General features: G+C 68.4%; 102 protein-coding genes and 1 pseudogene (1 of these 103 only partly in view). 63 read left to right on the top strand and 40 right to left on the bottom strand.

Features of this window, described 5'->3' with window-relative positions; all coding sequences use genetic code 11:
• Window positions 1-76: 76 nt before the first annotated feature.
• Window positions 77-445 (bottom strand): hypothetical protein, encoded by a 369-nt coding sequence (locus U4012_RS18480; RefSeq protein ID WP_321800609.1) that lies wholly within the window; start codon window positions 443-445, stop codon window positions 77-79.
• A gap of 1,816 nt (window positions 446-2,261) precedes the next feature.
• On the opposite strand from U4012_RS18480, the gene U4012_RS18485 reads away from it, so the two are divergent.
• A complete protein-coding gene (locus U4012_RS18485; protein ID WP_321800611.1) occupies window positions 2,262-5,834 on the top strand; it encodes an indolepyruvate ferredoxin oxidoreductase family protein in 3,573 nt (1,190 codons plus the stop codon).
• A gap of 88 nt (window positions 5,835-5,922) precedes the next feature.
• On the opposite strand, the gene U4012_RS18490 is transcribed toward U4012_RS18485, so the two are convergent.
• Window positions 5,923-7,590 carry a Na+/H+ antiporter gene (locus U4012_RS18490; protein WP_321800613.1) on the bottom strand — a complete coding sequence of 556 codons (1,668 nt, stop codon included), beginning with the start codon at window positions 7,588-7,590 and terminating at the stop codon, window positions 5,923-5,925.
• A 291-nt stretch (window positions 7,591-7,881) separates the two neighbouring features.
• On the opposite strand from U4012_RS18490, the gene U4012_RS18495 reads away from it, so the two are divergent.
• Window positions 7,882-9,168 (top strand): EAL domain-containing protein, encoded by a 1,287-nt coding sequence (locus U4012_RS18495; RefSeq protein WP_321800615.1) that lies wholly within the window; start codon window positions 7,882-7,884, stop codon window positions 9,166-9,168.
• A 76-nt stretch (window positions 9,169-9,244) separates the two neighbouring features.
• Entirely contained in the window at window positions 9,245-9,970 is a 726-nt protein-coding gene (locus U4012_RS18500; RefSeq protein ID WP_321800617.1) for a copper homeostasis protein CutC, read from the top strand.
• 187 nt (window positions 9,971-10,157) lie between these two features.
• Here the strand turns inward: U4012_RS18500 and bioB are convergent, their stop codons facing one another.
• From bioB to aceK, 9 genes are all read right to left on the bottom strand, one after another.
• Window positions 10,158-11,177, bottom strand: a complete 1,020-nt coding sequence (bioB, locus tag U4012_RS18505) for a biotin synthase BioB (RefSeq protein ID WP_124520646.1) — start codon at window positions 11,175-11,177, stop codon at window positions 10,158-10,160.
• A 36-nt stretch (window positions 11,178-11,213) separates the two neighbouring features.
• The gene (bioD, locus tag U4012_RS18510; protein ID WP_321800620.1) at window positions 11,214-11,933 is read right to left on the bottom strand and encodes a dethiobiotin synthase; all 720 of its coding nucleotides are present in this window, start codon (window positions 11,931-11,933) and stop codon (window positions 11,214-11,216) included.
• Window positions 11,930-13,141 (bottom strand): 8-amino-7-oxononanoate synthase, encoded by a 1,212-nt coding sequence (gene bioF, locus U4012_RS18515; protein WP_321800622.1) that lies wholly within the window; start codon window positions 13,139-13,141, stop codon window positions 11,930-11,932. The genes bioD and bioF overlap by 4 nt, the downstream gene beginning before the upstream one ends.
• On the bottom strand, window positions 13,141-14,484 hold the full coding sequence (gene bioA / locus U4012_RS18520) for an adenosylmethionine--8-amino-7-oxononanoate transaminase (RefSeq protein ID WP_321800624.1): 1,344 nt from the start codon (window positions 14,482-14,484) through the stop codon (window positions 13,141-13,143). Before bioA ends, bioF begins: the two co-directional genes overlap by 1 nt.
• Window positions 14,485-15,019: 535 nt before the next feature.
• Window positions 15,020-16,279 carry a dienelactone hydrolase family protein gene (locus tag U4012_RS18525; protein WP_044846179.1) on the bottom strand — a complete coding sequence of 420 codons (1,260 nt, stop codon included), beginning with the start codon at window positions 16,277-16,279 and terminating at the stop codon, window positions 15,020-15,022.
• Between the two features lie 107 nt (window positions 16,280-16,386).
• Window positions 16,387-16,824 carry a YchJ family protein gene (locus U4012_RS18530; RefSeq protein ID WP_321800626.1) on the bottom strand — a complete coding sequence of 146 codons (438 nt, stop codon included), beginning with the start codon at window positions 16,822-16,824 and terminating at the stop codon, window positions 16,387-16,389.
• A gap of 39 nt (window positions 16,825-16,863) precedes the next feature.
• The gene (locus U4012_RS18535) at window positions 16,864-17,541 is read right to left on the bottom strand and encodes an SDR family oxidoreductase (protein ID WP_044846181.1); all 678 of its coding nucleotides are present in this window, start codon (window positions 17,539-17,541) and stop codon (window positions 16,864-16,866) included.
• Window positions 17,542-17,784: 243 nt separating this feature from the next.
• Window positions 17,785-18,552, bottom strand: coding sequence for a carbonate dehydratase (gene can / locus U4012_RS18540; RefSeq protein WP_321800628.1), 768 nt, complete (start codon window positions 18,550-18,552; stop codon window positions 17,785-17,787).
• A gap of 62 nt (window positions 18,553-18,614) precedes the next feature.
• Window positions 18,615-20,435 carry a bifunctional isocitrate dehydrogenase kinase/phosphatase gene (aceK, locus tag U4012_RS18545; protein WP_321800630.1) on the bottom strand — a complete coding sequence of 607 codons (1,821 nt, stop codon included), beginning with the start codon at window positions 20,433-20,435 and terminating at the stop codon, window positions 18,615-18,617.
• Window positions 20,436-20,772: 337 nt separating this feature from the next.
• On the opposite strand from aceK, the gene U4012_RS18550 reads away from it, so the two are divergent.
• Window positions 20,773-21,849 (top strand): MBL fold metallo-hydrolase, encoded by a 1,077-nt coding sequence (locus U4012_RS18550; protein WP_321800632.1) that lies wholly within the window; start codon window positions 20,773-20,775, stop codon window positions 21,847-21,849.
• A gap of 175 nt (window positions 21,850-22,024) precedes the next feature.
• Here the strand turns inward: U4012_RS18550 and U4012_RS18555 are convergent, their stop codons facing one another.
• The 6 genes from U4012_RS18555 to argS form a co-directional block, all read right to left on the bottom strand.
• The gene (locus tag U4012_RS18555; protein ID WP_321800634.1) at window positions 22,025-23,665 is read right to left on the bottom strand and encodes an ABC-F family ATP-binding cassette domain-containing protein; all 1,641 of its coding nucleotides are present in this window, start codon (window positions 23,663-23,665) and stop codon (window positions 22,025-22,027) included.
• Window positions 23,666-23,857: 192 nt separating this feature from the next.
• Window positions 23,858-25,453, bottom strand: coding sequence for an ABC transporter substrate-binding protein (locus tag U4012_RS18560; protein ID WP_321800636.1), 1,596 nt, complete (start codon window positions 25,451-25,453; stop codon window positions 23,858-23,860).
• 475 nt (window positions 25,454-25,928) lie between these two features.
• A complete protein-coding gene (locus U4012_RS18565; RefSeq protein WP_044846187.1) occupies window positions 25,929-26,702 on the bottom strand; it encodes an SDR family oxidoreductase in 774 nt (257 codons plus the stop codon).
• A gap of 19 nt (window positions 26,703-26,721) precedes the next feature.
• Window positions 26,722-27,363 carry a thiol:disulfide interchange protein DsbA/DsbL gene (locus U4012_RS18570; protein ID WP_044846188.1) on the bottom strand — a complete coding sequence of 214 codons (642 nt, stop codon included), beginning with the start codon at window positions 27,361-27,363 and terminating at the stop codon, window positions 26,722-26,724.
• Between the two features lie 69 nt (window positions 27,364-27,432).
• Window positions 27,433-28,344, bottom strand: a complete 912-nt coding sequence (locus U4012_RS18575) for an SPOR domain-containing protein (protein WP_044846189.1) — start codon at window positions 28,342-28,344, stop codon at window positions 27,433-27,435.
• A gap of 114 nt (window positions 28,345-28,458) precedes the next feature.
• Window positions 28,459-30,240, bottom strand: coding sequence for an arginine--tRNA ligase (gene argS / locus U4012_RS18580; RefSeq protein ID WP_321800641.1), 1,782 nt, complete (start codon window positions 30,238-30,240; stop codon window positions 28,459-28,461).
• A gap of 200 nt (window positions 30,241-30,440) precedes the next feature.
• Here argS and U4012_RS18585 point away from each other — a divergent pair, with 200 nt between their 5' ends.
• Window positions 30,441-30,764, top strand: a complete 324-nt coding sequence (locus U4012_RS18585; protein WP_044846191.1) for a DUF1840 domain-containing protein — start codon at window positions 30,441-30,443, stop codon at window positions 30,762-30,764.
• A 283-nt stretch (window positions 30,765-31,047) separates the two neighbouring features.
• Here the strand turns inward: U4012_RS18585 and U4012_RS18590 are convergent, their stop codons facing one another.
• The 6 genes from U4012_RS18590 to U4012_RS18615 all read right to left on the bottom strand — a co-directional run bounded on the left by U4012_RS18590 (window position 31,048) and on the right by U4012_RS18615 (window position 38,750).
• On the bottom strand, window positions 31,048-31,674 hold the full coding sequence (locus U4012_RS18590; protein ID WP_321800644.1) for a hypothetical protein: 627 nt from the start codon (window positions 31,672-31,674) through the stop codon (window positions 31,048-31,050).
• 148 nt (window positions 31,675-31,822) lie between these two features.
• Entirely contained in the window at window positions 31,823-34,552 is a 2,730-nt protein-coding gene (gene metH, locus U4012_RS18595) for a methionine synthase (RefSeq protein ID WP_415750387.1), read from the bottom strand.
• 30 nt (window positions 34,553-34,582) lie between these two features.
• Window positions 34,583-35,650, bottom strand: coding sequence for a homocysteine S-methyltransferase family protein (locus U4012_RS18600; protein WP_321800646.1), 1,068 nt, complete (start codon window positions 35,648-35,650; stop codon window positions 34,583-34,585).
• Window positions 35,651-35,969: 319 nt separating this feature from the next.
• Complete coding sequence (locus U4012_RS18605) at window positions 35,970-36,227, bottom strand: DUF3567 domain-containing protein (RefSeq protein WP_006477667.1); 258 nt, start codon at window positions 36,225-36,227, stop codon at window positions 35,970-35,972.
• Window positions 36,228-36,471: 244 nt separating this feature from the next.
• A complete protein-coding gene (locus tag U4012_RS18610) occupies window positions 36,472-37,746 on the bottom strand; it encodes a DUF3108 domain-containing protein (protein ID WP_321800648.1) in 1,275 nt (424 codons plus the stop codon).
• Between the two features lie 128 nt (window positions 37,747-37,874).
• Window positions 37,875-38,750, bottom strand: coding sequence for an IclR family transcriptional regulator (locus tag U4012_RS18615; RefSeq protein WP_044846196.1), 876 nt, complete (start codon window positions 38,748-38,750; stop codon window positions 37,875-37,877).
• Between the two features lie 127 nt (window positions 38,751-38,877).
• Between U4012_RS18615 and U4012_RS18620 the strand changes: the two genes are divergently transcribed.
• From U4012_RS18620 to rfaE2, 6 genes are all read left to right on the top strand, one after another.
• Complete coding sequence (locus U4012_RS18620; protein WP_321800649.1) at window positions 38,878-39,870, top strand: fumarylacetoacetate hydrolase family protein; 993 nt, start codon at window positions 38,878-38,880, stop codon at window positions 39,868-39,870.
• Between the two features lie 130 nt (window positions 39,871-40,000).
• Window positions 40,001-40,828 (top strand): enoyl-CoA hydratase/isomerase family protein, encoded by an 828-nt coding sequence (locus U4012_RS18625; RefSeq protein WP_059600022.1) that lies wholly within the window; start codon window positions 40,001-40,003, stop codon window positions 40,826-40,828.
• Between the two features lie 79 nt (window positions 40,829-40,907).
• A complete protein-coding gene (locus U4012_RS18630; RefSeq protein WP_321800650.1) occupies window positions 40,908-41,660 on the top strand; it encodes a PhaM family polyhydroxyalkanoate granule multifunctional regulatory protein in 753 nt (250 codons plus the stop codon).
• A 24-nt stretch (window positions 41,661-41,684) separates the two neighbouring features.
• Window positions 41,685-42,911 carry a patatin-like phospholipase family protein gene (locus U4012_RS18635; RefSeq protein ID WP_044846772.1) on the top strand — a complete coding sequence of 409 codons (1,227 nt, stop codon included), beginning with the start codon at window positions 41,685-41,687 and terminating at the stop codon, window positions 42,909-42,911.
• 486 nt (window positions 42,912-43,397) lie between these two features.
• Complete coding sequence (locus U4012_RS18640) at window positions 43,398-44,276, top strand: ferritin-like domain-containing protein (protein WP_321800651.1); 879 nt, start codon at window positions 43,398-43,400, stop codon at window positions 44,274-44,276.
• 162 nt (window positions 44,277-44,438) lie between these two features.
• Entirely contained in the window at window positions 44,439-44,924 is a 486-nt protein-coding gene (rfaE2, locus tag U4012_RS18645; RefSeq protein ID WP_151068638.1) for a D-glycero-beta-D-manno-heptose 1-phosphate adenylyltransferase, read from the top strand.
• Between the two features lie 16 nt (window positions 44,925-44,940).
• Here rfaE2 and U4012_RS18650 read toward each other — a convergent pair whose 3' ends face one another.
• The 3 genes from U4012_RS18650 to U4012_RS18660 all read right to left on the bottom strand — a co-directional run bounded on the left by U4012_RS18650 (window position 44,941) and on the right by U4012_RS18660 (window position 46,965).
• Window positions 44,941-45,183: a hypothetical protein gene (locus tag U4012_RS18650; protein WP_044846779.1), complete on the bottom strand. Its 243-nt coding sequence runs from the start codon at window positions 45,181-45,183 to the stop codon at window positions 44,941-44,943.
• Window positions 45,184-45,259: 76 nt separating this feature from the next.
• Entirely contained in the window at window positions 45,260-46,048 is a 789-nt protein-coding gene (locus U4012_RS18655) for a type III pantothenate kinase (protein ID WP_321800654.1), read from the bottom strand.
• Window positions 46,045-46,965 carry a biotin--[acetyl-CoA-carboxylase] ligase gene (locus U4012_RS18660; RefSeq protein WP_044846767.1) on the bottom strand — a complete coding sequence of 307 codons (921 nt, stop codon included), beginning with the start codon at window positions 46,963-46,965 and terminating at the stop codon, window positions 46,045-46,047. Before U4012_RS18660 ends, U4012_RS18655 begins: the two co-directional genes overlap by 4 nt.
• Window positions 46,966-47,187: 222 nt before the next feature.
• Here U4012_RS18660 and U4012_RS18665 point away from each other — a divergent pair, with 222 nt between their 5' ends.
• Window positions 47,188-48,042 carry a hypothetical protein gene (locus tag U4012_RS18665; protein ID WP_321800657.1) on the top strand — a complete coding sequence of 285 codons (855 nt, stop codon included), beginning with the start codon at window positions 47,188-47,190 and terminating at the stop codon, window positions 48,040-48,042.
• Window positions 48,043-48,085: 43 nt separating this feature from the next.
• Here the strand turns inward: U4012_RS18665 and U4012_RS18670 are convergent, their stop codons facing one another.
• Both U4012_RS18670 and U4012_RS18675 read right to left on the bottom strand, forming a co-directional pair.
• On the bottom strand, window positions 48,086-48,931 hold the full coding sequence (locus U4012_RS18670) for a tetratricopeptide repeat protein (RefSeq protein WP_321800659.1): 846 nt from the start codon (window positions 48,929-48,931) through the stop codon (window positions 48,086-48,088).
• Between the two features lie 14 nt (window positions 48,932-48,945).
• Window positions 48,946-51,015, bottom strand: coding sequence for a bifunctional 2',3'-cyclic-nucleotide 2'-phosphodiesterase/3'-nucleotidase (locus U4012_RS18675; protein WP_321800661.1), 2,070 nt, complete (start codon window positions 51,013-51,015; stop codon window positions 48,946-48,948).
• Between the two features lie 333 nt (window positions 51,016-51,348).
• Here U4012_RS18675 and U4012_RS18680 point away from each other — a divergent pair, with 333 nt between their 5' ends.
• The 10 genes from U4012_RS18680 (at window position 51,349) to U4012_RS18725 (ending at window position 60,452) form a co-directional block, all read left to right on the top strand.
• Window positions 51,349-52,473, top strand: coding sequence for an MlaE family ABC transporter permease (locus U4012_RS18680; RefSeq protein WP_044846763.1), 1,125 nt, complete (start codon window positions 51,349-51,351; stop codon window positions 52,471-52,473).
• Window positions 52,470-53,399 carry an ABC transporter ATP-binding protein gene (locus U4012_RS18685; RefSeq protein WP_321800663.1) on the top strand — a complete coding sequence of 310 codons (930 nt, stop codon included), beginning with the start codon at window positions 52,470-52,472 and terminating at the stop codon, window positions 53,397-53,399. The genes U4012_RS18680 and U4012_RS18685 overlap by 4 nt, the downstream gene beginning before the upstream one ends.
• A 27-nt stretch (window positions 53,400-53,426) precedes the next feature.
• Window positions 53,427-54,362 carry an MlaD family protein gene (locus tag U4012_RS18690; RefSeq protein ID WP_044846761.1) on the top strand — a complete coding sequence of 312 codons (936 nt, stop codon included), beginning with the start codon at window positions 53,427-53,429 and terminating at the stop codon, window positions 54,360-54,362.
• Between the two features lie 89 nt (window positions 54,363-54,451).
• Entirely contained in the window at window positions 54,452-55,075 is a 624-nt protein-coding gene (locus U4012_RS18695) for an ABC-type transport auxiliary lipoprotein family protein (RefSeq protein ID WP_321800666.1), read from the top strand.
• Between the two features lie 19 nt (window positions 55,076-55,094).
• Entirely contained in the window at window positions 55,095-56,246 is a 1,152-nt protein-coding gene (locus U4012_RS18700; RefSeq protein ID WP_321800668.1) for a VanZ family protein, read from the top strand.
• A gap of 146 nt (window positions 56,247-56,392) precedes the next feature.
• A complete protein-coding gene (locus tag U4012_RS18705; RefSeq protein WP_044846759.1) occupies window positions 56,393-56,710 on the top strand; it encodes a (2Fe-2S) ferredoxin domain-containing protein in 318 nt (105 codons plus the stop codon).
• Window positions 56,711-56,723: 13 nt separating this feature from the next.
• Window positions 56,724-57,368 carry an alpha/beta hydrolase gene (locus tag U4012_RS18710; protein WP_321800670.1) on the top strand — a complete coding sequence of 215 codons (645 nt, stop codon included), beginning with the start codon at window positions 56,724-56,726 and terminating at the stop codon, window positions 57,366-57,368.
• Between the two features lie 484 nt (window positions 57,369-57,852).
• Window positions 57,853-59,169 (top strand): D-alanyl-D-alanine carboxypeptidase family protein, encoded by a 1,317-nt coding sequence (locus U4012_RS18715; protein WP_044846757.1) that lies wholly within the window; start codon window positions 57,853-57,855, stop codon window positions 59,167-59,169.
• A 48-nt stretch (window positions 59,170-59,217) separates the two neighbouring features.
• Window positions 59,218-60,144 (top strand): D-amino acid aminotransferase, encoded by a 927-nt coding sequence (locus U4012_RS18720; protein ID WP_321800673.1) that lies wholly within the window; start codon window positions 59,218-59,220, stop codon window positions 60,142-60,144.
• A complete protein-coding gene (locus U4012_RS18725; RefSeq protein ID WP_044846755.1) occupies window positions 60,144-60,452 on the top strand; it encodes a YbeD family protein in 309 nt (102 codons plus the stop codon). The genes U4012_RS18720 and U4012_RS18725 overlap by 1 nt, the downstream gene beginning before the upstream one ends.
• Here U4012_RS18725 and U4012_RS18730 read toward each other — a convergent pair.
• Window positions 60,436-61,425, bottom strand: coding sequence for a transcriptional regulator GcvA (locus tag U4012_RS18730; protein WP_257773541.1), 990 nt, complete (start codon window positions 61,423-61,425; stop codon window positions 60,436-60,438). The two genes, U4012_RS18725 and U4012_RS18730, sit on opposite strands and share 17 nt — an antisense overlap.
• A gap of 102 nt (window positions 61,426-61,527) precedes the next feature.
• Here U4012_RS18730 and U4012_RS18735 point away from each other — a divergent pair, with 102 nt between their 5' ends.
• The 6 genes from U4012_RS18735 to U4012_RS18760 all read left to right on the top strand — a co-directional run bounded on the left by U4012_RS18735 (window position 61,528) and on the right by U4012_RS18760 (window position 66,735).
• On the top strand, window positions 61,528-61,854 hold the full coding sequence (locus U4012_RS18735) for a DUF2917 domain-containing protein (RefSeq protein WP_044846777.1): 327 nt from the start codon (window positions 61,528-61,530) through the stop codon (window positions 61,852-61,854).
• Window positions 61,855-61,937: 83 nt separating this feature from the next.
• The gene (gene lipB, locus U4012_RS18740; protein ID WP_321800679.1) at window positions 61,938-62,693 is read left to right on the top strand and encodes a lipoyl(octanoyl) transferase LipB; all 756 of its coding nucleotides are present in this window, start codon (window positions 61,938-61,940) and stop codon (window positions 62,691-62,693) included.
• The gene (gene lipA / locus U4012_RS18745) at window positions 62,686-63,678 is read left to right on the top strand and encodes a lipoyl synthase (protein ID WP_124486554.1); all 993 of its coding nucleotides are present in this window, start codon (window positions 62,686-62,688) and stop codon (window positions 63,676-63,678) included. Before lipB ends, lipA begins: the two co-directional genes overlap by 8 nt.
• 252 nt (window positions 63,679-63,930) lie before the next feature.
• Window positions 63,931-64,947 (top strand): taurine ABC transporter substrate-binding protein, encoded by a 1,017-nt coding sequence (gene tauA / locus U4012_RS18750; RefSeq protein ID WP_321800682.1) that lies wholly within the window; start codon window positions 63,931-63,933, stop codon window positions 64,945-64,947.
• Between the two features lie 28 nt (window positions 64,948-64,975).
• Window positions 64,976-65,773, top strand: a complete 798-nt coding sequence (locus U4012_RS18755; RefSeq protein ID WP_044846750.1) for a taurine ABC transporter ATP-binding protein — start codon at window positions 64,976-64,978, stop codon at window positions 65,771-65,773.
• Entirely contained in the window at window positions 65,773-66,735 is a 963-nt protein-coding gene (locus U4012_RS18760) for an ABC transporter permease subunit (protein WP_321800775.1), read from the top strand. Before U4012_RS18755 ends, U4012_RS18760 begins: the two co-directional genes overlap by 1 nt.
• Before the next feature lie 50 nt (window positions 66,736-66,785).
• On the opposite strand, the gene ggt is transcribed toward U4012_RS18760, so the two are convergent.
• A complete protein-coding gene (ggt, locus tag U4012_RS18765) occupies window positions 66,786-68,669 on the bottom strand; it encodes a gamma-glutamyltransferase (protein WP_321800686.1) in 1,884 nt (627 codons plus the stop codon).
• 71 nt (window positions 68,670-68,740) lie between these two features.
• Window positions 68,741-69,703, bottom strand: coding sequence for a LysR family transcriptional regulator (locus U4012_RS18770; RefSeq protein WP_124486547.1), 963 nt, complete (start codon window positions 69,701-69,703; stop codon window positions 68,741-68,743).
• 244 nt (window positions 69,704-69,947) lie between these two features.
• Between U4012_RS18770 and U4012_RS18775 the strand changes: the two genes are divergently transcribed.
• The 9 genes and pseudogenes from U4012_RS18775 (at window position 69,948) to U4012_RS18815 (ending at window position 82,906) form a co-directional block, all read left to right on the top strand.
• The gene (locus tag U4012_RS18775; RefSeq protein ID WP_321800689.1) at window positions 69,948-72,083 is read left to right on the top strand and encodes a 3-hydroxyacyl-CoA dehydrogenase NAD-binding domain-containing protein; all 2,136 of its coding nucleotides are present in this window, start codon (window positions 69,948-69,950) and stop codon (window positions 72,081-72,083) included.
• Window positions 72,084-72,112: 29 nt separating this feature from the next.
• Window positions 72,113-73,309 carry an acyl-CoA dehydrogenase family protein gene (locus tag U4012_RS18780; RefSeq protein WP_044846745.1) on the top strand — a complete coding sequence of 399 codons (1,197 nt, stop codon included), beginning with the start codon at window positions 72,113-72,115 and terminating at the stop codon, window positions 73,307-73,309.
• 14 nt (window positions 73,310-73,323) lie between these two features.
• A complete protein-coding gene (locus U4012_RS18785) occupies window positions 73,324-74,469 on the top strand; it encodes an acyl-CoA dehydrogenase (protein WP_321800692.1) in 1,146 nt (381 codons plus the stop codon).
• 30 nt (window positions 74,470-74,499) lie between these two features.
• Window positions 74,500-75,705, top strand: a complete 1,206-nt coding sequence (locus U4012_RS18790) for a CaiB/BaiF CoA-transferase family protein (RefSeq protein ID WP_321800694.1) — start codon at window positions 74,500-74,502, stop codon at window positions 75,703-75,705.
• A gap of 97 nt (window positions 75,706-75,802) precedes the next feature.
• On the top strand, window positions 75,803-76,108 hold the full coding sequence (locus U4012_RS18795; RefSeq protein WP_014895931.1) for a DUF485 domain-containing protein: 306 nt from the start codon (window positions 75,803-75,805) through the stop codon (window positions 76,106-76,108).
• An 11-nt stretch (window positions 76,109-76,119) separates the two neighbouring features.
• A pseudogene (locus tag U4012_RS18800) lies at window positions 76,120-77,801 on the top strand (cation acetate symporter).
• A gap of 358 nt (window positions 77,802-78,159) precedes the next feature.
• On the top strand, window positions 78,160-79,449 hold the full coding sequence (locus tag U4012_RS18805) for a dicarboxylate/amino acid:cation symporter (RefSeq protein WP_044846742.1): 1,290 nt from the start codon (window positions 78,160-78,162) through the stop codon (window positions 79,447-79,449).
• A gap of 4 nt (window positions 79,450-79,453) precedes the next feature.
• Window positions 79,454-81,478, top strand: coding sequence for a sensor histidine kinase (locus U4012_RS18810; RefSeq protein ID WP_044846741.1), 2,025 nt, complete (start codon window positions 79,454-79,456; stop codon window positions 81,476-81,478).
• A gap of 72 nt (window positions 81,479-81,550) precedes the next feature.
• Window positions 81,551-82,906, top strand: a complete 1,356-nt coding sequence (locus tag U4012_RS18815; protein ID WP_044846740.1) for a sigma-54-dependent transcriptional regulator — start codon at window positions 81,551-81,553, stop codon at window positions 82,904-82,906.
• 109 nt (window positions 82,907-83,015) lie between these two features.
• On the opposite strand, the gene U4012_RS18820 is transcribed toward U4012_RS18815, so the two are convergent.
• Window positions 83,016-83,552, bottom strand: a complete 537-nt coding sequence (locus U4012_RS18820; protein WP_044846739.1) for a peroxiredoxin family protein — start codon at window positions 83,550-83,552, stop codon at window positions 83,016-83,018.
• 163 nt (window positions 83,553-83,715) lie between these two features.
• Between U4012_RS18820 and U4012_RS18825 the strand changes: the two genes are divergently transcribed.
• Entirely contained in the window at window positions 83,716-84,288 is a 573-nt protein-coding gene (locus U4012_RS18825) for a hypothetical protein (RefSeq protein ID WP_321800700.1), read from the top strand.
• 334 nt (window positions 84,289-84,622) lie between these two features.
• Here the strand turns inward: U4012_RS18825 and U4012_RS18830 are convergent, their stop codons facing one another.
• Window positions 84,623-86,287 (bottom strand): YifB family Mg chelatase-like AAA ATPase, encoded by a 1,665-nt coding sequence (locus U4012_RS18830; protein ID WP_321800702.1) that lies wholly within the window; start codon window positions 86,285-86,287, stop codon window positions 84,623-84,625.
• Window positions 86,288-86,609: 322 nt separating this feature from the next.
• Window positions 86,610-86,861: an accessory factor UbiK family protein gene (locus tag U4012_RS18835; protein WP_006398174.1), complete on the bottom strand. Its 252-nt coding sequence runs from the start codon at window positions 86,859-86,861 to the stop codon at window positions 86,610-86,612.
• A gap of 365 nt (window positions 86,862-87,226) precedes the next feature.
• Between U4012_RS18835 and U4012_RS18840 the strand changes: the two genes are divergently transcribed.
• The 7 genes from U4012_RS18840 (at window position 87,227) to ptsP (ending at window position 94,655) form a co-directional block, all read left to right on the top strand.
• The gene (locus U4012_RS18840; RefSeq protein ID WP_006398175.1) at window positions 87,227-87,565 is read left to right on the top strand and encodes a P-II family nitrogen regulator; all 339 of its coding nucleotides are present in this window, start codon (window positions 87,227-87,229) and stop codon (window positions 87,563-87,565) included.
• A 33-nt stretch (window positions 87,566-87,598) separates the two neighbouring features.
• On the top strand, window positions 87,599-89,116 hold the full coding sequence (locus tag U4012_RS18845; protein WP_124486541.1) for an ammonium transporter: 1,518 nt from the start codon (window positions 87,599-87,601) through the stop codon (window positions 89,114-89,116).
• Window positions 89,117-89,357: 241 nt separating this feature from the next.
• Window positions 89,358-90,647, top strand: coding sequence for a glutamate--cysteine ligase (gene gshA, locus U4012_RS18850; RefSeq protein ID WP_044848231.1), 1,290 nt, complete (start codon window positions 89,358-89,360; stop codon window positions 90,645-90,647).
• A 25-nt stretch (window positions 90,648-90,672) separates the two neighbouring features.
• Window positions 90,673-91,629 (top strand): glutathione synthase, encoded by a 957-nt coding sequence (gshB, locus tag U4012_RS18855; RefSeq protein ID WP_124520704.1) that lies wholly within the window; start codon window positions 90,673-90,675, stop codon window positions 91,627-91,629.
• 231 nt (window positions 91,630-91,860) lie between these two features.
• Window positions 91,861-92,331, top strand: coding sequence for a PTS sugar transporter subunit IIA (locus U4012_RS18860; protein ID WP_044848229.1), 471 nt, complete (start codon window positions 91,861-91,863; stop codon window positions 92,329-92,331).
• 74 nt (window positions 92,332-92,405) lie between these two features.
• On the top strand, window positions 92,406-92,675 hold the full coding sequence (locus U4012_RS18865; protein ID WP_006752075.1) for an HPr family phosphocarrier protein: 270 nt from the start codon (window positions 92,406-92,408) through the stop codon (window positions 92,673-92,675).
• 207 nt (window positions 92,676-92,882) lie between these two features.
• Window positions 92,883-94,655 carry a phosphoenolpyruvate--protein phosphotransferase gene (ptsP, locus tag U4012_RS18870; RefSeq protein WP_044848237.1) on the top strand — a complete coding sequence of 591 codons (1,773 nt, stop codon included), beginning with the start codon at window positions 92,883-92,885 and terminating at the stop codon, window positions 94,653-94,655.
• A gap of 100 nt (window positions 94,656-94,755) precedes the next feature.
• On the opposite strand, the gene U4012_RS18875 is transcribed toward ptsP, so the two are convergent.
• The 3 genes from U4012_RS18875 to gpmA form a co-directional block, all read right to left on the bottom strand.
• Complete coding sequence (locus tag U4012_RS18875) at window positions 94,756-95,508, bottom strand: HesA/MoeB/ThiF family protein (protein WP_044848228.1); 753 nt, start codon at window positions 95,506-95,508, stop codon at window positions 94,756-94,758.
• Window positions 95,509-95,640: 132 nt separating this feature from the next.
• Entirely contained in the window at window positions 95,641-97,182 is a 1,542-nt protein-coding gene (locus U4012_RS18880; RefSeq protein WP_321800708.1) for a S41 family peptidase, read from the bottom strand.
• Between the two features lie 246 nt (window positions 97,183-97,428).
• Window positions 97,429-98,175 carry a 2,3-diphosphoglycerate-dependent phosphoglycerate mutase gene (gene gpmA, locus U4012_RS18885; protein WP_044848226.1) on the bottom strand — a complete coding sequence of 249 codons (747 nt, stop codon included), beginning with the start codon at window positions 98,173-98,175 and terminating at the stop codon, window positions 97,429-97,431.
• Between the two features lie 136 nt (window positions 98,176-98,311).
• Between gpmA and U4012_RS18890 the strand changes: the two genes are divergently transcribed.
• The 5 genes from U4012_RS18890 (at window position 98,312) to U4012_RS18910 (ending at window position 101,237) form a co-directional block, all read left to right on the top strand.
• A complete protein-coding gene (locus U4012_RS18890) occupies window positions 98,312-98,734 on the top strand; it encodes a rhodanese-like domain-containing protein (protein ID WP_044848225.1) in 423 nt (140 codons plus the stop codon).
• The gene (gene grxC, locus U4012_RS18895) at window positions 98,731-98,991 is read left to right on the top strand and encodes a glutaredoxin 3 (protein ID WP_044848224.1); all 261 of its coding nucleotides are present in this window, start codon (window positions 98,731-98,733) and stop codon (window positions 98,989-98,991) included. The genes U4012_RS18890 and grxC overlap by 4 nt, the downstream gene beginning before the upstream one ends.
• Before the next feature lie 107 nt (window positions 98,992-99,098).
• On the top strand, window positions 99,099-99,581 hold the full coding sequence (gene secB, locus U4012_RS18900) for a protein-export chaperone SecB (protein ID WP_014895954.1): 483 nt from the start codon (window positions 99,099-99,101) through the stop codon (window positions 99,579-99,581).
• 26 nt (window positions 99,582-99,607) lie between these two features.
• Window positions 99,608-100,606 (top strand): NAD(P)H-dependent glycerol-3-phosphate dehydrogenase, encoded by a 999-nt coding sequence (locus U4012_RS18905; RefSeq protein WP_044848223.1) that lies wholly within the window; start codon window positions 99,608-99,610, stop codon window positions 100,604-100,606.
• Window positions 100,607-100,712: 106 nt separating this feature from the next.
• Entirely contained in the window at window positions 100,713-101,237 is a 525-nt protein-coding gene (locus tag U4012_RS18910; RefSeq protein ID WP_124486536.1) for an O-acetyl-ADP-ribose deacetylase, read from the top strand.
• A gap of 30 nt (window positions 101,238-101,267) precedes the next feature.
• Here the strand turns inward: U4012_RS18910 and trmL are convergent, their stop codons facing one another.
• Together trmL and U4012_RS18920 are read right to left on the bottom strand one after the other, a co-directional pair.
• Window positions 101,268-101,738, bottom strand: coding sequence for a tRNA (uridine(34)/cytosine(34)/5-carboxymethylaminomethyluridine(34)-2'-O)-methyltransferase TrmL (gene trmL / locus U4012_RS18915; RefSeq protein WP_044848221.1), 471 nt, complete (start codon window positions 101,736-101,738; stop codon window positions 101,268-101,270).
• A gap of 107 nt (window positions 101,739-101,845) precedes the next feature.
• Window positions 101,846-102,658 carry a ComF family protein gene (locus U4012_RS18920; RefSeq protein ID WP_321800713.1) on the bottom strand — a complete coding sequence of 271 codons (813 nt, stop codon included), beginning with the start codon at window positions 102,656-102,658 and terminating at the stop codon, window positions 101,846-101,848.
• An 83-nt stretch (window positions 102,659-102,741) separates the two neighbouring features.
• Here U4012_RS18920 and U4012_RS18925 point away from each other — a divergent pair, with 83 nt between their 5' ends.
• From U4012_RS18925 to U4012_RS18960, 8 genes are all read left to right on the top strand, one after another.
• Window positions 102,742-103,707, top strand: coding sequence for a methyltransferase domain-containing protein (locus U4012_RS18925; protein ID WP_044848220.1), 966 nt, complete (start codon window positions 102,742-102,744; stop codon window positions 103,705-103,707).
• Window positions 103,708-103,902: 195 nt separating this feature from the next.
• On the top strand, window positions 103,903-104,424 hold the full coding sequence (locus U4012_RS18930; protein WP_044848219.1) for a DUF2244 domain-containing protein: 522 nt from the start codon (window positions 103,903-103,905) through the stop codon (window positions 104,422-104,424).
• A 56-nt stretch (window positions 104,425-104,480) separates the two neighbouring features.
• On the top strand, window positions 104,481-106,076 hold the full coding sequence (gene coxB, locus U4012_RS18935) for a cytochrome c oxidase subunit II (protein ID WP_124486532.1): 1,596 nt from the start codon (window positions 104,481-104,483) through the stop codon (window positions 106,074-106,076).
• Between the two features lie 43 nt (window positions 106,077-106,119).
• Complete coding sequence (gene ctaD, locus U4012_RS18940; RefSeq protein WP_044848217.1) at window positions 106,120-107,727, top strand: cytochrome c oxidase subunit I; 1,608 nt, start codon at window positions 106,120-106,122, stop codon at window positions 107,725-107,727.
• Between the two features lie 91 nt (window positions 107,728-107,818).
• A complete protein-coding gene (locus U4012_RS18945; protein ID WP_027789063.1) occupies window positions 107,819-107,959 on the top strand; it encodes a cytochrome oxidase small assembly protein in 141 nt (46 codons plus the stop codon).
• 37 nt (window positions 107,960-107,996) lie between these two features.
• Window positions 107,997-108,605: a cytochrome c oxidase assembly protein gene (locus U4012_RS18950; protein ID WP_044848216.1), complete on the top strand. Its 609-nt coding sequence runs from the start codon at window positions 107,997-107,999 to the stop codon at window positions 108,603-108,605.
• A gap of 16 nt (window positions 108,606-108,621) precedes the next feature.
• Entirely contained in the window at window positions 108,622-108,822 is a 201-nt protein-coding gene (locus U4012_RS18955; RefSeq protein ID WP_006760730.1) for a DUF2970 domain-containing protein, read from the top strand.
• Between the two features lie 138 nt (window positions 108,823-108,960).
• Window positions 108,961-109,818, top strand: a complete 858-nt coding sequence (locus U4012_RS18960; protein ID WP_044848214.1) for a cytochrome c oxidase subunit 3 — start codon at window positions 108,961-108,963, stop codon at window positions 109,816-109,818.
• Between the two features lie 186 nt (window positions 109,819-110,004).
• Here U4012_RS18960 and U4012_RS18965 read toward each other — a convergent pair whose 3' ends face one another.
• Window positions 110,005-110,214 (bottom strand): twin transmembrane helix small protein, encoded by a 210-nt coding sequence (locus tag U4012_RS18965; RefSeq protein WP_044848213.1) that lies wholly within the window; start codon window positions 110,212-110,214, stop codon window positions 110,005-110,007.
• A gap of 84 nt (window positions 110,215-110,298) precedes the next feature.
• Between U4012_RS18965 and U4012_RS18970 the strand changes: the two genes are divergently transcribed.
• The 5 genes in view from U4012_RS18970 to U4012_RS18990 are tightly spaced (at most 60 nt apart) and all read left to right on the top strand, a layout consistent with a single transcriptional unit that may run on beyond the window.
• Window positions 110,299-111,009 (top strand): SURF1 family protein, encoded by a 711-nt coding sequence (locus U4012_RS18970; RefSeq protein WP_321800720.1) that lies wholly within the window; start codon window positions 110,299-110,301, stop codon window positions 111,007-111,009.
• Window positions 111,010-111,069: 60 nt separating this feature from the next.
• The gene (locus U4012_RS18975) at window positions 111,070-111,696 is read left to right on the top strand and encodes an SCO family protein (RefSeq protein ID WP_124486530.1); all 627 of its coding nucleotides are present in this window, start codon (window positions 111,070-111,072) and stop codon (window positions 111,694-111,696) included.
• A gap of 25 nt (window positions 111,697-111,721) precedes the next feature.
• Window positions 111,722-112,834: a COX15/CtaA family protein gene (locus U4012_RS18980; RefSeq protein WP_321800722.1), complete on the top strand. Its 1,113-nt coding sequence runs from the start codon at window positions 111,722-111,724 to the stop codon at window positions 112,832-112,834.
• Between the two features lie 8 nt (window positions 112,835-112,842).
• Window positions 112,843-113,745: a heme o synthase gene (cyoE, locus tag U4012_RS18985; RefSeq protein WP_006477738.1), complete on the top strand. Its 903-nt coding sequence runs from the start codon at window positions 112,843-112,845 to the stop codon at window positions 113,743-113,745.
• An 18-nt stretch (window positions 113,746-113,763) separates the two neighbouring features.
• On the top strand, window positions 113,764-113,989 hold the beginning of the coding sequence (locus U4012_RS18990; protein WP_044848210.1) for an SCO family protein. It continues 392 nt past the right edge of the window; the window shows 226 of its 618 coding nt (coding positions 1-226); its start codon is at window positions 113,764-113,766; the stop codon falls past the right edge of the window.

The raw sequence follows: 113,989 nt of genomic DNA on the forward strand, positions 1-113,989 counted from the left end.
GTCCGCTTCGGCGCGGATGTGGACAACCGGGTTTCCGCCCACTCGAAACGCTGTGGATTCGAACGGTGAGCGTGCGTCAGGAGGCCGAATTTGCGGGGCTTTCCGGCATCCGGCGCCGATCGCGGGCAGGTGCGTGAACCGACGTTGCCGCAGCGCCCGCGATGAATTTTTTCGCCGCGTCGGTTGTGGATATCCCGGCCTCGAAACCACTCGGCAGACTGTGCATTTCACCGGTGAGTGCGACCGGATGCGGCCGGATGCGCGATGCAGGGTGTGGACAACCGGGAATCGCGACGAAGAAAAATGCTGTGCCTTTGACCGGTGAGCGCCGCCGACCGATCGCGCGTGAGACTTGCTTGGTGCGGACTTCCGGGCGTCGCGCGAAATCCGGAGCGCCGCGCATTCTAACGGCGAGTGCGGAGCGGCGATAGAGCCGCGCGCTCATCGCGGTGTGGATATCCTGCCGTGGAATTCACTCGAAGCGCTGTGTATTTTATTGGTGAGCGTCGGTACCCGGACGGGCCAGGTGTCGCCTTGCGTGCCCGTTCCCGATCTTCGACGCGGCTTCGGGGTCGCGCATTCTAACCGCACACGCGATCGCGCGTGCCATTCGCGTGCTTGCCGCGATGTGGATATCCGGTCGCCTAAAGCAGTCGACGTGCTGTGTCTTTCGGTGGAGAGGGCGCGCGCGTGCTGCTCTGCCGCGTCGGTGCGACTGCGGATGCGTGGGCTTCGGCGTGGTTTGCATGTGCTGCCGGTCACGCCTGAATCGGCGCTTTTGTGCGACACCGTGCCTTCGCTCACCATCGAATTTCACAGTGTTCCGAGTGGTCGAGGATCGAGCTATCCACACCCGAATCGGCACCCTCGTTCGACTGCCGTGCCTTCGTTCACCGTCGAATTTCACAGGGTTCCGAGTGGTCGCGGATCGAGCTATCCACACCCGAATCGGCGTCCTCGTTCGACTGCCGTGTCGTCGCTCACCGTCGAATTTCACAGTGTTCCGAGTGGTCGCGGATCGAGCTATCCGCACCCGAATCGGCGTCCTCGTTCGACTGCCGTGTCGTCGCTCACCGTCGAATTTCACAGTGTTCCGAGTGGTCGAGGATCGAGCTGTCCACACCCGAATCGGCGCCCTCGTTCGACTGCCGTGCCGTCGCTCACCGTTGCAAGTCACAGCGTCTCGAGTGGTCGCGGATCGAACTATCCACACCCGAATCGGCGCCCTCGTTCGATCGCCGTGCCGTCACTCACCGTTGCAAATCACGGCGTTTGGCGTTGTCGTGGGGCGGCCTGTTCGCATCCGGATCAGCGCTCACCGTCGAAATGCACAGCGTTTCGAGTCGTCGCGGGTTGGGCTGTCCACACCCGGATCGGCATCCTTGTTCGATTGCGTGCCGATGCTCATCATCGAAATTCACTGGATTTTCAGTGCCTGGTGTGGGCGATATCCAAACCCGTGCCGGCACCTCGTCCGGCGACGCGACTGCATGCGCCGACGAACGCCAAGGCCGTGCGGGCGCTTGCGGAGGCGGGCCCATCCACACTGAAGCGCGCTGTCCCGCGTCGCCCCGACGCTCCGAAAAGTCGCGAGGGCGGACGGCGGTGTGGATATCGCGCTGCCGAATCGACTCGCAAACCTGTGCATCCCACAGGTGAGGACGAACGCCGCCTCATCGGGGCAGGAATCCGACGGTGTGGATATCTCCCGCCAACATCGACTCGCCGCGCTGTGAATTTCGACGGTGAGCGTCGGCATCCGCTCGAACCGCGGACCGATCGAGGTGTGGACATCCGACCTCCGGCGCGACTCGAAACCCTGTGCAACCGAATGGTGAGCGCGCGGGCCAGCCCGAAACGCAGCCCCGGCATTGTGGACATCCCGCACCCGCGACCAATCCGAACGCTGTGCATTCGATGGGTGAGGGCTCGCCCGTTCCGCCACCCGAGTCCTTGCCGCACGGCCTGCGAGCGTCTGCCGCCGCGCCCGCGGTCCGCCTCCCGCGCATTCCGGCCTTTTCGAGGCAACCCGCCTGCCCACCCCGACACGCCCCGAACAGCCGCCCGCCACCCCGCGCGAAAAATCTCTCGATTTCCGACCTAAACCTGCGCAGTTTTTCTCGCGCCGGCGTCATTCGAGCAAGATGAGAAAAAACTTTCTCGTCTCCCCGCGAAAAAATAGAGCCATCCAGCCGCAGCCCCGGCCGGCGTCTCCCGACGCCCCGTGCGCGGCCCAGAACACACAATCAGGAGACATCCCCATGACCGCCCGCCTGCCCGTCGACGGCACGCCCGCTCTATCCGACTACCGCCTGACCGACAACCTGACCGCCACGCGCGGCCGGATCTTCCTGACCGGCACGCAGGCGCTGGTCCGCCTGCTGCTGATGCAGCGGGCAGCCGATACCGCGCAGGGCCTGAACACGGCCGGCTTCGTCAGCGGCTACCGCGGCTCGCCGCTCGGGATGGTCGACCAGCAGCTGTGGAAGGCGAAGAAACTGCTCGACGGCAGCGGCGTGCGCTTCCTGCCCGCGATCAACGAGGAACTCGGCGGCACCGCCGTGCTCGGCACGCAGCGCGTCGAGGCGGACCCGGAGCGCACCGTCGATGGCGTGTACGCGATGTGGTACGGCAAGGGTCCCGGCGTCGACCGCGCCGGCGACGCGCTGAAGCACGGCAACGCATACGGTTCGTCGCCGCACGGCGGCGTGCTGGTGGTGGCCGGCGACGACCATGGCTGCGTGTCGTCGTCGATGCCGCACCAGAGCGACTTCGCGATGATCGCGTGGCACATGCCGGTCGTGAACCCGTCGAACATCGCCGACATGCTGGAGTTCGGCCTGTACGGCTGGGCGCTGTCGCGCTACTCGGGCGCGTGGGTCGGCTTCAAGGCGATCTCGGAGACCGTCGAGTCGGGCTCGACCGTCGATCTCGACGCGCTTCAGACGCAATGGCCGGCGCCGGCGGGCTTCGCGCCGCCGGCGGGCGGCCTGCACAACCGCTGGCCCGACCTGCCGAGCCTCACGATCGAAGCGCGCCTCGCCGCGAAGCTCGACGCGGTGCGCCACTTCGCGCGCACCAACAGTATCGACAAATGGATCGCGCCGAGCGCGCACGCGAACGTCGGCATCGTCACGTGCGGCAAGGCGCACCTCGACCTGATGGAGGCGCTGCGCCGGCTCGACCTCACCGTCGCCGACCTGGAAGCGGCCGGCGTGCGGATCTACAAGGTCGGCCTGTCGTATCCGCTCGAGATGACACGGATCGAAACCTTCGTCGACGGCCTGTCGGAAGTGCTCGTCATCGAAGAGAAGGGCCCGGTGATCGAGCAGCAGATCAAGGACTACCTGTACAACCGCGCGGACGGTGCGCGCCCGCGCGTGCTCGGCAAGCACGACGCCGAAGGCGCGTGCCTGCTGTCCGAGCTCGGCGAGCTGCGCCCGTCGCGGATCCTGCCGGTGTTCGCCACCTGGCTCGCGCGGCACAAGCCGGCGCTCGACCGGCGCGAGCGCGTCGTCGATCTCGTCGCGCCGCAGATCCTGTCGAACGAGGCGGACGCGGTGAAGCGCACGCCATACTTCTGCTCGGGCTGCCCGCACAACACGTCGACGAAGGTGCCGGAAGGCTCGATCGCGCAGGCCGGCATCGGCTGCCACTTCATGGCGTCGTGGATGGAGCGCGACACGACGGGCCTGATCCAGATGGGCGGCGAGGGCGTCGACTGGGCCGCGCACGCGATGTTCACCAACACGAAGCACGTGTTCCAGAACCTCGGCGACGGCACCTACTTCCATTCGGGCATTCTCGCGATCCGCCAGGCGGTCGCCGCGAAAGCGAACATCACGTACAAGATCCTCTACAACGACGCGGTCGCGATGACGGGCGGCCAGCCGGTCGACGGCAGCATCTCGGTGCCGCAGATCGCGCGGCAGGTCGAGGCGGAAGGCGTGTCGCGCTTCGTCGTGGTGTCCGACGAACCGGAGAAGTACGACGGCCATCACGGGCTGTTCCCGAAGGGCACGACGTTCCATCACCGCAGCGAACTCGACGCGGTGCAGCGCGAGCTGCGCGAGACGCCGGGCGTCACCGTGCTGATCTACGACCAGACCTGCGCGGCCGAGAAGCGCCGCCGCCGCAAGAAGGGCGAATTCCCCGATCCGGACAAGCGGCTGTTCATCAACGACGCGGTATGCGAAGGCTGCGGCGACTGCGGCGTGCAGTCGAACTGCCTGTCGGTCGAGCCGCTCGAGACGCCGCTCGGCCGCAAGCGCCGCATCGACCAGTCGTCGTGCAACAAGGACTACTCGTGCGTGAACGGCTTCTGCCCGAGCTTCGTGACGGTCGAAGGCGCGGCGCTGAAGAAGGCCGCGGGCGCGGCATTCGACGAAGCCGCGCTCGCCGTGCGCGTCGACGCGCTGCCGGTGCCCGCGACCCATCTCGATGCGGCGCCGTACGACATGCTGGTCACCGGCGTGGGCGGCACGGGCGTCGTGACGGTCGGCGCGCTGATCAGCATGGCCGCGCACCTCGAAGGCAAGAGCGCGTCGGTGCTCGACTTCATGGGCTTCGCGCAGAAGGGCGGCTCGGTGCTGTCGTTCGTGCGGATCGCGTCGAGCGACCGGTGGCTGAACCAGGTGCGCATCGACACGCAGCAGGCCGACGTGCTGCTCGCGTGCGACATGGTCGTCGGCGCGAGCGCCGAGGCGCTGCAGACGGTGCGCCACGAGCGCACGCGGATCGTGGTCAACACGCACCGGATTCCGAACGCGTCGTTCGTGCAGAACCCCGACGCGAACCTGCACGCGGATGCGCTGCTCGAAAAAATGCATCACGCGGCCGGCGACGGCTACCTGTCGAGCTGCGACGCGCAGGCGCTCGCCGCGAAATTCCTCGGCGACTCGATCGGCGCGAACATCCTGATGCTCGGCTACGCGTGGCAGCTCGGCCTCGTGCCGGTGTCGCTCGCCGCGATGATGCGCGCGATCGAGCTGAACAACGTCGCGGTGCCGATGAACAAGCTTGCGTTCGCGATCGGCCGGATGGCGGCCGGCGACGCGGCGGGCCTCGACGCATTGTGGAACGCGCGTCACGCGGTGGCCGTGCAGGTTGTGCCGGAGACGCTCGCCGAACTGATCGCCGATCGCGAAGCGCGCCTCGACGCCTACGGCGGCGTGCGTTACGTCGAGCGCTACCGCGCACTGGTGAACGCGGCCCGCGCGAAGGGCGACGATGCGCTGACGCGCGCGGTCGCGACGACGTTCTACCGGCTGCTCGCGGTGAAGGACGAATACGAGGTTGCCCGGCTGTATGCGGACGGCGCGTTCCGCACGGCGCTCGAAGCGCAGTTCGAAGGCGTGCCGGGGCAGGACTATCGCGTGAAGTTCAATCTGGCGCCGCCGACGGTCGCGAAGGCCGGCCGCGACGGCAGCGTGCCGAAGAAGCGCGTGTTCGGCCAGTGGATGTGGCCGGTGCTCGGCACGCTCGCGCGCGTGCGCAGCCTGCGCGGCACGTGGCTCGATCCGTTCGGCCGCACGGCCGAGCGCAGGATGGAGCGCGCGCTCGCGGACGACTACGAAACCACGCTCACGCACGCGCTCGCCGCGGTGACCGCCGGCAATGCGGCGCAGGTCACGCAGCTGGCAGATCTTCATGCCCGCGTGCGCGGCTTCGGTCACGTGAAGGTGCGCAACCTCGCGGGCGTGAAGCGTGCGGAGCGCGAGCTCGCGCTGCAGCTCGGCATCGACGCGGCGACGAGTGCGGCAGTGCAGCACGCGCTCGACGAGATGAAGGGCGCGGGAATGCTGAAGGGGATTCCGGTCGTCGTCGCGAAGTAACGCCGCGGCGGGCGGATGTGAAAACGGCGACGCTCGTGCGTCGCCGTTTCTTTTGAGCGGCCGTGCGATCGCACCGCGGCGCAGCCGCTCAGACGAGTCCTTTCTTGCGTGTCGACAGCGCCGTTTCCGACAGGTCGATCTCGCGGATCAGCTTCGTCAGCGTCTCGTCGGAAATCCTGCTTTCGCTGCGCAGCCGGTACAGCACCGAACGTTCCGCGCGCACCGCGGCGATCCGCATCTGCAGTTCCATCGTCTCCGCCTGCTTGGCTTGCGCGCGCGGGGTCGGGCCGTCGTCGGCGAGCGCGGCGAGGCGGCGGCGGTACTGGTCCATCACGCGCGCCGAGATGTCCGCGCAGCGCGCGGCGCCCGATTCGTCGAGATCGGCCGAGATCGCGTCGTGCGACGAGTCGATCGCGCGGATCGCGGCCTGCGCGGCGGCCGCGCGCGCGGTGCGCTCCTCGTCGGCGAGCGGGTTGCGCGTCGAGCGCACGCCGCGCAGCAGCAGCGGCAGGCCGATCACCGCGACGATCAGCGAACCGAGAATCACCGCCGATGCGACGAAGATCGCGGTGTCGCGCCCGGGCAGCGGCGCGCCGTCGGACAGCGCGACGGGGATCGACAGCACGCCCGCGAGCGTGACCGCGCCGCGCACGCCGCCGACCGTCATCACCGCGATCGTGCGCACGCCGGCCATCGTGCCCGCGAGGCCCTGGCGCGCGGCGCGGCGGCTCGCGATCCAGCGCAGCAGCCAGACCCACAGGAAGCGGATCGCATACAGCGCGACCATCATCGCGCACACGTTGAAGATCATCCGGCCGACGAGCGCGTCGCTCGTGTGGTGCGCGTCGACGAGCGCGCGGCCGATGATGTGCGGCAGCTGCAGCCCGAGCATGATGAACACCATGCCGTTGAACACGAACTCGATCATCGCCCACGTGCTTTCGGCCCGCACGCGCGACGCGACGGTGCTTTTGCGGGAGAAGCTCGTGTAGTTCATCATCATCCCGGCCGACACGGCCGCGAGCACGCCCGACAGGTCGAGATGCTCGGCGAACAGATAGGCGGCGAACGGCACGAGCAGCGTCATCACGATGCCGGGGGCCGGATCGCCTTCCTGCTCGGCGTTCAGGAAGCGCGTCGACAGCGCGCTGAATCCCCACGACACGAGCGCGCCCGTCGCGAGCCCGCCGGCGGCGACGATCACGAACGTGATCGACGCATCGCGCAGCGAGAACACGCCGGTGAGCGCGGCCGCGACCGCGAACTTCAGCGCGACCAAGCCCGACGCGTCGTTCATCAGCGCCTCGCCTTCGAGGATGTGCATCAGTTGCGGCGGGATCCGCCCCTTGCCGGCGATGCCCGACAGCGCGACCGCGTCGGTGGGCGACAGCACGGCCGCGAGCGCGAACGCGATCGGCAGCGGCAACTCGGGTATCAGCCAGTGCGCGAAGTAGCCGACTGCGAGTACCGTCATGAACACGAGCCCGAACGCGAGCATCAGGATCGCGCGGCGCTGCAGGTACAGCTCGCGTTTCGGAATCCGCCAGCCGTCCGCGAACAGCAGCGGCGGAATGAACAGCAGCATGAAGATTTCGGGATCGAACGTGACGTGCAGGTTCAGCTTCGGCCACGCGAGCATCGCGCCGAACGCGATCTGCATCAGCGGCAGCGGAAGCTGCAACGGCAGGATGCGTGTGACCGCGCCGGACAGCGCGACGGTCAGCAGCAGGATCAGGACTGTGAAGACGATTTCCATCGAGACGGCGATTGCGGAGAATGAAACGACCGTACGGAGTTTAGCGTGACGACGCGGCGGGTGCGTTCGAGTGCGCCGGTGCGCATGCACGTGAACGGTGCATCCGGCCTGCGCCATGCTGGTGCGGCGGCGCCGCACGCAGGCGCGGCGCGCGTGTTAGGCCCTTGCACGGACCTTGCTTGATGCTTGCCTACCGTCCGGCACCGGCCGGACAACCGAGGATTCCACCATGACATTGCGCGCGCCGTCTCAACCAACCGCCGCGTTCGGCTGCATCACCAGGAGGGCGCCATGACGATCGCGCAACAGGAGCGTCCGGCCACCGCGTCGCCGTATCGTTTCGAGCGGGAGATGAGCTCCGGCCTCGAGCGCCTGGCGACGCAGCATCACGACCTGTCGCTCACGACCGTGTTCCAGCCGATCTTCAGCCTGTCGCACCAGCGCGCGGTGGGCTACGAGGCGCTGCTGCGCGCGCATGACGCGCTCGACCGCGCGGTGTCGCCGCTCGACGTGTTCGGCGAGGCCGCGCGCCAGGGCGAGTTGCTGCAGCTCGACCGGCTCGCGCAGGCGCTGCATCTCGAGAACTTCGCGCTGCTCGGCGCCGAGCGCGAGTGGCTGTTCCTCAACGTGCATCCGGGCGTGCTGACCGACCCGTTCCAGGCCGCCGCGCTGTTCGCGAACCTGAAGCGGATCGGCATGCCGCCGCGCCGCGTCGTGCTCGAAGTGCTCGAACAGCGCGCGGAAGACATCGAGCGGCTCGCCGAGGCCGTGCGCGAATTCCGCGCGCAGGGTTTCCTGATCGCGCTCGACGATTTCGGCGCCGGTCACTCGAACCTCGAGCGGATCTGGCAACTGAACCCGGACATCGTGAAGCTCGACCGGATCATGCTGTCCCACGCCGCGCACCGCACGGGGCTCACCGCGATCCTGCACGGGCTCGTCACGCTGCTGCACGAGGCCGGCAAGCTGGTGCTCGTCGAGGGGATCGAGACCGAGCACGACGCGCAGATCGCGCTGTCGTGCGAGGCCGATTTCGTGCAGGGCTATTTCTTCGGCCGCCCGGCCCCCGGGCTACCTGACAGCGCGGCCGCGACCGGTTGCATCGGCGAGCTGACCGAGCGCTTTCGCCAGCAGACCGAAGCGCGCGAGCGGCGCGACGCGCAGCGGCTCGCGCCATACCTGCGCGCGTTCGAGCGCGCGGCCGAGCGGGTGGCGGCCGGCGAGCCGCTCGACGAGGTGTGCTGGAACTTCCTCGCGCTCGACGATGCCGCGCGCTGCTTCCTGCTCGACGCGCGCGGCCGGCAGGCCGGCCGCAACGTCGTGCTGCGCGCGGACCGCGCGCTTGCCGAGGCGCGCTTCTCGCCGCTGTCGGATGCGCAGGGTGCGAACTGGCTGCGCCGGCCGTATTTCCGCACGGCGATCGCCGAGCCCGGACGCGTGCAGGTGACGCGCCCGTACCTGTCGATCAACGAGGCGCAGCCGTGCGTGACGCTGTCGGTGGCGGTGCGCATCGGCGATGCGCAGCACGTGCTGTGCGGCGATATCGACTGGATCGACGAGGAAGCGGGCGGCGCATAGCGACGGCGTCGCGCTGGCGCGGTTCATGCCGCTCGGCTAGGATGCGCGAATTGTCCTGACGATTCGCGAGCCGCCGATGAACCGCACCGCCGCTTCCTCCGTTCTCCTCGAAGTGATCGCCACCACCGTCGGCGACGCGAAGGCCGCTGCCCGCGCGGGCGCCGACCGGCTCGAACTCGTGACCGCGATCAGTGAAGGCGGGCTCACGCCGAGCGTCGGCCTGATCGAGGCCGTCGTGGCCGCCGTGGCGATCCCGGTGAACGTGATCGTGCGCCCGCACAGCCGCGCGTTCGTCTACGACGCCGACGACCTGCGCGTGATCGAGCGCGACGTGCGCGCGGCCGTCGCGGCTGGTGCGAACGGCGTCGTGTTCGGCGCGCTCGATGCGCGCGGCGACGTCGATCTCGATGCGCTCCAGCGCATCGCGGCGGCCGCGGACGGGCGCGACCTGACGTTCCATCGCGCGTTCGACGTGTCGCGCGACCTCAATGCCGCGTTCGACGCGCTGCTGCGCGTGCCGGCCGTCACGTCGGTGCTGACCTCGGGCGGCCATCCGTCGGTGCTCGACGCGGTCGCGACGATCACGCGGCTGGTGCGCCAGGCGGCAGGCACGACCTGCACGGTGCTGGCCGGCTCGGGCCTCACGATCGACGCGGTCGGCGATTTCGTTCGCGCGACCGGCGTGCGCGCGGTGCACTTCGGCTCGGGCGTGCGGCCGCGCGGCGAGGTGCTGGCGCCGGTCGACGAACAGCGCGTCGCGCGCGTGCGCGCGGCGCTCGACGGCGCGGCCGCACACGTGTGACGCGCAGGCGGAAGTCGCGCCGACGCGCACGCTGACGATCGGGCTCGACGCTTCGATCAGGCGCGCGGGCAAGACCGCGATGCGCGACGCGCAGGCAGGCCCGGCGCAGACGATCGGACGAAAAAAAACCGGGGCATGCCCCGGTTTTCTCGTCTGCAACCTTCGCAGAACGACGCGAGGCCGGCGCTTACGCGTTCTCCGCCAGCGCGTCGGCCTGGCTCGCGCGGATGCCGAGGCGCTCGAACAGCGCGCGGTCGCGCTGCGTCTGCGGATTGCTCGTGGTCAGCAGCTGGTCGCCGTAGAACATCGAGTTCGCGCCCGCGAGGAAGCACATCGCCTGCATCGCGTCGTCGAGCTGCTCGCGGCCGGCCGACAGCCGCACGACGGCCTTCGGCATCGTGATGCGCGCGACCGCGATCGTGCGCACGAACTCGAACGGGTCGAGCGGTGCGGTGCCTTCGAGCGGCGTGCCCTCGATCGCGACGAGGTTGTTGATCGGCACCGACTCCGGATACGGGTTCAGGTTCGCGAGCTGCGAGATCAGGCCCGCGCGTTCGCGGCGCGATTCGCCCATCCCGATGATGCCGCCGCAGCACACGTTGATGCCCGCGTCGCGCACGCGGTCGAGCGTGTCGAGACGATCCTGGTAGGTGCGCGTCGAGATCACCTGGCCGTAGAACTCCGGCGACGTGTCGAGATTGTGGTTGTAGTAATCGAGGCCCGCGTCGGCGAGTTCCTTGGCTTGCTCGTCCTCCAGCATGCCGAGCGTCATGCAGGTCTCGAGGCCCAGTTCCTTCACGCCGCGCACCATCTCGGTCAGCGCAGGCATGTGGCGCTCCTTCGGATTGCGCCATGCGGCGCCCATGCAGAAGCGGCTCGCGCCGTTCGCCTTGGCCGCGCGTGCGGCGTCGAGCACCGCGTCGACGTCCATCAGCTTCTCGGCCTTCAGGCCCGTCTCGTGGTGCGACGACTGCGAGCAGTAGCCGCAATCCTCCTCGCAACCGCCCGTCTTGATCGACAGCAGCGTCGACAGCTGCACCGCGTTCGCGTCGAAGTGCTCGCGATGCACCTGCTGCGCGCGGAACATCAGGTCGTTGAACGGCAGCTCGAACAGCGCGACGACGTCGGCGACGCGCCAGCGCTGCGACGTCGGGGCGGCCACGGGGATCGCGTCGGGTTGCACGGCGGCGGTCTGGGCTTGTGTCATGGTGGTTTTCCTGTCGTGAATGCGGGGATCGGGGCGTCAATGCTGCGCGCGGCGCAGCGTGTCGACGAGCGCGGCGAGGTCGAGCATCGCCGCGGCGGATTCGGGGGCGGCCGGCGCCAAGTGCGCGATGCGGCCAAGCAGCGGCGCGCGATGTTCGCGCGCGAGCCAGTCGCGGATCGTCGCGACGTTCTCGTCGGCGTACGGCATGGCCGGGTCGACGTGGTTCGCGACCCAGCCGGCGAGCGTGAGGCCGCGCTGGCGAATCGCGTCGGCCGTCAGCAGCGCGTGGCTGATGCAGCCGAGCCGCATGCCGACCACGAGCACGACCGGCAGGCCGAGCGCGACCGCGAGATCGGCCGTGTCCTGCGTGTCGTTCAGCGGCACGCGGAAGCCGCCGACGCCTTCGACGACGACGACGTCCGCGCGCGTCAGCGCCTCGCGGTGGCTCGCGACGATTGTGTCGAGGTCGATCGTCACGCCTTCCTGCGCGGCGACGATGTGCGGGGCGGCCGGCGCCTTCAGCAGGAACGGCGTGCGCAACTCGGGCGGCAGCACGACGTTCGCGGCCGCGTCGAGCTGGTCGGCGTCCTCGTTGCGCCAGACGCCGTCGCGTTCATACGCACCGGCGGCCACGGGCTTCAGCGCGGCCGCGCGCAGGCCGTGACGTGCGAAGCCGTGCAGCATCGCGGCCGACACGAAGGTCTTGCCGATCTCGGTGTCGGTGCCGGTGACGAAGAGGGAAAGCGGTGCGTTCATGCGGCTTGCTCGCTGGCTTCGATGAGTGCGGTTTCCAGCCGCGCGAGATCGTCGAACGAATGCGCGGCCGACAGCGAGATGCGCAGGCGCGACGTGCCGGCGGGCACCGTCGGCGGCCGGATCGCGGGCACCCACAGGCCGTGCGCGTCGAGCGAGCGCATCGCCGCGAGCGTCGCGTCGTTGCTGCCGATCACGAGCGGCTGCACGGCCGTGTGCGAGTCGACCGGCTGCCAGCGTGTCATGCGCAGCAGCGCGCGCGTGCGCTCGATCAGCGCGGCGAGGTGCGCGCGTCGCGCATCGCCTTCGTCGCCGGCGATCACCTTCAGGCTTGCCGATACCGCATGCGCGACCGCGGGCGGCGCCGCCGTCGTGAAGATGTAGCTGCGCGCGCGCTGGATCATCCATTCGATCACGGTCTCGTGCGCGATGACGAACGCGCCCGCGACGCCGGCGGCCTTGCCGAGCGTGCCGACGTACACGAGGTTCGGCGAGCGCAGCGCGGCGGCCGCGAGCGCGCCGCGGCCCTGCGGGCCGAGCACGCCGAAGCCGTGCGCGTCGTCGACGACGAGCCACGCGCCGTGGCGTTCGGCCAGCGCGACGAGTTCGGCGAGCGGCGCGACGTCGCCGTCCATGCTGAACACCGTATCGCTGACGATCAGCTTCGTTTCGGCCTCCGACGCATCGAGCAGCGCGGCGAGCGCCGCCATGTCCGCATGCGGATAGACCTGCACGTTCGCGCGCGACAGCCGGATCCCGTCGATCAGCGACGCGTGGTTCAGCGCGTCGGAGAAGATCGTCGCGTGTTTGCCGGTGAGGGCCGTCATCGCGGCGAGGTTCGCCATGTAGCCGGTGCTGAAGTACAGCGCGCGCGGTGCATCGGAGAAGCCGCCCGCGAAGCCGGCGAGTTCGTCCTCGAGCGTCGCGTGCGCGCGCGAATGGCCGCCGAGCAGATGCGAGCCGCCGCTCCCGGAGCCGTAGCGCCGCGCGCCTTCCGCGAACGCGGCGACGAGCGCCGGATGTGCGGCGAGGCCGAGATAGTCGTTGCTCGCGAAGCCGACGATGTCGCGGCCGTCGACGCGCATGTGTGCGTCGCACGCGGTGTCGGCGGTGCGGCGCACGCGGCGCAGGCCCTGCGCATCGAGTTCGGCGAGGCCGCGCTGCAGCGTGTCGAGCAGCGGCGTGGTCGTTTTCGGTGACGGCTGTTTCATCACGCCGCCTCCGCGAGTGTCGCGTCGAGCGTGTCGCGCGTGCGTTGTGCGAGCCACGCGATGTCGTCGTCGCTCATCACGTACGGCGGCATCAGGTACACGGTCGTGCCGATCGGGCGCAGCAGCAGTTCGCGTTCGAGCGCGCGCTCGAAGAAGCGTCGCGAGAAGCCGCGTGCCGCGTCGCCGTCGAGCGCGACGTCGAACGCGAACAGCGTGCCGCGCTCGCGCAGGTGACGCACCTGCGGATGCGCGCCGAGCGGCGCGAGCGCGGCGCGCATCGCGGCCGACTTGCGCGCGTTGCCGGCGAGCACGTCGTCGCGCGCGAACAGGTCGAGCGTCGCGACGGCCGCGCGGCACGCGAGCGGGTTGCCGGTGTACGAATGCGAATGCAGGAAGCCGCGCGTGGTGTCGTCGTCGTAGAACGCCGCGAACACGTCGTCGCGCGTGAGCACGAGCGACAGCGGCAGGTAGCCGCCGCTGATGCCTTTCGACAGGCACAGGAAATCGGGCCACACGCCGGCCTGCTCGCACGCGAAGAAGGTGCCGGTGCGGCCGCAGCCGACCGCGATCTCGTCGGCGATCAGGTGCACGCCGAATTCGTCGCACAGCGCGCGCAGCCCGCGCACGTACGACGGATCGTGCATCGCCATGCCGGCCGCGCATTGCACGAGCGGCTCGACGATCAGCGCGGCGATCCGGTCGGCGCGTTCGGCGAACAGGCGCCGCACGTCGTCGAGCGCGCGGCCCGCGACGTCGGCGGCCGTCTCGCCCGGCAGCGCGCCGCGCGCGTCGGGCGACGCGACCACGTGCGCGTTGCGGATCAGCGGGTCGTACGCGTCCTTGAACAGCGCGACGTCGGTCACGCCGAGCGCGCCGATGGTCTCGCCGTGATAGCTGTTCGCGACGCACACGAACTCGCGCTTGTCCGCGCGGCCGCGGTTGCGCCACGCGTGGAAGCTCATCTTCAGCGCGATCTCGACCGCCGACGCGCCGTCCGACGCGAAGAACGCATGGCCGAGCGTGCGCGCGGTGAGCGCGTGCAGCCGCTCGGCGAGCTCGATCGCCGGCTCGTGCGTGCAGCCGGCGAGCATCGCGTGCTCGAGCGTGTCGAGCTGGTCCTTCAGCGCCGCGTTGATGTCCGGGTTCGCGTGGCCGAAGAGGTTCACCCACCACGAGCTGATCGCGTCGAAGTAACGGCGGCCGTCGCGGTCGTACAGCCACAGGCCCGCGCCGCGCGCGACGGGAATGAGCGGCAGGCGCTCGTGGTGCTTCATCTGGGTGCAGGGATGCCAGACCGCGCGCAGGCTGCGCGCGACCCAGTCATCGGTGGCTGGCGTACTCAAGGCGACTCCGGGGAGTAAAACGGCGGCGGGTATCGAACGGGACACCGCGCGGCGACAGACGGAAAACGCGCTGAGATTAGCGTGTTCCGCCGCGCGTTGCACTACCGGTTACAAACACCGCAAAGCCTTGCCGGGCGGGAGTTCGGCGCAGATCGGGGGTGCTCGGGACGGTACGCGCCAGATGCCCCGAAATGACCGCAGATGACGACGTTCGAGTGACACCCCCCGACAGAAAAAAATCGTCGGGCAGGCGGGCGCGGGAGGGGTGAAAAATCGGGGCGGGAAGGGAAAAGGGGCGCGGAGTGTGACGCAATGCGCGCGGGTGACCGGCGACCGGCGATTGGCGACTGGCGACTGGCGCGTCGAATCAGGCGCCGCCGGCGTTCGGAAGAGGCGGGAAAAGGATTACGGGCGGGGTGCTCGCCCGCTGACTCACAAGAGCGCGAGAACGGGCGTGTGAACGCCATTGCGGACCGCGCGCTCACGAAACGGAAGGGGGAAAAGGGACGCGGAGAGAACGCGATCCCGACGCGCGTCAGCGCGAAGCCAATGCGCGCGCGTCGGCGTCGCCGTTGTCGGCCGTCTGCGTCGCGTTCGCGTTCCACACGACGCGGTCGTTGACCGCATACAGCTTGCATGCGCCCGCGCCCTGCTTCGAGCAGTTGTCGAGCGCGAGCGCCATCGGATCGTCGCCGCCTTCGGCCCACGACCACGCGCCTTCAGCCGACACCGCGAACGCACGGCTCGGATGCTGGCTCAGGAAACGGCGATAGCCTTCGCGGCCGGCTGCGTCGAGGAACGGCACCGCCTCGACAGCATCGATCGACGCATAGCCGGTCGCATTCGGCTCGTGCGGGTTCGCGACCGCATAGCGCACCGACGTCGGCAGGTTCAGTTCCGCGAGGAACGCATGCACGGCCGGCCACCACACGGGCACGCCGTCGCGATCGACGATCAGCCGGTGCGCATCGTCCTTGTAGCGGCCGAAATCGATGAACTGCGCCTGCGTGCCGTGCGACACGTAGGCGTCGTGCATCTGCGCGACGAGCGCGGGCGTCCACACCGAATCGTTGTCGCCGTACAGCCACAGCGACCGCACGGCCGTATGCGCGCCGTACTGGTCGAACGCGTCGACGAGATTGCGCTGCCAGCCGTCGCAGAGGTCCTGGCGCAGCCCGCCGGAGAAGTTGATGATGCCGCGCACGCCGGGCGCCGCCTCGGTGCCGTATGCGACCGACACGAGGCCGCCGTGCGACGTGCCCGCGACGACGATGCGCGACGCATCGATGTACGACTGACGCGACATGTAGCGGACCGTCGCGTCGACGTCGGCGGCCTGCACGAGGCCGTTCTTGCCGACGTTGCAGCCTTCCTGCTGGTACGCGCCGCCCGAACCGGCGAAGCCCTGGCGGTTCGGCGCGATGACCGCATAGCCGCGGCGCACGAATTCACGCGCGAACGCGAGCGGCCGGCTGCGCGGCTGCTGGTGAAGATCGCCGGTGTTCTTGCCGTGGTTGAAGACGACGAGCGGGAACGGGCCGGGGCCGTTCGGCTTGAACAGCGTGGCCTCGAGCATCACGGCGCCCGAAGCATCGGCCGGAATGCTGACGATTTGTTCGTTGAGGTTCGCGGCGACCTGCGGGAGGCCCGAATCGCCGTAATCGAAGCGCTCGGCGTGGGCGAGCGAGCCGCTGGCCGTGGCCGCGCCCGCAGGGGCGTTCGGCGCCGTACCGGCCTGAGCGGCCGACAGCGCGCACGCCGCCATCCATCCCACCAATACCTTGCTGAACGCCATTCGTAAGCCCTGCCATGCAACATGACCAATCTGACGGCCATCCTAGCCCGACAAATTCAGGTTGTGCAATGCGGGAATTACCCGGCGTCTGACATGGCAACTATTTGTCAGCGTTCACTTACTTCGCCGTCGACATAGCGCCAGATACCGTGCTCGTCGCGGGTGAAACGACTCGTCTCGTGGAGCCGGTACGCACGCCCGCCGACCTTGTAGCGGGCCACGAATTCGACCTCCGCGTGCTGTTCGTCGAGCCGGGCATGGCGTTTGACGGCGAGGCCGAGCCAGCGAGGCGCGTCGGGCGCATTCGGGTCCGCATCGAGATCGGCCGGGCAGGTGCGCGCGTCCCAGGTCGCGCGCAGGTAGTCGGTCGCGCCGAGCACGTACGCGCTGTACCGCGAACGCATCAATTCGAGCGCGGTCGGCGCGGCTTCGCCGCCGTCGATGAAGCGGCCGCAACAGGCCGCATAGCGTGGCGCCGGGGCTTTGCCGGCAGGGACGGGGGACGCGCCGCCGCACGGGCACGCGTCAGGTCGGTTCAAAATCATGCGATTCGGGAATTAACGACGCCGGGTTGTCATGCCGGCTCACCAGCTGAGCTCGACGCCGTCGTACTGGAAGAAACGGCCGTTGGCCTGCGACACGTCCGCGCCGGCTTCCGCGATCACGCGGCGCATGCCGGTCACGCTGGTCTCCGGATCGATCGCGGCCTGCGCGCCGCCCATGTCGGTGCGCACCCAGCCGGGATGGAGCGAGATGCACGCGGCGTGGCGCGTCTGCAGCGATGCGATGCGCAGCACGTCGTTCAGCGCGGCCTTGCTCGCGCGGTACAGCCAGCCGGTCGTGCCGGTCGCCTCGGCGATGCTGCCCATCCGGCTCGAAACCACGGCCAGCACGCCGCGTGCGTCCTCGACGAGCGGCAGCAGGATCGGCAGCAGTTGCATCGGCCCGCGCACGTTCGTATGCATCACCGTGTCGAAATCCTCGGCGCCGATCGTTTCGACCCCTTCGGTGCGCGGGCCGTACACGCCCGACACGAGCACCGCCGCGTCGAGCCGTTCGCCGTCGAGCTTCCAGCCGAGCGCCGCAATCTGTTCGGGCTGCGCGATGTCGAGCGCATGCGCGTGCGCGCCGCGTTCGCGCAGCGCGGCGAGCGATGCGTCGTCGCGCGCGGTCGCGATCACGTTCCAGCCGTCGCGCCGGTATTGCCGGACGAATTCGCGTCCGAGGCCGCGCGATGCGCCGACGATCAGTACGGTTTTCATGTTCGCCGCTCCTTTGCATTGCACCGCCGTCGCGGCAGTGTCGGTGTCAGATCAGTTCGACGGCCGTCGCGGCCGCATGACCGCCGTTGCGCCGGCGGGCGTGTGCGCACGGCGCACCCGTCGGGCGACGGGATGCAGGGGGCGCGGCCCCGCCATCATGATGCGCCTTCAGCCGGATGGCGCGCGGCGGGGCGCTGGCGTGCCGCGCCCGCGTGGCCGCGCGCGTCGGCTACTTCGAGTCGGTTACTTCGCGTCGTCGCACGGCTTCAGCGTGTCGGCGACCGCCTGCGCGACGTCGTCGAGCCGCGCGGCGTCCGCCGCGACCATGTCGTTGTCGGGCGCGTGCTGGCCGCGCGCGGTCAGCGCCGCGACGCAGCGCTTGTAGGTTGCATCCAGCGCGTCGAAGCTCGACACGGCCATCCCGAGGTTGCGCATCCGCCCGTCGTGCACGCCGTACACGAGCCCGTGCACGGTGAGCGACTGGCCGCGCGCCCATGCGTCGTTGACGATCGTCGTGCGGCATACGTTGACGACCTGCTCGATCGAGTTCAGCTCGATCAGGCGGCGATAGCGCGCTTCGCCGACCGGCCATTCGTCGAGCAGTGCGGCGTGGCGTTCGCGCACGTCCTGCACGTGATGCAGCCAGTTGTCCGCGAGGCCGACGCGGCGGTTGTGCAGCGCCGCGTTCACGCCCGAGCAGCCGTAGTGGCCGACGACCATGATGTGCTTCACGCGCAGGATGTCGACCGCGAACTGGATCACCGACAGGCAGTTCAGGTCGCTGTGCACGACGACGTTCGCGATGTTACGGTGCACGAACACTTCGCCCGGCGGCAGGCCGATGATCTGGTTCGCGGGCACGCGCGAATCCGAGCAGCCGATCCACAGATATTCCGGCGCCTGCTGGTCGGCGAGACGCGCGAAGAAATCGGGATCGTCGGCGAGCTGGCGCTTGACCCAGGCGTCGTTGTTGTCGAACAGGTGTGAAAGCGGATTGTCTTGGGTATTCATCGGTGTGGATTCCGTTGGCGGAAGTCAGGTCGATAACGGGTTTGGTTCGATCGGACGGTGCGTCAGGCGGCGCGCTGTGCGTCGCTTGCGACGTCGCCGGCGTCCGGCGTCGCGTCGAAGCGCTCGGGGTAGCGCACGCTGAAGCGCAGCGACACGTCGTACGGGTAAAAATCGGGCAACTCGCCCTGCAGCAGCTTGTCCTTGCTGGCCTGCCACAGCGCGGGTTCGAAAAAGTCCGCGTGATGCTTCATGAAGACCGTCCGCACGCGCGGGTCGCCGAGCAGGAACGGTCCGTAGGTTTCCGGAAAGATGTCGTGCGGGCCGACGGTATACCACGGTTCGCCGGACAGCTCGTCTTCCTCGTTGCGCGGCGGCGGCACGCGCCGCACGTTGCAGTCGGTCAGGTACTCGATCTCGTCGTAGTCGTAGAACACGACGCGGCCGTGGCGCGTGACGCCGAAGTTCTTGTAAAGCATGTCGCCGGGGAAGATGTTGGCCTTCATCAACTCCTTCACCGCGTTGCCGTACTCCTTCACGCCGTGCTCGACGTCCGCGTCGGTGCCGTTCTGCAGGTACAGGTTGAGCGGCGTCATGCGGCGCTCGATGTACAGGTGCTTGATCACGAGGTTGTCGTCCTCGTATTCGAGCAGCGACGGCACTTCCTTTTCCAGCTCGCGCACGAGCGCATGGTCGAGCCGCGACAGCGGCAGCGCGACGCTCGAATACTCGAGCGTATCGGCCATCCGCCCGAGACGGTCGTGGCGCTTCACGAGCTGGTACTTCTCCATGATCTGCGCGCGCGTCGTTTCCTTCGGCGGCGGGAACTGATCCTTGATGATCTTGAACACGTACGGGAACGACGGCAGCGTGAACACGAGCATCACGAGGCCCTTGATCCCGGGCGCGATGATGAAGCGGTCGCTCGAATGCGACAGATGGTGCAGCAGGTCGCGGTAGAACAGGTTCTTGCCCTGCTTCTGCAGGCCGACCGACGTGTAGATCTCGGCCTTCGGCTTGCCCGGCATGATCGTGCAGAGAAAATCCACGTACGCGGACGGCACGCCCATGTCGACGAGGAAATACGAGTGCGAGAAGCTGAAGATGATCTGCAGCAGGTCGCGGCGCAGCAGCACGGTGTCGAGCGCGAGCAGGCCCGGGCGCACGTGGCGGATCGGCACCGCGAACGGCAGCACGCGATCGGCGTTGATGATGCGGCCGACGATGTACGCGCTCTTGTTGCGGAAGAACAGCGACGACAGCACGTGGATCTGGAAATTCGGCGCGGCGTCGAACTGGCCGAATTCGTCGCTGATCGCCTGCATCACGCAGCCGATGTCGCGCGTGAGATCCTCGAACGGCGGCTCGAGCTGGAAGTTCGTGACGATGCGCTCGAGCGTGGCCGCGAGCCCGTCGGTGCCCGGGTAGTACGCGCGATAGGTCGGCTTTGCGGCCGGCTCGTCGTTCTCGAGGTATTCGGTCGAGATCGCGGGCCGCACGAAGATGAAATCGTTGCTGAAATACGAGCGGTGCAGGATCTTGCAGCACACCGAATTGAAGAACGTTTCCGCGCACTCGGGCTGGCGGTGCGACGTAAGCAGACCGATGTAGTGCAGCTTGATCTGCTGCCACACCTCGTCGTCGATGTTCTCCGCGTCGTATTCGTCCTCCAGCAGCTCGACGCACTCCTGCACGCGATCGTCGTACGACGTGATCCGCTCGCGCGCGAGCCGCTGCAGGCCGTGCCAGTCGGCGCGCTCGAATAGCGTCTTCGCCTCGACGGCGGCTTCCCGGAAGATCCGGTAGTGGCGGTCGAAGTATTCGAGCATCGTCTGCGCGACGTCGAAGCCGATTTGCGACGACAGCAGTTTGGGGAAGTGATTCATCGCGTGCAGGCTCGTTGAAGAGGGGCTGTAAGCACTCGCCATTTTAGCGCCCAAGTCGGCGTTTCAATGACTTTCGGGGTCCGGCGCCGAAGCGCTGTGAGTGGGCAGGTTGCTCGCCGTTGCACGCCGTTCGATGCATCTTCGCGTAAAGATACGGGTACGGAACGGATTCTGACACGAACTTTTTTTGGCCGTCCGGCGCGCGCCGGCACGCGTTTCGCGCGACGGCGATAGAATCGACGCGATGCCTGCCGCGGCATGCCGCGCGCACCTGCACTTGCATTCGCGCCCGCGCCCGCATTCGCATTCGCACCGATAACGACGAGACACCCCACCGATGAACGCACTGGAACACCAACTCGACTATCCCTTCGCCGACACGCTGCCCGCCGCGGGCGACACGTTCGAGGTCGCGCCCGGCGTGCGCTGGCTGCGCATGCCGCTGCCGTTTTCGCTCGATCACATCAATCTCTGGCTGCTGCGCGACGAGATCGACGGACAGGCCGGCTGGACGATCGTCGACTGCGGTATCTCGTCGGATGCGATCCGTACGCAATGGGAACAGATCTTCGACACGCATCTCGACGGGCTGCCGGTGCTGCGCGTGCTCGTCACGCATTGCCATCCCGATCACTTCGGCCTCGCGAACTGGATCTGCGAAGGCGGCGACCGGCGCCGCTGGAACGTGCGGCTGTGGATGACGCTCGGCGAATACATGTTCGGCTGCCTGATGGCGGCCGGCAACGGCTCGAATGCCGGCGGCGCGGCCGCCGCCGATCACTTCGCGCGTCACGGGCTGACCGATCCGGCCGCGCTCGACAAGCTGCGCAACCGTCGCAGCTATTACTCGGACCTCGTGCCGGCCGTGCCGCCGCGCTACCGGCGCCTGCGCGAAGGCGACCCGGTGACGATCGGCGCGCGCACGTGGCGCGTCGTCACCGGCTACGGCCATTCGCCTGAACATTGTGCGCTCTACAGCGAAGCGGACGGCGTGCTGATCTCCGGCGACATGGTGCTGCCGCGCATCTCGACCAACGTGTCCGTGTTCGATCTCGAACCGGAAGCGAACCCGCTCGCGCTGTACCTCGAATCGCTCGGCCGCTACGAGACGATGGCGCCCGACACGCTCGTGCTGCCGTCGCACGGCAAGCCGTTCCGCGGCGTGCGCACCCGCATCGCGCAACTGCGCGCGCACCACGACGCGCGGCTCGACGAAGTGCGCGTCGCCTGCGCGGAGAAGCCGGCGAGCGCCGCCGACATCGTGCCGATCATGTTCCGCCGCCGCGAGCTCGACATCCATCAGATGACGTTCGCGCTCGGCGAGGCGCTCGCGCACCTGAACCTGCTGTGGCTCGCGGGCGAGCTCGTGCGCGAGCAGGGCGACGACGGCGTGATTCGCTTCGCGCGGGCCTGAGCGCTGCCGGCCCGACGTTCCCTCGTTTTCAGCGTTCAACTCGGTCCGTGCCGTTCCAACAACGCGAAATCCGTCGTCCCGATCGGCAAAGGCCTGCTCGAATCGGAGCGGCTCGTCAGGCAGCGGTTCGTCGAATCGGACATCACGCGAAACGACGAACGACCGTGAGCGTCAATCACGCGACGGGTTCGTAACGCCACCCGTCGCGCTGCCATTGCATCGTGTGCGTCGGCGCGAGCGCCGCGAGAAACGCGGCGTCGTGCGACGCGACCACCAGCGCACCGGGGAAGCCCGCCAGCGCGGCTTCGATCGCGCGTACCGATTCGAGATCGAGGTGATTGGTCGGCTCGTCGAGCAGCAGCAGCTGCGCGGGCGTGCCGCGCCACAATGCGCACGCAAGCGCGGCTTTCAACCGTTCGCCGCCGCTCAGGCGCTGCACCGGCTGCGTCGCGCGCGCGGCATCGAGCTGCAACAGCGCTAGCCGGCTGCGCAGGTCGCCTTCGGCGAGCGGCGTAGCGAGGCTGCCCAGCTGTTCGACGATCGAGCGCTCGGGATCGAGCAGCGCGAGCCGCTGGTCGAGATACGCGGCGCTCACGTGCGTCGCGCAGGCGCCCGAGCGCGGCGCGAGTTCGCCGGCGAGCATGCGCAGCAGCGTCGATTTTCCGCAGCCGTTCGGGCCCGTCAGCGCGATGCGCACCGGGCCGCTGGCCGACCACGTGATCGCGGCCGCGCGCCCGGCGGTGCGCCACGGCAGTCGGGCGCGCTCGAGCGTGAACAGCTGGCGGCGCGCGCTGACCTCGGTGCCCGGCAGCGACACGAGCACCGGCGCGTCGGCTTCGACGCGCGCGGCTGCGTCCTGCACGCGTTCGTCGAGCGTCGCCTTGAACGCGCTCTGGTCGCGGCGCACCTGCCCCATGATGTTGCGCGCGGCGCCCTTGCGCCGCTGCTTCGCGCCCGACGACAGGTTGGCCGTCTTCGCATCGCGCAGCGAGCCGGCCGCGTGGCGCTGGATCGTGTCGTGTTCCTGTTCGAGCCGGCGCCTGGCGCGCCCGCGCTCGGTGCGCGCATGCTCGAGCGCGGCCTGCGCGGCATCCTGTTCCGCGTCGCGTTGCGCGCGATACAGCGCGTAGTTGCCGCCGTAAGTACGCACGCCGTGCGGCGTCAGCTCGACGATGCGCTGCACGTGCGCGAGCAGCGCGCGGTCATGGCTGACGATCACGACGCCGCCGCGCCAGCCGTCGAGCGCCGTGAGCAGCCACGCGCGGCCTGGCGCGTCGAGGTGGTTGGTCGGTTCGTCGAGCACCAGCAGCCCGGCCTCCGACAGCAACGCGCCGATCAGCGCGACGCGCGCCATCTCGCCGCCGCTCAACGCATGTGCCGGTGTATCGGCGCGCACGTCGTGCAGGCCGGCTGCGTCGAGCGCCGCGCGCAGCCGCTCGGCGAGGTCCCAGCGATCGCCGATCAGGTCGAAGTCGTGTGCGCTCGCGCGGCCGTCCGCGAGGCGCGCGAGGGCCGCGAGCGGCGCATCGAGCGCGGCGATGGCCGCGACGGTCTGCGTGCCGGCCGGTGCGTCGTCGTGCTGCTGCGCGACGTAGGCGACCGACGTCTGCCGGTCGATCGCGCCCGCGCTCGGCGTGCGCTTGCCGGCGATCAGTTGCGCGAGCAGGCTCTTGCCGGCGCCGTTGCGGCCGACGATGCCCGTCGGCGTGCGGTCGATGGTCAGGTCGAGCGAATCGAACAGCGTGACGCCGTCGTCGAAGCGGAAGGAAACGTGATGAAGCGCGACGAGCGCGCCGGTCGGCGTGGCAGCAGCCATAAGCACCTCCGAAAATGCGTGAAACCCTTCGCGCGCGGCGTGCGAGGCACGGCGGCGAAAACATTTTTGGGAAGGCTTAGTTGTTCACTTCGGCTGGCGTCCGGTATGAGGAATGAGCGCGCAGTGTAGCAAGCGCGGCGCGCGGGCCGCAAGCGACGGGCCGGGGCGCCGTCGCTTGCGCGCCACGCGCGGTTACTGCACGGCGACTGCCGCGAAGTTCTGCCGGCCGAACGGGCTGACGTGATAGCCGCTCACGTTCGCACGCGTGAGCGCGGCCGCGGTCGGGTAGCCGAGCGGAATCCACAGCGCCTCGTCATGGATGATCTTCTGCGCCGATTCGTACAGCTTCGCGCGCTTGCCCTGGTCGGCGGTCGACTTGCCGTCGGCGATCAGCTTGTCGAGCTGCGCGTCGCAGAAGCGCGCGAAGTTGATGCCCGACTTCACCGCGTTGCAGCTGAACAGCGGCGACAGGTAGTTGTCCGGATCGCCGTTGTCGCCGGCCCAGCCCATGAACAGCATGTCATGCTGGCCGAGCTTCGCCTGCTTGATCAGCTCGCCCCACTCGATCACCTTCACCTCGGCCTTCACGCCGATCTTCGCGAGGTCGGCCTGCAGCAGTTCCGCGCCGGCCTTCGGGTTCGGGTTCAGCACGCTGCCGGTCGGGCGCGTCCAGATCGTCGTCGAGAAGCCGTTCGGGAAACCGGCCGACGCGAGCAGCTGCTTCGCCTTCGCGGGATCGTACGCATACGGCGCGACGTCCTTCGCGTAGCTCCACGTGTTCGGCGGATACGGGTTGTTCGCGGCCGTCGCCGTGTTGTCGAACACCACCTTCAGGTAGGTCGCGCGATCGAACGCGAGGTTCAGCGCCTCGCGCACCTTGTCGTTGTCGAGCGGCTTCTTCTGCGTGTTCAGCGCGACGAACGCGGTCATGAACGCGGGCGTCTGCACGACCTTCAGCGCGCCTTCGCCCTTCGCGGCGAGCACGTCCTGCGGTTTCGGCGACAGCGCGATCTGGCATTCGCCGGCCTTCACCTTCTGCATGCGCACCGACGGGTCGGGCGTGATCGCGTAGATCAGCCGGTCGACCTTCGGCTTCGCGCCCCAGTAGGCCGGGTTCACGTCGTAGCGGATCAGCGCGTCCTTCGTGTAGCTCTTCAGCACGAACGGGCCGGTGCCGATCGGCTTCGCGTTCAGGTCGGCCTGCTTGCCGGCCTTCAGCAGCTGGTCCGCGTATTCGGCCGAGTAGATCGACGCGAAGCCCATCGTCAGGATCGGCACGAACGTCGCGTTCGGCTCGTTCAGCACGAACTTCACCGTGTTGTCGTCGACCTTCGTGACTGACTTCACGAGTTTCACGAGGCCCATCGACTGCGCGTGTGGGAAGCCGCTCGCGCCGGCCACCTTGTGCCACGGGTTCGCATCGTCGAGCATCCGCGAGAACGTGAACACGACGTCGTCCGCGTTCAGCGGGCGGCCCGGCTTGAAGTAGTCGGTGGTCTGGAACGCGACGTTCGGGCGCAGATGGAACGTGTACGTGAGGCCGTCGGCGCTCGCTTCCCATTTTTCGGCGAGCGCGGGCACGACCTTCTTCGCGGCTTCGTCGTACGACACGAGCGTGTTGAAGATCACGTCGGCCGATGCGTTGGTCGTGACGAGCGAGTTGTACTGCACGACGTCGAAGCCGTCCGGGCTCGATTCCGTGCAGACGGTGAGCGGCTTGGCGGCGGCGAGGCCGGGGGCGGCGAGGGCGGCGGCGACGGCGGCCGCGGCGAACAGCTTGACGTGCATAGGTTCTCCCACGTTGCTTGTGATTTTTGCTGGGTGTCGGAATGCGGGCGTGGCCCGGTAACAGGCGGGGCCGGCGCGGCTGGCGGATAGCATACCGTCAAAGCGCGCGGTGCGTGAAAAAAGGCGCCGGAACGCAGCGAATTGAGCGAGAAACGGCTGCGTTCGCGACGGAATGCGTGCTGGGGCGGCGCAGCGGCGGGGGGATGAGACAGGCGCGACGGCGAACGACCGGCGGCCGAGATGGGGGGCGGGGAGAGCGCAGGCCAAAGCGGATCGGCGAGGATCGGTGCCGATCGACGCGAATCGGCTGGATCACCGAATCGCCGAATCGCCGAATCGCCGAATCGCCGAATCGCCGAATCACCGAATCACCGAATCACCGAATCACCGAATCACCAGAATCGGCAGAATCGCCGCGCCGGCTGCGGCGAGTCGTGTGGAAGGAGGAGCGGTGCGTGCGACGTTGGCGCCGCACTCAATGCGCGCCGGCCTTCGGCTTGCGTGGTGCCTTCTCGAACAGGCGGTCGTAGAGCCAGCGCGGCAGCACGTGCAGCACCTTCGCGACGACGCCCATCTGCCACGGAATCACGCGGAACGCGTGCTGCCGCGCGATCGCGCGCGCGGCGCGGGCCGCGAAGCGGTCGGCGTCCATCAGGAACGGCATCCGGTACGGGTTGTGCGCGGTCATCGGCGTGCGGATGTAGCCGGGCGCGATCGTCACGACGCCGACACCGGCCGGGCGCAGTTCGACGCGCAGCGCCTCGAGATACTTGATCGCGGCCGATTTGGACGCGCTGTACGCGCCGGACCCGGGCAGGCCGCGCACGCCGGCGACGCTCGCGACGCCGACCAGCGTGCCGTGGCGCGCGGCCGTCATCGGGCCGACGAACGGCTCGAACGTCGCGACCATCCCGTAGTAGTTGATGTCCATCACGTTGCGGAACGTGGCGAGATCGCCCTGGCCCGTGACGGCGCCCTGGCTGATGCCCGCGTTCGCGATCACGACGTCGGGGCAGCCGTGCGCGGCGATGAACGACGCGGCGGCCGTCGCGAGCGCGTCGGCGTCGCGCACGTCGGCGGAATAGACGGAGACGGACAGCTTGGGAAAGCGTCGCGCGAACGCATCGAGGGCATCGGTGCGGCGCGCGACGAGGGCGAGCGTGGCGCCCTGGCGGGCGTATTCCTCGGCCATCGCGAGGCCGAGCCCGCTCGACGCGCCGGTGATGAAGACCTTCAGCGGAGTAGTCATGCCGGCGCGCGGGCGGGGATCAGAGCTTCTTGTCCTGAACCTGCTTCACGAGGTAGTCGAGCACCTGCGCGGTACCCGGGATGCTGTTCGTGTAAGCCGGGCCCGTCTTGTACTTGCCCTGGACCACGATCGTCGGCACGCCGTCGATCGCGTAGTTCTTCAGCAGCTCGGCCGACTGCTTCACCTGGCCCTGCACGCTGAACGAGTTGTACGCGTCCATGAACTGCTTCTTGTCGACGCCCTGCGTCGCCAGGAAGTCGGCCTGTGCCTGCGGCGTCAGCAGGTAGTTCTTCTGCTTGTGGATCGCGTTGAAGATCGCCGGCGTGACCTTCTCCGAAATGCCGAGCGCCGACACCGCGTAGAACAGCTTCGAGTGCGGGAGGAAATCGTCGCGGAAGGCGACCGGCACGCGCTTGAAGTCGATGTTGTTGCCCTGCTTCTTCACCCAGGCCTCGACGGTCGGCTCGAATTCGTAGCAGTGCGGGCAGCCGTACCAGAAGAACTCGATGACTTCGACCTTGCCGGCCGGCGCGGACACCGGCTGCGGCGACTTCATCACCTCGAAGTCCTTGCCGGACACCGGTGCCGCGGGCGAAGCCTGGGCGAAGCCGGCTGCGGCCAGGCCGAGGGACAGAAGGAGCGTGCTAAGCAGTTTTTTCATGTTGTGGACGTCGAATCAGTTGCTCGGGTTACGAAACGTAACGGGTTCTGCGTGGGCGCGGCCGGTTGCTTACTGCTTCGTGAAACGGATCACCGCCGTGTCGACACCTGCATCGGACAGGCGCTGGCGGGCCGAGTTCATATCCTCGAATTTCGAGAACGGGCCGACGCGCACGCGGAAATAGGTCACGCCGCTGACATCGCGCTTCGACACCTTCGACTCGAAGCCCTGGAAGCCCAGCCGCGCGCGCTGCTGCTCGGCGTCGCCTTCCGTCTTGTACGCACCGACCTGCAGGAAGTAGCCGGTGTTCGCGTCGCTTGCGGTCGGCGGCTTCGCTGCCGCGGCGGACGTCGCGGACGGCGCCGGCTTCGGCGTGTTCGCGGCCAGTTGCTGTTGCTGCTGTTTCTGCGCGGCAGCCTGCTGCGCCTGCTTCTGCGCGGCGAAGCGCGCGAGGTCGTCCTCGCCGCCTTGCTGCTGCTGTTGCTGCTGTTGCTGCGCCTGTTGCGTCTTCTTCGGCGGCGGCGGGTTGTCGGCCGGCTTCGGCGCGACGGCGACGCCGTTGCCCGACGACGCGTTGTTCGATGCGGTGGTGTTGCTCGAGCCGCTGGTGTTGCCGGAGCCGTTCGTGTTGCCCGACGGCGGCACTTCGACGATCTGCGGTTCGGGCAGCAGGCCGCCCTGGGTCTGGTTCGCGGCCTGGCCCGGCGCGGTGTTGGGCGGCGCGGATTGCGCGGCCTGCGGCACCGGCTGGCCGGGCGTCTTGCCTTGCAGCGCGCGGTTCGGGTCGAACTGCTGCGGCTGGCTCGCGGCGTTGTCGGCCGGCGGCGGCGCGACCTTCGACACGAACGGCGACGGCGACCGCGTGATGTAGAGCGCCACCACCACCGCGATCGCGAGGCCGACGATCAGGCCCAGCACGATTCCAAGAAATGTCCCTCCGGCTTGTTTCGATTGCTTCGAAGTTCGGCGTGGTTGTGCCATTGCTTGAGTCACCTGCAAAAAGAATCGTGAAAAGGCTGCGACGGGCATCCGGCGGCGGGTGCTCCCGTCGCAGGCGCGCCTGCCGCAGCCATTCGCTGCCCGGTCCGGGCCGCCTTACATCTTGGCGGGCGCGGACACGCCGAGCACCGCCAGGCCGTTCTCGAGCACTTGCCGGGTCGCGGCGAGGAGCGCGGCGCGCGCGTTGCGCGGCGCTTCGTCGTCGACCAGCACGCGCTCCGCATTGTAGAACGAGTGGAATTCACCAGCGAGATCGCGCAGATAGAACGCGACCGCGTGCGGCGCCAGTTCGTTCGCCGCGTGCGTGAGCATGTCCGGATACTCGGCGAGCTTCTGCATCAGCGACACGGCCTGCGGGCTCGTGAGCTGCGACAGGTCGGCACCCGGCAACTGCGCCGCGTCGACGTTGTAGCGGGACTTCAGTTCGTTGAGCACCGAGCAGATCCGCGCATGCGCGTACTGGACGTAATAGACCGGGTTCTCGTCGTTCTGTTTCAGCGCGAGGTCGATGTCGAACACGAATTCGGTGTCGGCCTTGCGGGAGATCAGGAAGAAACGGACCGCGTCGCGGCCGCGCGTGATGGTCGCCTCGTCGATCAGGTCGGGGGCTGCTTCCTGGCCCGGCGTCGCGCCGCCCGACCATTCGATCAGGTCGCGCACCGTCACGTAGCTGCCCGCGCGCTTCGACAGCTTCACTTCCTGGCCGTCGCGCATCACGGTGACCATCTTGTGCAGCACGTAGTCGGGATAGCCCTTCGGGATACCGATGTGCAGGCCCTGCAAGCCCGCGCGCACGCGCGCGATCGTGCCGTGGTGGTCCGAACCCTGGATGTTGATCACCTTCGAGAAGCCGCGCTCCCACTTCGTCACGTGGTACGCGACGTCCGGCACGAAGTACGTATACGTGCCGTCGGTCTTGCGCATCACGCGATCCTTGTCGTCGCCCTCGTCGGTCGTGCGCAGCCACAGCGCGCCGTCCTGCTCGTAGGTCATGCCGGCCTTGATCAGCGCGTCGACCGTCTTCTCGACCCGGCCTTCGCTGTACAGCGACGACTCGAGGTAGTACTGGTCGAATTTCACGCCGAACGCCTGCAGGTCCATGTCCTGCTCGTGACGCAGGTACGCGACCGCGAACTTGCGGATCGCGTCGAGATCGTCGATGTCGCCCGCGCCGGTGACCGGCTCGCCGTCCTTCGCGGCAACCGTCTCGCGGTTCAGGTAGTCGCGTGCGATGTCGGCGATGTATTCGCCGTTGTACGCGGCTTCCGGCCAGCCCGCGTCGCCCGGCTTCAGGCCGCGCGCGCGCGCCTGCGTCGAGATCGCGAGGTTGCCGATCTGCACGCCGGCGTCGTTGTAGTAGAACTCGCGGTGCACCGCGTAGCCCTGGCTCGCGATCACGTTCGCGAGCACGTCGCCGAGTGCCGCCTGGCGGCCGTGGCCGACGTGCAGCGGGCCGGTCGGGTTGGCCGACACGAATTCGAGCAGCACCTGCTTGCCCTTTTCGCGATCCGACGTGCCGAACGCGCGGCCCTGGTCGAACACGGCGGCGATCACCGCCTGCTTCGCGGCGGCCGTCAGGCGCAGGTTGATGAAGCCGGGGCCGGCGATTTCGGCCGCGTCGACGAGCCCTTGCGCGGTCGGCTGGGCCGTCAGCGCGGCGACGATCTGCTCGGCGAGCTGGCGCGGGTTCGTGCCGAGCGGCTTGGCGAGCTGCATCGCGACGTTGCACGCGACGTCGCCGTGCGCGGCGACCTTCGGGCGCTCGAGCGTGATGGCCGGGGCGACGAACGCTGCGTCGGCGCCTTTCAGCGCGTGTGCGACCTGCGTGACGCTATCCGCGAGCAGGGCTTCGAGGGTCTGTTTGTGAGCTGGCAGCATGCTGGTAGAAGGCTTCGTTGGTGGCGGCCGGAAACGCCGGCCGGCCGGCGCGCTTTTTAAGCGCGCGTTTCAGGGATCGCAGAATTTTAACAGGTGCTAATATGCCGCTCAGGCGCCCCGCGTCCGCGAGGCCGGACGCCGGCCTGCCGGCGTCCCCCAACCGCGCCGCGCAGGCACAACAAGATGAAAAGGGAATAGTCATGATTACGTTCAAGAGCAAGGCGGCACAGGATCTCGACGTGCTGAAGGATTTCGCCGTATACGTGCTGGGCCTCGTCGGCAAGCAATTGGGCGAACGCGGTGTCATTACGCACGACGAACTGGACCACGCGATCGCGAAGCTGGAAGGCGCGGTCGCGCAGGCGAAGCAGGAGCGTGCCGAGCACGCCGGCCATTTCCACGAGGACGAAGACGACCACGCGCACCACGAAGTGCCGCCGAGCCTGGCGCAGCGCGTCGCACCGTTCCTGACGATGCTGCGCGAAGCGAAGGCCGGTCAGGCCGACGTGCATTGGGGCTTCTGAACTCCGTAGTCCGGCCGACGCGGATCGCGAGGTCGGCAAGGCAACCACGAGCCTGCTCGATGCAGGCTTTTCTTTTGTCTGATGAAATCCGGGCCGGGCGGCTGGCCGCTCGCCTTGACCGGCAAGGGAAATTCCTTATAATTCAACGCAAGATTATGTGAAAGCGGGTGCGAAAACATAGTGCCGCCCGGGCAACCGGGTCCCACCTGGAGTGGGTATTTCGTCGATGGACGAAAAGAGAATCCCGCATGCGACGGCTGCCGAAAGGCGGCCGTTGGTTTTTCTACGCACGAATCTTCCGGCCTTCCAGGCTCGCGCGCAGCAAGGTGCGCAACGCCACCTTCCGGGCGTCCCGCTGGCGTTTCGTCAGGTCGCCCTCCAGCAGATAGGCGGATTGGACCCGCAGGACAAGCCTGCGCTTTCTCGCCCGATCCTTCGACACCTCGAAAAACACCGCGTACACGCGCTGCGTGCCGTCCGACAACACCGTTTCCACCGTGACGAAATTGGGTTGCCGTTCGTCCGCGACGACGATCCGGCGTGCCGGCAGCCCGACGATCACGTCGCGCAACAGTCGTCGCGACGCGTGATACCGGTCGGCGCACAGCACACGTGTCTCGCGGCCGTCGTCGTAGATTTCGTCATCCGGGATCGCGTCGCGATCACGCTGGTCCCATTTGAAGCTGCGCGTAAAGCAGTGGCACGAGAACAGCACCAGGACCGTCACGTCGAATCCGGTTTCCAGATCGCAGATGAACGTCAGCGGGCGCAAATGGCTCAGATCCCAGCGCTCGCCGCGGTAGATCGTCGGCGGGAACGAACTCGCGCTGTCAGCTGGCGTTTCGGTGATCCGGATTTCGAAGGTCGGCATGCGGGAACGATTTTGGGAGAAGGGTGCCGTGCCGCCCACGCGCGCGAGCCCCGAGGCTTGGCGTTATCGCGACTTCGCTTCCGGTTATCGAGATTAGGTGTCCTGATGAATCATGTCGTTGTGCGACGCGCCCCTTGATCGGGGCGCGTGGCGATGGAAGCCGCGGATGGCGCCGCGGTCGATGCGGTTAAAGCTGCGGCGCGAGCGCGCGGCGCGCGTCGTCGAGCGACAGCTGCATCCGTTGCGCGTAGTCGTCGAGCTGATCCTGCCCGATTTTGCCGACCGAGAAGTAGCGGCTGTCCGGATGCGCGAGGTAGAAGCCCGACACGCTCGCCGCCGGCAGCATCGCCAGCGAATCGGTCACGCTCATCCCGATTTCGTCCGCGTGCAGCGCGGCGAACATGTCGCGTTTCACGAGGTGGTCGGGGCAGGCCGGGTAGCCGGGCGCCGGGCGGATGCCCGCGTACTTTTCGGCGATCAGCGCGTCGTTGTCGAGCGTCTCGCCGCTCGCGTAGCCCCACAGCTCGCGGCGCACGCGCGCGTGCATCGCTTCGGCGAACGCTTCCGCGAAGCGGTCGGCGAGCGCCTTCAGCATGATCGCGCTGTAGTCGTCGTGGTCGGCTTCGAACTGCTTTTCCTTCACGTCGACGCCGAGGCCGGCCGTCACCGCGAACATGCCGATGTAGTCGGCGACGCCCGATTCCTTCGGCGCGATGAAGTCGGCGAGCGAGCGGTTCGGGCGCATCACGCCGTCGACCACCGGACGCACGCTCTGCTGGCGCAGGTTGCGCCACGTCATCAGCACTTCCGAGCGCGATTCGTCGGTGTAGATCTCGATGTCGTCGTCGTTGACCGTGTTCGCCGGCAGCAGCGAGATCACGCCGTTCGCGGTCAGCCAGCGGCCCTGGATCAGGCGCGCAAGCATCGACTTCGCGTCGGAGAACACGCGCCGCGCCGATTCGCCGACGATCTCGTCGTTCAGGATCGCCGGGTACGGGCCCGCGAGATCCCAGGTCTGGAAGAACGGGCCCCAGTCGATGTAGTTCGCGAGTTCGTTCAGGTCGTAATTCCTGAACACGCGGCGGCCGATGAACTTCGGCTTCACGGGCTGGTAGCCCGCCCAGTCGATCTTCGTCTTGTTCGCGCGCGCCTGCTCGAGCGTGACCATCGGCTGCGCCTTGCGGTTCGCGTGCTGGTCGCGGATCCGGTCGTAATCGGACTTCAGTTCGTCGAGGTACTTCGCCGCGCCTTCGTCCGACAGCAGGTTCGACGCGACCGACACCGAGCGCGACGCGTCCGGCACGTAGACGACCGGGCCTTCGTAGTGCGGCGCGATCTTCACGGCCGTGTGCACGCGCGAGGTCGTCGCGCCGCCGATCAGCAGCGGGATCTTCTTCACGCGGAAATAGTCGTCGCGCTGCATCTCGGACGCGACGTACGCCATTTCCTCGAGGCTCGGCGTGATGAGGCCCGACAGCCCGATGATGTCCGCGCCCTCGACCTTCGCCTTCGCGAGGATCTCGTTGCACGGGACCATCACGCCCATGTTGACCACTTCGAAGTTGTTGCACTGGAGCACGACCGACACGATGTTCTTGCCGATGTCGTGCACGTCGCCCTTCACGGTCGCGATGACGATCTTGCCTTTCGCGCGCACGTCGCCGCCCGCTTCCGCGAGCAGCCGCTTTTCTTCCTCGATGAACGGGATCAGGTGCGCGACGGCCTGCTTCATCACGCGCGCCGATTTCACGACCTGCGGCAGGAACATCTTGCCCTGGCCGAACAGGTCGCCGACGATGTTCATCCCGTCCATCAGCGGGCCTTCGATCACGTTGATCGGACGGCCGCCGGCCGCGGCGATCTTCGCGCGGACTTCCTCGGTATCCTCGACGATGAAGTTCGTGATGCCGTGCACGAGCGCATGCGAGAGCCGCTTCTCGACCGGCTGGTTGCGCCACTCGAGGTTCTCTTCCTTCTTCGCGCCGCCCGCCTTGAACTTGTCGGCGATCTCGAGCAGGCGGTCGGTCGAATCGTCGCGGCGGTTCAGGATCACGTCCTCGACGCGCTCGCGCAGCTCCGGGTCGAGATCGGCGTACACGCCGAGCTGGCCTGCGTTCACGATACCCATGTCCATGCCCGCCTGGATCGCGTGATACAGGAACACGGTGTGGATCGCCTCGCGCACCGGGTCGTTGCCGCGGAACGAGAACGACACGTTCGACACGCCGCCGCTCACCTTCGCGTACGGCAGGTTCTGCTTGATCCAGCGGGTCGCCTCGATGAAGTCGACCGCGTAGTTGTTGTGCTCCTCGATGCCGGTCGCGACCGCGAAGATGTTCGGATCGAAGATGATGTCTTCCGGCGGGAAGCCGACTTCGTTCACGAGGAAGTCGTACGAGCGCTTGCAGATCTCGGTCTTGCGTGCGTACGTGTCGGCCTGGCCGGTTTCGTCGAACGCCATCACGACCGCGGCTGCGCCGTAGCGGCGGATCAGGTTCGCGTGGCGGCGGAACGCGTCCTCGCCTTCCTTCAGCGAGATCGAGTTCACGATCGCCTTGCCCTGCACGCACTTGAGGCCGGCTTCGATGACTTCCCACTTCGACGAGTCGATCATGATCGGCACGCGCGCAATGTCCGGCTCGGACGCGATCAGGTTCAGGAAGCGCACCATCGCCGCCTTCGAATCGAGCATCGCCTCGTCCATGTTGATGTCGATCACCTGCGCGCCGTTCTCGACCTGCTGGCGCGCGACCGCGAGCGCCTCGTCGAACTGGCCGTTGAGGATCATCCGCGCGAATGCCTTCGAGCCGGTGACGTTGGTGCGTTCACCGACGTTGATGAAGAGCGTTCCGGACGTGACGTTGAACGGCTCGAGGCCGGCAAGGCGCATCATGTGATCGGTCATGGCGGTGCGAATTCTTTTGATGAAGGACGTGGGGCGGTCGGGTCAGGCGTTGTCGCTGTACTGGTTCGGCCAGCGGCGCGGCTTCACGTCGGCAAGCGCCTTCGCGATTTCGGCGATGTGTTCGGGGGTCGTGCCGCAGCAGCCGCCCGCGAGATTCACGAGCCCGGCCTGCGCGAATTCCTTCAGGAGGCCCGACGTGACGTCCGGCGTCTCGTCGAAGCCGGTGTCGCTCATCGGGTTCGGCAGGCCCGCGTTCGGGTAGCACGACACGTAGGTGTCGCACAGCTTCGCGAGCTCGGCGATGTACGGGCGCATCAGCGCCGCGCCGAGCGCGCAGTTCAGGCCGAACGTGAGCGGCTTCGCGTGGCGCAGCGAATTCCAGAACGCCTCGACCGTCTGGCCCGACAGGATGCGGCCCGATGCGTCGGTCACGGTGCCCGAGATCATGATCGGCAGGCGCTCGCCGGTGTCTTCGAACAGTTCGTCGAGCGCGAAGAGGGCGGCCTTCGCGTTCAGCGTGTCGAAGATCGTCTCGACGAGGAACAGGTCGACGCCGCCGTCGAGCAACGCCTTCGCCTGCTGGTAATACGCGTCGCGCAGCTCGTCGAACGTGACGTTGCGCGCGCCCGGGTCGTTGACGTCCGGCGAGATGCTCGCCGTCTTCGGCGTCGGCCCGATCGCGCCCGCGACGAAGCGCGGTTTGTCGGGCGTCGCGTAGCGGGCCGCCGATTCGCGCGCGAGCCGCGCCGATTCGACGTTCATCTCGACGACGAGGTCTTCCATCCCGTAGTCGGCCTGAGCGACCGTCGTCGCGCCGAAGGTGTTGGTTTCGACGATGTCCGCGCCGGCGGCGAAGTACTGGTCGTGGATCTCGCTGATGATCTGCGGCTGCGTGAGCGACAGCAGTTCGTTGTTGCCCTTGATGTCGCGCGGGAAATCCTTGAAGCGCTCGCCGCGATACGCGGCCTCGTCGAGCTTGTAGCGCTGGATCATCGTGCCCATCGCGCCGTCGAGGATCAGGATGCGCGATTTCAGCAGCGCGGGCAGTGCGGCGCCACGCGTGTAGGGCGCGTCGAGCGGGGTGGAAGCGGCGAGAGGAGTCGCAGACATGGGCGAGAGACCGGCGAAGACGGGAAAACCGTCATTGTAGCCGGTGCGCCGGGGCGCCGCCCGGCCTCGCGCGGCGCGCAGCCGGCCGGCGCGGCATGCGGGTGGCGCGCACGGTCGTGGTGCAGGCAACGGTGCGGGCCCGATGCCTGCGTGCGTGTGGTCTGCGCGCAATGAACGTGCGTACCCGTATGCGGGTCGCGCACCGGCCGCATCAAACGAAAACCCCCGCCCGGCGAACCGGACGGGGGCTTGGATCGGAGTGCTCGCGGCGCCGCTTCAGTGCGGCGAATGGCCCGGCGATGCGCCGGGCCGCGGGTCGTCAGTGCAGGACGACGGGCATCATCATCAAGCTGTCGAACTGTCCGAGGAATTCGTCCACTTCGTCGAGCGACGGTTCATCCTCGATCAGCTGTTTCACGTGCGCGCGGAATCGCTCGGCAAGCTCGCCGTCGATGAAGATCTCGCGCTGGGCGTTCTTGTCGACGATTTCGTATCCGCCGGCATTCATCAGATGGTGGCCGGCCTGCGGCGCAAATTCGACGACGCAGTAGTTGGGGCTGTTGTAGATCATTTGCATGGCGGCACTCCTCTTCGCAGTGGCATCTGGCCTTGTTGTCCCGTAGGTGGGGCGGGCTGTGCCGGTTTCAAGGGGCTTGCGCTGCACACCCCGTTCTCCCGTTTGCGTGGGGTGTATCGGTTAGAAACCAATGTCTATCAAACGTTTCTTATTGTGATCCGGTGGACTGAAATAGTTGTTAAAGAGTGTCATCGGCCATTTCGGCAAGTCCTTTAATCGGTCGAAATTGCCGATTGGTCGATCGTCACGGCGCGGCCGGCGCCGAGGCCGGCGGTGCAGACGCTGGCGCGGGCGGTTGCACGGCGGGCTGCGGCGCGGGTGGTGCCGGCTCCGCGGCCGGTGCGCTGGCAGGCGCGTTGGTTGCGCCTTCCTTCGTTGCGCCTTGCGTCGCGCCGGCGGTCGGTGCATCCGGCGGGGCGAGCCGGCCGTGCCACAGCAGCTCGATCTGCGAACCGTTCGGTTCCGATTGTACGAGCCTCGCGGGCAGCCAGTCGAGCGACGGCGCGAGCCACATGTCGATGCGGCGCGTGTCGCCGTCGCGGCGTGGCAGCCGCATGAAATGGCGTGCCCGGATGATGCCGGCCTGCGTCTGCACGTCCTCGTCGCCGATCACCGTGATCGGCCAGGTCTCGCCGCTGTTGTTGTCGATCACGAAGAACTGTTGCGTGACGCCCGGCTTGTACGTGGCCGGATTGCCGCGCACGAGCCCCGACAGCTGCATCAGCATGCTGAAGCGATCCTGCACGCCGTCGGGCAGCGGCGCGTTGTTCGGCGTGCGCGTGAAGACCACCTGGCGGATCTCGCGGTTGAAGATCGCGATGTCCTCGGGCCGCTTGCCGCGCTTCTCGACATAGCGGTCGGGCGCGACGCCGAACGCGTCGATGCGGCCTTCGCTGCGGTAGGAGAACGGGCCGACGAACGGCACCGGCATCGACACCGACAGATCGTAGGTGCGCCCGTCGGTGCGCCAGTGGATCGTGCCGATCATGTTCTGCATCCCGTTGTAGAACGTGTCGTACTGCAGGTCGCCGGGCGGCGGCGCCGCGAACTTCACGCCGCTCGTCGCGGGGCCCGGCGTCGCGGCACTGGCGGCACCGCCGGACGATGCCGCGTGCGTGCCCGATGCGCCTGTCGTGCCGCTCGCGGCGGAGGCGGCGGCCGGCGGCGGCTCGCCGTGCTCGGCCGTCTGCGTCGACGTGAGGACCGGCTCGGGCGACGGCGCGGCCTTCGGTGCAGGCTTCGGCGTGGCGGGAGCCGGTTTCGCCGGCGCCTGCTCGGCCGGATGTTCTATCGGATGTTCGGCCGGCTTGGGCGCAGGCTGGCGCTCGATCGGTTGCGGCTTCAGCAATTCGATCTGCACCGGTATCGCGGCGGGCGCGGGCGGCGTGAACGCGTCGCGGCTGCGCGTCAGCCACAAGGCCGCGAGCGCGTGCAGCACCAGCACGACCACGAGCGCGATGCCCACGCGCAGCCAGCGGCGGGGCGGGGCGTGACGAGGACGGGTGTCGGCAGGCGGCATCGGCGAAACGGTACAGGGTTGGGGCGGTCGCGGCGCGCAGCGCGCGTCACAGCCGTCGGACCGCCGGATGCGCCGCGCGTTCGCGGTATATCGCGCGGGTGTCGCACGGGTGTCGCGCGCCCGGCGTGTCAGGCGTCGCGCGCGTCCGGACTATAGCCGAGTTCGTAAGACAGTTTCTGCGCGCAGGCACGCAGCGCGGTGTCGATTTCGCCGCCCCACGCGATGTCGAACATGCCTTCCTGGCCGAGCGCGACGATCGCGAGCGCGAGTTCGCCGACCGCGTCGAACACCGGCATGCAGAACGCATGGATCGTCGGCAGCAGCATCCCTTCGACGCGCGCGGCCTGATGCGCACGCACGTCGGCGAGCACCGCCTCGACCTCGTCGAGCGTGCGCGGCCCGCCGTGATGCGGCGAGCGGCGCGTGTCGGCGAGTTCGCGTTCGAGCATCGCCGCAGTCTTGCTGCGCGGCAGGTACGCGGCGAACAGCAGGCCCGTCGCGGAGCCGAGCAGCGGCATCACGTCGCCGAGCTTCAGCGACGCCTTCGCGGGATGGCTCGATTCCATCCAGTGCACGATCGTCGGCCCCTGGTTGCCCCACACCGCGATGCCGACCGTCTGGTCGACGCGGTCGCGCAACTCGGTCAGCGCGATCCGCGCGAGTTTCACGCCGTCGACGCGCGCGAGCCGCGCGAGCCCCATCTGCAGCGCGAAGCCGCCGAGCTCGTAGCGGCCCGACACGGGATCCTGCGACACGACGCCGAGCCGCGAGAAGCTGACCAGGTAGCGGTGCGCCTTCGCCGGGCTCATGCCCGCGCGCTGCGCGAGGTCGCGCAGCATCATCGCGCGCGGCTCGCTCGTCAGCACATCGAGCAGGCGGAAGCCGACCTCGATCGACTGGATGCCGGAACGGAGCTTCTCGCCGCCTTCACCGTGCTCGCCGGCGCCGGTGTCGTCGGTGTCGGAATCGGCGGGATCGTCGTCGGGAAGCGGGCTGGCAGGCATGGGCAACGGGGGCGCGACAAGGCGGCAAGGGTCGGGATGAAAACGGCGTGCACGATCGTGGCGCGCCGCACGGATTCACCATCGTAAAATAGATTCCCTCCATCGTCACTAAAACGGCAGATACCCCATGAAACTTGCATCGCTGAAGGACGGCACGCGCGACGGCCAGCTGATCGTCGTGTCGCGCGACCTGCACACCGCGGCGATCGCCGATGCGGTCGCACCGACGCTGCAGCGCGTCCTCGACGACTGGGCGTTCTACGCGCCGCAACTGCGCGACCTTTACGACGCGCTGAACCACGGCCGCGCACGCAACGCGTTCGCGTTCGATCCGGCGAACTGCATGGCGCCGCTGCCGCGCGCGTTCCAGTGGGCCGACGGCTCCGCGTACGTGAACCACGTCGAGCTCGTGCGGCGCGCGCGCGGCGCCGAGATGCCGCCGGAGTTCTGGACCGATCCGCTGATGTACCAGGGCGGCAGCGACGATTTCCTCGGCGCGCGCGACGACATCGTGTGTCCGTCCGAGGAATGGGGCATCGACTTCGAGGCCGAAGTCGCGGTGATCACCGGCGACGTGCCGATGAGCGCGTCGCCGGACGACGCGCTGAAGGCCGTGCGGCTCGTCACGCTCGTGAACGACGTGTCGCTGCGCAACCTGATTCCGGCCGAACTCGCGAAGGGCTTCGGCTTCTTCCAGAGCAAGCCGGCCACCGCGTTCGCACCGGTCGCGGTGACGCTCGACGAGCTCGGCGACGAATGGCGCGAAGGCCGCGTGCACCGGCCGATGGTCGTCCACTGGAACGGCAGGAAGGTCGGACAGCCCGACGCGGGCACCGACATGGTGTTCCACTTCGGCCAGCTGATCGCGCACGCGGCGAAGACGCGTAACCTGCGTGCCGGCTCGATCGTCGGCTCGGGCACGGTGTCGAACAAGGACGCGAAGCGCGGCTACTGCTGCATCGCCGAGAAGCGCTGCCTCGAGACGATCGAGCACGGCGCGCCGCAGACCGAATTCATGCGCTACGGCGACACCGTGCGCATCGAGATGTTCGATGCGGCCGGCAAGTCGATCTTCGGCGCGATCGAGCAGGCGGTCGCCCCGCCCGACGGCGCGGCCTGACGCAGACGCGCCAGTCGATGCGAAACCCGGCCCCGGCCCGCGCGCCGGGTTTCGCCTGATGTTTGCCCGCGCGGGCTTGGCTACACTCGATTCAGGCGCTTCAGGCGTCTCGAGAACCCGGGAGCTGCGCATGGCCGATCTCGCCGCATACGGCGGTTACGAAGCACTGAAGGTGACACGCCGCGATCACGGCGTGCTCGACATCGTGATGAGCGGCGAGGGCGCGAACCGCAGCGGCCTCGCGACTGCGAACGAGCGCATGCATCGCGAGCTCGCCGACATCTGGCGCGACGTCGACCGCGATCCCGACACGCGCGTCGCGGTGATCCGCGGCGAGGGCAAGGGCTTTTCGGCGGGCGGCGATCTCGCGCTCGTCGAGGCGATGGCGAACGACTTCGACGTGCGCGCGCGCGTGTGGCGCGAGGCGCGCGACCTCGTCTACAACGTGATCAACTGCAGCAAGCCGATCGTGTCCGCGATGCACGGCCCGGCCGTCGGCGCGGGGCTCGTCGCCGGGCTGCTCGCCGACATCTCGATCGCCGCGAAGGACGCGCGCATCATCGATGGCCATACGCGGCTCGGCGTCGCGGCCGGCGATCACGCGGCGATCGTGTGGCCGCTGTTGTGCGGGATGGCGAAGGCGAAGTACTACCTGCTGCTGTGCGAACCGGTGAGCGGCGAGGAGGCCGAGCGGATCGGCCTCGTGTCGCTCGCGGTCGAGCCGGCCGACCTGCTGCCGAAGGCGTACGAAGTCGCGGAGCGGCTCGCGCACGGATCGCAGTCGGCGATCCGCTGGACCAAGTACGCGCTGAACAACTGGCTGCGCAGCGCCGGGCCGACGTTCGATACGTCGCTCGCGCTCGAATTCATGGGCTTCTCCGGGCCCGACGTGCAGGAAGGCATCCGCTCGCTGCGCGAGCGGCGCCCGCCCGACTTCCCCGGCGACGCACCGTTCTGACGCGCGTTATGATCGAACCGAAGGCGGCCGCTCGATCCGTGCCGGCCGCTTCGCTCCCCCAGTCAACCAGGACGCCCGTATGACGACCGATGCCCCCGGCTCCAATCCTTTCGCCGGCTTTGCCGGTTTCAAGCCTGCCGACATGCTCGACCGGATGTGGGACATGATGCGGATGACGCCGTTCGGCGGGATGGCGTCGTTTCCCGGCACCGCGTCGGGGCTGCCGCCTTCGCTGTCGAGCATGTCCGACATGATGGCGCCGCTCACGAGCGTCGAGGAACTCGACAAGCGGATCACCGATCTGCGTGCGGTCGAGCAATGGCTCAAGCTCAATCTCGGGATGCTGCAGTCCGCGATCCAGGCACTCGAGGTGCAGCGCGCGACGCTCGCGACGCTGCGCGCGTTCGGCGCGTTCGCGCAAAGCTCGATGTCGGCGGCCGAGGAGGCCGCGGTTGCGGCCGCGCAAGCGGCGTCCGCGCCGCGCGCCGACGCGCAGCAAGCGCCGGACGCCGCCGCCGCGGACGCGCCGCCGGCTGGCGACGCCGCGCAACAGGCGTTCGATCCGGCCGGCTGGTGGAACCTGCTGCAGGCGCAGTTCAACCAGCTCGCGAGCCTCGCGATGACGCAGCCGGGGGCGCAGCCCGCGGCACCGGACGACGCCGCACCGCCCGAGCAGGCCGCACCGGCCGCGCGGGCGGCACAGCCCGCGCCGGCCGCGGCCGCCGCGCCGCGCAAGCCGGCCGCGAAGCGCGCGAAGCCGGCCGATTCGGCCGCGGCGCGCGCGGCAGCCGCTTCGTCGCCCGAAACGCGTCCGCCGAAGCGCTCGACGTGATGCGAACCGGATAGCAGGTCGATCATGCGGCTCGCGCTCGTGCTGATGGGAGGCGGCGCACGCGCCGCCTATCAGGTCGGCGTGCTGAAGGCGCTGGCCGAAATCGCGCGCGAGGCCGATCCGAACCGGCAGACGGTGCCGTTCACGGTGGTCTGCGGGTCATCGGCCGGCGCGATCAATGCGACGTCGATCGCAAGCCATGCTGACGACTTTTCGCACGGCGTGCGGCGCCTGCTCGAATTCTGGGAGCCGCTGCGCGCGGACTACGTGTATCGCACCGACTGGCTCGGCATCGCCGCGGCGGGCGCACGCTGGCTCGCGACGATGACCTTCGGCTGGGCGGCGCGCCGCTCGCCGCGCGGGCTGCTCGACAACGCGCCGCTCGCGCACCTGCTGCAGCGCGAGCTGAGCTTCCACCGGATCGAGCAGATGCTCGAGGCCCGCCTGCTGCATGCGCTGTCGGTGACGGCGCTCAGCTATTCGAGCGGCCGGCACCTGACCTTCTACCAGGCCGCCGAGCCGATCCAGGCATGGCGGCGCGCGCAGCGCACCGCGCGGCTCGTCGATCTGTCGGCGTCGCACCTGCTCGCGTCGTCGGCCATTCCGTTCGTGTTCCCGGCCGTGCCGCTCGTGCTCGACGGCCAGATCGAATACTTCGGCGACGGGTCGATCCGGCAGGTCGCGCCGCTGTCGCCGGCGATCCACTTCGGCGCGGACCGGATCGTCGTCGTCGGCGCGGCCGATCCGCGGCCCGAAATTCCCGCCGCGAACGGCTCGGGGCTGGTGCGCGGTTACCCGACGCCCGCGCAGATCGGCCAGCAGGTGCTCGCGAGCGTGTTTCTCGACTCGATCGGCTCGGACATCGAGCGGATCGAGCACATCAACCGGATGATCGAGCATTTGCCGCACCAGGTCGAAGTCGACAGTGGCTGGCGGCACGTCGACGTGCTCGCGATCGCGCCGTCCGAGCGCATCGAATTGATCGCCGCGAAACACCTGAAGCAGATGCCGGCGACGATGCGCGGGCTGCTCGGCGCGATCGGCGGCAGCCAGCCGGCCGGCGCGTCGTTCGCGAGCTACCTGTTGTTCGAGGAGGCGTTCACGCGCGAACTGATCGAACTCGGCTACCGCGACGGGCGCGCGCAGCGCGACACGCTGGCGGACTGGATCGCCCGGGCCGACGGCGGCAGCGCGCCGGCGGCCGGCACGCCGCCCGAAGGCGGTCTCGCGACAGGCGAAATACGGGTCTGACCGACAGGCCCGGGCAGGCCCGAAAGCGACCCAGCTTACATTTCGGTTGCGTTTTCGCGACGGGGCCTGCGACCGATCGCCGCACCGCCGTTGGCGGCCCGCGACCGGTTCCGCGTCTCGGAACCGTCATGTGTGCGTGCTATCATGGCCGCCGCCGTATACACCATATCGAGCAGCCCGCCGGTCCGGCGGTCGCACGGGAACCCGTCCGGGGACCGCGTGGCGCCGGGCGGGCTCGCCACCGAGCCGGCCTGCGCCGGCCCCCACATCAGGCACGCGCGGTCGGTTCCGTTCGAGCGGAGCGGGGTCGCGGCGTGCTTCAAGGCGGCTACGCGGCCGCCCGGCTGCCGAACGCGGAATCTGCGTCCGGGGGCTGGATTCACGCGTAAAATTACAGTCTTGGCTGCAAAAAGCGCGTTCGCGCGCCCGCGCGGCAACAGTCACGTTTAGAGAAGTCGCATTGCGCAGAACAGGGGTGGGACCATCATGAACACCATGCTTTATCCGGAACTTTACAGGTCGCTCGAAGCTGTCCGCTGGGACATGGAGAAGGACATTCCGTGGGACAAGTTCGACGCTTCGCTGCTCACCGACGAGCAGGCGAAGACGATCAAGATGAACGCGATCACCGAATGGTCGGCGCTGCCCGCGACGGAAATGTTCCTGCGCGACAACCAGCACGACAGCGACTTTTCCGCGTTCATGAGCGTGTGGTTCTTCGAGGAGCAGAAGCATTCGCTCGTGCTGATGGAATACCTGCGCCGCTTCCGGCCGGAAATGGTGCCGACCGAAGAGGAACTGCACGCGGTGCGCTTCGAGTTCGACCCGGCGCCGCCGCTCGAGACGCTGATGCTGCACTTCTGCGGCGAGATCCGCCTGAACCACTGGTATCGCTGCGCGGCCGACTGGCACACCGAGCCGGTCATCAAGCACATCTACGAAACGATCTCGCGCGATGAAGCGCGCCACGGCGGCGCTTACCTGCGCTATATGAAGAAGGCGCTGAACAACTGCGGCGACGTCGCGCGCGCGGCGTTCGCGAAGATCGGCGTGCTGATGGCGTCGGCGCGCCGCACCGAGAAGCCGCTGCACCCGACCAACCTGCACGTGAACCAGGCGCTGTTCCCGCGCGACACCGTGCAGTCGCGCCTGCCCGATCCGGAATGGCTCGAGCGCTGGCTCGACGAGCAGATCCGTTTCGACGGCGAGTGGGAAAAGAAGGTCGTCGAGCGGATCCTGCACAACCTGTCGATCCTGTTCGAGCGAACCTTCGCGACCGCGCAGGAACTGAACCGCTATCGCAAGGAAGTCACCGGCCGCCTGCAGTCCGAAGGCGGCCCGTCGTCGGCCGCGCAACCGGCCTGAGGCCGCGCGGCGTCGCAGCCGGCGTGAAGCGCCGCCGGCCGCGCTCGCCGCCCCGTATTCCCGCATGAAGCCCGCCCGGCGATCCGGCGGGCTTTTTATCTGGCGCCGCCGTGTTCCGTCGCGACGTGCACCGCGCGCCGCTCACGCCATCCGAAATCCATCATGCCCGCTACCTTCGAACGCAAGCTGATCACCCGTGACGCCCTGGTTGCGCTGCGCGCTTCGCTGCCTTCGCCCGTCGTGTTCACGAACGGGGTGTTCGACATCCTGCACCGTGGCCACGTCACCTATCTCGCCGATGCGAAGGCGCTCGGCGCATGCCTGATCGTAGGCGTGAACAGCGATGCGTCGGTGCGCATGCTCGGCAAGGGCGACGACCGGCCGATCAACCGCGAGGAAGACCGCATGGCGCTGCTCGCGGCGCTGGAAAGCGTCGACTGGGTCGTGAAGTTCGAGGAGAAGACGCCGGTGTCGCTGATCGAGGCCGTCCGTCCGGACATTCTCGTGAAGGGCGGCGACTACGACATGGACGCGCTGCCGGAATCGGCGATCGTGCGCGGCTGGGGCGGGCGGGCGCTCGCGATTCCGTTCGAGCACGACCGCTCGACCACCGCGCTGCTGAAGAAGGTGCGCGCGCAGCAGTCCTGATGCGGGTGCCGCGCCGTCAGGGCGCGGATGCCGCGAACGGCTCGGCCGGGACGGCCGGCGCGCCGATCGGGCCGCCGATCACCGGCTGATCGGCCGCCTGCGCGAGCGGCATCGCATGCAGCGCCTCGGGCCGCACCTGCCGGGACAGCACGCCCGGTTCGCGCGGACCGGCCGCCGGCAGCGGCCCGAACACGCCGCGCACGGCGACGAACGCGAGCAGGTTCGCGAGAAAGAGAACAGCGATCAGCCAGCGCAGCATCGTCGACACTCCTCGTCGTCGTTCAGTCGTTCAGTCGTTCGGTCGTTCAGTCGGCGCGATGCCGGCCGGTTTTACGTCAATCCTGCGCCGCCGCTTCCGCGGCGATCAGCGCAAGCCCGGACAGGATCAGCGCGTCGTGCCGCGTATGCGGCAGCGTCAGCGCACGCGCGACGTCGTCGGCCGCACCGCCTGCCAGCACGAGCCGCACGGGGGCTTGCCACGCATCGGCGAGATCGCGCCACGCGCGTTCGATCAGCCCCGCCTGCGCGTACAGGCAGCCGGCCGACAGCGAGCGCGGCGTATCGACCTGGAACGGCTCGGCCTGCGCACCCGCGAGCAGCCCGCTCGCGATGTCGGTGGTCAGCGTCGGCAATTGCGCGGTGTGCGTGCCGAGCGCGCGCATCATCAGCGCCCAGCCCGGCGCGATCAGCCCGCCGGTGAAACGACCGTCCGCACGCAGCGCTTCGAGCGTCGTCGCCGTGCCGAACGTCGCGATCAGCAGATGCTCGCCCGGAAACGCCGCATGTGCGCCGATCAAACCGGCCCAGCGATCGCTGCCGAGCTGTTCGGGCGTCGTATAGCCGTTCGTCACGCCGCATTGCGCGGGCCGCGAGCGGATCGTCGTGCGCGGCAGGCCGGGCCAACGGGCGTCGAGCAGCGCGTCGAGCCGGGCGGCCACGTCGGCACCCGCGACGTTCGAGATCCATGCGCCGCGCGGACGCGGCACGGCCGACCAATCGGGATCGGCGCCGCCGTCGCGCGTATGGCCGAACGCGCCGGTGTCGACGAGCATGCGCTGCGCGTCGGCGAGCGCCCACTTGATCCGGCTGTTGCCGGCGTCGATCAGCAGATGCGGTTCGTTCATTGCGCTTCGCGCAGCGATACGTCGCCGGCCGCGATCGCCCGCACGCCATCGGGCGTGTCGAGCAGCAACTGGCCGGTCGCGTCGATGCCGGTCGCGATGCCGCGCACGCGTTCGACACCCTGTTCGAGCAGCACGACTTCGCGCCCCGCGTATGCGTGCAGCGCGTGCCAGCGCGGCAGGAACGGCGCGAGCCCGTCGGTGCCGAACTGCGCGAGGGCGGGGGTGAGCGCGTTCAGCGCGGCGGCGAGCGTATCGGTGAGGTTGGCCGATGCGCACGCGGCCGACAGCGCGGCCGGCGGCAGCCCGCTCGCGAGCGTCGCTTCGCGCGCGCGCAGCGCGTCGACCTGCGCGGCGACGGCTTCCGCGCCGCGCACGTTGATGCCGAAGCCGATCACGACGGCGGTCGCGTCGGCGGTGGTCCAGACGGTTTCGATCAGGATCCCGGCGAGCTTGCCGACGATGCGCGGCGTGCCGTCGTCGGTGACCGTCAGCAGCAGGTCGTTCGGCCATTTGAGCGCGACGCGCGTGCGGGCGTCGAGCGGCAGCGCGGCGAGCCCTTCCGCGAGCGCGACGCCGATCGCGATGCTGAGGCCGCCGAGCGCGTCCACGGGGCGCGGCACGATGCAGCCGACCGAGCACAGCAGCGCGTTGCCGGGCTGCGCGAACCACGGGCGGCCTTGCCGGCCGCGGCCGGCCGTCTGCTCGAACGCGACGCGCACGAGCGGCGCGGGCAGCGCGTTCGCGGCGCGCGGCAGCGCCTTGAGGCGCGTCGCGACGTCGGCGTTGGTCGAGCCGGTGGCGGCAACGATGTCGAGCGGCCACGCGCGCGGCGCGGCATCCAGGTGCGCCTCGAGCCGGTTGCGCGCGATGTGCGCGTCGCCGGAATCGGGCGTGTCGGAGGAGGTGGGGGCGTTCATGGTGGCTATTGTAGCGACAGGGGCGCAAGGGGCGCGTGGAAGCACCGGCAGCAATATCGACGATGATGGCCGCGCATCCGGCGCGGCTACCTGTTTTTCAGGCTCGGCTTGCACGGATGCGCGAATGCTCGCGGTCGGTGTCCTGCTTGACCGCGGGCCTGTTGCCGCTTTGCCTGCCGAACCCGGCACAGTCGCGTACCGCCGCCGGCCGGCATCTTGAATTTGGCGACCGGCACGACTACGTTCGAAGTATCCGCTCTGGCGGCGCGTTCGACGGTGTTGCCGGCAGTAACGCAGACGAATCGGCGCGCGCCGGCGCGTCCTCGTCGTTGCCGCATCGACGGAAATGGCGATGAACCCGCTTCATTCGGGTTCGAGCCCGTCCAGCCTGTTCGCGCGCCTTCACCGCAAGACGCGCCGGCGCGCCGATGCCGCCGGGCTCCCGACGACGTGTGCCTGTCGCCGGCTGATGGACTCGCTCGCGTCGGCATGGTCGGCGGTGCGAGCGGGTACGTCGCATACGCACCGGCGCTGATGCGGCGGCCGACCGTTTTCAAGGAGGTGGCCATGCAACTCCACATGCATTCGCACCATTACGTGCGCCGCATTCCGGTGTGGCGAGCCGCCGTGATCGGCGGGTGCGTGGCCGGTGCGGTTTTCCTCGTCGTCCAGGTCGTCGCGGCGGCAATCATCGGACACGACGCGTGGGCGCCGCTGCGCATGATCGCGGCCATCTACTTCGGCGATGACGCGCTCGCGCCGTCGGCCACGGTCGAAGTGGGGACGCTGCTGGCCGCGCTGGGCGTGCACTTCGCGTTGTCGATCGTATTTGCGCTGGTCCTCGCCGTGATCATTGCGTGTTTCAGCCTGGATTCGAGCATCGGGATGGCCAGCGTGGCGGGGGCCGTATTCGGCGTGCTGCTGTACGTCGTCAACTACTACGGCATGACGCAGTTGTTCCCGTGGTTCGCCGACGCGCGAGGCTGGGTGAGCGCGCTCGATCACATCGTCTTCGGACTGATCGTGTCCGACTCGTACATGCGTCTGGAACGACCCGCGCGCAGCGGCGCCGCCTGACGCCGGATGCCGCGACGGCACCCGGCCAGGCGGCTCGCGCGCATCACGGCGCGATGACCGGGTGCTTCAGCGCATGCGCGGTTTCGATCCACTGCGCGTGGAATTCGTCCGCGTCGGGCTTGAGCCCCAGCTCGCCGTTGCGATACGCCATCGCGAGCGTCTGCACGGCTTCCGGCAGCTCGTGTTCCGCCGCCCGGCGATACAGCGCGAGCGCACGCGCTTCGTCGCGCGGCACGCCGCTGCCTTCGCGGTACGCGTTCGCGAGCATGAAGTCCGCGGCCGGGAGGTCCGCTCGCGACGCGAGCTCGAACCAGTGCGCGGCCTGCACCGGATCGGCCGCGATCCCGTAGCCACTCCGATAGATCAGCCCGAGGTAATACGCGGCGGCCGGATCGCCCTGTCCGGCCGCTGCGCCGAGCAGCGCGCGGGCGCGTGCGTAATCCTTCGGGATGTCGCCGCTGCCGAGCAGCAGAGCCTTGCCGAGTGCCAGCTGCGCACGCCGCGCGGCCGGCGTGTCGGCACGGCCGTCCGCCTGCGCGGCGGTTTCGAGCCAGCCGCGTCCCTCGTCGCGCAGCCCCGGCTCGCGCGCATCGACGAGCGCGATGCCGAGCGCCGCCTGCGCGTCGCCCGACCCGCGGCGCGCGAGGGCGCGCAACTGCGCGAGCGCGTGCGGCTCGACGGCCTGCGCGACCATCGCCTGCCATTCGTCGAGCTGCGCGGCGCTCGGCGCGGGGCCGGCGGCGCGCCAGCCGGTCGCGGCGACCACGGCCGCGACGGTCACGGCCGCCGCCGCGAGCAACGCGGCCGGCGGGAGTTTCGCGCGCAGCAGGCGCCGCGCGGCGGCGGTGAAGCCGGCCTCGGCCGGCCGCATCGTCCGGATCGGTTGCATCGCGGGTCTCGTGGTCATTGCGTGAGGTCGATCTCGTAGATGGCGAGGTTCTTGCCCGAGCCGTCGTCGGCCGCGACCTGCGTGAGGCCGCTCAGGCCGGCAGCCGCCGCGTCGCCGAGCCGGTTCGGCGCGGACGTGAACCGCACGTGCGCGACCGAGCTCGCGAGCTTCGTGAAGCGCCAGCTGCGCTGCGCGCCGTCGGCCGCGCGCGTGATCGCGCCGCGTTTCTTGATGAACGCGATCAGCACGTCGCGGTTCGCGTCGGGCGACGCGAAGATCGTCTTGCTGCCGTCGAGGCCCGGGAAGTTGCCGCCGCCGCTCGCGCGGTAGTTGTTGGTCGCGACGATGAACTGCGCGTTCGGGTCGATCGGCGCGCCCTTGTACGTCAGGTTCCTGATGCGGCTGCCGACCGGCTGCGTGACGTCGATCTCGTACGCGAGATCGGCGGACGTGAACATGTCGAAGTTGTAGCCGGGGAAGCTGCTGACGAGCGGCTGCACGGTCGCCTGGGTCGGGTCGATCGTGTTGAAGCGTTTCGCGGCCGTCTCGAGCCAGTTCTTCACGTCGCTGCCGCTCACCTTCACCGCGTACACGGTGTTCGGATACAGGTACAGGTCGGCCGCGTTGTTGATCGCGAGCGCGCCGGGCGCGACGTCGGTGTAGTCGCTGCCGCCGCCGAAGCCGCTCTTGAACGGCGCGCTGACCGACAGCACCGGCAGCGACGCGTATTGCGGCAGGTTCGCCTGCACGTAGGTCTTCACGTAGTCGGCCTGCGCCTCGTTGACGATCTGGATCGCGCCCGGATCGCCGACGTCGGCGAAGTACGAGTTCATCCGGTAGTCGGTCGAGCCGATCGGCGTCTTCACGTAGTCGATCGTCGCCTGGTGCTCGGCGGCGATCGCGGCGGACACCGACGGATCGGCGGCGACGTAGCTCTTGTCCGCGTTCTGGATCGGCCGCGCCTCGACGGTCGTCTGCGACTTGTCGACGGTCCAAGTCTTGCCGTCGAACTTAAGACCGAGCTTGATCACGCCGAGATGCTTGCCCCAGTAGTTGGCCATCACGGTCGGCACGCCGTTGACGGTGCCCTTCGCCTTGTCGACGCCCGGCAGGTTGAACTGCGCCACGGTGCTGTTCGCGTCCGGGAACACCTGGTGCGAGTGGCCGATCAGCATCGCGTCGATGCCGGGCACCTTCGACAGCCACCAGCTGCCGTTCTCCATCGTCGGCGAGTACGCGGTGTTGTCGAGGCCGCCGTGCGAGATCGCGACGACGAGGTCGGCGCCCTTCGCGCGCATCTCCGGAATGTACTTCTCGGCCGCTTCCTTCAGGCCGGTCGTGTAGACCTTGCCGTCGAGCCAGCGCTTGTCCCAGCTCATGATCGCGGGCGGCGTGAAGCCGATGATGCCGATCTTCACCGGCGCGCTGACGGTCTTGCCGTCGGGCGTGACGGCCGTCACCGTGCGGGTCAGGATCGTGTACGGCGTGAACAGCGGCGCGTTGGTCCTCGCGCTGATCACGTTCGCGAGCACCTGCGGGAAGTTCGGGCCCGCGCACTTCTTCTGCTGCGCGGGGGCCGGCAGCCCGTCGACGTCGAACGTGTTGCCGGTCACCTGCGACAGGTACGGCAGTCCGTAGTTGAACTCGTGATTGCCGATCCCGCCGCCGTCGAACTTCGCGGCGTTCATCACCTTGTAGATCGCGAGCGTCTGATCGCAGCCGACCGGGTTCACGAGCGCCTGGTAGTCCGACAGCGCGGTGCCCTGGATCGTGTCGCCGTTGTCGAGCAGCAGCGTGTTCGGGTACTGCGCGCGCGCCTGCGCGATCAGCGTCGACACGCGCTCGAAGCCGAGCGACTTGTCGGCGGCGAGCTTGAAATAGTCGTACGACAGCACGTTGGTGTGCAGGTCGGTCGTTTCGAGCAGCGCGAGCGTCGTGGTCGTGCCGGCGGGCGCCTGGGCCTGCGTCTGCGATGACGGCGGAGCGGTGACGTCGTCGCCGCCGCAACCGGCGAGGGCGAAGGCGAGGCTGGCGAGCGCGGCGGCGGCGCTTGCGCGGCGGCGGGAAAGCGGGGGGAGACGCATCGATTGTCCTGTTCGGTGTTCTGTTCTATGAATCGCGAGGCGCGCCGCGAGATGGCGGCGCGGGCGCCGACGGCCTGACGTGCGGCGCGTGAGAGTATCGAAAGGAAACGTGACGGAAGAATGAAAGGTCGCGCGCCCGGCATGCCGGTCCGGCGGCGAACGGTGCGCCGTGGCGGGCCGGGCACCCGCAACCGGATGCCCGCGGCCCGACGCGCCGGCCACGCGCGCCCCGCCACGCGCTCCCGGCCGCGCGCCCCGACGGCAATCCTCACGTCGCGGCGCCGGGCGGTTCGCTACAATGGCCGCTGTCATCCTTTTGCAAACAATCCGCCCTTGGACTTCGAGACTCCTCCCGGCCTGTCGGTCGACGCCGGCGGCCAGGGTCAGACGGTGCGCCTGTACGGCCAATGGACCGCACTCGCGCTTGCGCGCAACCGCGGTGCGGTCGCGCGCCGTATCGCGGGCATCGCGTCCGGGCGCGTGAACGAATGGGATCTGTCCGGCATCGAGCGACTCGACCACGTCGGCGGCCAGGCGCTGTGGCGCGTGTGGGGCCGCAAGCTGCCGGCCGGCGTCGAGCTGTCCGCCACGCAGCGCACGATCTTCGAGCGGATCGAACGCCTCGACAGCCAGCGCGAGGCGCCCGAGCGCGTCGTGCGGTTCGATCCCGTCACGCGCCTCGGCCAGGCGATCTTCGCGTTCGCCGAACACCTGCAGGGCGGCATCGCGATGTTCGGCCTCGTGATCCTCGATGCGCTGTCGGTGCTGCGCCGCCCACAGACGATGCCGTGGAAGGAAACCTCGGCGAACATCTACAGCGCCGGCGCCCAGGCGCTGCCGATCACCGCGCTGGTCGCATTCCTGATCGGCATCGTGCTGAGCTACCTGTCCGCGCAGCAGCTGCAGATGTTCGGCGCGAACCGCTACATCGTGAACATCCTCGGGCTGTCGGTGATCCGCGAGCTGGGGCCCGTGCTGTCGGCGATCCTCGTCGCGGGCCGCTCCGGGTCGGCGATCACCGCGCAGATCGGCGTGATGCGCGTGACCGAGGAACTCGACGCGATGCGCGTGATGGGCATCCCGCACGGGTTGCGGCTAATCCTGCCGCGCGTGCTCGCGCTCGGCGTCGCGATGCCGCTGCTCGTGATGTGGACCAACATCATCGCGCTCACGGGCGGCGCGCTCGCCGCGAAGCTGGTGCTCGGCATCGACGTCAACTATTTCGTGCGCTCGCTGCCGGGCGTCGTGCCGATCGCGAACCTGTACATCGGCATCGGCAAGGGCGTCGTGTTCGGCATGCTGATCGCGCTGGTCGCCTGTCATTTCGGTTTCCGGATCAAGGCGAACTCGCAGAGCCTCGGCGAAGGGACGACGACCTCGGTCGTCTCGTCGATCACGGTCGTGATCCTGGCCGACGCGGTGTTCGCGATCCTGTTCCAGAACGTGGGGCTCGGATGAACGCGTCGAACGAACCGGCGGCGGGTGCCGCCAGCGCACATGCCGCGGCAATCGGCGCAGGCTCGGTCGGCACGCCGCCGGGCGCCGCCGGGCCCGGCGACGACCTCGTGATCGAGGTGCGCAACCTGACGAAGCGCTACGGGCGCAACATCATTCACCAGAAGCTCGATTTCGACGTGCGGCGCGGCGAGATCGTGGCGATCGTCGGCGGCTCGGGCTCGGGCAAGACGACGCTGGTGCGGCAGATCCTCGGCCTCGAGCGGCCGACGTCGGGCACGATCAAGGTGTTCGGCGAGGACACGTCGAAGATCGACGACGCGACCGCGCGGATGATGCGCACGCGCTCGGGGATGCTGTTCCAGCAGGGCGCGCTGTTTTCGTCGATGACGGTGTTCGACAACGTCGCGCAGCCGTTGCGCGAGCTCGGCCGCGTGCCGCCCGACCTGCTGCACGACATCGTGATGCTGAAGCTCGAGATGGTCGGGCTGCCGTGCAAGCACGCGTCGAAGATGCCGGCCGCGCTGTCGGGCGGGATGGTGAAGCGGGTCGGCATCGCGCGCGCGATCGCGCTCGAGCCGGAGCTGCTGTTCCTCGACGAGCCGACCGCCGGCCTCGACCCGCAGGCGTCCGACGAATTCGTCGAGCTGATCGCGACGCTGCACCGCACGCTCGGGCTGACGGTCGTGATGGTGACGCACGATCTCGACACGATGGTCGCGCTGTCGACGCGCGTCGCGGTGCTGGCCGACCGCAAGGTGCTGGTCGCGGCTCCCGTCGAGGAGGCCGCGAACGTCGACCATCCGTTCATCCACGAATATTTCCTGGGGCTGCGCGGGCGCCGCGCGCTGCAGGCGCTGCCGCCCGAGCGGCGCGCGAAGCTGCCGAAGGCGGCCCTCGAACCGGCGCCGTCGAGCGTCGATCTGTAAGCAAGGCAAGAAGCAAGGAACCCGCGAATGGAAAACAAATCACATGCGTTCTGGGCCGGCCTGTTCACGATCGCGCTGACGCTCGCGATCGCGGGCACCGTGTTCTGGTTCAACGTCGACCGTACCGTGCGCGTGCCGTACGACCTGCTCGCGCGCACCAACGTGACGGGCCTGTTCCCCGATGCGGCCGTGCGTTTTCGCGGCCTCGACGTCGGCAAGGTGCAGTCGATCGGCTTCGATCGCGCGCATCCGGGCCAGATCCGGATCCGGATCCTCGTCGATCGCGACGCGCCGATCACGCAGTCGACCTACGGCAGCCTCGGCTTCCAGGGCGTGACGGGCATCGCGTTCGTGCAGCTCGAGGATACGGGGCGCGACCTGGCGCCGCTGCCGTCGTCGCCGAAGGCGATCGCGCAGATCCCGATGCGGCCGAGCCTGTTCGACCAGATCCAGGAGCGCGGCGACGTGCTGCTGCGGCAGCTCGAGCTGGCGGCGAAAAGCGCGAACGCGCTGATGTCGCCGGAGATGCGCGAGCAGCTGCGCGCGACGGCCGAAAGCCTGCAGCATGCGGCGGACGGCGCGGCGACGCTGTCGAAGCAGCTCGCGCCGGCGGTGGCCGCGCTGCCGGAGACGATGCACCAGGTCGATCGCGCGATGGCATCGGCGAACACGCTGCTGCAGCCGAACGGGCCGCTCGTGTCTAACCTGAACAAGGCCGGCTCGGCTGCCGAGCAGGTCGGCGTCGCGCTGAACGACCTGAACGCGCGGGTCCAGTACGACACGCTGCCGCGTTTCAACGCGCTGGCTGGCAGCGTCGGCGATGCGTCGCGGCAATTGAAGGACGTCGCCGGTGAACTCGGCCGCAACCCGCGCAGTCTGTTGTTCGGCTCGCCCGGTTCCGCGCCCGGGCCCGGCGAGGCGGGCTTCGTCTGGCCGGGGGCGGGTGCCGCGGCCGGGAAATGAAGCGCATCGCCAGCCCGCCGCTCGACCGGCCCGGCGCGAGACCGGGCCATCACGCCATCGAAACCGGAAACATCATGCAGGAACATGCCATGCCACGAATCCTTGACCGCGCGCTGCGTCCGGCCGCGACCGCGCTCGCGGTGCTGACGCTCGCGTGTGCCGCCGGCTGCGCCGGCAACGCCGCGGCGCTGTCGAACGTCCGCTACGACCTCGGGCCGGCCGCATCGGTCGTCACGGCCGGCACCGGGCCCGCGCTGAAGGTGCTCGACGTCGCCGCGCCCGACGCGCTCGACACGGACAAGTTCGTCTACCGCCTCGCGTATGCGGATGCGCAGCGCATGGCCGTCTATCGCGACAGCCGCTGGACCGCGCCACCCGCGCAACTGCTCACGCAGCGGCTGCGCGGCGCGCTGTCGTCGCGCGGCGCGGTGCTCGAAGGCACCGACGGCGTGCGCGCGCCGACGCTGAAGGTCGACCTGAACGAATTCGAGCAGGTGTTCGACGGGCAGTCGCAGAGCCACGGCGCGGTCACCGCGCGCGCGACGCTGATGCAGGACGGCAAGGTGCTCGGCCAGCGCACCTTCGTCGCGCGCGCGCCGTCGAGCACGCCCGATGCGGAAGGCGGCGCGCGTGCGCTCGCGGCCGCGAGCGACGAGCTCGTGTCGCAGATCGCCGCGTGGGTCGGCGTGCAGGCGTACGCGGGCAACCCGTGACGCACCGCGCGCAGCCGCGATGAGCGCGCCGGGCACGTCGCGCGCGTCGTCGCTGGCGCGGCAGGCGTTCGCCGCGTATGCGGCGCTCGTCGTCTATGCATCGCTGTATCCGTTCGACGGCTGGGTGTCGCTCGGCATCGGGCCGTTCGACTACTTGTTCGCGCCGATGCAGCGCTATGTGACCGCGTTCGACGTGGTCACCAACGTGCTCGGCTACCTGCCGTTCGGCGCCCTCGGCGTGCTCGCGCTGCATCCGCGCTGGCGCGGCGTGGCCGCGACGCTGATCGTCGGCGGCCTCGGCGTGCTGCTGTCGGGGTCGATGGAGGCGCTGCAGACCTACCTGCCGACGCGTGTCGCGTCGAATCTCGACCTCGCGGCCAACGCGCTCGGCGCGCTGCTCGGCGCGGCGCTCGCCGCACCGGCCACCGGCGCGCTGCTCGAGCGCGGCGCGCTGCGCCGGCTGCGCTTCGCGTGGTTCGAGCCCGACGGCGCGACGCCGCTGCTGCTCGCCGGACTGTGGCCGTTCGCGATCCTGTTTCCGTCGCCGTTCCTGTTCGGCATCGGCGACTGGCCGGCCGCGCTGTGGGAACGCGCCGACGGCTCGATGCAGGACGCGCTGCTCGCGTGGCTGCCGGCCGCGTGGCGCGTGAGCGAATGGCCCGAGCGCGTCGACGGCTGGCTGTCCGACGCCGCGTGGGAAGCCACGCTCGGCGGGCTGATGCTGTTCGCCGCGCTGGCGATCGCGTCGCTCGCGATGCGCGAGCGCGCGCCGCGCGTGCGGCTCCTGATCGGGTTCGTCGTCGCGACGCTCGCGCTGAAGGCGGCCGCGACCTTCATGCAGTCGAGCACCGGCCTCGTCGTCGTGTGGGCGACGCCCGGTGCGCGGCTCGGTATCGAGCTCGGCTTCGCGGCGGCCCTGCTCGCATTGCGCGTGCCGGCCGCGTGGCGCGCGCTGCTCGCGGCGCTCGCGCTGCTGGCCGGCGTGGCGCTCGTCAACCTGCTGCCCGTCAACCCGTTCTTCGACTTCACGCTGTCGGGCTGGCGGCAGGGCCGCTACGTGCACTTCAACAGCATCGCGCGCTGGCTCGCGTGGATCTGGCCCTACGCGGCGCTGATCTTGCTCGGCCAGCGGGTCGAGCGCGCGTGGCTGCCGGCCGCGCCGCGGCGCTGACGCGGCACGCCGGGCAGGGCGGCCGCGGTTCGGTCGCGGGCAGCGGCGCGCGCCGCTCGTTATAATCGTCCGCACATCCGTTGCCGCGCGCAACGGCGATCGCCCCTCTTTCCGCCCGGCACCGCGCCGGGCCGCTCGTCACCATCATGGATTCCTACTACCAGCACCACGTCTTCTTCTGCCTGAACCAGCGCGACCCGGGCGCCGAGCGTCCGAGCTGCGCGCAATGCGATGCGCAGACCATGCAGGAATACGCGAAAAAGCGCGTGAAGGAACTCGGCCTCGCGGGGCCCGGCAAGGTCCGCATCAACAAGGCCGGCTGCCTCGACCGCTGCGAGGAAGGGCCCGTGATGGTCGTGTATCCGGAAGGCACGTGGTACACGTACGTCGACCAGGCCGACATCGACGAGATCGTCGAATCGCACCTGCGCGACGGCAAGGTCGTCGAGCGCCTGAAGATCTGAGCGGGCCGGTCGAATGAACGTTCATACGCAGAAATCGCTGATCGCCGGCCCGGTCGGGCAGATCGAAATCGCGGTCGACCTGCCGGACGCCATGCGCGACGGCAGCGTCGCGCCGCGCGGCATCGCGCTCGTCGCGCACCCGCATCCGCTGTTCGGCGGCACGATGGACAACAAGGTCGCGCAAACCCTTGCGCGCACGCTGGTCCAGCTCGGCTACGTGGTGTACCGGTCCAACTTCCGCGGCGTCGGCGCGACCGAGGGCGTGCACGACAACGGTGTCGGCGAGGCCGACGACCTGCTCGCCGTGCTCGCGCACATGCGCGCGCAGCCCGCGTATGCGGACCTGCCGCTCGTGCTCGCGGGCTTCTCGTTCGGCACCTTCGTGCTGTCGCATGTCGCGAAGCGGCTGCGCGACGCGGGCGAGACGATCGAGCGGATGGTGTTCGTCGGCACGGCCGCGAGCCGCTGGCAGGTCGCCGAGGTGCCGGAGAACACGCTCGTGATCCACGGCGAAACCGACGACACGGTGCCGATCGCGTCGGTCTACGACTGGGCGCGGCCGCAGGAACTGCCGGTCGTCGTGATCCCCGGTGCCGAGCATTTCTTCCATCGCAAGCTGCACGTGCTGAAGCGCATCATCGTCGACGCGTGGCGTTGATGCGCTGAACCCGGCGTGCGGCGCCGCTGCCGCACGCGTGCGATGTCGCCGCTCGCGCGACATCGCGCCGCATCGTGTCACGGCACGGTCGCCCATGCCCGCTCCGGCGCAGTGCAGCCCGACTTGCACGGCGCCTGCGCACGCCTTTCGCGCGGCTTCGATCACCCTCTCTCGCAGCGAGGCCACGCCATCGTCTCGAAGCCGGCGTGCGGCCGCCCGGGCCACGGTTCCCGAAAACGCCGTTCGCAGCCACGTATAATGGCCGCAATTCGCGTCGCCCGCGGCCCGGCTGGGCCCATGCGGCGCTCGTTTCGCGCCTGTCCGCCCGCTCGCGACGGCCGCGAACCGAACGCGTCCGCACGAGTCCAACCGGCGCGTTTCGCGCCGTCCGACGCAGTCGGACGAACGCCGGAACGCCCGCCGCCTTGCCGTTCAACCCTTGCGCGTTTCGCGCCGCACTTTCTGCCATCAGCCTGAATCGATCATGCGTCTGTCTCCCCAAGGCCTCAAGTCCCTCGCTTCTTCCATCGCCTTCGGCACCGCCGCGCGCAACGTCGCGCTGGGCGTGATGCTGCCCGTCGCGCTCGCGTCGACGATCGTCGTCGCCGAGGCGAAGCCGGCCGCCAAGGCCAAGGCCGCGCATGCCGCGCCGGCCGCCGCCGCCGAGCAGTTCACCGGCGCGCCCGCGACCTTCATGCCGGGCGCGGTGCCGCCGCCGGGCGTGAACGCGCGCTCGTGGGTGCTCGTCGATGCGACGAGCAACACGGTGCTCGCATCGGGCAACGCCGACGAACGCGTCGAGCCCGCATCGCTGACGAAGCTGATGACGGCCTACCTGGTGTTCGAGGCGCTCGACAAGAAGAAGATCTCGATGGAGCAGATCGTCACGCCGAGCGTCGCGGTACGCCGCGTCGGCACCGACGAGTCGCGCATGTTCATCGAGGCGAACAAGCCGGTGTCGGTGCACGACCTCGTGTACGGGATGATCATCCAGTCGGGCAACGACGCCGCGATCGCGCTGGCCGAACTGGTCGGCGGCAGCGAAGGGCAGTTCGTCACGCTGATGAACGACGAGGCGGCGCGCCTCGGCATGAAGGGCACCCACTTCGCCGACGTGAACGGCATGCCCGACCCGAACCACTACACGACGGCCGGCGACCTCGCGAAGCTGTCCGCGCACCTGATCCGCGATTTTCCGCAGTACTACAGCATCTTCTCGGAGAAGGAGTTCAAGTACAACAACATCCGCCAGGGCAACCGCAACCGCCTGCTGTGGCTGGATCCGACGGTCGACGGCCTGAAGACGGGCCATACGCAGGCGGCCGGCTACTGCCTGATCGCGTCGGCGAAGCGCGCGATCCCGGGTGTCGACAGCCAGCGCCGTCTCGTGTCGGTGATGATGGGCGAGCAGAAGGAAGGCGAGCGCACGCAGGACAGCATGAAGATGCTGAACTACGGCTATAGCGCGTTCGACGCGGTGCGCCTGTTCAAGGGCGGCCAGGCGATGTCGACGCCACGCATCTACAAGGGCAAGGAAAACACCGTGCAGGTCGGCGTGAAGGGCGACCAGTGGGTGACCGTGCCGCGCGGCCTGGGCGACAAGGTCAAGCCGGAAGTCGAGGTCAACGCGCCGCTGATCGCGCCGCTCGCGGAAGGCCAGCAGGTCGGTACCGTGAAGATCGTCGCCGACGGCAAGACGCTGTCGGAGTTCCCGGTCGTCGCGCTGCAGGCCGTGCCGGAAGCGGGTATCTTCGGCCGTATCTGGGACTCGATCCTGCTGATGTTCAGCAAGAAGAAGTAAGCGCGACGGGCCTTTGTTTTCACGACTTCATCCCCATCTGTCATTGTCATGAGCCAAGCCGAATTCGAACCGATCGTCTACCTCAGCGTGTCGTCGCACGAGGAACTGGTGCCGCTGTCGGAAGCCCGCGTGCCGGTGCTCGACCGCGGGTTCATCTTCGGCGATGGCGTGTATGAAGTCGTCCCCGTTTATGCGCATGACGGCGCGCACGTGCCGTTCCGGATCGAACAGCATCTGGAGCGGCTCGCGCGCAGCCTGAAGAAGATCGGCATCGACAATCCGCATGACGCGGCCGGCTGGCGCGCGCTGATCGAGCGCGTGGTCGCCGCGAATGCGGAAGGCCTCGGCGACGGCCATGCGCTCGTCTACCTGCAGGTGACGCGCGGTGTCGCGAAGCGCGGCCACGCGTTCCCGGCGAATACGGTCCCGACGGTGTTCGCGATGACGAGCCCGCTGCGCCTGCCGTCGGACCAGGAGCGCGCGCAGGGCGTGCGTTGCGTGACGGCCGAGGATCGCCGCTGGCTGCATTGCGACATCAAGTCGATCTCGCTGCTCGGCAACGTGCTGATGGCGCAGCATGCGGCCGAACGCGACGCGTTCGAGACGATCCAGCTGCGCGACGACAACGTGACCGAAGGTTCGTCGTCGAACGTGTGGATCGTGAAGAACGGCGAGCTGTACGCGCCGCCGCGCAGCAACAGGATCCTCGAAGGGATCCGCTACGCGCTGGTCGAGCAGCTGGCCGACGAATGCGGCATTCCGTTCGTCGCGCGCGAGATCAGCGAAGCCGAGCTGCGCTCGGCGGACGAGATCATGATCACGTCGGCCACGAAGGAGATTTTGCCCGTCACGTCGCTCGACGACCTGCCCGTGCAGGGCGGCAAGCCGGGCCCCGTGTTCGCGGCGTTGTACGACGCGTACCAGCGTGCGAAGGCACGCGAGTTTGAACAGTTTGACCTAACCCGGAGAAAGTGATGAGCGAACCGACCAAAACCATCGAGGTCACCGGCGCGATCGATGCCCGGAAGGAGTCGCTGCTGGAGTTTCCGTGCGACTTCCCGATCAAGATCATGGGCAAGGCGCACCCGGAGTTCAAGGATACGATCTTCAAGGTCGTGGCCGTCCACGACAACGAGATCGACGTCGAGAAGATCGAGGAGCGTGCCTCGAGCGGCGGCAACTACACCGGCCTCACGATCACCGTGCGCGCCACGAGCCAGCAACAGCTCGACGACATCTACCGCGCACTGACCGGCCATCCGATGGTCAAGGTCGTGCTCTGAGCGCCGCTTTCCATCCTCCTTCCTGCGCGCACTCGGCGGGGGTCTTCCCCGCCGCGCGCCGCGCGTCCAGCTCGTCGCACAGCTGCTGGTACTCCGCGACTTCCTGAAGCAGCCAGGTCCTGAACGCCTGCACGCGCGGCGTGTTCACGAGCGGCGGCGGACACACGAAAAAATAGTGCCACGGGCTCTGCCCGTCGATGTCGAACAGGCGCACGAGGCGCCCGTCCAGCAGATCGTGCACCGCGAGCGAGCGGCGTACCAGCGCGATGCCCTGGCCGTCGATCGCGGCCAGCAGCAGGTTCGACGAATCCTGGTACAGAATCCCCCGTTTCGGCTCGGTCAATGTATCGAGCCCCGCCGCGTCGAACCACGGCCGCCACAGCTCGTCGTCCGAGCGCAGCAGGTTGTAGTGCACGAGATCGGCGGGCGTCTGCGGCAGCTTGCCGCCGTTCAGCGTCGGCGCGCACGCCGGAAAGAACACTTCCTCGAACAGCGGCTCGACGTGCAGCCCCGGATAGCTGCCGGAGCCGAAGCGGATCGCGAGATCGACGTCGTCGCGCGCGAAGTCGGTGAGCGAGTTGGTGGACTGCAGCTCGACGTCGATTTCCGGATGCCGCTCGATGAACGTGCCGATGCGCGGCGTGATGAAGCGCGCGGCGAACGACGACAGCATCGACACCACCAGCCGCCGTCCGCGGTCGCTCGCGCGCACCTCGCGCGTCGCATCGGCGATCTGCATCAGCGCGGTGCGCACCTGCTGCGCGTAGCGCATGCCGGCGTCGGTCAGGCACAGCCGCTTGCCGTTGCGCGTGAACAGCTGCACGCCGAGCTCCTCCTCGAGCGCGCGAACCTGGTGGCTGACCGCGCCGTGGGTGACGTACAGCTCGTCGGCGGCGCGGGAGAAATTCTCGTGACGGGCGGCGGCTTCGAACGCGCGAATCGCGTTCAGCGCAGGCAGCTGGCGGAGGTCCATTTGCTAATTTTCCTCACATCGACGTGAAAATTGGTCGTTTGGTCGGGGGCCTTGAAGTGACTACGATTGTAGCCATCGAAGCATTTATTGGCGGAGTCGATCATGCAAGAAATTTCTTCAAGCATCACGTTCGAAATCCCCGCGGGCGAGACCGTGCCGATGAAGGTGCAGCGCAGCACGCGTCTGACGGTGCAATGCGGGCCGGTGTGGGCGACGCGCAGCAACGACGTCGAAGACTACTTCCTGGTCGACGGCGAGACGCTCCGGCTGCGTCGCGGCGAGCGGCTGTGGCTCAGCGCGGAAGGCCGGCAGGGCGCGCAGGTCGCGTTCTCGGTGTCGCGGCCGGCCGGGGAAGTCGCGCGCGGCGCGCTGGCGCGCCTGCGCAACCGCGTGAACGCGCTGTTCCACGACGGCTGGCGCACCGTCTGACCGACCTTTCCTCTGACGGATGCTCGCGATCCGTCCCCATCCGGAGCCGGCGAGACGCATGGGTTTTCGGTAAACTACCGCCCATGTCCGTTTCGCCGGTTGCCATCGTGTCCACGCCTGTCGCTGTTTCCGAATCGCCCGCCGGGTTTCCGGTCCGGCCCGTCGTGCCGGTCACCGTGCGCTGGCGGGGCAGCGAGGCCTACGAGACGAGCTTCGACGCGATGCGCGCGTTCACCGACACGCGCACGGCCGACACCGGCGACGAAATCTGGGTCGTCGAGCATCCGCCCGTCTACACGCTCGGCCAGGCCGGCGACCCGGCCCACCTGCTGGTGGCCGACAGCGGCGTGCCGCTCGTGAAGGTCGACCGCGGCGGGCAAATCACCTACCACGGCCCCGGCCAGATCGTCGCCTACCTGCTGCTGGACCTGCGCCGGCGCAAGCTGATGGTGCGCACGCTCGTGACGAAGATCGAGGAGGCCGTGATCGAAACCCTCGCGGCGTATAATCTCGCTTCGGTCCGCAAGGCGGGCGCGCCGGGCATCTACGTGGCATCCGGCGTGCACGAAGGCGCGAAGATCGCGGCCCTCGGCCTGAAGATCCGCAACGGCTGCAGCTATCACGGGCTGAGCCTGAACGTGAAGATGGATCTGCGCCCGTTTCTCGCGATCAACCCGTGCGGCTATGCCGGACTGGAAACCGTCGACATGGCGAGCCTCGAGGTTGCCGCCGACTGGAACGACGTCGCCCACACGCTGGTGGGTCGTCTGATTGCCAACCTCGATGGCGCATCCGCGGCCGCCGACAAGCCGCAGGCACTGGAACATTCGAATGACTGACGTTACCGCTTCCCCCGCACCGGCCGACTCGGCCGCGACCGCTGCCTACGATCCCACCGCCAAGCAGAAGGCGCAGGCGAAGACGGCGCGCATCCCGATCAAGGTCGTTCCGATCGAGAAGCTGAAGAAGCCGGAGTGGATCCGCGTGAAGGCGGCCACCGGCAGCTCGCGCTTCAACGAGATCAAGACGATCCTGCGCGAGCACAACCTGCATACCGTGTGCGAGGAAGCGAGCTGCCCGAACATCGGCGAATGCTTCGGCAAGGGCACCGCGACGTTCATGATCATGGGCGACAAGTGCACGCGCCGCTGCCCGTTCTGCGACGTCGGCCACGGCCGTCCCGATCCGCTCGACGCGGACGAACCGAAGAACCTCGCGCGCACGATCGCGGCGCTCAAGCTCAAGTACGTGGTGATCACGAGCGTCGACCGCGACGACCTGCGCGACGGTGGCGCCGCCCACTTCGTCGAGTGCATCCGTGAAGTGCGCGAGCAGTCGCCGGACACGCGCATCGAGATCCTGACGCCGGACTTCCGCGGCCGTCTCGACCGCGCGATCTCGATCCTGAACGCCGCGCCGCCCGACGTGATGAACCACAACCTCGAAACGGTGCCGCGCCTGTACAAGGAAGCGCGCCCGGGTTCGGACTACGCGCACTCGCTGAAGCTGCTGAAGGACTTCAAGGCGCTGCATCCGGACGTCGCGACGAAGTCGGGCCTGATGGTCGGCCTCGGCGAGACCGAAGAGGAAATCCTGCAGGTGATGCGCGACCTGCGCGCGCACGACGTCGACATGCTGACGATCGGCCAGTACCTGCAACCGTCCGAGCACCACCTGCCGGTGCGTGCGTACGTGCATCCGGATACGTTCAAGATGTACGAGGAAGAGGCGTACAAGATGGGCTTCACGCACGCGGCCGTCGGCGCGATGGTGCGTTCGAGCTATCACGCCGATCTGCAGGCGCATGGGGCCGGGGTGGTCTGAGCGTCGCGATGCCGCGATTGTCTCGCGCAGTCGAAAAAAGCCCGCAGCGATGCGGGCTTTTTCGTTGGCGCGGCGGCCATCCGCGCATGCGCACGGCAATCGTCACCCGACCGGACACGCAATCCGGTCGAGCATGAAAAGCAAAGCTGAAACGGCATCGATAGCTTCGCAGGATAAGTTCGCTCCCGCCGCGCGCAAAGCTCGTAAAGTCGGCTCTCCCGCAGCAATGCCCGCATTCCGAAGGAGAGCCGCATGTCCCGTTTCAGCTTCGTCCGCCGCGCCGTCGTCGCGCTGACCGCCTTTGCCGCGCTGGGCGCGGCGCACGCCGAATCGCGCGAGGTCGTGATCGCGTACCAGGACATGGTCGTGCCGTGGCGCTATGCGCAGGCGAGCGGTGAAGTCGAAAAGGCGACCGGCTACAAGGTCACGTTCCGCAAGCTCGACAGCGGCGCCGACGTGATCCGCGCGCTCGCGTCGGGCTCCGTGCAGCTCGGCGAGGCCGGTTCCAGCCCGATCGCGGCCGGCCTGTCGCAGGGGCTCGACATCTCGCTGTTCTGGGTGCTCGACAACATCAACGACGCCGAGGCGCTCGTCGCGCGCAACGGTTCGGGCGTGACCAGCGTCGCCGCGCTGAAGGGCAGGAAGATCGGCGTGCCGTTCGTGTCGACGTCGCATTTCCATACGCTCGTCGCGCTGCAGGCCGCCGGCGTGAACCCGAACGACGTGAAGATCGTCAACCTGCGTCCGCCCGAGGTCGCGGCCGCGTGGACGCGCGGCGACATCGACGCGACCTACATCTGGGATCCGGTGCTCGCGAAGGTCAAGCAGTCGGGCACCGTGCTGACGACGTCCGGCAAGGTTGCGAAAGAAAGTGGCAAGGCGACCTTCGACGGCTTCGTCGTGAGCCGCAAGTTTGCGCGCGAAAACCCCGAGTTCGTCGCGCGCTTCGTGAAGGTGCTCGCGGCCGCCGACGCCGACTACCGCGCGCATGCGGCGACGTGGAAGGTCGGCTCGCCGCAGGTCGCGGCGGTCGCGAAGGTATCGGGCGCGGACGCGCAGGACGTGCCCGCGAGCCTCGCGCTCTACGCGTTTCCGACGCCGGCCGAGCAGGCGTCGCCGACGTGGCTCGGCGGCGGCGCGCAGTCGGGCGCCGCGAAGTCGCTCGCGGCCACCGCCGCGTTCCTGAAATCGCAGGGCACGATCCAGACGGTGCTCGCCGACTATTCGGTCGGCGTCGATCCGCAGTTCGTGCAGAAGGCCGCGCGCTGAACGCGGCGATCATCGCGGAGTCCCGAGCATGAGCACGCTGGAAGTCCGTCAGGTATCGGTCGACTATCCCGGCGAACGCGGCCGGCCGACGACGCAGGCGCTCGCGCGCGTCGACCTGCGCATCGAAGCCGGTGAATTCGTCGTCGCGCTCGGCGCGTCCGGGTGTGGAAAGACGACGCTGCTGAACTGCATGGCCGGCTTCGTCGCGCCGACGACCGGCGACGTGCGCGTCGACGGCGTGCCGGTCACGGGCCCCGGCGCCGATCGCGGCGTCGTGTTCCAGAAATACGCGTTGCTGCCGTGGCTCGACGTGCTCGAGAACGTCGCGCTCGGGCTGCGCTTCGCACGCGTGTCGAAGGCCGAACGCGAAGCGCGGGCGCGGGAGATGCTCGCGCTGGTCGGGCTCGACAAGCATGCGCACGCGCGCGTGTACGAGCTGTCGGGCGGGATGCAGCAGCGTGTCGGCATCGCGCGTGCGCTCGCGAGCGATCCGCGCGTGCTGCTGATGGACGAGCCGATGGGCGCGCTCGACGCGATGACGCGCGGCACGATGCAGGCGCTCGTGCTCGACGTGTGGGCACGCACCGGCAAGACGGTGTTCTTCATCACGCACGACGTCGAGGAGGCGCTGTTCCTCGCGACGCGTCTCGTCGTGATGACGCCGGGCCCCGGCCGGATCGCGGAAACGTTCGAGCTGCCGTTCGCGCGGCGCTACGTCGAATCGCGCGATGCGCGCGCGGTGAAGTCGTCGCCGGAATTCATCGCGTGGCGCGAGCGGCTGATCGCGTATCTGCATCGCGACGAGGCGGTGGCGGAGCGCGCGTGATGCATGAGTTCGCGCGACAGGGCGCGTCCGTCGGGCGCGGCCGGATCAGTACTTTGCACAGGCAGGACAGCATGAGCACGCAGGATTCGTGGGCGGCCGATCGTACGGACGCAGGTTTCGAACCGGGCGATCGCACGCAGCCTCAGGCAGCGTTGCGTCGCGCGCCGTCGTCGCGCCGTTACCGGCTGCCGGGACAAGGAAAGACCGCGGGGCTGAGCGCGGCGACGGTCGCGGCGCTGGCCGTGCTGTGGTGGGTCGCGACGCATTTCCAGTGGCTGCCGCCGCTGTTCCTGCCCGCGCCGGAAGCGGTGTGGGCGGCCTTCGTCGATGCGTGGCACGGCCGCATCCAGGGCGGCCTGCCGCTGTCCGAACATCTGTTGTGGAGCGCCGCGCGCGTGTTCGGTGCGTTCGCGCTCGCGACCGCGATCGGCGTGCCGGCCGGCATCCTGATGGGCGTGAGCCGCATCGCGCGCGGCGTGCTCGATCCGCTGCTGGAGTTCTACCGGCCGCTGCCGCCGCTCGCGTATCTGCCGCTCGTCGTGATCTGGTTCGGCATCGACGAGACGGCGAAGCTCGTCGTGATCTTCCTCGCATGCTTCGCGCCGATCGCGATGGCCGCCCGTGCCGGCGTGCGCGCGGCAACCGTCGAGCAGATCAACGCCGCGTATTCGCTCGGAGGCAGCTTCGCGCAGATCGTGCGCCATGTCGTGCTGCCGGCGGCGCTGCCGGAAATCCTCACCGGCTTGCGGATCGCGATCGGGTTCGGCTGGACGACGCTGGTCGCGGCCGAAATGGTCGCCGCGACGGCCGGGCTCGGGCAGATGGTGCTCAACGCGTCGAGCTTCCTGCGTACCGATCTCGTCGTGATGGGAATCCTGATCATCGGCGCGATCGCGTGGCTGTTCGATCTCGCGATGCGGTGGGTCGAGCGGCGGGTGGTGCCGTGGAAGGGGCGCGGGTGATGCCCGGATGAGGCCCGCGGGCGGCATGCGCGCCGCCCGTGCCGGTCGTGTCATTCGCCCATCGCGACGCCTTCCCGCCGCGGGTCGGCCCCGCCGAACCACACCGTCTGCCCCTGCACGTTCAGCCGCTGGATCCCCTGCAGTCCCGAATTCATCTCGACGACCCGCACGTCGTGCCCGCGCCCTTTCAACCCGTCGACGAGCGCGTCCGACACGCGGCCGCGTTCGAGCTGGGTCGGCCCGTTCATCGACCCGACGTTCGGCAGCGCGATCGCCTGCTGCATCGTCATCCCCCAGTCCATCACGCCGATCATCGTCTTCGCGACGTGATTGATGATCGCGGGGCCGCCGGCCGAGCCGACGATCATCGTCACCTGCTTCGTCTTCTGGTCGAACACGAGCTCGGGCGACATCGCCGAGCGCGGCCGCTTGCCCGGCTGCACGCGGTTCGCGACCGGCCGCCCGTTCTCGTTCGACACGAACGAGAAATCGGTCAACTGGTTGTTCAACATGAACCCGCGCACCATCAGCCGCGAACCGAACGCGTCCTCGACGCTGGTCGTCATCGACAGCGCCTGGCCGTAGCGGTCGACGATCGCGATGTCGGACGTCGACGGCAATTCGGGGCTGCGGTCGTCGGCCAGCGCGAGCGTCGCGCCCTGCGGCGTGCCGGCCTGCGCGACGCCCATGCTCGTGTCGCCGATCAGGCGCGCGCGCTGCGCGAGATAGGCCCGGTCGACGAGGCTCGCCCAGCTGCCGCCCGGCAGCGGCGCGAAATCCGGATCGGCGACGTAGCGCGCACGGTCCGCATACGCGAGGCGTCCCGCTTCGCTGAACAGGTGCGCGGCGAACGGCGTCGGCTCGTAGCCGACGTCGTTGCGCACCGGCTTCTGCGCGCCGATCTGCTGCCAGTCGGGCATCGCCTCGAGAATGCCGAGCATCTGCGCGATCGCGAGGCCGCCCGACGACGGCGGCGGCATCCCGCACACCACCGAGCGCCGGTAGTCGGTGCACAGCGGCGCGCGCACCTTCGCCTTGTAGCGCGCGAGATCCTGCAGCGACAGCAGGCCCGGATTGGTCGGGTGCTTGCGCACCTTCGTGACGATGTCGCGCGCGATCGCGCCGGTGTAGAACGCATTCGCGCCGCGATCGGCGACCTGGCGCAGCACGGTCGCGAGCGCGGGGTTCTTCAGCACCGTGCCGGCCGCCTTCGGCGTGCCGTCCTTGTTGTAGAAGTACGCACGCGCGGCCGGGTCGTTCATCAGGTACTTGTCGTTCGCGATCAGCATCGCGAGGCGCGGGCTGATCGTGAAGCCGTGCTCGGCGAGCCGGATCGCGGGCTGGAACAGCCGGCGCCACGGCAGCTTGCCGTGCGCGCGGTGCGCGGCGTCGAGCATCCGCAGCACGCCCGGCGTGCCGACCGAACGGCCGCCCACGACACCTTCGTAGAAGCCCATCGGCTGGCCGGTCGGGCCATAGAACAGCCGGTCGGTCGCCGCGGCAGGCGCGGTTTCGCGGCCGTCATAAGCCTGCGTCGCACGGCCGTCGAAGTACAGCATGAACGCGCCGCCACCGAGCCCCGACGATTGCGGCTCGACGAGCGCGAGCACCATCTGCGTGGCGATCGCCGCGTCGATCGCGGTGCCGCCGGCCTTCAGCATCTCGTAGCCGGCCTGCGTGGCGAGCGGGTTCGCGGCCGCGATCATGAAGCGCTGCGAGGTCCAGCCCGGCTTGTCGGTCCAGCCGGACGACAGTTCGGGTGCGTGAACGCCGGGCAGCGGCACCGCGGCGCCCGATGCGGCAGCGACCGGGACGACGGCGCCCGACGGCGCGGACGGCGATGTGCAGCCGGCGCCGAACGTGACGAGCGCGGCGAGCGCGAGCGTGGCGACGAGCGTCCGGGGACGCGAATGCGGACGGATCCGGTCGAACATTGAAACCCTCGGCAACAGTGAATTCGAAGGAGGCGGCGTGTGCGCGGCACGCGCTCCGCACGGACGGCGCGCTATTGTCGCCGTGCGGCCGGCGGATTGTCATCCGACAGGAAACCCTGACGCATCCCGCCGGGCCCGCCCCGGCCGGCCTTTCCGGCCTGTTCGAGGATGAACTCTATGAACGTCGCGGTCGCGCGCGTGTGGTGCCGGTTCGGCATGTAGAGCATGTACATGTGCGTGCCGAAGATGCTGAGACGATACGCGTCGAGCGACGTGACGACCGTGCCGCGCCGCATGTCGTCCTGCATCACGTAGTCGGGCACGATGCCGACGCCGATCCCGGCGAGGATCGCCTGGCGCAGGAACAGGAAGTTCTCCGAAATCAGCGTGGGCTCGAGCAGCACCTCGTGGCGTTCGTCGCCGAGGTACGCCGCGATCCGCAGCTGCCGGCCCAGCACCGTCGCGGTGACGACCGGCGCGGCGGCCAGCGCGCCTAGGCTCGCGGGCATCCCGTGCGCGGCCGCGAACGCGGGCGACGCGCACGCGACGTAGCGCACCGCGCCCATGTCGCGCGCGACGAGGTTCTGCGGCGGCTCGGACATCACGCGGATCGCGATGTCGACTTCGTCGCGCATCAGGTCCTCCACGCGATTCTCGAACACCACGTCGAGCACGATGCCCGGATGCAGCCGCTTGAACGCGAGCAGCCAGTCGGACATCACCATCTGCCCGTAGCCGCTCGGCACCGACAGCCGCACGCGGCCCTGCAGGTCCTGGCCGAGCGTCGTCACCGATTCCTGCGCGGCGAGCAGCTCGTTGCGGATGCGCCGGCCGTGCTCGTACAGCTTCAGCCCGATTTCGGTCGGCTCGATGCGGCGCGTCGTGCGGCGCACGAGCTGCTGGCCGATCGAGCGCTCGAGCTGGTTCAGCCGGTAGCTGACGTTCGCGCGGCTCATCTTGAGCCGCTGCGCGGCCTTGCTCAGGTTGCCCGCGTCGAGGATCTCGACGAGCAGCGTCAGCGCGTTCAGGTCCATGCCCGGTGTCTCCTGATCCGTCCCGCTTAAGGACCCGAAGCGGTCCGAAAGCATTCAATGTCAAGTCAGACTTGACAGCTTGTAAAGTCGAGCGGGAATTGTCAATGAATCTCGATCAATCGAGAATCGAGTCATGCCCGGCACATGCGCCGGATCGTTTCCCGCCGCGCGGGATCGGGACGCGGCGCCGCTCGCCGGCCCGGCGACCGGTCCCGCCCGCATGGCGCACCGCAATGGAGACACGATGAATTCAACCGCTTCCCCCGAACCCGCGCAGACCGGCACCGTCACGCGCGAACGGCGCGACAAGGTGCTCGTCGTCACGATCGACCATCCGCCCGTCAACGCGCTGTCCGCCGATGTGCGGCGCGGCCTCGCCGACGCGCTCGACGCCGCGCAGGCCGACGCCGCGATCCGCGCGGTGCTGATCGTCGGCGCCGGCCGCAACTTCATCGCGGGCGCCGACATCCGCGAATTCGGCAAGCCGCCCGTGCCGCCGTCGCTGCCCGACGTCTGCGAGCGGATCGAGTCGAGCGCGAAGCCGGTCGTGGTGGCGCTGCACGGCGCGACGCTCGGCGGCGGCCTCGAAGTCGCGCTCGCCGCGCATTACCGGCTCGCGGTGCCCGGCGCGAAGCTCGGGCTGCCCGAAGTCACGCTCGGCCTGCTGCCCGGCGCGGGCGGCACGCAGCGCGCGCCGCGCCTGATCGGCGCGCAGGCCGCGCTCGACCTGATGCTGACGGGGCGTCACGCGAGCGCCGACGAAGCGCTCGCGCTCGGCCTCGTCGATCGCGTCGCGCACAGCGACGACACGCTCGCCGAAGGCCTCGCCTATGCGCAGGAACTCGTGTCGCTCGGCGCGCCGGCTCGGCGCACGCGTGATGCGCAGGGCCTCGCCGACCGCGCGGCCGCGCAGGCCGCGATCGACGCGGCGCGCGCCGAGTTGCCGAAGAAGTCGCGCGGCCTGTTCTCGCCGGCGAAGATCGTCGACGCGGTCGAGGCCGCGCTCACGCTGTCGTTCGACGCGGGGATGAAGCTCGAACGCAGCCTGTTCCTGCAGTGCGTCGACAGCCCGCAGCGCGCGGGCCTCGTGCACGCGTTCTTCGCGGAACGCGAGGCCGCGAAGGCGCCCGAGGCGCGCCGCGCGAGCGCGCGCCTGGTCGAGCGGATCGGCGTGGTCGGCGGCGGCACGATGGGCGCGGGCATCGCGGTCGCGGCACTCGACGCCGGGTTGCCGGTGACGATGATCGAACGCGACGAAGCGTCGCTCGCGCGCGGCCGCGCGCATGTCGAGAAGGTGTACGACGGGCTCGTCGCGAAGGGGCGGATGACGCCGGCCGCGCACGCGGCGCGCCTCGCGCGCTTCAAGGGCAGCACGTCGTACGACGCGCTCGCGCAGGCCGACGTCGTGATCGAGGCGGTATTCGAGGACATGGCCGTGAAAAAGGCGGTGTTCGCCGAACTCGCGCGCGTGTGCAAGCCGGGCGCGGTGCTCGCGACCAACACGTCGTATCTCGACATCGACGAGCTGGCGGCCGGCATCGACCGGCCGGCCGACGTGATCGGCCTGCATTTCTTCTCGCCGGCGAACGTGATGAAGCTGCTCGAGATCGTCGTGCCGGCGCGCGTCGCCGATGACGTCGTCGCGACCGCATTCGCGCTGGCCAAACAGCTGAAAAAGACACCGGTGCGCGCCGGCGTGTGCGACGGCTTCATCGGCAACCGGATCCTCGCCGTCTATCGCACCGCGGCCGACTACCTGATGGAAGACGGCGCGTCGCCGTACCAGATCGATCGCGCGGTGCGCGAATTCGGCTTCCCGATGGGGCCGTTCCAGGTCGTCGACCTCGCGGGCGGCGACATCGGCTGGGCGACCCGCAAGCGCCGCGCGGCGACGCGCGACCCGCGCGCGCGCTACGTGGAGATTTCCGACCGGCTGTGCGAGCGGGGCTGGTTCGGGCAGAAGACCGCGCGCGGCTACTACCTGTATCCGGACGGCGCGCGCATCGGCACGCCGGACCCGGAAGTCGAGGCGATCGTCGCGCAAGAGCGTGCGAAAAAGGGCGTCACGCCGCGCACGTTCACCGACGACGAAATCCTGCGCCGCTACCTTGCCGCGATGATCAACGAAGGTGCGAACGTCGTGCACGAGAAGATCGCGCTGCGCCCGCTCGACGTCGACGCGGTGTTCCTGTACGGCTACGGCTTCCCGCGCCATCGCGGCGGCCCGATGCACTACGCGGACACCGTCGGCCTCGCGAACGTGCTCGCCGACATCCGCGCGTTCGCGCAGGAGGATCCGCTGTTCTGGAAACCGTCGCCGCTGCTCGTCGAGCTGGTCGGGCGCGGCGCGGATTTCGCGAGCCTGAACCGTATCGACTGAACGCCCACCGCATTCGCAACGGACCCACGATGGACCTCAATTTCACTCCCGAAGAGGAAGCGTTCCGCACCGAAGTGCAGCGCTTCCTCGCCGCCGAACTGCCCGCGCGCACCGCGCGCAAGGTGAAGGGCGGCCTGCACCTGACGCGCGACGACATGCGCGAATGGCACGCAATCCTGAACGCCCGCGGCTGGCTCGCGAGCCACTGGCCGCGCGAATACGGCGGCCCCGGCTGGAGCGTCGCGCAGAAGTTCCTGTTCGACAACGAATGCGCGCTCGCCGGCGCGCCGCGCATCGTGCCGTTCGGCGTCAACATGCTCGGGCCCGTGCTGATCAAGTACGGCAGCGAAGCGCAGCAGCGCCACTGGCTGCCGCGCATTCTCGACGGCACCGACTGGTGGTGCCAGGGCTACTCGGAGCCGGGCGCCGGTTCCGACCTCGCATCGGTGAAGACGAGCGCGGTGCGCGATGGCGATCACTACGTCGTGAACGGCCAGAAGACGTGGACCACGCTCGGCCACTACGCGAACATGATCTTCTGCCTCGTGCGCACCGCGACCGACGTGCGCAAGCAGGAGGGCATCAGCTTCCTGCTGATCGACATGAACACGCCGGGCGTCGAAGTGCGCCCGATCATCACGCTCGACGGCGAGCACGAGGTGAACGAAGTGTTCTTCACCGACGTGCGCGTGCCCGTGGCGAACCTGGTCGGCGAAGAGAACCGCGGCTGGACCTGCGCGAAATACCTGCTCACGTACGAGCGCACCAACATCGCCGGGATCGGCTTCTCGACGGCCGCGCTCGAGCGGCTGCGCGCGGTGGCCGCGAAGGTCACGAAGAACGGCCGGCCGCTCGCCGACGATCCGTTCTTCGCGGCGCGCATCGCGCGCGTCGAGATCGAACTCGAGAACATGCGCACGACCAACCTGCGCGTGCTGGCGGCGGTCGCGGGCGGCGGCGTGCCGGGCGCGGAAAGCTCGATGCTGAAGATCCGCGGCACGCAGATCCGCCAGGAGATCACCGCGCTGATGCGCCGCGCGATGGGGCCGTACGCGCAGCCGTTCGTCGACGCAGCGCTCGATGCCGATTACGACGGCGAGCCGGTCGGCCCGGACGAGGCCGCGAGCGCCGCGCAGCAGTACTTCAACAACCGCAAGCTGTCGATCTTCGGCGGCTCGAACGAGATCCAGAAGAACATCATCGCGAAGATGATGCTCGGGCTGTAACGAGGGACGCGACGATGGATTTCCAGCACACAGAAGACCGCCGGATGCTGGCGGACACGTTGAACCGCTTCATCGCCGAACGGTATGCGTTCCCGGTGCGCGACCGCATCGCGCAGTCGGCCGAAGGCTTCGATCGCGCGATGTGGCGGCGCTTCGCCGAGCTCGGCGCGGTCGGCGCGCTGTTTGCCGAAGCCGACGGCGGCTTCGGCGGCGCGGGTTTCGACATCGCCGTGGTGTTCGAATGCCTCGGCCGCGGGCTCGTGGTCGAGCCGTTCCTCGGCACGCTGCTCGCGGGTCGCGCGCTGGCGCTGGCCGGCGGCGACGCGCATCGCGCGCGGCTGGCCGCGCTGATCGACGGCAGCGCGAGCGCCGCGTTCGCGCACGACGAGCCGGGCTCGCACTACGAACTGACGACCGTGCGCACGCGCGCCGAGCGTGCCGGCGACGGCTGGGTGCTGACGGGCGCGAAGGGCGTCGTCGACCAGGCCGCGCAGGCGGCGTTCTTCGTCGTCAGCGCGCGCGTGTCCGGTCAGGACGACGACGCGGCCGGCATCGGCCTGTTCGTCGTGCCGGCCGACGCGCCGGGCGTGTCGCTGCGGGACTACAAGAAGATCGACGGCGGCCGCGCGGCCGAGGTGCGCTTCGAGCGCGTCGTGCTGCCGGGCGATGCGGCGCTCGGCGTGCCGGAAACGCAAGACGACGAAGCAGGCGCCGCATTGCTCGAACGCGTGCTCGGCTACGGGCTGCTCGCGCTGTCGGCGGAGGCGCTCGGCGCGATGGACGTCGCGAAGGAAGCGACGCTCGACTACCTGCGCACGCGCAAGCAGTTCGGCATGCCGATCGGCAGCTTCCAGGCGCTGCAGCACCGGATGGCCGACCTGCTGCTCGAAGTCGAGCAGGCGCGCTCGGCGGTGATCAACGCGGCCGCGCAGCTCGATGCGCCGCGCGCGGTGCGCGAACGCGCGCTCGCGGCGGCCAAGTACACCATCGGCCGGATCGGCACGCTGGTCGCCGAGGAGAGCATCCAGCTGCACGGCGGGATCGGGATGACGTGGGAGCTGCCGCTGTCGCATTACGCGAAGCGGCTCGTGATGATCGATCACCAGCTCGGCGACGAGGATCACCATCTCGCGCGCTACATCGCGCTGTCGAAACAATAAAGACGAACGACGCGAATGGAGGAGACAAGGATGACGAACGAATCGCGCGCGTTGCCGCTGGCCGGCGTGAAGGTGCTCGATTTCTCGCGCGTGCTGGCAGGCCCGTGGTGCGCGATGGTGCTTGCCGATTTCGGCGCGGAAGTGATCAAGGTCGAGCATCCGGCGCGCGGCGACGACACGCGCGACTGGGGCTTGCGGATCGGCGACACCGAAACGACCTACTTCAACAGCGTGAACCGAAGCAAGCGCTCGATCTGTCTCGACCTGCAGACCGACGAAGGGCGGCGGCTCGCGCGCGAGCTGGCCGCGCAGGCCGACGTGGTGCTGCACAACTTCAAGTTCGGCGGCGCGGAAAAACTCGGGCTCGGCTACGACGCGCTGGCCGCGCTCAATCCGCGGCTCGTGCATTGCGCGATTTCCGGCTACGACCGCTCGGGCCCGGAAGCCGCGCGGCCCGGCTACGACCTCGTCGTGCAGGGCGAGGCCGGGCTGATGGCGCTGAACGGCGAGGCCGGCCAGCCGCCGCTGAAATTCGGTGTCGCGGCGGTCGACCTGTTCACCGGCATGTATTCGGCGCAGGCGGTCCTCGCCGCGCTGTACGAGCGTCATGCGACGGGGCGCGGGCGGCGCATCGAGATGGCGCTGTTCGACTGCGGGCTGATGATCACCGCGTACTACGGGCTCGATGCGCTGCTGATGGGCGAGGATCCGCCGCGCTACGGCAATGCGCATCCGTCGATCGTGCCGTACGGCGTGTTCGATGCGGCCGACGGCCCGCTCGTGATCACGGTCGGCAACAACCCGCAGTTCGCGCGTTTCTGCGATGCGATCGAGCGACCCGACCTCGCCGCGGACGAACGCTACAAGACCAACCTCGGCCGCTCGGAGAGCCGCGCCGCGCTGCTGCCGGAGATTCGCGGCGAACTCGCGCGGCGGCCGCGCGCGACGCTGCTCGCGGCGCTCGCCGCCGGCGGCATTCCGTGCGGCGAAGTGCTCGGGCTGCACGAGGCGCTGACCTCCGAGCGCGCGACCCGGGCGGGGCTCGTCACGCGGCAGCCGCACCCGGTCGCGGGCGGCGTCGACGTGCTCGCGCCGCCGTATCGCTTCGACGGTGCGCGACTGCCGGTGCGCGGCGCGCCGCCGGTGCTCGGCGCGGATACGGACGCGGTGCTTGGCGGCTGGCTCGGGATGTCGGCGGACGAGGTCGCGCGACTGCGCGCGGATCGCGTCGTGTAACGCATTGACGTGCCGCCACGGCGCGGGCGGATCGATTGGCGCGCCGGCCATCCACAAGACACTTCTCGCGAAACGACGAGGAGACATTGGAGACACCATGGAGCTTTCCGTCATCGAATCGGTCACGGCGCGCCGTGACTACCAGCAGCTCGTGCGCGCACGGCGCCGCTTCAGCTTCACGCTCACGGCACTGATGATCGCCACGTACTACGGCTTCATCCTGCTCGTCGCGCTCGCGCCGCACGTGCTTGCGGCGCCGCTGTACCGTGGCGCGACGACCACGGTCGGGATCGCCGCGGGCGTCGCGATCATCCTGGTCGCGATCGGCCTGACCGCGTGCTACGTGCTGCGCGCGAACCGTGCGTTCGACCGCCGCGTCGACGCGATCCTGCAGCGTTCGTGACGGAGGCCGACATGCGACGCACTTCGAGCGCGCTCGGCGCGCTGGCCGTTCTTGTTTCCTCCGCCGCGCACGCGACCGGCGTCGCGGGCCCGATGCCCGACAAGGTCGAGCTGAACCCGGTGGCGATCGCGATGTTCTTCGCGTTCGTGTTCGCGACGCTCGCGCTCACGCGCTGGGCCGCGCGCCGCACGCGTTCGACGCGCGACTTCTACACGGCCGGCGGCGGCATCACCGGGCTGCAGAACGGGCTCGCGATCGCGGGCGACTACATGTCGGCCGCGTCGTTCCTCGGGCTCTCCGGGATGGTGTTCATGTTCGGCTTCGACGGGCTGATCTACTCGATCGGCTTCCTGGTCGGCTGGCCGTTCGTGATGTTCCTGATCGCCGAGCCGCTGCGCAATCTCGGCAAGTTCACGTTCGTCGACGTGGTCGCGTACCGCTTCGCGCAGCGGCCGATCCGGCTCCTGACGTCCGCGAACGCGCTGACGATCGTCGTGCTGTACCTGGTCGTGCAGATGGTCGGCGCGGGCAAGCTGATCCAGCTGCTGTTCGGGCTGTCGTACGGCACGGCCGAGCTGATCGTCGGCGTGCTGATGGTCGTCTACGTGTTCTTCGGCGGAATGACCGCGACCACCTGGGTGCAGGTGATCAAGGCCGTGCTGCTGCTGTGCGGCGCGACGCTGCTCGTCCTGCTCGCGCTCGCCGAATTCGGCTTCAGCGTCGATGAGATGTTCCGTCGCGCGGTGGCCGTGCATCCGGGCGCGCTGTCGATCATGGGGCCCGGCAAGCTGATCCGCGATCCGGCCAACGCGCTGTCGCTCGGCATCGCGCTGATGTTCGGCACGGCCGGCTTCCCGCACATCCTGATGCGCTTCTTCACGGTGCCGAACGCGAAGGAAGCGCGCAAGTCGGTGCTCTATGCGACGGGCTTCATCGGCTATTTCTATCTGCTGACGTTCGTGATCGGCTTCTCGGCGATCGTGCTGCTCGCGCAGCATCCGGAATTCTTCCGGCTCGGCGCGAACGGCACCTTCAACCTGACGCACGACCTGCTCGGCGGCTCGAACATGGTCGCGGTGAAACTCGCGCAGGCGGTCGGCGGCAACTGGTTCTACGGCTTCATCGCGGCCGTCACGTTCGCGACGATCCTCGCGGTGGTCGCCGGGCGCTCGCCGGCGCGACCACGATCTCGCACGACCTGTATGCGCAGATGTGGGCGCGCGGCAAGCCCGACGAGCGGCTGGAAATGCGCATCTCGCGCGCGGCGACGATCGGCTTGTCCGCGGTCGCGATCGCGCTGTCGATCCTGTTCGAGCACGTCAACGTCGCGTTCATGGTCGGCCTCGTCGCGGCGGTGGCCGCCAGCGCCAATTTCCCGGTGCTCGCGATGTCGATCTTCTGGCGCGGGATGACGACGCGCGGCGCGGTGCTCGGCGGCGGCCTCGGCCTCGCGTCGGCGGTGGCGCTGACGGTGCTGTCGAAGTCGGTGTGGGTCGACGTGCTGCACCACGCGCACGCGCCGGTGTTTCTCGACAACCCGGCGCTCGTGTCGGTGCCGCTCGCGTTCGTCGGGATCGTCGTCGGCTCGCTCGCGGACCGCGGCGAGCGCGCGCGGCGCGAGCGCGACGCGTTCGCGCAGCAGGAGTTCTATGCGCAGACGGGCGTGCTGGCCGGTGAAGCCGTGCAGCATTGATTCGTCTGATGAAACGATCGCTCCGTCCGGATCGCCGGACGGATATTTTCCGGAAATCCGGAATCCCGGATTTACTTGCCTGCCGCATTATGAGAAATACAATGAAAACAACGGCTTGAGGGGCTCCGGAAACCTGGCATCGACCTTGCGATATAAAGCGCACGGCCATCCCCCGGCCGAACTACTACAGCAAGCAAGGAGACAACCGATGACCAATGCCTTCCTCCCCCTCCGGATGTCCTGAGGCATCGCTTGTTGCGGCACGGCAGCCGCGCGGGCGAATGCCTTCTCCCCTGAGACATTCGCCTGCGCGCGTGACGCCGTTTCCACCGGCTCATCTACTTCAGCAGGAACCATCGTGAAGAAGAAACCCTTCTACAAAGTGCTCTATGTGCAGGTGATCTTCGCCATCATCGTCGGCGTGATCCTCGGCCACTTCTATCCGTCGCTCGCCACCGAGATGAAACCGCTCGGCGACGGCTTCATCAAGCTGATCAAGATGGTGATCGGACCGATCATCTTCTGTACGGTCGTCACCGGCATCGCCGGCATGGAGGACATGAAGAAGGTCGGCCGCGTCGGCGGCAAGGCGCTGCTGTACTTCGAGATCGTGTCGACCTTCGCGCTGCTGCTCGGCCTCGCGGCCACGCACATCCTGCGTCCGGGCGTCGGCTTCAACATCGATCCGGCGACGCTGAACGGCAAGGAAGTCGCGTCGTACGCGGCGAAGGCGCACGGGCAGTCGACGGTCGACTTCCTGATGCACATCATCCCGAACACGATGGTCGATGCGTTCGCGCAGGGTGAAATCCTGCAGATCCTGCTGATCGCGCTGCTGTTCGGCAGCGTGCTCGCGCACCTCGGCGAGCGCGGCAAGGTCGTGACCGACTTCATCGACGGCCTCACGCGCGTGCTGTTCGGCATCGTGCACATCGTCACGAAGCTGGCGCCGATCGGCGCGTTCGGCGCGATGGCGTTCACGATCGGCAAGTACGGCGTCGGCTCGCTGGTGCCGCTGCTCAAGCTGATCGGCACGTTCTACCTGACGTCGGTCGTGTTCGTGCTGGTCGTGCTCGGCGCGATCGCGCGCTTCACGGGCTTCTCGATCATCCGCTTCGTGTCGTACATCAAGGAAGAGCTGCTGATCGTGCTCGGCACGAGCTCGTCGGAAGCCGCGCTGCCGCAACTGATGGAAAAGCTCGAGAAGGCCGGCTGCTCGCGTTCGGTCGTCGGCCTCGTGGTGCCGACCGGCTATTCGTTCAACCTCGACGGCACCAACATCTACATGACGATGGCCGTGCTGTTCATCGCGCAGGCGACCAACATCGAACTGACGTGGATGCAGCAGCTCACGCTGCTCGCGGTCGCGATGCTGACGTCGAAGGGCGCGAGCGGCGTCACGGGCGCGGGCTTCATCACGCTCGCCGCGACGCTCGCCGTCGTGCCGACGATCCCGCTGTCGGGCATGGTGCTGATCCTCGGCATCGACCGCTTCATGAGCGAATGCCGCGCGCTGACCAACATCGTCGGCAACGGCGTCGCGACGGTCGTCGTGTCGGCCTGGGAGAAGGAACTCGACCGCAACAAGCTGCGCCAGGCGCTGAAGGGCGGCGGCGAGGTCACGCCGACCGAGACGGCCGGCGTCTGACGTCATGAAGGAGCAGGCGGCGGCACCGCCCGCGGGCGGTGCGCCGCGCGGCGGCCGGGGCAGCGACGAGGCGCCCTATGACACAATAGGCGATCCGCATCGCCAGGAAGTCACGTCCGTGAAGCGCCGCCTGCTCATCCTCGTCGTGCTTGCCGCCGCGCTCGCGGCGGCGTGCGCGCTGACGTGGACCATCACGTGGCAGCGCGGCGTCGCCGAGCTGCAGCGCAACGCCGCGGTGCGGGTCGACCGCACCACCAACGCGCTCAAGAGCACGCTCGACCGCTACGAATCGCTGCCTTATCTGCTCGGCAGCCATCCGTACGTGCTGGACCTGCTCGCCGAGCCGAAGCGCGCCGATTTCACCGCGCGCGCGAACCGCTATCTCGAAGACCTCAACGAACACGCGCACGCGACCGTCACCTACGTGATCGGCGCGGACGGCCTGTGCGTCGCCGCCAGCAACTGGCGCGCGCCGGACAGCTTCGTCGGGAACGGCTACCAGTTTCGTCCGTATTTCATCGACGCGATGAACGGCCGGGTCGGCCGCTTCTTCGCGATCGGCACGATCTCCCGCGACCCCGGCTACTACATCTCGCAGCCGGTGTGGCGCGACGGCAGGATCGCGGGCGTCGTCGTCGTGAAGCTCAATCTCGAATGGTTCCAGGGCGCCGATGCGTCCGAGCCGCTCGTCGTCGCGGACGATCACGGCGTCGTGTTCCTGTCGTCCGTGCCCGCCTGGAAGTACCACACGCTGCATCCGCTGACGGGGCCCGTCGCCGCGTCGATCTACGAGACGCGCCAGTACGCGCAGCAGCCCGTCACGCCGCTGCCGCTGCGCGTCGAGCAGGTGCTCGGCGCCGATGCGGAGATCGTGCGCCTCGGTGCGGCCGGCGTAGGCCCCGGCCTGCGCGCGCCGCGTTTCCTCGCCAGCAAGCGGCGGATCGGCGAGCCCGACTGGCTGCTCGTCACGCTCGCGCCGATCGCGCCCATCGACGCCGACGCGCGCAACGCGACGATCGTCACGGGCTTCGGCTTCGTGTCGGTCGCGTTGCTCGCGTTCTACTGGCGCATGCGCCGCGCGCGCGTGCGCGAGATGATCCGCGGCCGCGCGCTGCTGCAGCAGGCGTATGCGGAGCTGAACCGGCGCGTCGAGGAACGCACGGCCGACCTGTCGGAAGCGAACGAGCAATTGCAGAAGGAAGTCGGCGACCGGATCCGCGCGGAGCAGGAATTGCGCGCCGCGCACGACGAACTGATCCAGGCCAGCAAGCTCGCCGCGCTCGGCCAGATGGCGGCCGGCATCACGCATGAACTGAACCAGCCGCTCGCGGCGTTGCGCAGCTTCTCGGACAACACGCGCGTGCTGCTCGATCGCGGCGAGCAGGCGGCCGCGCGCGAGAACCTCGAGGCGATCGCCGCGCTGACCGAGCGGATGGGCAAGATCACCAACCAGCTTAAGCTGTTCGTCGGCCGCGCGAAGCCGCGCAACGAACAGGCGCTCGTCGTGCGCGCGCTGCGCAGCGTGCTGTCGTTGCTCGGCGACCGGCTGCGCGGCGTCGCGCTCACGCTGACGCTGCAGGATGCGACGGTGTCGCCCGCGCAGGATGCGCCGCTCGACCTGGCGCGCGACTATCCGGAACTCGTCGCCCGCTGCGAGGACCTGCGCCTCGAGCAGGTGCTGATCAACCTGCTCGGCAACGCGCTCGACGCGGTCGCGGGCGTCGCCGCGCCGGCGATCGAAGTGACGATCGCGGTGTCGGTCGCGACGCTCGCGGTCGAGGTGCGCGACAACGGCTCCGGCATCGCGCCCGAGCTGCTGCCGCGGCTGTTCGAACCGTTCTTCACGACCAAGGAAATGGGGCGCGGGCTCGGGCTCGGGCTCGCGATCTCGTCGTCGATCGCGAGCGACGCGGGCGGCGCGCTGACCGCGCGCAATGCGCCGTCCGGCGGCGCGCTGTTCGTCTTGACGCTGCGGCGCGCGCGCACGCATCATCCGGACGCCGTGTCCGAGCCGGCGGGCTCGCGCTAGGCACCGCACGACCGCATCAACGAGAGCCGCGCGCACCACCGCCGCGCGGTCTGTCAGGAGCAAGTGACTACGATGGCCAACCGGCTGCAAGTGATCTATATCGAAGACGATGCGCTCGTTCGCCGGGCGAGCGTGCAGAGCCTCCAGCTCGCCGGGTTCGACGTCGTCGGGTTCGAATCGGCCGAGGCGGCCGACAAGGCGATCGTCGCGGAAACCGCGGGCGCGATCGTCAGCGACATCCGGCTGCCCGGCGCAAGCGGGCTCGACCTGCTCGCGCAGTGCCGCGAGCGCGTACCCGACGTGCCCGTGATCCTCGTCACCGGCCACGGCGACATCTCGATGGCCGTGCAGGCGATGCGCGACGGCGCGTACGACTTCATCGAAAAGCCGTTCGCGGCCGAGCGGCTGATCGAGACGGTCCGCCGCGCGCTCGAGCGGCGCGAGCTCGTGCTCGAGAACCATGCGCTGCGGCGCGAGCTGGCCGGCCAGAACATCGTCGCGCCGCGCATCATCGGCCGCAGTCCGGCGATCGAACAGGTGCGCAAGCTGATCGCGAACGTCGCGCCCACCGACGCATCGGTGCTGATCAACGGCGACACGGGCGCCGGCAAGGAACTGATCGCGCGGAGCCTGCACGAGCTGTCGCCGCGCCGCGACAAGCCGTTCATCGCGGTGAACTGCGGCGCGCTGCCCGAGCCGATGTTCGAGTCGGAGATGTTCGGCTACGAGCCCGGCGCGTTCACGGGCGCCGCGAAGCGCCGCGTCGGCAAGCTCGAATATGCGTCCGGCGGCACGCTGTTCCTCGACGAAATCGAAAGCATGCCGCTCGCGCTGCAGGTGAAGCTCCTGCGCGTGCTGCAGGACGGCGTGCTCGAGCGGCTCGGCTCGAATCAGCCGATCCGCGTGAACTGCCGCGTCGTCGCGGCCGCGAAAGGCGACATGAGCGAACTCGTCGCGGCCGGCACGTTCCGGCGCGACCTGCTGTACCGGCTCAACGTCGTGACGATCGCGCTGCCGCCGCTCGCCGAGCGCCGCGAGGACATCGTGCCGCTATTCGAGCACTTCATGCTCGACGCGGCCGTGCGCTACGGGCGGCCGGCCCCCGTGCTGACCGACCGGCAGCGCGCGAGCCTGATGCAGCGCGACTGGCCCGGCAACGTGCGCGAGCTGCGCAACGCGGCCGACCGCTTCGTGCTCGGCGTCGCCGACATGCCGCAGGAAGCTGGTGCGAGCGGCGACGACGCCGAGAGCGACCAGACGCTGAAGGAGCGCATCGAGCAGTTCGAGCGCGCGGTGATCGCCGAGGCGCTGAACCAGACGGGCGGCGCGGTCGCCGCGACGGCCGACCGGCTGCATGTCGGCAAGGCGACGCTGTACGAGAAGATGAAGCGCTACGGGCTGTCGGCGAAAGGCGAAACCGAGCGCTGAAAAAGAGACGGACCGCGGAACCGGGCTGGCCGGTCGTGCGGTCCGTCATGTGGAGCAGGGCGCGGCGGGCGGCCCTGCGAGCCTTGTCGTGCGGTGCGGCCGGCGGCGCTCAGGCCGCGTTGCCGTCGAGCGCCTTCTTGAGCAGCGCGTCGAGTTCCGCGAATTGCGGGGCGCCGACGTAGCGCTTCAGGATCTTGCCGTCCTTGTCGACGACGAAGGTGGTCGGCGTGAGCTGCACGTTGCCGAACTGCTTCGCGACGCTGCCGTCGTCGAGCGCGACCTTGAACGGCAGCTGGCGCGTCTGCGCATAGTTCGCGACGTACATCGGCGGATCGTAGTTCATCGCGACCGCGACGAACTCCAGCCCCTGCCCCTTGAAGCGATTGTAGGTATCGACCATCTGCGGCATTTCCTGCATGCAGGTCGCGCAGCTCGTCGCCCAGAAGTTCACGAGGTAGACCTTGCCCTTCAGGTCGCCGGCCGTCGACACCTTCTGACCGGACAGCAGCGTGAACGTGGCGTCCGGCACGGTGGACTTGCCGTTGAACGCGAAGAAGCCGGCAACGGCGATGGCCGCGACGACGACGGCCGCGACGATATAGCGGGCGGGGCCGGTGCGGCGCTGGGCGGGAGGCGTGGTGTTCATCTGCGGTGCTCTCGGAGTCGGTCGATGACGCGGGTCGATGCAAAGGACGTCGAAATTCGGCGGTTATTTTAGCGCGAATGCGGCGCACGCACCGGCGGCCGCCACACATCCCGGGTGTCGGCTTCGGCGGATAATGGGCCTTTTGCCTGTCCCCATCACTGCCATGCCGAAGGAAGTCATCGATCCGTTGCGCCCCCTTTTTCGTCCGCTGCGACACTTCGCCGCGCTCGCGTGCGTGAGCGCGGCGCTGGCCGCGTGCTCGCCGTCATATGACTGGCGTACGCTGCACAACGACGCCGGCTACACGATCGACCTGCCGGCGAAGCCGACCGTCGAGAACCAGCCGGTGGCGGTCGGCGGCGCGTCGATGCCGATGCGGATGCAGGCCGCGCACGTCGACGGCGCGGTGTTCGCGGTCGGCACGCTGACACTGCCCGACGACCGCGACGACACGCGCCGCGCGGCGCTGGAATTCCTGCGTTCCGGGCTGTCGCGCAATCTCGAAGGCGTGCCGCAGACGGCCTCGGTGCCGGTGCCGCTCGCGGCCGGCGGCGCGGTGAACGGGCTCGAGCTGCGCATCGCGGGCGCGGCGAGCGGCGGCGACCGCTCGCGCAAGACGATCGTCGCGCGGCTCGTGGCGCGCGGCCGGCACGCGTACCAGGCCGTCGCGATCGCCGACGGGCCGCTCGCGCAGGAGCAGCTCGACCAGTTTTTCGGCTCCTTCAAGCTCGACTGAACAGCGGCCGGCGAGGGCGCTCAGACACTTCATGACAATTGAAAGTTCATTCGCAGCTTTCGACGCTAATCGCCGGATTTTGCGGGGATTTTTCGGCTATCCACAGCGCATGTGGATAACTTTGTTGAAAAGTTGACCGAATCGCCCGCAAAGCCGCGCCGGACGGCCTTCCGGCGCATTTGATGGTTGGCCATCCATTTCGGAAAAATCAATAAAAACAAAGGGATACGAATCTCCTGACGAAGAGGTGCCCGCGCCGGGTGATCAGGGGCCGGATTCGTGAAATTGTGCATAAGTCAAGTCTTGACAGTCATATTTTGTCCTCCGCGGGCATTCACAGCGCCGTGAGCGCACGCCGGTAGCGGATCGCCTCGGCGATCTGCGCGGCCGTCGGCAACGGGTCGCCGGCCAGGTCGGCGATCGTCCGTGCGACCTTCAGCACGCGGAAATACGCACGTGCCGACCAGCCGAAGCGCTCGCCGGCCTCGCGCAGCAGCCGCTCGCCGTCGTCGGTCGGCCGGCACAGGTCGTCGGTCTCGCGCCCGCTCAGCATGTGATTGGTCTTGCCCTGCCGGTCGAGCTGCAGCGCACGCGCCCGGGCGACCCGCGCGGCGACCGCGGTGCTCGGCTCGCCGGGCGCCGTCGCGCGCGACGCGAGTTCGGCCGGCGATAGCGCGGGCAGGTCGATCTGGATGTCGATGCGGTCGAGCAACGGCCCCGAAAGCTTGCGCAGATAGCGCGTGGCGAGCTCCGGGGTGCAGCGGCAGCGCCCGGACGGATCGCCATGCCAGCCGCACGGGCACGGATTCATCGCGGCGATCAGCTGGCACGCGGCAGGGAAGTCGGCCTGCTGCGCCGCGCGCGAGATCGTGATGCGGCCGACTTCCAGCGGCTCGCGCAGCATCTCCAGCACGTGCCGGTCGAATTCGGGCAACTCGTCGAGAAACAGTACGCCGAGGTGCGCGAGCGTGATCTCGCCCGGCTGCGGCGGGTTGCGGCCGCCGACCAGCGCGGCGGCGCTCGACGAGTGGTGCGGCGCGCGGAACGGGCGCCGCCGCCAGTGCGCGGGCGAGAAGCCGATGCGGCTCGCGGAAAGGAGCGCGGCCGACGCCAGCGCCTCGTCGTCGGTCAGCGGCGGCAGGAGGCCGGGCAGGCGCGCGGCGAGCATCGACTTGCCGGCGCCGGGCGGCCCGATCATCAGCATGTGGTGCCCGCCCGCGGCGGCGACTTCGAGCGCGCGCCGGGCGCCGCGCTGGCCGACGACGTCCGCGAGATCGGGGGCGGCCGGCGCCGGCACGCCGTCGAGGCCGGGCGCCTCGACCGGCGCGAGCCGGGCATCCGGCGCACCGGCCAGATGCGCGCACAGCGCGGGCAGATCGGGCGCGCCGAACACGGTGACACCGGGCACCAGCGCGGCCTCGGCCGCGCTGGCGAGCGGCAGGTACAGCTCGGGCGGACGGGCTGCGGCCGCCGGCCCGGACGGCGCGACGGCCGCGGCGCGAGACCCGAAGCCCGCGCCGGGCCCCGCGGCGGCGGGCCCGAAGCCGGATCCGGTCACCGCAGCGCAGGACCCGAAGCCCGCTCCAGTCGCCGCGACGCGCCAGTCCCGTGCCGCGCCGCACGCCATCGCGAACGCGCCCCGCATCGGCCGCAGCGCGCCGGTCAGCGACAGTTCGCCCGCGAATTCGCGGCCGGCCAGCGCGTCGGCCGGGAGCTGGCCGTTCGCGGCGAGGATGCCGAGCGCGATCGGCAGGTCGAAGCGGCCGGACTCCTTCGGCAGGTCGGCCGGCGCGAGATTGACGGTGATGCGCCTGACGGGGAAGTCGAATCCGCAGTTCTGCAGCGCGGCGCGCACGCGCTCGCGGCTTTCGCGGACTTCGAGATCGGGCAGGCCGACGATCGAGAACGACGGCAATCCGTTGGCAAGATGGACTTCGACGGTGACGTCCGGCGCGCGGCCGGCCGCCGGCGCGCGACTGCGCACCACGGCGAGCGACATGGCGAGGCTCCTTTAAATGAATCGGACGGGCAACGGCCATTCGGGCCGCATGCCGCGGGAATCGGAGGAATCGGCGCGCGCTTGCCGGCGTGGCGCGGAAAAGAACGAGGAACGACGAACAGCGAAGCGCTAAAACAGCGAAGAGCGAAGAGCGAAGAGCGAAGAGCGAGGAACAGCGAAGAGCGAAGAACAGCGAAGAGCGAGGAACAGCGAAGAGCGGGGGATTGCGAGGAACGACGGAACGGCTGACCGGCCGACTTCGGATGTCAGGCGCGGGCCGCACGAGGCGGCCCGCGCCCGGACCTGTCGGTCGGGTGGGGCGTCAGGCCTGGGACGCTGCGAGCTTCTGCTCGAGTTCCGCGACGCGCTTCTCGAGTTCCTCGAGACGCACGCGGGTGCGGGCGAGCACCTGTGCCTGCGTGTCGAACTCCTCGCGCGTGACGAGATCGAGCTTCGAGAAGCCTTGCGACAGCATGGCCTTCACGTTGCGCTCGACATCCTTGGCCGGCGAGTTTTTCAGCAGGTCGCTGACGCGCGACTGCAGGTCGTTGAAAACATCGCTGGGTTGCTTCATGAGATTTCCTTCCTTGCACAAAAAGTGTGCATCTTCAGTTGCGTACGTGCCCATGATGCACGCATGACCGGAAATGGTGCGCGCGTGGCGCGAATTCCGGGCATGGCGCCCGCATGGGTGAATGGCCCGGAGATCCGGGACGTGCGTGCACTCTAGCAATGATCCTTTCGGCGCGCCAGCAAACCTGGGCCACGTTGGCCATTCGGCCGGGCTTCCGCATCTTTCCGTACCTTTCAGCACCCGATGCAACCCCGTTTCGGAGCCGTTCGAGGCGGTGCTCGCGCGAACATGGCATGCGAGTTGCTGAGGAGAGACGGTCACACCATTCCAACCAATTCGACGGGATCAACCTGCGAGAGGACTCCATGAAACTGATTACCGCAATCATCAAGCCGTTCAAGCTCGATGAGACGCGCGAAGCGCTCTCCGCGCTCGGCGTCTCGGGCATCACGGTCACTGAGGTGAAAGGGTTCGGGCGCCAGAAGGGGCACACCGAGCTGTACCGGGGTGCCGAATACGTGGTCGATTTCCTGCCGAAGATGAAGATCGAGGCGGCCGTGTCCGACGATCTCGTCGACCAGGCGGTCGAGGCGATCGAACGTGCAGCCCGCACCGGCAAGATCGGCGACGGAAAGATCTTCGTCACGCCGATCGAGCAAGTGATCCGGATCCGGACCGGGGAGACCGGCGCAGACGCGCTGTAACAGACCAAGACAAGCGACAAGAGGAAACCCGAGATGCGCAAACTTCTGATGTCCCTGCTGATGGCTGGCTCGCTGATCGCGGCTGGCGTCGGTCCCGCGCTCGCCGACGACGCGGCCTCCGCCGCGGCAGCGTCCGCGCCCGCCGCCACGGCGTCCGATGCATCGGCAGCCGCGGCTCCCGCCGCTTCGGCGCCGGCCGCCACCGACGCATCGGCACCTGCCGCTGCCGCCGCACCCGCTTCGGGCGCCGCCTCCGACGCATCGGCCGCCGCCGCCGCGTCCGCGCCGGCCGCACCCGCCGCCCCGACCGAGCCGTTCTCCGTCGATTCGTCGAAGATCAGTGCCGGCGACACCGCGTGGATGCTGACGTCCACCGCGCTCGTGCTGTTCATGACGATCCCCGGCCTCGCACTGTTCTATGCGGGCATGGTCCGCAAGAAGAACGTGCTCGCGACCGTGATGCAGAGCTTCGCGATCACCGCCGCGATCACGGTGCTGTGGACGGTGGTGGGCTACAGCCTCGCGTTCACGCCGGGCAACGGCTTCATCGGCGGCCTGTCGCGCGTGTTCCTGCACGGCATGAACTACATCAAGGGCGACAAGGCGACCACGCTGACCGTCAGCCATCTCGCGACGACGATTCCGGAATCGGTCTACTTCGTCTACCAGATGACGTTCGCGATCATCACGCCGGCGCTGATCTGCGGCGCGTTCGCCGATCGCATGAAGTTCTCGGCGATGCTCGTGTTCATGACGCTCTGGTCGCTGATCGTCTATGTGCCGATCGCGCACATGGTGTGGGAGCCGACCGGCTGGCTGTCGGCCGACGGCGTGCTCGACTTCGCGGGCGGCACGGTGGTGCACATCAACGCCGGTATCGCAGGCCTCGTGTCGTGCCTCGTGCTCGGCAAGCGCGTCGGCTACGGCCGCGAATCGATGGCGCCGCACAACCTGGTGCTGACGATGATCGGCGGCTCGATGCTGTGGGTCGGCTGGTTCGGCTTCAACGCGGGCTCCGCGGTCGCGGCCGACGGCCGTGCCGGCTTCGCGATGCTGACCACGCAAGTGGCGACCGCCTGCGCGGCGCTCGGCTGGATGTTTGCGGAATGGGTCGCGAAGGGCAAGCCGTCGGTGCTCGGCATCGTGTCGGGCGCGGTCGCGGGTCTCGTGGCGATCACGCCGGCTGCCGGCTTCGTCGGCGTCGCCGGTGCGCTCGTGATCGGCATCGCGGCGGGCGTGATCTGCTTCTGGTCGGCCACGTGGCTCAAGTCGAAGCTCGGCTACGACGATTCGCTCGACGCGTTCGGCGTGCACGGCATTGGCGGGATTCTTGGCGCGCTGCTGACGGGCGTGTTCGCGGTCAAGGACATCGGCGGCGCCGACGGCAGCCTGCTGCTGCAGGCGAAGGGCGTGCTGATCACGCTGGTCTACAGCGGCGTGCTGAGCTTCGTGCTGCTGAAGCTGATCGACCTGACGATTGGCCTGCGCGTGTCCGAAGAGGAAGAGCGCGAGGGCCTCGACGTGATCCTGCATGGCGAACATGTCGAATAAGTCACAAGGATGACGGCGGGCCGCCGCGCAGACGGCGCCCGCCACGAATGAGCGCAGCGACTTCGGCCCGCCACCCGGCGGGCTTTTTTTCTCCTGCCGCGTGCTGCCGTAGCGCATAACCCTTCAGGCTATCGGGTCAATAGCCGAAAACTTCCTCCATATCCTTGTGAAGCCGGGAACAATCCCCAAATGGGCAAGGCAATTGCTCTACAATCTTCATTCTCCCGCTCGCGAGTGATTCATGGTTCCCCACCTCGTTACCGCGTTGAACGGTCCGCTGCTCGAGCTCGAGCAGAAGATCCTCGACGCGACGCCTGCGATCGAACGCTGGTTCAGGCTCGAATGGCAGGAACACACCCCGCCGTTCTATTGTTCGGTGGACCTGCGCAACGCCGGTTTCAAGCTGGCGCCCGTCGACGCGAACCTGTTCCCCGGCGCGTTCAATAATCTGCCGTCCGAAGTGCTGCCGCTCGCCGTCCAGGCCGCGATGGCCGCGATCGAGAAGATCTGCCCGGACGCGAAGAACCTGCTCGTGATTCCCGAGCTGCCGACCCGCAACGCGTTCTACCTGGAAAACGTCGCGCGGCTCGCGACGATCATGCGCCAGGCCGGCCTGAACGTGCGCTTCGGCTCGCTCGACCCGAGCATCACCGACATGACGCCGATCACGCTAGCCGACGGCCAGAAGATCGTGCTCGAACCGCTCGAGCGTTCGCAGCGCCGCCTCGGCCTGAAGAATTTCGATCCGTGCTCGATCCTGCTGAACAACGACCTGTCGGCCGGGATTCCCGCCGTGCTGGAGAACCTGCACGAGCAGTACCTGCTGCCGCCGTTGCACGCGGGCTGGGCCGTGCGCCGCAAGTCGACGCACTTCTCGTGCTACGACGACGTCGCGAAGAAGTTCGCGAAGATGGTCGGCGTCGATCCGTGGATGGTGAATCCGTATTTCGCGCACGTCGAAGGCGTCGACTGGCAGGCGCATGAAGGCGAGCAGGCGCTCGCCGACGCGATCGACGGCGTGCTGAAGAAGATCGCGCGCAAGTACCGCGAATACGGCATCAGCGAAAAGCCGTACGTTGTCGTGAAGGCCGACGCGGGCACCGCCGGGCGCGGCGTGATGACCGTGCACGACGCGGCCGAGATCGGCCGCATGTCGAAGGCCGAGCGCGCGCAGATGGCCGAGTCGAAGGCCGGGCTCGCGGTGCGCGACGTGATCGTCCAGGAAGGCGTCTACACGTTCGAGCGCGTCGGCGACGAAGTGGCCGAGCCGGTCGTGTACATGATCGACCGCTACGTGGTCGGCGGTTTCTACCGCACGCACGGCGGCCGCGAGCGCGACCAGAACCTGAACGCGCCCGGCATGCATTACGTGCCGCTCGGCTTCGAGCACACCGCGCTGCCGGATGCCGGCGCGAAGCCGGGCGCCGCGCCGCCGAACCGCTTCTACATGTACGGCGTCGTCGCGCGCCTGTCGCTGATCGCGTCGTCGATCGAACTGGAAAAGACCGATCCCGAAGCCATCCAGGTGTAACGGCTTCGCTACGTACAGGACCCGCATGGACATTCTCTTTATCGCCGACCCGCTCGAGCGCTTCAAGATCTACAAGGATTCGACCTACGCGATGATGGCGGAGGCCGCGCGGCGCGGGCATGCGGTGTACGCGTGCCAGCCGCACCAGCTCGCATGGACGGGCTCGGGCGTCGAGGCGGACGTGCAGCGCGTGACGATCGTCGGCGACACGGCCGACCTGCATCGCCATCCGTGGTTCGAGGCGGCCGCGCACGAATCGCGTCAGCTGACGTCGTTCGGCGCGGTGCTGATGCGCAAGGATCCGCCGTTCGACATGGAATACGTGACGGCCACCTGGATGCTCGAGCTTGCCGAACGGGCGGGCGCGCGCGTGTTCAACAAGCCCCAGTCGATCCGCGATCACTCGGAGAAGCTCGCGATCGGCGAGTTTCCGCAGTTCGTCGCGCCGACGCTCGTCACGCGCGACGCCGCGCGCTTGCGTGCGTTCCATGCCGAGCATGGCGACGTGATCGTGAAGCCGCTCGATGGTATGGGCGGGATGGGCGTGTTCCGCGTGAAGGCCGACGGGATGAATCTCGGCGCGATCATCGAGATGCTCGGCCACGACGGCACGCGCTCGCTGATGATCCAGAAGTTCATTCCCGAGATCACGGCAGGCGACAAGCGCATTCTGCTGATCGCCGGCGAGCCGGTGCCGTATTCGCTCGCGCGGATTCCGCAGGGCAGCGAGGTGCGCGGCAATCTCGCCGCGGGCGGGCTCGGCGTCGCGCAGCCGCTGACGCCGCGCGACCGCGAGATCGCCGCGACGCTCGGGCCGGTGCTCGCCGCGCGCGGGCTGCTGCTGGTCGGGCTCGACGCGATCGGCGACTGGCTGACCGAGGTGAACGTGACGAGCCCGACGTGCTTCCGCGAAATCATGGAGCAGACGGGTTTCGACGTCGCCGCGATGTTCATCGACGCGCTGGAGCGGGCGGCCGCGTAGCCCGCCTTCCGCGCAAGCCCGGCGGCGGCCGCGCAGGCCCCCCGTCGCCGGAGCGGTTCGACCGGCCTGCTACAATGCCCGCTTGCCCGGTGCCGCGACCAGCGCGCCGAAGGCCCGGCGGTCGGGCCGAAACCGTTGCAAGGCTGAACATGAAACGTTTCCCATACTCGCTATGCTCGTTGCCCCGCTGCGGGGCGTCGGCCCGCCAAGGGCGGCCGGGGGCAGTCTGACATGGCCGGGATTCTGATCATCGCGCACGCGCCGCTCGCCACCGCGCTGCGGGACTGCATCGCGCACATCTACGGCGGCGTGCCCGCGCGCATCGGCTGTATCGACGTGCTGGCGGACAGCGACCCGACCCAGGTGATGGCGTTCGCGCACGCGGAGCTCGCGCGGCTCAGGGAAGAGAACGGCGTCGTCGTGCTGACCGACATGTACGGCGCGACGCCCGCGAACATCGCGGGCCAGCTCGCGAAGCTCGACAACGTGCGCGTGCTGGCGGGCGTGAACCTGCCGATGCTGGTGCGCGCCGTCTGCTACCGTACCGTGCCGCTCGACAAGCTCGTCGACAAGGCGTTGTCCGGCGGCGCGAAGGGCGTCCACGAGGTGTCTGCCGGCACGCCGCCGCCGCCTTCGGAAACCGGCTGCGGCCAGTGCGCGCCGATTCCGCCCGAGCCGCAACCGCGCACCGAATCGCACTGACCGTCCCGTTTTCCGTTTTAGACCGACCCGCCGACGCACGTCGCCGGCGGCCTCGACCGACCCGACCGAGAATCATGCTTCAACAAGAAACCACCATCGTCAACAAATTGGGGCTCCATGCGCGCGCATCGGCCAAGCTTACGCAACTGGCCGGCAACTTCCAGTCGGAAGTCTGGATGACGCGCAACGGACGCAAGATCAACGCGAAAAGCATCATGGGCGTGATGATGCTCGCGGCGGGCATCGGCAGCAGCGTGACGATCGAGACCGAAGGTCCGGACGAGCGCGAGGCGATGGACGCGTTGCTCAAGCTGATCGCGGACAAGTTCGGCGAAGGTCAGTGATCCGGGGCCTGCCCCGCGATCGTTGCCGTTTCGAAGCAGAATGCCGCGTATGTCGCGGCATTTTTTTCGTCCGTAGCATTGATGCGGAAATCGCAATGCTGCGCTGCATGCAGCCAGCACGGAGGTGCGGAATTTATAATCGCTAACCGGGGTCATAAGCGCATCGCAGCAGTGTGCCGCGGCTTTACATGTACAGAGGAGGTGCGCGTGTCCTTCACGCTGCATGGCATTCCCGTCTCACGTGGTATCGCGATCGGGCGAGCGTATCTGATCGCGCCGGCGGCGCTCGACGTCGCCCATTACCTGGTCGAGGCGAACCAGATCGACGCCGAGGTCGAGCGTTTCAGCACGGCGCGCGAGGTCGTGCATCGCGAACTCGAGGCGCTGCGCGCCGACCTGACCGACGACACCCCGACCGAAGTGGGCGCGTTCATCGACGTCCACGCGATGATCCTGAGCGACGCGATGCTCGTGCAGGAAACCATCGACCTGGTCCGCACGCGACGCTACAACGTCGAATGGGCGCTGACCGAGCAGCTCGAGCTGCTCACGCGCCACTTCGACGATATCGAGGATGAATACCTGCGCGAGCGCAAGGCCGACATCGAGCAGGTGGTCGAGCGCGTGCTGAAGGCGCTCGCCGGTGCGCCGTCGGCGTCGCAGGCGCTCGATCGCGCGGCCAAGAACGGTACGAACGAGATGATCGTCGTCGCGCACGACATCGCGCCGGCCGACATGATGCAGTTCAAGACGCAGTCGTTCCAGGCGTTCGTCACCGACCTCGGCGGCCGCACGTCGCACACGGCGATCGTCGCGCGCAGCCTCGGCATTCCGGCCGCGGTCGGCGTCCAGCATGCGAGTTCGCTGATCCGCCAGGACGACCTGATCATCGTCGACGGCGACCAGGGGATCGTGATCGTCGATCCCGCGCCGATCGTCCTCGAGGAATATTCGTACCGCCAGTCCGAGAAGCTGCTCGAACAGCGCAAGCTGCAGCGCCTGAAGTTCTCGCCGACGCAAACCCTGTGCGGCACGAAGATCGACCTCTACGCGAACATCGAGCTGCCCGACGACGCGAAGGCGGCGGTCGAGGCCGGCGCGGTCGGCGTCGGGCTGTTCCGCTCCGAGTTCCTGTTCATGCATCAGAAGGAGATGCCCGAGGAGGAGGAGCAGTTCGCCGCGTACAAGCGCGCGGTCGAGTGGATGAAGGGCATGCCGGTGACGATCCGCACGATCGACGTCGGCGCGGACAAGCCGCTCGAGGCGCTCGACGAAGGCTACGAGACGGCGCCGAACCCGGCGCTCGGCCTGCGTGCAATCCGCTGGAGCCTGTCCGAGCCGCAGATGTTCCTCACGCAGCTGCGCGCGATCCTGCGCGCGTCCGCGTTCGGGCAGGTGAAGATCCTGATCCCGATGCTCGCGCACGCGCAGGAGATCGACCAGACGCTCGACCTGATCCGCGAGGCGAAGCGCCAGCTCGACGACGCGGGGCTCGCATACGATCCGAACGTGCGCGTCGGCGCGATGATCGAGATCCCGGCCGCGGCGATCGCGCTGCCGCTGTTCCTGAAGCGCTTCGATTTCCTGTCGATCGGCACGAACGACCTGATCCAGTACACGCTCGCGATCGACCGCGCGGACAACGCGGTCGCCCACCTGTACGACCCGCTGCATCCGGCGGTGCTGCACCTGATCGCCTATACGCTGCGCGAAGCGAAGCGCGCGGGCGTGTCGGTGTCGGTGTGCGGGGAGATGGCGGGCGATCCGGCGCTCACGCGCCTGTTGCTCGGGATGGGGCTCACCGAGTTCTCGATGCACCCGAGCCAGTTGCTGGTCGTGAAGCAGGAGATCCTGCGCGCGCACCTGAAGGCGCTCGAGAAGCCGACGGCCGACGTGCTGGCCGCGTTCGAGCCGGAGGAAGTGCAGGCCGCGCTCAAGCGCCTGTCGGTCGCGGAACCGCGCGCGGACGCGGCCGCCTAGGCGGCGCGGACTGCGCGGCGAAACCGTCGCGCGCGTCGCGAAGGTAGCGAAACGTCGCGCATGCGCCGCCCGGCGCATGCGTTCATGCATCCCGCGCGCGTCAGTGCCGGCCCTGGCACACGGGGCAGTCGGCCTGGCGCGCGATCTTCATCGTCGTCCATTCCATCCGCAGCGAATCGAGCATCATCAGCCGCCCGTTGAGCGTCGTGCCGATCGCGCCGATCACGCGCAGCGCTTCGGCGGCCTGCATCGCGCCGATGATCCCGACCGTCGGCGCGAACACGCCCATCGTCGCGCACGCGACTTCCTCGAACGGCTGGTCCTCCGGAAACACGCACGCGTAACAGGGCGCGGCCGGGTCGCGGAAGTCGAACGTGCTGATCTGGCCGTCGAAGCGCAGCGCGGCGCCCGACACGAGCGGCACGCCGTGCGCGACGCACGCGCGGTTGATCGCATGGCGCGTCGCAAAGTTGTCGGTGCAGTCGAGCACGACGGTCGCCTGCGGCACGTGCGCGTCGAGCCATGCATCGTCGACGCGCGCCGCGACCGCATGCACGGTCACTTCGGGGTTCAGCTGCGCGAGCGCGTCGCGCCCCGATTCGACCTTGCTGCGGCCGACCGAGGCCGTCACGTGCAGGATCTGCCGCTGCAGGTTCGTGAGGTCGACCGTGTCGGCGTCGACGAGCGTGATCGTGCCGACCCCGGACGCCGCGAGATACATCGCGGCCGGCGAGCCGAGACCGCCGGCACCGACGACGATCGCATGCGCGTCGAGGAAGCGCTGCTGCGCCTCGATGCCGATTTCATCGACGAGGATGTGGCGGGAGTAGCGGAGGAGTTGATCGTCGTTCATGGGAGAGGTCGGGTGAGGCATGCCGCCGGCGGCGGCGCGGACGCCTCTGCGTCCATCTGCGTATTCTAGGCGCACATGAAAAACGGGCCATCGCGGTCTTCCCGCGATGGCCCGTCGGATGCCGGCCGGCGCTTACTGCGGTGCCGACGCGGGCTTCGGTGCGGCGGCCTTCGCGCCCGACGCCTTCGCGGGGGACGCGGCCTTGGTCGCAGGGCTCTTCGTCGTGCTCTCGGCGAGCAGCGACTTCGATTCCTGCACCGTCTTGCCTTCGAGCTTGTTGAGCGCCTGCTGCATCATGAAGTCGTCGGCGCTGCCGAACTCGATCGGCTTGCGATCGCGGTCCTTCTGGCGTTGCTCCGGCGTCTTCTTGTCGTTCTGCTCCTCGAGGACGCGCAGCTGGTCCATCCGGCGCTGCTCGCGCTCTTCCTGTTCCTTCTTCTCGTTCGGATCCTGCGTGTTCGCGAGGTGGTTCGTGTAGTCGACCTCGCGCGTCACGAGCACGTCGTCCGGATCGCCGTCCGCATACTGATCGACCGGCACGTCGGGCGTGATGCCCTTGTTCTGGATCGAACGGCCGCTCGGCGTGTAGTAGTAGGCGGTCGTCAGGCGCAGCGCGGTGTCGGCCGTCATCGGACGGACCGTCTGCACCGAGCCCTTGCCGAACGTCGTCTTGCCCATGATCTGCGCGCGCTTCGAATCCTGCAGCGCGCCGGCGACGATCTCCGACGCGGACGCCGAGTAAGCGTTCGTCAGCACGACCATCGGCACGGTCTTGAAGATCGGCGGCAGGCTCTTCAGCGGATCGCCGTCGAAGGACGGCAGGCGGTAATTGTCGTAGGTATCGCGGTAGACCTGCTTCGAATCCGGGATCTGGCCGTTGGTCGACACGACGACGGAGTCGGGCGGCAGGAACGCGCCGGCGACGCCGACCGCGCTCTGCAGCAGGCCGCCGCCGTTGTTGCGCAGGTCGACGATCAGGCCCTTCAGGTTCGGCTGCTGGCGCGCGATGTCCTGCAGCTTCGCGGCGAGATCGGGCGTCGTGCGCTCCTGGAAGCTCGTGATCCGGATATACGCGTAGCCCGGGTCGAGCAGCTTCATCTTCACGCTCTGGACCCTGATGATCGCGCGCGTGACCGTGATCGGGAACGTGCGGTCGTCGCTCTTGCGGAAGATCGTCAGCGTGACCTTGGTGCCCGGCTCGCCGCGCATCTGCTTGACGGCCTTGTCGAGCGTCATGCCGCGCACCGGCTTGTCGTTGATGCGCGTGATCAGGTCGCCCGGACGGATGCCGGCGCGGAACGCGGGCGTATCTTCGATCGGCGAGATCACCTTGACGAGGCCGTCTTCCTGCGATATCTCGATGCCGAGGCCCGCGAAGCGGCCCTTGGTCTGCTCCTGCAGCTCGTCGTAGTCGGTCTTGTCGAGGAACGACGAGTGCGGGTCGAGGCTCGACACCATGCCCTTGATCGCCGCCGTCAGCAGCTTCTTGTCGTCGACCGGCTCGACGTACTCGCGCTTGATCTGGCCGAACACTTCCGCGAACAGGCGGAGCTGGTCGAGGGGAAGCGGTGCCGTGGCGGTCTGCTCGGCCGATGCCGAAACCTGCAGCGTGGCGAATACGCCCGTGGCGAGGCCCGCGGCAATCAGGCCGATGTTCTTCAATTTCATTCGCATAGAGAGTCTGGTGCGGTCGGGAAGCGCGTGGCGGTAGCGGGGATGTAGCGGACAAGTATAACTGTTCGCCCGATTGCTCAGTGGACCGGTGCGAAATGGTCCGGGAGCCCGGTCCCGGCGGGGGCGCCGGATGCGCAGCGGATTCGAAAGCGGGTTCGACAGCACCGGGGCCGCGAAGGTTCGCGCCCGCGCGCCGGAGCAGCCGGGCAGGCCGCGCGCGAGGCGGCCCGCCCGGCACGACGGGTATCAGCCCGCCTTGCCCTGCTTCGCGACGGCGGCCTGCGCCTTCGCGATCGCGTCCTGGTCGCCCAGATAGTAGTGCGTGATCGGCTTCAGGTTCTCGTCGAGCTCATACACGAGCGGCACGCCGTTCGGGATGTTCAGGCCGACGATGTCGCTGTCCGAGATGCCGTCGAGGTACTTGATCAGCGCGCGCAGCGAGTTGCCGTGCGCGGCGATCAGCACCTGCTTGCCCGCACGGACGGCCGGCGCGATCGACTCGTTCCACAGCGGCAGCACGCGCGCGACCGTGTCCTTCAGGCATTCGGTGAGCGGCAGCTGCTCGCGCGGCACCTTCGCGTAGCGCGGATCGTCGAACGGCGCGCGCTCGTCGGTCGGCTCGAGCGCCGGCGGCGGCGTGTCGTAGCTGCGGCGCCACACGAGCACCTGCTCGTCGCCGAACTTGGCGGCCGTTTCCGCCTTGTTCAGGCCCGACAGCGCGCCGTAGTGGCGCTCGTTCAGGCGCCACGAGTGGACGACCGGCAGGTACATCAGGTCCATCTTGTCCTGCACGTGCCACAGCGTGCGGATCGCGCGCTTGAGCACCGACGTGTAGGCGATGTCGAACGTGTAGCCGGCCTCCTTGAGCAATTCGCCGGCCTGGTAGGCCTCGTTGCGACCCTGTTCGGTCAGGTCGACGTCGACCCAGCCGGTGAAGCGGTTTTCCTTGTTCCACGTCGATTCGCCGTGGCGGATGAGAACGAGTTTGTACATGGATCTTGCGGTCGGTAGTGATAGGGAAGCGGGGCGCGTCGCGCGGTACCCGGCCCGGGTCCGCCATCGCGCAAGGCGGTTATTTTATAATGGCGCGATTGTCCTCATCCGATTTCTCTTTTTCCGGCGGCATTCCGTGACGTTCTTTACCAATTACACGAACCTGGCCCTTATCGCGATCCTTCTGGTTTCCGGCGGCCTGCTCGCATGGCCGGCCCTGCGCCGCGGCCGCGGCGGCCTGTCGGCCGCGGAGGCCACGCAGCTCATCAATCGCCGCAACGCGGTCGTGATCGACCTGCGTACCGCGTCCGACTTCGCCGCCGGCCACCTGCCGTCGGCGCGCCAGCTCGCCGCCGGCGAGATCGGCGCGAAAATTGCGCAGGTCGCGAAAAACAAGAGCACCCCCGTGCTGCTCGTCTGCCAGAACGGCCAGCAGTCGCAGAAGGCGGCGCGCGAGGTCGAGGCGGCAGGCTATGCCGAGGTACATGTGCTCGAGGGCGGCGTCGCCGCCTGGCAGCAGGCCGGGATGCCGGTCGTCAAACAAGGAGTGGCGAAGTGAGCAAGGTTTTGATGTACAGCACGCAGGTGTGTCCGTATTGCATTCAGGCCGAGCGCCTGCTGAAGCTGCGCGGCGTCGAGCAGATCGAAAAGGTGCTGATCGACCGCGATCCGGCCCGCCGTGAGGAAATGATGACGCGCACCGGCCGTCGCACGGTCCCGCAAATCTATATCGGCGACACGCACGTCGGCGGCTACGACGATCTGTCGAAGCTCGACCGCGAAGGCGGGCTCGTGCCGCTTCTGCAAGCGGCCTGATTAGGGCAGAATGGCCGCCGGCCGCGCCGCGGCATGAGCGCGCAGGATTCAACCGAGGCGGCCGGCGTGAAGCCGGGCCGCCGCGTCACCACTTTTAGGGAAACACCATGTCCGACGTCGAAAACCAACCGTTCTTCAACATCCAGCGCGTCTACCTGAAGGATATGTCGCTCGAGCAGCCGAATTCGCCGGCGATCTTCCTCGAGCAGGACATGCCGTCGGTTGAAGTCGAAGTCGACGTCAAGGCCGAACGTCTCGCGGAAAGCGTCTTCGAAGTCGTCGTGTCGGGCACCGTCACCGCGAAGGTGAAGGACAAGGTCGCGTTCCTGATCGAAGCGAAGCAGGCCGGCATTTTCGACATTCGCAACATTCCCGACGAACAGCTCGACCCGCTCGTCGGCATCGCCTGCCCGACGATCCTGTTCCCGTACCTGCGCTCGAACATCGCCGACGCGATCACGCGTGCGGGCTTCCCGCCGATCCACCTGGCGGAAATCAACTTCCAGGCGCTGTACGAGCAGCGTCTCGCGCAGCTTCAGCAGCAGCAGGCCGGTGCGGCAGGCGCGCCGAACGGCACGACGCTGAACTGACGTTTCACTCCGGACCGGTGCTGGGTATGAAAGTAGCCGTTCTCGGCGCCGGTGCCTGGGGCACCGCGCTCGCGGGCCATCTGGCCGCGCGGCACGATACGCTTCTCTGGGCGCGCGACGCCGCGCTGATCGCCGGGCTGCAGGCCCGGCACGAAAATTCCCGCTATCTGGACGGCATCGCGCTGCCCGATGCGCTGCGCTACGACGCCGATCTCGGCGCGGCGCTCGCGCACGGCGCCGCGGACGACGCGCTGTGCGTAATCGCCGCGCCGGTGGCCGGGCTGCGCACGCTGTTCGGCGCGATGCGCGACGCGGGCTGCGTGCCCGCGCATGTCGTGTGGGTCTGCAAGGGCTTCGAGGCCGACACGCATCTGCTGCCGCACCAGGTGATCGCGGCCGAGCTGCCGGGGCAGCACAGCAACGGCGTGCTGTCGGGGCCGAGCTTCGCCCGCGAGGTCGGGCTCGCGCTGCCCGTCGCGCTGACGGTCGCGAGCACGTCCGCCGAATGCCGCGAGCGCACGCTCGCCGCGTTCCATCACGGCGCGATGCGGATCTATACGGGTGACGACGTGGTCGGCGTCGAGGTCGGCGGCGCGGTGAAGAACGTGCTGGCGATCGCGACCGGCATCGCCGACGGCCTCGGGCTCGGGCTGAACGCGCGCGCCGCGCTGGTCACGCGCGGTCTCGCCGAAATGTCGCGGCTCGGCGTCGCGCTCGGCGGCCGCGCGGAGACCTTCACGGGCCTCACGGGCCTCGGCGACCTGATCCTCACCGCGACGGGCGACCTGTCGCGCAATCGCACGGTCGGCCTGCAACTGGCGGCCGGCCGCTCGCTGAACGACATCCTCGGCGCGCTCGGCCATGTGGCCGAAGGCGTGCGCTGCGCACAGGCCGTGCTCGCGCTCGCGCGCGCACAGGCGATCGAAATGCCGATCACCGAAGCCGTGTGCGGTGTGCTGTTCGACGGCGTCGCACCGCGCGATGCGGTCAGCGGCCTGCTGCGGCGCGACGCGCGCGCCGAATAACGCCGACGAATCACACCGATTTTTTGCGACCGGGCGCGCTCGCGCAAAGCGGGCGGCGCCAAAGCGCACTACGCTTGAACCGTCTCCGGCGTTTCGGGAGGGTGTCATGCTGCAGATCGGTTCCACCACGCTCGACGCGCAACGCGTCGACATCACGACGCTCGACGTCGACGTGATCGTCAATGCTGCGAACGGTTCGCTGCTCGGCGGCGGCGGGGTCGACGGCGCGATCCATCGCGCGGCCGGCCCGGGCCTGCTCGCCGAGTGCCGCACGCTCGGCGGCTGCGAGACCGGCGACGCGAAGCTCACGCGCGGCCACGGGCTGCCGGCCCGGTACGTGATTCATGCGGTCGGCCCGGTGTGGCACGGCGGCGGGCGCGGCGAGCCCGAGTTGCTCGCGGCATGCTACCGGCGTGCGATCGAGCTGGCCGAGGAGGTTGCGGCAACCTCGATCGCATTCCCGGCCATCAGCTGCGGCGTGTACCGCTATCCGGCCGAGGAGGCCGTCGACATCGCGGTCGGCACGGTCGCCGAAATGCTGCCGCAGGCGCCGAACCTCGCACGCGTGGTGTTCGCGTGCTTTTCATCCGACATCTACGACCTATATCGCGCGAGGCTCGCGCGGATCTAGCGCGTGAGCGGATCCGGCCGCGCGGGCGCGTCAGGCGCCGCCTTCGAAGCCGGCCTGGCGCCACGCCTCGAACACGACCACCGCCACCGTGTTCGACAGGTTCAGGCTGCGGTTGCCCGGCCGCATCGGCAGGCGTACGCGCTGTTCGTTCGCGAAGCGTTCGAGCACCTCGGCCGGCAGGCCGCGTGTTTCCGAGCCGAACACGAACCAGTCGCCCGGCACGAATGCATGGTCATGGAAGCGGCCCGAGCCACGGGTCGTGAACGCGAACATCCGCGCGGGATCGGGTGCTTCGGTCGCGACGAACGCGTCCCAGTCGCGATGCACGCGCATTTCCGCGTACTCGTGATAGTCGAGGCCCGCGCGGCGCATCTTCGCGTCGTCGAGCGGAAAGCCGAGCGGCTCGATCAAATGCAGGCGCGCGCCGGTATTGGCACACAGGCGGATCACGTTGCCGGTGTTCGGCGGAATTTCGGGTGCGACGAGGACGACGTTGAACATGGTTGGGTCTGGCTGGGCCGGCCGGGGCGAAGCAGCGTGCACTCCGTCCCGGCCGGCCGGTTCGTGACGGCCGGCGCCGCGCGCGGGCGGCCGACCTCTCTATCTAATTAATCCCTGGCAGTGCGCAGCGCAACCAGATTCGTCACGCGTGCGGCGCCCGCCGCCTTCAATGCCTGCGCGGCCGCCGCGAGCGTCGCGCCGGACGTCATCACGTCGTCGACGAGTGCCACGTGGCGGCCGGTGAGGTCGCCCGTCACCGCGAACGCCGCGCGCACGTTGTCGCGCCGCGCGCGCCGGTCGAGCCGCGACTGCGGCGCGGTTTCGGCCACGCGTGCCAGCAGCGCCGCGTCGGCGCGCACGCCGAGCCGGCGCGCGAGCGGCCGCGCGATCGCCCACGCCTGGTTGTAGCCGCGCGCGACGAGCCGACCGTGCGACAACGGCACCGGTGCGATCACGTCGAAGCCGCCGGTGGCGCGCAGCGCGTCCGTGTCGTCGATCCGCTGTGCGAGCCGGGCCGCGAATTCCGCGCCGAGCGCGAGCCGCGCATGAAACTTCAGGCCGCGCGCGAGCCCGTCGAGCGGGGCGCGGTAATCGGCGAGCGCGAGCGTCGCATCGAACGGCGGCGGCGTCGCGCGGCATGCTTCGCACCGGTACGCGGACGCCGAGCCGGCGCCGCCGTGCCGGCCGCGGGCTGCGCGCGGCCGCGGCCGCCCGACGCCCAGCGGCACCGCGCAGACGTCGCAACGCAGCCGCGCTTCGTTCCAGTACGCGGCGTCGCAAGCGCTGCAAATCACCGGATGTGACAAATTGCCGCACAGCGCGCACCGATTCGGCAAGGCGAGTGCGACGACGCGCACGGCCAGCGCGCGAACCTGCGACAAAACGACGCGCATCGGGCGCGGGGCGGAACTGCGATCCATCGCGAACACTCCTGGCGGCCCCGTCTCGATGAAGGCTACGAGGCGAGCGAGTATACTTCGGGCTCTTCGCCAGTGTGCCCGACATGTCCCCAGCTTCGACTTCAACCGGCCGTCCGGCCAATGACGCCCGGCGTCTGCGGCGGATCTTCGATCGCCGCGCCGCCACGTTCGACGCGGTCGCGTTCCTGCCGCGCGAGATCGCGCAGCGGATGAACGAGCGCCTCGAATACATCAAGGTGAGCCCCGCGGCCGTGCTCGACGCAGGCTGCGGCCCGGGCGACGACCTGCCGGCGCTGCGCGCGCGCTTTCCGGAAGCCCCGGTGTTCGGCGTCGACCTGTCCGGCGCGATGCTCGCGCGGGCGGGCCAGCGCGAGGTCGAGCAGGCGAGCTGGCGCCGCTGGCTGCCCGCGTCGCTCGGCCGGGCGCTGGGCCAGCGCGGCCCGCGCGTCGCGCAGGCCGACTTCTCGGTGCTGCCGTTCGCGGCCGGCGCGTTCGACCTGATCTGGTCGAATCTCGCGCTGCACTGGCATTCGCGTCCCGATACGGTGTTCCCTGAATGGCAGCGCGTGCTGCGCGTGAACGGCCTGCTGATGTTCAGCACGCTCGGCCCCGACACGCTGCGCGAGCTGCGCGCGGCCTGCGCGGACGCCGAAGCGGCGCTCGGCATCGCACCGCCGGCCGCGCGCGTCGTCGATTTCGTCGACATGCACGACCTCGGCGACATGCTCGTCGAGAGCGGCTTCGAGATTCCGGTGATGGACCAGGAAGTGCTGACCGTCACGTACAAGACCCCCGATTCCCTGCTGGCCGACGTGCGCCGTTGGGGCGCCTATCCGTTCGACCGCGCGGTGCCGCAGCATGCGGCGCGGCGCTTTCGCGCGGCGCTCGGCGACGCGCTGGAAGCGCGCCGGCGCGCGGACGGCACGATTGCCCTGACGTTCGAGGTGATCTACGGCCACGCATGGAAGGCCGTGCCGCGCACGACCGCCGAGGGGCACGGCATCGTACGCATCGAAGATATCGGAAAGGGGCGTCCGAAGAATCGGTAAAGCGGTAAAGAGGGGTTTTGTTATGTCTGAAATTAGCGGCGCAAAGCGGGGTCGAATAGACGCCAAAAACGGCCGGGAAGCTTGTGGCGCTTGGCTCGCGGGCCGATAGCCGCTTGCTTGTGGATGCCATTGAACCCGCCTATAATGCGTCAGCTTGTCGTCCCGGGGTCCCCGCAATACGGGCCGACGAGTCCGATGCAGGCATGCATCGCATGCCATTCGCGTGAGGCGGCGATGGAAGCAGCAAGGGTGTCGGCGGAGACGAACGATGAACCGGTCCTCGAAGACTGGCTCATGAAACGCAACTGTTCGGTGTCGCCGCGCCAGTTCGTGCTGTTTTACGCGTCGCTCGCGGGCTTCTCGCTGGTGATCGCGGCAGTGCTGATGTGGCGGGGGGCCTGGCTCGTCATGCCCTTCACGGGAATCGAATTGCTGGCGGTCGGCGTCGCGTTTGCGATCCATGCCCGTCATGCGGTCGATTACGAGCGCATCAGGCTGTTTCCGCACCGGCTCGTGATCGAGCGGATGGATGCGGAGCGGCTCACGCAGATCGAATTCAATCCGCGCTGGGTGCGGGTCGAGCCGGGTGCGACGCCACGCGATCCGATTCGACTGGTATCGCGCGGGCAGACCGTCGTAATCGGGCAGCATCTCGCGCAGCACAAGCGTGCGCAGTTCGCCGACGAACTGCGCGTGTCGCTCAGGCGCTGCGGCTGACGAGGCGCGGGCACCGGCCGGAACAGGCCGGCGCCTTGCGACGGGGGAGGGTTTGAATGGAAATTTTGGGTAAGGATGCTATGAAAACAATCAAGCGAGCCCTCACGGGCGTGCTGGCATGCAGCGGATTGCTCTTTGCCGGCGCGGCTCTGGCGGTCGGTGATAGCCCGGGCGGCCCCCGCGTCAACGAGATCAACTTTCAGCCGCCTGTCACGAAGATCGCCGAGGAGCTCTACGATCTCCACACGATGATGCTGATCCTGTGTACGGTGATCTTCGTCGGCGTGTTCGGCGTGATGTTCTATTCGATCTTCGCGCACCGCAAATCCAAAGGCCACAAGGCCGCCAATTTCCATGAAAGCACGACCGTCGAAATCATCTGGACGATCGTGCCGTTCATCATCGTCGTGCTGATGGCGCTGCCGGCCACGAAGGCCGTCGTCGCGATGAAGGACACGACCAACGCCGATCTCACGATCAAGGTCACCGGCTACCAGTGGAAGTGGGGCTACGACTACGTGAAGGGTCCGGGCGAGGGCATCAGCTTCCTGTCGACGCTCAGCACCCCGCGTGACGAAGTGATGGGCAAGAAGCCGATCACCGAGACCTACCTGCAGGAAGTCGACAACCCGCTCGTCGTGCCGGTCAACAAGAAGATCCGCATCATCACGACCGCGAACGACGTCGTTCACTCGTGGTACGTGCCGGCGTTCGGCGTGAAGCAGGATGCGATCCCCGGCTTCGTGCGCGATACGTGGTTCAAGGCCGACAAGGTCGGCACGTTCCGCGGCTTCTGTACCGAACTGTGCGGCAAGGAACACGCGTTCATGCCGGTCGTGGTCGTGGTGCTGTCGGACGACGACTACGCGAAGTGGGTGAGCGCGCAGAAGGCCAAGCTGGCCAGCGCGTCGGTCGATCCGAACAAGGTTTACACGATGGCCGAACTCGTCGCGCACGGCGAGGAAGTCTACAAGGCGAACTGCGCGGCCTGCCACCAGGTGAACGGCAAGGGCCTCGGCGCCTTCCCGGCGATGGACGGCAGCCCGATCGTGAACGGCCCGATCGCCGGCCACGTCGAGCGCGTGCTGCACGGCAAGGGTGCGATGCCGTCGTGGGCGTCGCTGTCGGACCTCGACATCGCATCGGTCATCACGTACGAGCGCAACTCGTGGGGCAACCACAAGAACGACCTGCTGCAGCCGAAGCAAGTGACCGACGCGCGCAACGGCAAGATGCCGGAAGACGTGGCGGGCGCCGCGGCGCCGGCCGAAGCGGCCTCGGCACCGGCGCAAGCCGCGTCGGGTGCGGCCGAGCAACCGGCGGCAGCGTCGGCATCGGCGGCTGTGTCGACGATCTACTTCGAAACGGGCAAGAGCGTGCTGCCGGCCGACGCGAAGGCGGCGATCGCCGCAGCGGCCGACTATGCGAAGGCACATCCGGACGCGAAGCTCGCGCTGTCGGGTTTCACCGACAAGACGGGCTCGGCCGACGCGAACGCCGAACTGGCCAAGCATCGTGCACAGGCCGTGCGCGACGCGCTGAAGGCAGCAGGCGTGGCGGAAGACCACATTATTCTCAAAAAGCCGGAAACGATCACGGGCGGGGCTGACGCGAAGGAAGCCCGGCGGGTCGAGATCGGGCCGGCGGCTTGACGTGTCGCTGAGTTAGTCGACGTATTCGCATTAGGAGATTCTCATGTCTAGCATCGGGCACGACGTAGCCGCGGACCACGCGCACGACGACCACGCGCACGAAATGCCGCACGGCTGGCGGCGCTGGCTGTTCGCCACCAACCACAAGGACATCGGTACGCTGTACCTGCTGTTCTCGTTCATCATGTTCCTGTCGGGCGGCGTGATGGCACTCGGCATCCGTGCCGAGCTGTTCGAGCCGGGCCTGCAGATCATGCGTCCGGAGTTCTTCAACGAACTCACGACGATGCACGGCCTGATCATGGTGTTCGGCGCGATCATGCCGGCGTTCGTCGGCTTCGCGAACTGGATGATTCCGCTGCAGATCGGCGCGTCCGACATGGCGTTCGCGCGGATGAACAACTTCAGCTTCTGGCTGCTGCCGGTCGCGGCCGTGCTGCTGGTCGGTTCGTTCTTCGCGCCGGGCGGCGCGACGGCTGCCGGCTGGACGCTGTACGCACCGCTGTCGACGCAGATGGGCCCGGGCATGGACTTCGCGATCTTCGCGGTCCACATCATGGGCGCGTCGTCGATCATGGGCGGGATCAACATCGTCGTGACGATCCTGAACATGCGCGCACCGGGCATGACGCTGATGAAGATGCCGATGTTCGCATGGACCTGGCTGATCACCGCGTACCTGCTGATCGCCGTGATGCCGGTTCTGGCAGGCGCGATCACGATGGTGCTGTTCGACCGCCACTTCGGCACGTCCTTCTTCAACGCGGCAGGCGGCGGCGACCCGGTGATGTACCAGCACATCTTCTGGTTCTTCGGCCACCCCGAGGTGTACATCATGATTCTGCCGGCGTTCGGGATCGTGTCGCAGGTGATCCCGGCGTTCGCACGCAAGACGCTGTTCGGCTATAGCTCGATGGTGTATGCGACGGCGTCGATCGCGATCCTGTCGTTCATGGTCTGGGCGCACCACATGTTCGCCACGGGCATGCCGGTCACCGGTCAGCTGTTCTTCATGTACGCGACGATGCTGATCGCGGTGCCGACGGGCGTGAAGGTGTTCAACTGGCTCGCGACGATGTGGCGCGGCTCGATGACGTTCGAAACCCCGATGCTGTTCGCGATCGGCTTCCTGTTCGTGTTCACGTTCGGCGGCCTGACGGGCCTGATGCTGGCGATGGCGCCGCTCGACATCCAGTACCACGGCACCTACTTCGTGGTGGCGCACTTCCACTACGTGCTGGTGGCAGGCTCCCTGTTCGCGCTGTTCTCGGGCTGGTACTACTGGGCGCCGAAGTGGACGGGCTGGATGTACAACGAGACGCGCGGCAAGATCCACTTCTGGTCGTCGATGATCTTCTTCAACCTGACGTTCTTCCCGATGCACTTCGTCGGTCTCGCGGGCATGCCGCGTCGTTATGCGGACTACCCGGCGCAGTTCACGGACTTCAACCAGGTGGCGACGATCGGCGCATTCGGCTTCGGCCTCGCGCAGGTGTACTTCCTGTTCGCGGTCGCGCTGCCGGCCTACCGTGGCGGCGGCGACCTGGAAAAGGCGTCGGACAAGCCGTGGGATGGCGCGACGGGCCTCGAGTGGACGGTGCCGAGCCCGGCTCCCTTCCACACGTTCGAGCAACCGCCGCACGTCGAATAAGTTTCACCCGGCGTTCCGCCGCTGCCTGCCGCGCAGGCAGGCGCGGCGGGCGCCGGATCGATGTATCAGCGACGTTTCAGCGAAGTTTCAGATGAACCGGAATCCACAACAAAGACGAACGCCCGAGCAGATTCGCGCGGGCAACAAGCGGCTCGGCCTCATCCTGCTCGTCATCGCCGCCGTTTTTTTTGTGGGTGTCGTGATCAAGCAGTGGTGGCTGTCCACTCACTGATATGCAGTAACTGACGCAGTAGCGAGGAAGTCGTCGTATGTCGAAGCCGGAAGAGGGCGCCGTCGATCGCGCATTCAATCGTTCGATGCTGGTGAAGCTCTTCGTCGTGGCCGGACTGATGTTCGGCTTCGGCTTCGCGCTGATTCCGATGTATCGCGCGATCTGCCAGATCACCGGCATCAACAACCTGGTGCAGCGCGATGTCAGCGAACGCGAGGTGAAGAACTCGCAGGTCGACATGAGCCGCACGGTGTCGGTCGAGTTCGATGCGAATGCGCGCGGCCCGCTCGGTTTCAAGCCGGAGCGCAACAGCCTCGACGTGCATCCGGGCGAGCTGACGACGATCGTATACGACGTGACCAACGGGCAGGGCCGGCCGGTGGTGGCGCAGGCGATTCCGAGCTACGCGCCGAAGCAGGCGACGGAGTTCTTCAAGAAGATCGAGTGTTTTTGCTTCACGCAGCAGACGCTGGCTGCGAACGAGTCGCGCAAGATGCAGGTGGTGTTCGTGATCGATCCGAAGCTGCCGAAGGACGTGAAGACGATCACGCTGTCGTACACGTTCTTCGAGCTGAACACGCCGGCCGCGCCGGCGCCGGCACCGCGCAAGACGGCGGCGCAGGGCGACGCGAAGCCGGACGCATGACGACGGAGACGGGGCAGTGACAGAGACCAAGCGGAGCGGGTCGTTCGGCCAGGCGTTGCGAGCGGTGTTGTGGTCGTTCTTCGGGGTGCGCAAGCGGCGCGACCTGGAGGCCGACGCGACGCAGCTCAATCCGCTGCACGTGCTGATCGTCGCGTTGATCGCGGCCGGTGTGTTCATCGGCGTGCTGATCCTGATCGTGCGTGCGGTCGTGGGCTGAGGCTCGCGGCCACGAAAGAATGCAGTGCGTAGCGCCCGGGCGCTGCGTGCGGGAAAGAGCGGCGGCGGTCGCGCCGTGCAAGAAATAAAGCCGGAGCGGTTTCCGGTACACAAATTGGACTGAAGTGGAGAATCAAGCATGAGCGGTCAAAACCAGACCCCGTACTATTTCGTGCCGCATCCGTCGCAGCATCCGATCAGCGCGGCCTGCGGCCTGCTGGTCATGCTCGCGTCGGTGGCGCTGTGGATCAACGGTCACGACTGGGCTCCGTACACGGCGCTGCTTGGCCTGCTGTGGTTGCTCTTCACGCTGTACCACTGGTTCGGCGATTCGATCGCCGAATCGGAAGGCGGTCATTACGGCAAGAACGTCGACAAGTCGTACCGCTGGAGCATGAGCTGGTTCATCTTCTCCGAAGTCATGTTCTTCGGCGCATTCTTCGGCGCGCTGTTCTACGCGCGTGAAATCGCGCTGCACCAGCTCGGCAGCCTCGACTACAAGCTGATCTGGCCGGATTTCTCCGCCGTGTGGCCGAACGAAGGCCCGGCCGCGCTCGCCGGTCACTTCAAGACGATGGGCCCGTGGCCGATCCCGACGCTGAACACGGCGCTGCTGCTGTCGTCGGGCGCGACGCTGACGGTGTCGCACCACGCGCTGCGCGACAATCATCGCAACAAGGCGATCGCATGGCTGGCCGCGACGCTCGTGCTCGGCGTCTGCTTCCTGTTCACGCAGGGCTTCGAGTACTACCACGCGTACAACGAACTGAACCTGACGCTGAATTCGGGCGTGTACGGTTCGACGTTCTTCCTGCTGACGGGCTTCCACGGCTTCCACGTGTTCCTCGGCGGCACGATGCTCGCGGTGGTGCTGGTGCGGATGATCCGCGGCCACTTCAAGCCGGATCACCACTTCGCATTCGAAGGCGCCGCGTGGTACTGGCACTTCGTCGACGTCGTCTGGCTCGGCCTGTACGTCGTCGTCTACTGGCTGTAAATGCAACAACGGCCCGCGCAGCGATGCGCGGGCCGTTTTCATTGGCGGGGACGGGGCAGCGGCCGGCTGCTTGCGCTCAACGCCAATCCGGCGCCGCCGCGACTCAGTCAGGCGGCGCTTTTGCTTGGTAGCGCCGCTGTGCGGCGAAATGTCACAGCGATTACAGAGGCCGGCGCGGTGAAGGCATCAACGCCCGATCGGCAGGCCGGTCGAATGGATCCAGCCCATCCAGTTCGCGAACAGGATGAACAGGAACAGCGAGATCGACAGCCCGACACGGGTGGCAAGCGACCACACCATGCGTTTCGTATGGCCGCGGTCTTGCATCATGAAGTAGAGCGCCGAGCCCATGCTGGCGACGATGAGGACGAAGGCGATGGGAACGAGGATGTGCATGACACGAACCGGACGACGGCAATTCGAAAGGAAGAGGATAATTATCGCACTTCGCTTTCGCGAATGCGCCTCGCGGGTGGCCCGATGAAGATCCGCTGGCTGCCTGCGCTGCTGATTCTCGTCGTCGTCGCGGTCACGATTCGCCTCGGGTTCTGGCAGCGCGACCGCGCGCACCAGAAGGAAGCGCTGCAGGCGAACGTCGTGCGTTACGAGCACGCGGCGCCGGTCGACGTCGGCGCGCAGCCGATTCCGCTCGCGTCGATCGAGTTCCACCGCGTGCGGGCGAAGGGCCGCTTTCTGCCGGAGCAGGCGGTGTTCCTCGACAATCGGCCGTATAACGACCAGCCGGGTTTTTACGTCGTGATGCCGTTTAAACTCACGGGCGGCGGCGTCGTGCTGGTGAACCGCGGCTGGCTGCCGCGCAACATCGTCGATCGCACGGCGATCGAGCCGTTCCCGACGCCCGGCGGCGAGATCGAGATCGAAGGCATCGCGCGCGCCGACGCGTCGCGCGCGTTCGAGCTCGGCGAAGGCGGCTCGGCCGCGCACCAGAAGATCCGGCAGAACCTGGACGTCGCCGCGTATGCGAAGGAAACGGGGCTGCCGCTGCAGCCGTTCGTGATCCAGCAGACGAGCGACGACGGCGACGAGCTCGTGCGCGACTGGCCGGCGGCGACGACCGGCGTCGAGCGCAATTACGGTTACATGTTTCAGTGGTGGGCCATGGCGGCGGTCGCGCTCGGCTTCGGCCTGTACGCCGCGCGGCGTGCGGCGAAGAAGTCGGCCGGCGCGTGAGCGCCATGGCAGGACGCGGCGCACGCGCCGCGGGTTCGTTTCGAGAGGTCTGATTTGTCCATGCAATCTTCCCGCCAGGGTCCGGCCGCTGCGCCGATCTCGCCCGCGGCCCGCAAGCGCGGCCGCTGGATGCTCGTGCTGCTGGGTCTCGTGTGCGCGGCGCCGATCATCGCGTCGTACTTCACCTATTACGTGATCAAGCCGAAGGGCGGCTCGACCAACTACGGCACGCTGATCGAGCCGCAGCGGCCGATCCCGGCCGACCTGCAGGTCACCGACGAAACCGGCAAGACGGTGCCGCTGTCGTCGCTGCGCGGCGTGTGGCTGTTCGTGATGACCGACCGCAGCGCGTGCGACGATGCATGCGCGCAAAAGCTCTACTTCATGCGCCAGATCCGCGTCACGCAGGCGGGCGAGCGGCACCGGATCACGATGGTGTGGCTGCGCAGCGATGCGGGCGCGATTCCGCAGAAGGTTCTGGAAGCCTATCCGGACACGCGCCGGCTGGTCGCCGATCCGGCCGCGGTGGCTGCATGGCTGCCGGCCGACGCCGGCACGAAGGACAGCGACCACCTCTACATGGTCGATCCGAACGGCAACCTGATGATGCGTTTCCCGAAGGACCCGAATCCCAGCAAGATCAAGTCGGACGTGACCAAGCTGCTGAAGTGGTCGAGCATCGGCTAAGGCGAGACGACGAGGCAACCATTCGATGTCGTATCTACTGCAACTCGGCCTGATCGGCCTCTGCATCGCGCTGCTGCCGCTGTCGTACGTGTGGGTGAAGGCCGATGACGACAAGTTCCGCAAGCTGGTGTGGATCACCACGTTCCTGACCCTCGACCTGGTGATGTTCGGCGGCTTCACGCGGCTGACCGATTCGGGTCTCGGCTGCCCCGATTGGCCCGGCTGCTACGGCACGTCGTCGCCGTTCATCGCGCACGCCGCGATCACGGCCGCGCACCAGGCGATGCCGACCGGCCCCGTCAGCATGACGAAGGCGTGGATCGAGATGATCCACCGCTATTTCGCGATGGCGATCGGCGTGCTGATCATCGCGCAGGTCGTGATCGCCTGGTCCGCGCGGCTGCGCCGCCGCCCGCTGCACGTGTCGCCGTGGTGGCCGACGAGCCTCTTGCTGCTGATCGTCGTGCAGGGCGTGTTCGGCGCGTGGACGGTCACGATGAAGCTGCAGCCGGTGATCGTCACGACCCACCTGCTGCTCGGCCTCATGCTGCTCGGCACGCTCGGCTGGCTCGCGGCGCGGCAGACGCCGCTGCCGTCGCATGACCCGGAGGCCGGCCGCTACCGCGCGGCCGCGCTCGCGGCGCTGGTGCTGCTGGTCGTGCAGATCGCGCTCGGTGGCTGGGTGAGCACCAACTACGCGGTGCTCGCGTGTACCGACTTCCCGACCTGCAACGGTCAGTGGATGCCGCCGATGAACTTCGGCCAGGGCTTCCATCTGTGGCGCGCGCTCGGCATGACGAAGGACGGCGACGCGATCACGCAGGATGCGCTGGTCGCGATCCACTGGACCCACCGCACGTTCGCGTTCGTCGTCGTCGCGTACCTGGTCGCGTTCGCGCTGAAGATGCGCCGCTTCGAGTCGCTGCGCCGGCCCGCGAACGGCGTGCTGCTGGTGGTTCTGCTGCAGTTCCTGACGGGCCTGACCAACATCGTGCTGCAGTGGCCGCTGCCGGTCGCCGTCGCGCACAACGGCGGCGCCGCGATCCTGCTGCTGCTCGTCGTCATGTTAAACTTTCGCATCCTTTCAAGCCGCCCCGGCCGTGTCGTGCAGCCCGCGCGCGACGCCGCCCCGGCGTGACCGTCCCCATGCAAAGCACCCTTTCCCAATCGCCCGGTAGCCGGTTCTCGCAGTACATGGCGCTGACGAAGCCGCGTGTCACGCAGCTCGCGGTGTTCTGCGCGGTGATCGGCATGTTTCTCGCGACGCCGGGCATGGTGCCGTGGCATGTGCTGATCGGCGGCACGGTCGGCATCTGGCTGCTGGCCGGCGCCGCGTTCGCGATCAACTGCCTCGTCGAGCAGAAGATCGACGCGATGATGCGCCGTACCGCGTGGCGTCCGTCCGCGCGCGGCGAGATCACGACTCCGCAGATCCTGCTGTTCTCGGCCGTGCTGGGCAGCGTCGGCGCATGGACGCTCTATACCTTCACGAACCCGCTGACGATGTGGCTGACGATCGCGACGTTCGTCGGCTACGCGGTGATCTACACGCTGCTGCTCAAGCCGATGACGCCGCAGAACATCGTGATCGGCGGCGCATCGGGCGCGATGCCGCCGGCGCTCGGCTGGGCCGCGGTCACCGGCGCGGTGCCCGGCGACGCGTGGATCCTCGTGCTGATCATCTTCGTGTGGACGCCGCCGCATTTCTGGGTGCTGGCGCTCTATCGCCGCAAGGACTACGAAAACGCGGGCCTGCCGATGCTGCCCGTCACGCACGGCGAGAAGTTCACGCGGCTGCACATCCTGCTGTACACGGTGATCCTGTTCGCGGTCACGCTGATGCCGTTCATCTCCGGGATGAGCGGGGCCGTCTACCTGACGAGCGCGGTGCTGCTCGGCGCGGTGTTCCTCGCGTATGCGTGGAAGATCCATCGCGACTATTCGGACGAACTCGCCCGCAAGGCTTTCCGTTACTCGATCGTCTACCTGTCGCTGCTGTTCGCCGCGCTGCTCGTCGATCACTATGCGCGCCCGCTGCTCGGCGTGTAACCGCACGGTTTGAACGCAATGCTCCATTCATGGTTCGGGCGCCGCGCGCGCCAAGGCTGGATGCTCGCGTGCGCATTCGCGGCAGCCACGCTGCTCGCCGGCTGCGACAACGCGCCGAAATTCCAGAATCTCGACATCACCGGCAACACGCAGTTCGGCAGCGATTTCTCGCTGCCGGATACGGCGGGCAAGGTGCGCACGCTCGGCGACTTCAAGGGCCGGGCGGTCGTGGTGTTCTTCGGCT

The sequence above is a fragment of the Burkholderia sp. BCC1988 genome (assembly GCF_905339895.1).
Taxonomy (GTDB): Bacteria; Pseudomonadota; Gammaproteobacteria; order Burkholderiales; family Burkholderiaceae; genus Burkholderia.

Coding starts and splice junctions, on each gene's coding strand:
- U4012_RS18480 (WP_321800609.1), bottom strand. CDS start 445: ATGAGCGCGCGGCTCTATCGCCGCTCCGCACTCGCCGTTAGAATGCGC.
- U4012_RS18485 (WP_321800611.1), top strand. CDS start 2,262: ATGACCGCCCGCCTGCCCGTCGACGGCACGCCCGCTCTATCCGACTAC.
- U4012_RS18490 (WP_321800613.1), bottom strand. CDS start 7,590: ATGGAAATCGTCTTCACAGTCCTGATCCTGCTGCTGACCGTCGCGCTG.
- U4012_RS18495 (WP_321800615.1), top strand. CDS start 7,882: ATGACGATCGCGCAACAGGAGCGTCCGGCCACCGCGTCGCCGTATCGT.
- U4012_RS18500 (WP_321800617.1), top strand. CDS start 9,245: ATGAACCGCACCGCCGCTTCCTCCGTTCTCCTCGAAGTGATCGCCACC.
- bioB (WP_124520646.1), bottom strand. CDS start 11,177: ATGACACAAGCCCAGACCGCCGCCGTGCAACCCGACGCGATCCCCGTG.
- bioD (WP_321800620.1), bottom strand. CDS start 11,933: ATGAACGCACCGCTTTCCCTCTTCGTCACCGGCACCGACACCGAGATC.
- bioF (WP_321800622.1), bottom strand. CDS start 13,141: ATGAAACAGCCGTCACCGAAAACGACCACGCCGCTGCTCGACACGCTG.
- U4012_RS18525 (WP_044846179.1), bottom strand. CDS start 16,279: ATGGCGTTCAGCAAGGTATTGGTGGGATGGATGGCGGCGTGCGCGCTG.
- U4012_RS18530 (WP_321800626.1), bottom strand. CDS start 16,824: ATGATTTTGAACCGACCTGACGCGTGCCCGTGCGGCGGCGCGTCCCCC.
- U4012_RS18535 (WP_044846181.1), bottom strand. CDS start 17,541: ATGAAAACCGTACTGATCGTCGGCGCATCGCGCGGCCTCGGACGCGAA.
- can (WP_321800628.1), bottom strand. CDS start 18,552: ATGAATACCCAAGACAATCCGCTTTCACACCTGTTCGACAACAACGAC.
- aceK (WP_321800630.1), bottom strand. CDS start 20,435: ATGAATCACTTCCCCAAACTGCTGTCGTCGCAAATCGGCTTCGACGTC.
- U4012_RS18550 (WP_321800632.1), top strand. CDS start 20,773: ATGAACGCACTGGAACACCAACTCGACTATCCCTTCGCCGACACGCTG.
- U4012_RS18555 (WP_321800634.1), bottom strand. CDS start 23,665: ATGGCTGCTGCCACGCCGACCGGCGCGCTCGTCGCGCTTCATCACGTT.
- U4012_RS18560 (WP_321800636.1), bottom strand. CDS start 25,453: ATGCACGTCAAGCTGTTCGCCGCGGCCGCCGTCGCCGCCGCCCTCGCC.
- U4012_RS18565 (WP_044846187.1), bottom strand. CDS start 26,702: ATGACTACTCCGCTGAAGGTCTTCATCACCGGCGCGTCGAGCGGGCTC.
- U4012_RS18570 (WP_044846188.1), bottom strand. CDS start 27,363: ATGAAAAAACTGCTTAGCACGCTCCTTCTGTCCCTCGGCCTGGCCGCA.
- U4012_RS18575 (WP_044846189.1), bottom strand. CDS start 28,344: ATGGCACAACCACGCCGAACTTCGAAGCAATCGAAACAAGCCGGAGGG.
- argS (WP_321800641.1), bottom strand. CDS start 30,240: ATGCTGCCAGCTCACAAACAGACCCTCGAAGCCCTGCTCGCGGATAGC.
- U4012_RS18585 (WP_044846191.1), top strand. CDS start 30,441: ATGATTACGTTCAAGAGCAAGGCGGCACAGGATCTCGACGTGCTGAAG.
- U4012_RS18600 (WP_321800646.1), bottom strand. CDS start 35,650: ATGTCTGCGACTCCTCTCGCCGCTTCCACCCCGCTCGACGCGCCCTAC.
- U4012_RS18605 (WP_006477667.1), bottom strand. CDS start 36,227: ATGCAAATGATCTACAACAGCCCCAACTACTGCGTCGTCGAATTTGCG.
- U4012_RS18610 (WP_321800648.1), bottom strand. CDS start 37,746: ATGCCGCCTGCCGACACCCGTCCTCGTCACGCCCCGCCCCGCCGCTGG.
- U4012_RS18615 (WP_044846196.1), bottom strand. CDS start 38,750: ATGCCTGCCAGCCCGCTTCCCGACGACGATCCCGCCGATTCCGACACC.
- U4012_RS18620 (WP_321800649.1), top strand. CDS start 38,878: ATGAAACTTGCATCGCTGAAGGACGGCACGCGCGACGGCCAGCTGATC.
- U4012_RS18625 (WP_059600022.1), top strand. CDS start 40,001: ATGGCCGATCTCGCCGCATACGGCGGTTACGAAGCACTGAAGGTGACA.
- U4012_RS18630 (WP_321800650.1), top strand. CDS start 40,908: ATGACGACCGATGCCCCCGGCTCCAATCCTTTCGCCGGCTTTGCCGGT.
- U4012_RS18635 (WP_044846772.1), top strand. CDS start 41,685: ATGCGGCTCGCGCTCGTGCTGATGGGAGGCGGCGCACGCGCCGCCTAT.
- U4012_RS18640 (WP_321800651.1), top strand. CDS start 43,398: ATGAACACCATGCTTTATCCGGAACTTTACAGGTCGCTCGAAGCTGTC.
- rfaE2 (WP_151068638.1), top strand. CDS start 44,439: ATGCCCGCTACCTTCGAACGCAAGCTGATCACCCGTGACGCCCTGGTT.
- U4012_RS18650 (WP_044846779.1), bottom strand. CDS start 45,183: ATGCTGCGCTGGCTGATCGCTGTTCTCTTTCTCGCGAACCTGCTCGCG.
- U4012_RS18655 (WP_321800654.1), bottom strand. CDS start 46,048: ATGAACGAACCGCATCTGCTGATCGACGCCGGCAACAGCCGGATCAAG.
- U4012_RS18660 (WP_044846767.1), bottom strand. CDS start 46,965: ATGAACGCCCCCACCTCCTCCGACACGCCCGATTCCGGCGACGCGCAC.
- U4012_RS18670 (WP_321800659.1), bottom strand. CDS start 48,931: ATGCAACCGATCCGGACGATGCGGCCGGCCGAGGCCGGCTTCACCGCC.
- U4012_RS18675 (WP_321800661.1), bottom strand. CDS start 51,015: ATGCGTCTCCCCCCGCTTTCCCGCCGCCGCGCAAGCGCCGCCGCCGCG.
- U4012_RS18685 (WP_321800663.1), top strand. CDS start 52,470: ATGAACGCGTCGAACGAACCGGCGGCGGGTGCCGCCAGCGCACATGCC.
- U4012_RS18690 (WP_044846761.1), top strand. CDS start 53,427: ATGGAAAACAAATCACATGCGTTCTGGGCCGGCCTGTTCACGATCGCG.
- U4012_RS18695 (WP_321800666.1), top strand. CDS start 54,452: ATGCCACGAATCCTTGACCGCGCGCTGCGTCCGGCCGCGACCGCGCTC.
- U4012_RS18700 (WP_321800668.1), top strand. CDS start 55,095: ATGAGCGCGCCGGGCACGTCGCGCGCGTCGTCGCTGGCGCGGCAGGCG.
- U4012_RS18705 (WP_044846759.1), top strand. CDS start 56,393: ATGGATTCCTACTACCAGCACCACGTCTTCTTCTGCCTGAACCAGCGC.
- U4012_RS18710 (WP_321800670.1), top strand. CDS start 56,724: ATGAACGTTCATACGCAGAAATCGCTGATCGCCGGCCCGGTCGGGCAG.
- U4012_RS18715 (WP_044846757.1), top strand. CDS start 57,853: ATGCGTCTGTCTCCCCAAGGCCTCAAGTCCCTCGCTTCTTCCATCGCC.
- U4012_RS18720 (WP_321800673.1), top strand. CDS start 59,218: ATGAGCCAAGCCGAATTCGAACCGATCGTCTACCTCAGCGTGTCGTCG.
- U4012_RS18725 (WP_044846755.1), top strand. CDS start 60,144: ATGAGCGAACCGACCAAAACCATCGAGGTCACCGGCGCGATCGATGCC.
- U4012_RS18730 (WP_257773541.1), bottom strand. CDS start 61,425: ATGGACCTCCGCCAGCTGCCTGCGCTGAACGCGATTCGCGCGTTCGAA.
- U4012_RS18735 (WP_044846777.1), top strand. CDS start 61,528: ATGCAAGAAATTTCTTCAAGCATCACGTTCGAAATCCCCGCGGGCGAG.
- lipB (WP_321800679.1), top strand. CDS start 61,938: ATGTCCGTTTCGCCGGTTGCCATCGTGTCCACGCCTGTCGCTGTTTCC.
- lipA (WP_124486554.1), top strand. CDS start 62,686: ATGACTGACGTTACCGCTTCCCCCGCACCGGCCGACTCGGCCGCGACC.
- tauA (WP_321800682.1), top strand. CDS start 63,931: ATGTCCCGTTTCAGCTTCGTCCGCCGCGCCGTCGTCGCGCTGACCGCC.
- U4012_RS18755 (WP_044846750.1), top strand. CDS start 64,976: ATGAGCACGCTGGAAGTCCGTCAGGTATCGGTCGACTATCCCGGCGAA.
- U4012_RS18760 (WP_321800775.1), top strand. CDS start 65,773: ATGCATGAGTTCGCGCGACAGGGCGCGTCCGTCGGGCGCGGCCGGATC.
- ggt (WP_321800686.1), bottom strand. CDS start 68,669: ATGTTCGACCGGATCCGTCCGCATTCGCGTCCCCGGACGCTCGTCGCC.
- U4012_RS18770 (WP_124486547.1), bottom strand. CDS start 69,703: ATGGACCTGAACGCGCTGACGCTGCTCGTCGAGATCCTCGACGCGGGC.
- U4012_RS18775 (WP_321800689.1), top strand. CDS start 69,948: ATGAATTCAACCGCTTCCCCCGAACCCGCGCAGACCGGCACCGTCACG.
- U4012_RS18780 (WP_044846745.1), top strand. CDS start 72,113: ATGGACCTCAATTTCACTCCCGAAGAGGAAGCGTTCCGCACCGAAGTG.
- U4012_RS18785 (WP_321800692.1), top strand. CDS start 73,324: ATGGATTTCCAGCACACAGAAGACCGCCGGATGCTGGCGGACACGTTG.
- U4012_RS18790 (WP_321800694.1), top strand. CDS start 74,500: ATGACGAACGAATCGCGCGCGTTGCCGCTGGCCGGCGTGAAGGTGCTC.
- U4012_RS18795 (WP_014895931.1), top strand. CDS start 75,803: ATGGAGCTTTCCGTCATCGAATCGGTCACGGCGCGCCGTGACTACCAG.
- U4012_RS18810 (WP_044846741.1), top strand. CDS start 79,454: ATGAAGGAGCAGGCGGCGGCACCGCCCGCGGGCGGTGCGCCGCGCGGC.
- U4012_RS18815 (WP_044846740.1), top strand. CDS start 81,551: ATGGCCAACCGGCTGCAAGTGATCTATATCGAAGACGATGCGCTCGTT.
- U4012_RS18820 (WP_044846739.1), bottom strand. CDS start 83,552: ATGAACACCACGCCTCCCGCCCAGCGCCGCACCGGCCCCGCCCGCTAT.
- U4012_RS18825 (WP_321800700.1), top strand. CDS start 83,716: ATGCCGAAGGAAGTCATCGATCCGTTGCGCCCCCTTTTTCGTCCGCTG.
- U4012_RS18830 (WP_321800702.1), bottom strand. CDS start 86,287: ATGTCGCTCGCCGTGGTGCGCAGTCGCGCGCCGGCGGCCGGCCGCGCG.
- U4012_RS18835 (WP_006398174.1), bottom strand. CDS start 86,861: ATGAAGCAACCCAGCGATGTTTTCAACGACCTGCAGTCGCGCGTCAGC.
- U4012_RS18840 (WP_006398175.1), top strand. CDS start 87,227: ATGAAACTGATTACCGCAATCATCAAGCCGTTCAAGCTCGATGAGACG.
- U4012_RS18845 (WP_124486541.1), top strand. CDS start 87,599: ATGCGCAAACTTCTGATGTCCCTGCTGATGGCTGGCTCGCTGATCGCG.
- gshA (WP_044848231.1), top strand. CDS start 89,358: ATGGTTCCCCACCTCGTTACCGCGTTGAACGGTCCGCTGCTCGAGCTC.
- gshB (WP_124520704.1), top strand. CDS start 90,673: ATGGACATTCTCTTTATCGCCGACCCGCTCGAGCGCTTCAAGATCTAC.
- U4012_RS18860 (WP_044848229.1), top strand. CDS start 91,861: ATGGCCGGGATTCTGATCATCGCGCACGCGCCGCTCGCCACCGCGCTG.
- U4012_RS18865 (WP_006752075.1), top strand. CDS start 92,406: ATGCTTCAACAAGAAACCACCATCGTCAACAAATTGGGGCTCCATGCG.
- U4012_RS18875 (WP_044848228.1), bottom strand. CDS start 95,508: ATGAACGACGATCAACTCCTCCGCTACTCCCGCCACATCCTCGTCGAT.
- U4012_RS18880 (WP_321800708.1), bottom strand. CDS start 97,182: ATGCGAATGAAATTGAAGAACATCGGCCTGATTGCCGCGGGCCTCGCC.
- gpmA (WP_044848226.1), bottom strand. CDS start 98,175: ATGTACAAACTCGTTCTCATCCGCCACGGCGAATCGACGTGGAACAAG.
- secB (WP_014895954.1), top strand. CDS start 99,099: ATGTCCGACGTCGAAAACCAACCGTTCTTCAACATCCAGCGCGTCTAC.
- U4012_RS18905 (WP_044848223.1), top strand. CDS start 99,608: ATGAAAGTAGCCGTTCTCGGCGCCGGTGCCTGGGGCACCGCGCTCGCG.
- U4012_RS18910 (WP_124486536.1), top strand. CDS start 100,713: ATGCTGCAGATCGGTTCCACCACGCTCGACGCGCAACGCGTCGACATC.
- trmL (WP_044848221.1), bottom strand. CDS start 101,738: ATGTTCAACGTCGTCCTCGTCGCACCCGAAATTCCGCCGAACACCGGC.
- U4012_RS18920 (WP_321800713.1), bottom strand. CDS start 102,658: ATGGATCGCAGTTCCGCCCCGCGCCCGATGCGCGTCGTTTTGTCGCAG.
- U4012_RS18925 (WP_044848220.1), top strand. CDS start 102,742: ATGTCCCCAGCTTCGACTTCAACCGGCCGTCCGGCCAATGACGCCCGG.
- U4012_RS18930 (WP_044848219.1), top strand. CDS start 103,903: ATGCAGGCATGCATCGCATGCCATTCGCGTGAGGCGGCGATGGAAGCA.
- coxB (WP_124486532.1), top strand. CDS start 104,481: ATGGAAATTTTGGGTAAGGATGCTATGAAAACAATCAAGCGAGCCCTC.
- ctaD (WP_044848217.1), top strand. CDS start 106,120: ATGTCTAGCATCGGGCACGACGTAGCCGCGGACCACGCGCACGACGAC.
- U4012_RS18945 (WP_027789063.1), top strand. CDS start 107,819: ATGAACCGGAATCCACAACAAAGACGAACGCCCGAGCAGATTCGCGCG.
- U4012_RS18950 (WP_044848216.1), top strand. CDS start 107,997: ATGTCGAAGCCGGAAGAGGGCGCCGTCGATCGCGCATTCAATCGTTCG.
- U4012_RS18960 (WP_044848214.1), top strand. CDS start 108,961: ATGAGCGGTCAAAACCAGACCCCGTACTATTTCGTGCCGCATCCGTCG.
- U4012_RS18965 (WP_044848213.1), bottom strand. CDS start 110,214: ATGCACATCCTCGTTCCCATCGCCTTCGTCCTCATCGTCGCCAGCATG.
- U4012_RS18970 (WP_321800720.1), top strand. CDS start 110,299: ATGAAGATCCGCTGGCTGCCTGCGCTGCTGATTCTCGTCGTCGTCGCG.
- U4012_RS18975 (WP_124486530.1), top strand. CDS start 111,070: ATGCAATCTTCCCGCCAGGGTCCGGCCGCTGCGCCGATCTCGCCCGCG.
- U4012_RS18980 (WP_321800722.1), top strand. CDS start 111,722: ATGTCGTATCTACTGCAACTCGGCCTGATCGGCCTCTGCATCGCGCTG.
- cyoE (WP_006477738.1), top strand. CDS start 112,843: ATGCAAAGCACCCTTTCCCAATCGCCCGGTAGCCGGTTCTCGCAGTAC.